Source organism: Hyphomicrobium sp. 2TAF46, from assembly GCF_052114865.1.
Taxonomy (GTDB): Bacteria; Pseudomonadota; Alphaproteobacteria; order Rhizobiales; family Hyphomicrobiaceae; genus Hyphomicrobium_B.
This window is the reverse complement of the sequence record NZ_JBFRFO010000002.1, coordinates 332,706-446,482: the sequence shown is the minus strand read 5'-3', so window position 1 is coordinate 446,482 and position 113,777 is coordinate 332,706. Positions and strand designations below refer to the sequence as shown.

Genomic DNA, 113,777 nt, shown 5'->3' with positions numbered 1-113,777 from the left:
GTGCGGCGGAGGACGGAAACGGGAGGATCGATCGTATCTTCGGTCCGGCCGATGGCAGCTACGGTTCGGGCGTCATGCAGCACATCGACCGCGGCGACTGGTCGAAGCGCGAGGACCTCGGCGGGGCTTACCTCGAGAGTTCGGCGCACAGCTATCGCAATGATACTTCGGGTTCCGACGCGGGAGAAGATTTCAAAGATCGCGTGAAGGCCGCGGACGCGTTCGTTCACGTGCAGGATCACAGCGAGATCGATCTGCTGACGGGAGGCGATTTCGCGGCTCACGAAGGCGGGTTCGCTGCTGCGGCTGCTGCCGTCGGCAACAGCGGCGTTGCGCTCTATCACGGCGATACGGCCGCGCCGGAAACGCCGCGCGTACGGACGCTGCAAGAAGAATGCGCACGCGTCATTCATGGTCGCGCCGCCAATTCGCGCTGGATCGAAGGGCAGATGCGGCACGGCTATCGCGGAGCTGCGGAGATGGCGCAAAGCGTCGACGCGGCGTTCGCGTTCGCGGCGACGGCATCGGCAGTCGATAACGGCGGCTTCGAGCGTCTCTACAACGCGTATCTCGGCGATCCTGCCGTCGCGGCATTCATCGAACGCGAAAATCCGGCGGCGATGGAAGCGATGCGCCGGCGTTTCGCAGAGGCGATTTCGCGGGGGCTTTGGAAACCGCGCCGTAACGATTTGCAAGCTGGAACAGGCAAGCCGCGCGAGGCCGCCGAATGACCGCGCCCGCTCACTTGATAAAGGGATGGTGTCCCGGCGCGCTTCGGCCGATGCGTTCGGGCGACGGGCTGATCGTGCGCATCAAACCGCGTGCGGGGGCGTTCTCAATTTCCGCTCTGGCGGCAATTGCGGATGCGGCGGCGCGCTTCGGTTCGGGCGAGATCGATCTTACCAATCGCGGCAATCTGCAATTGCGCGGCGTATCGGACGATAGCTACGATGATGCGATTACTGCGCTCCGTGCGGCGGACTTGATCGATCGTTCGGCGGCCGTCGAGACCGTGCGCAATGTCGTTGTCGATCCGTTGAGCGGCATCGATCCGGAGCATCAAAATGTGCGCGATGTCGCTGCACGCTTTGAAGACGTGCTCGCTGACGATGCGCGGCTTTGGGTCCTTCCAGGAAAATTCGGCTTTAGTTTTTCGGGAAGCTCCGAGCCGGTGGTTGCGGGCCGGCCAGCCGACATCATGATCGCGGTGACGGCTGAAGGCTTTGACATTTGCCTCGATGGTGCGGCCGATCTCCGGTGCGCGGTCGCGGAAGGTGACGTGATCGATGCCGTGCGGCGGCTGGCGCTGGTGTTCTTGGATCTTGCGGCGAAAGATCCCGCACTGCGGAGAATGAAGGATGCTGTTGCACGCTCTGGCGCCGGGCGCATTTTCGAACTGGCGGGATTGCAGGCATCTTCACGATCGGAGGAGGCGGCGATCGGTTCGGAGTCTGCCGGAATGCTTTCGCGCGCGGATTGCGTGTTCGGAGTTGGCATCGGGTTGCCGTTCGGACGAATTACGGCCGATCAGCTCGGGCGGCTCTGCCAATCCGCGGAGGCGGCGAAGCTCAAGGACGTATTTACAAGTCCGCAGCGCATTCTCGTTTTTCCGGTGGCGGAGCGTCCGAGTGCCGAACTGATTCTGGAGGCGGCCGATGATATCGGTTTAATCGTCGTCCCCGAAGATGCCCGGCTGCAGATGGACGTATGCCCTGGTTCGCCGGGATGCGGCAACGCTACCACCGACACGCGTGGCGATGCGCGGCGGTTGGTTGGCGCTCTGAACGGCTCGTTGAGCGGCTATTCGGTTCACATTTCCGGCTGCGAAAAAGGGTGCGCCCGGCAGTCTGCTGCAGATTTCACGCTTATCGCGCGCGCGGGACGCTACGATCTCATTCGCAACGGCGTTCCGGGCGATCCGGCGGCGTTGGCAAACGTCGAAGCGGATGATATCGGCAACGCCGTTTCACGCTTCATTTTGGACTCCGCATCATGACGGTTCAAGACTACATCCGGGACGGCGCGGCGATTTACGCGCGTTCCTTTGCGATCATTCGCGCCGAGGCGGAGCTCGCGCGGTTTTCGCCGGAGGAAGAACGTGTGGCCGTGCGGATCATCCATGCGTGCGGCATGGTCGAGATCGCGCGCGATATTATCATGTCGCCGTCATTTGCGCAGAGCGCCGCGTCGGCCTTGGCGGCGGGTGCGCCGATCCTCTGTGACTCGATGATGGTCGCGGACGGAATCACGCGGGCGCGTCTCTCGGCAAAGAATCCGGTCATCTGCACGCTTCGCGATCCGAGGGTGCCGGAAATTGCCGCCGAGATCGGCAATACGCGGACGGCGGCTGCGATGGAACTCTGGAAGCCGCATCTGGCCGGTTCCGTCGTCGTCGTCGGCAATGCGCCGACGGCTCTCTTCCGTCTTATCGAGCTATTGGACGCGGGAGCGCCGAAGCCGGCGGCCGTTATCGGAATGCCGGTCGGCTTCGTCGGCGCAATTGAATCGAAAGAGGCGCTAGCCGCCGATGGGCGCGTTCCATTTGCGATCGTGCGCGGCCGCAAGGGTGGCAGTGCCATGGCCGCAGCAGCCGTCAACGCGCTTGCGAGCGAGGCCGAATGAACGAAGTGAAGTCCGGGACGCTGTTCGGTGTCGGTCTTGGGCCGGGAGATCCGGAGCTCATGACGCTGAAGGCGGTGCGCGTGCTTGGCGCAGCGCCGGTCGTCGCGCATTTTCGCAAGAGCGGCCGGCCGGGGCACGCGCGCACGATTGCGAACGCGTACATTTCCGGAGCCGTCATCGAGGCAGCGTTCGATTATCCGGTGACGACCGAGATCGATTTTCGTGAAGACGGTTATGTTTCGGCAATCCGCGAGTTTTACGCGGAGTGTGCGGAGGCGATCGCGGGGCATCTCGGTGAGGGTCGCGACGTGGCGCTTCTCTGCGAAGGCGATCCGTTCTTCTACGGATCATTTCTGCACATGTACGATCGCATCAAGTCGGCCTATCCGGTCACGGTCATACCGGGCATCACGGGCATGTCCGGATGCTGGACGGCGGCACGGGCGCCGATCACCTATGGCGATGACATATTGGCGGTGCTGCCAGGCACGCTCGATCGCGCGGTTCTTGCGAAACATCTCGAGGGCGCCGACGCGGCCGTCATCATGAAGGTCGGCCACAACCTGCAAAAGATCAAAGAAGCGCTGAAAGATGCGGGGCGCTTTCAAGATGCCATTTATGTCGAGCGGGGAACGATGCCTGGCGAACGGATTGTGCCGCTGGCCGACCTCGGCGATTGCGCGGTTCCCTATTTCTCGATCGTGCTGCTGCCGGGTGGACGTGGACGGCGCATCGCATGAAGGGGCAACTGGTCATCGCCGGTCTCGGACCAGGGCCGGAAGGCTGGGTTACGCCGGCTGCTACGGAGGCCGTCGCGGCTGCGGATATCATCCTCGGCTATACGCCCTATGTGAACCGGATCACAGCGCGGCCGGGGCAGGTTCTTGAAGCGTCTGACAATCGCGAAGAACTGGCGAGAGCCGAGCGCGCGCTGGCACTCGCGGCCGGCGGGAGCCGCGTTGTTGTCGTCTCGGGCGGAGATCCGGGCGTCTTCGCGATGGCGGCGGCGGTGTACGAGGCCGTCGAGAGCAATCCGGCGTCGGTGGAGGATGTCGACATTCGGGTCGAGCCGGGGGTGACGGCGATGCTTGCGGCGGCGGCACGCATCGGTGCTCCGTTGGGGCATGACTTTTGCGCCATTTCGCTTTCCGATAATTTGAAGTCTTGGACGACGATCGAGAAGCGCTTGCGGCTCGCCGCCGAGGCTGACTTCGTCATCGCGCTCTACAACCCTGCTTCGAAGGCGCGTCCGCAGCAGATCAGGAAGGCGTTCGAAATTCTGAGTGCGGTGCTGCCGCCTGAAACGATTGTCGTCTTCGCTCGAGCCGTCGGACGGCCGGACGAGGAGATCGATGTGGCGACGCTGGCACGCGCGCCGGAAATGCCGTGCGATATGCGCACGCTTGTCATCATCGGATCACAGGCGACGCGTCAGGTGAGGTCCCCTGATGGGCGTGCGTGGGTTTACACGCCGCGCGCGGAGCGACGATGACGATACGTTTCAATCCAGGCCAGCGCTTCCTCCACCGACGTCACTGTCGGTCGCAAGCCGATCGCGGGGCGGCGAACCATATGCACCTTGACGCCAAGCTGGCGCGCGGCTTCGATCTTGGAATATGTGGCGTTGCCGCCCGCGTTCTTGGCGAGCACGTGGCGGATGCCGTGGTGCGCGAAAAGCGCGATGTCGTCTTCCGCGCGAAACGGGCCACGCGCCGCGATGATCGTCGCGTGTGGAAGGTTTGCGGGCGGTTCGCTCGCATCGACGACGCGGATCGCGTAACGATGCTGTGGTGCTCCACTCAGCGCGGCGATTGCCTGCCGTCCGAGGCCGGAGAAGACGTCTTGCGGCGTCGAAGGCAGGCCAGCGATGGCAGCTTCGATGCTGTCGTACTCGGTCCAGTCGTCGCCTTTGATTGGCGTCCATGGCGGCCGCTCGACCGCAAGCAGAGGGATGCGTGCCGCCGGGGCCGCGGAAATTGCGTTCCGGCTTATATTGGCAGCGAACGGATGTGTCGCGTCTATGAGGAGATCGATATTCTCACGGGTCAGGTATCCGGAGAGACCGTCCACGCCGCCGAAGCCGCCGACACGAACGGGCAAGGGGCTCGCGGCCGGATTGGCCGTGCGGCCGGCGAGCGACAGGGTCGCCGCGACGGTTTTGTCGTTCGCCAAGCGTTGCGCGAGAGACATCGCCTCACTCGTTCCGCCGAGGAGCAGCACACGCAACGGACTGTCGGAATTCGTGATCATGCCGGGAGCCCAATGCCATGAGCGGGCGCTGGTTGTCCATCATTGGCATCGGCGAAGACGGCCGAAAAGGGCTGTCTCCGGCGGCCTCTGCCTTGATCGATGGGGCAGCGCTTGTGGTCGGCGGACGGCGTCATCTCGATCTCGTTGGCGATACGCCGGGAGAGAAGATGGAGTGGGAAAAGCCGCTCGAGGCAACCGCGACGACGATCCTGGCGCGGCGCGGGACGCCCGTGGTTGTGCTCGCGTCGGGCGATCCGTTCTGGTTCGGGGCGGGCGCGACGCTGGCGCGTTCGATACCCGTCGAGGACATGCAGGTTCTGCCCTCGTCTTCGAGCTTTTCTCTTGCCGCTTCGCGCCTTGGCTGGCCGCTGCAGGACGTGACTACGCTCGGGCTCAACATGAAGGGGCTGACACCCCTGATCCGCCGTCACCTGCATCATGGCAGGCGGATTTTGACGCTGGCGCTCAACGGTGAAACGCCGCGCGAGGTCGCGAGGCTTTTGAGCGAAGCAGGGTTCGAAGAGAGCACGATCACCGTGATGGAAGCCCTTGGCGGTCCACGCGAGCAGATCAGAAGCGTGCTCGCGAAGAATTTTGATATTTCTGCCGTCGATCCGTTGAATATCATCGCGGTCGATGTCGTTGCGGGTTCCAGCGCGAAGCCCATTCCATTCACTGCAGGGTTGCCCGACCATTACTTCGAGAACGACGGACAGCTGACCAAGCGCGAAATTCGCGCGATGACGCTGTCGTCGCTGCAGCCGGGCGCGGGACAGCTGCTCTGGGACGTCGGCGCAGGAAGCGGATCGATCGGCATCGAATGGCTGCTGGCGCATCCGGCGAATACGGCGATCGGCATCGAGCGCGACGCCGAACGCGCCGCAAGGGCAGTGCGGAATTCCGTTGCTCTTGGCGTGCCGCATCTCGATATTCGCAACGGCGCTGCGCCCGAGGCACTCACCGGCCTCGCTCAGCCGGACGCGATTTTCATCGGTTGCGGTACGGCCGACGGCAACGTCATCGAGGCTTGCTGGACGGCGTTGAAGCCCGGCGGACGTATCGTCGTCAACGCGGTAACACTTGAATCCGAACATGCCTTGCTGGCGGCCCATCAGAGCCGCGGCGGAACGCTGACGCGCATGAGCGTCGAACGTGCAGAGCCAGTGGGGAAACTTATGGCTTGGCGTCCGGCAATGCCTGTTCTGCAGTGGGTTTCCGCTAAGGCCTATGGTGACGCATGATTGCAATCGGCATGGGAGCAAACAGCTCCGCGCGACCGGAAGATTTTTCCGAGGTTCTTGCGGCAGCGTGGCGCGAGGCGGGCAGGTGCGATGAGGTTGCGACTCTCGCCACGGCTGTTTTTGCTGCTCACGTGCAAGCGGCGGCATTGAAAGCTGGCGTTTCCTTTCGTCCGTGGATGTTGATTGCGCTGCGCGAAAGAAGCGCGGATTGCGTGACGCGTTCGGAGCGATCCTTGTCGCTTTTCGGTGTCACCTCGATTGCCGAGGCTGCGGCATTGGTTAGCGCGGGGCCCGGCTCGCATCTGGTCATGCCGAGGCGTGTCATTGGCAATATCACGGTCGCGGCAGCGCAATCGGCGGCTCACGGGAAACGGTCGAAATGACGGTGCATTTCATCGGTGCGGGTCCTGGCGCCGCAGATCTCATCACGGTGCGCGGGCGCGATCTCATTGCTCGCTGCCCGGTCTGTCTTTATGCAGGGTCGCTTGTTCCGCAGGCTCTGCTGACGCATTGTCCACCGGGTGCCGAAATTGTCGATACGGCGCCGATGACGCTCGACGAGATCGTCGAACGCATTTCTCAAGCGACGCGCGACGGTAAGGATGTGGCGCGGCTTCATTCCGGCGATCTGTCGATTTGGAGCGCGGTCGGCGAGCAGCTTCGCCGGCTCGATAAGCTCGATATTCCTTATACCATCACGCCGGGCGTACCGGCATTCGCCGCCGCGTCAGCGGTGCTGGCGCGGGAGCTGACGCTTCCCGAAGTCGCCCAGTCCGTCGTGCTGACGCGTACATCGGGCCGGGCGTCGGCAATGCCCGAACGCGAACAGCTCGAAGCGTTTGCCGAAACGCGCGCGACGCTCGCCGTGCATCTCTCGATCCATGCGATCGCAGACGTCGTCAGGCGTCTTTTGCCTTTCTACGGGCCGGATTGTCCGGCTGCGGTGGTCTATCGCGCGACATGGCCGGAGGAGCAGATCATTCGCGGTACTTTGCAAACCATCGCTGCACAAACTGCCGAGGCGGGACCGGAACGCACGGCGCTGATTTTGGTGGGCGAGGCGCTGGGGCGCGACGACTTCCGCGAGAGCGCGCTTTATAGCGTCGATTATCGCCGCCGTTTTCGCGGTGGCTAGAAGAGTAGGCGACAGACCATGCCCGAAGCATTGACGTTGCCGCCTGGATTGATGATTGCGGCGCCGCGCTCCGGTTCGGGGAAGACGACCGTGACGCTCGGCCTGCTACGCGCGCTCGTCCGGCGCGGTCTTGCGGTGCAGCCGTTCAAATGCGGGCCTGATTATATCGATCCGGCGTTCCACGCCGTGGCGGCGGCTCGCCCGTCCTACAACATCGATAGCTGGGCGATGAGCTTCGATCGCGCGGCCGATATTCTGTCGCGTTCGTCGCTTGGCGCGAACGTCGTCGTTTGCGAAGCGTTGATGGGGCTCTTCGACGGGGTTTCCAAAGCCGGGGCGTGGGGCAACGGCGCCAGCGCCGACATCGCGGCGAAAACGGGCTGGCCCGTCATTCTCGTGCTCGATGTTTCCGGCCAATCGCAAACGGCCGCTGCGGCCGCTCGCGGTTTTCAGGAATTTCGGGACGGCGTGAAGATCGCCGGAGTCATTCTCAATCGGGTGGGCAGTCCGCGTCATGTCCGTTTCGCGTCGGAGGCGCTGGAGGCTGCGGGGCTTCCGGTCGTCGGCGCCTTGCCGCGGGAAAGGAACGTCGTACTGCCGGAACGGCATTTGGGGTTGGTGCAAGCCGAAGAGACGGCGGAGATCAACACCCGGCTCGAGGCGTTGGCAGATTTCATCGAGACGCATGTGGACGTCGGCCGGGTCCTCCAGCTTGCCGTGCCGGGATCAGTGGCGGGAGGAGCGCTTACGAAGATCAAGCCCCCTGCACAGCGTATCGCACTAGCGAGGGATGCCGCGTTCTCGTTCGTCTATCCGCATTTGCTGGAAGGCTGGCGTGCGGCCGGAGCCGAAATCATTCCGTTCTCACCGCTTGCGGACGAAGCGCCCGATCCCCAATCCGATCTCGTCTGGCTGCCGGGCGGCTATCCGGAGCTTCACGCGGGGGCGTTGTCGAATGCCGGCCGCTTCAGGTCGGCTGTCACCGAGTTTGCGCGGTCGCGGCCGGTTCACGGCGAGTGCGGAGGCTATATGGCGCTTGGGACTGGCCTCGTTGATGCCGAGGGCCAGCGCCACGAGATGCTGGGGCTTCTGGGGCTCGAAACATCGTTCGCAAACCGGAAAATGAACCTCGGGTATCGCCTGGCGGAGCTTGTCGCGGCCTGCCCGTTGGGCGGCGCCGGGGAGGTTTTGATGGGGCACGAGTTTCATTACGCGAGCGTTCTAGCCTCGCCTGACGAGCCCCTCTTCCAATTGCGGAATTCAGACGGCGAAGCGCTGTCCGGGGGCGGCAGCCGCCGCGGTCAGGTCACAGGGTCGTTTTTTCATTTTATCGATAAATAACCGGCGCCTCGGCAGGATTTTCAGGCTACGGTTGAGCCCGGGCGCCCGTTGCCCGCTCTACAAGTTAACCGGAAGTTCTGGAACTTTTTAGAACCGTGCGCATTTAGGTCTGGGAAGGTTCGTCCGGAACCCGGTGTGCACACACGAGTACTACGGAATCCGTCAAATAGGGTCTTTGCAAGATGGGCACAGGCAGTGATCCCAAGCGAGGGGATTCAACGACTATGCAGGCACCGTTACCGGTCGAGCTTCAGGGGCAGATTGGCCAGCGTTTGAGAGAGGCCTATATCGAACTGATTAACGAGCCAGTCCCCGATCGGTTCGTTGCACTCCTGCAAAAACTTAAACAGCGCGAGGAGGAGAGTAAGGAGGACGGTCGTGACGAAAAGTGACGACGACCTGCAAGCTCTCTTGATCGCGGCCGTTCCCAATCTGCGCGCATTCGCGAATTCGCTTTGCGGCGATCCAACGCGTGCCGACGATCTCGTGCAGGATACGCTCGTCAAGGCCTGGTCCAATCTGGATGGTTTCGAAAAAGGCTCGAACCTGAAGGCCTGGCTCTTCACGATCCTGCGCAACACCTATTTCTCCGAACTTCGGAAACGCCGCCGCGAGGTCGAAGATGCGGACGGGGCGATGGCGGAGCGCATGTCGGTTCTGCCAGAGCAACACGTTCATATGGATCTCGTCGACTTCAAGAAAGCTTTCGGCGTTTTGAGCGATGATCAGAAGGAAGTTCTGCTGCTCGTCGGCGCGGAGGGGTTCTCCTACGAAGAGGCCGCCGAGATTACCAACGCGGCAGTCGGCACTGTCAAAAGCCGGGTCAATCGCGCCCGTGTGGCCTTGAACAAGGCCCTCGGTCTCGAAGCCGGTGAGAATATCAATCCCAATGGCGAATTCGCCGGAATCACGCGAGCTGCCGGGCGAGGTTAGCCCCGGTTGCTCGATGAGCCGAGACGGATAAGTTCATGGGGTGCACGGACGTAATACCCTATCCGGGATGATCTTGTGTTTCGGTACAGGATCCTCTCGCCATAAAACGAGATTACGAGGTGTCAAATGTCGATAGCCGAATCCATTGCTCCCCATTTGCCGTATCTGCGCCGCTATGCGCGATCGCTGACGGGAAGCCAACAGTCCGGCGACAACTACGTCGCGGCGGTACTGGAGGCGCTGATCGCCGATTCCGAGTCGTTCGACAAATCGATCGCTCCGCGCGTTGCGCTCTATCGCACTTTCACCAAGGTCTGGAATTCGCTCGCCGTAAACCGCGTGCCCGACGAGGTACGGCAACTCGATAAGCCGCTTCCGGAGCGGCGGCTGGAATCGATCACGCCGCTTCCGAGACAGGCCTTTCTTCTCGTTTCGGTCGAAGGCTTCTCCACGGCGGAAGCGGCTCAGGTTCTTGATGTCACCCCGGCTCACGTGACCGAGCTTCTGCAGATGGCGGGTGCGGAAATCGCCGAGCAGCTTTCGGCGGATGTTCTCATCATCGAGGACGAACCGCTGATCGCGATGGATCTGGAAGCGCTTGTCGTCGACATCGGCCATCGCGTGCAAGGGGTCGCCCGGACGCATCAGGAAGCCGTCGCGGAGGTTGCCAAGAAAGCGCCGTCGCTCGTTCTCGCCGACATTCATCTCGCTGACGGAAGCTCGGGACTCGAGGCCGTGAACGAAATCCTCGAGACGATCAGCGTTCCGGTTATTTTCATCACAGCATTCCCGGAGCGCTTGCTGACGGGCACGAAGCCGGAGCCTGTGTTTCTCATCACGAAGCCTTTTGAGCCGGCCGTCGTAAAGGCAATGATCAGCCAGTCACTATTCTTCGGTCTCAGATCGAAAAAGTCCGGTCAACGCGCGGCCTGACGCGTTTTACTTCGTTCGTGAAAGAGGCGCGGCTCCACTGGGGCCGCGCCTTTTTCATTCAAGCAATTCTATTGCGTTTGGGATGGGGTGGAATTTGGAGCGGGCGCTTCGGAGGCCTGCTTCGCACTGTTGAGCTCCGACTTTTTCATCGCGGAGCCTTCCGTCCAAACGTAGTTGGGTGCCGAGGAAAGTTATCCTTGCTGGCGCCGAGGACCGCGACGGGGTTGCCGTCTTTTTCGGAGAATTTTATCTCGTTGAAGGGAACGCCGACGTTCTTCTCGCCAACGCCTAGAAAGCCGCCGACGCCGATGACGGCGGTGCTGACTTTTCCAGCATTGTCGAGAACGAGATAATTGATGTCGCCGAGCTTATCGCCAGCAGCGTTCTCCACGCGCAAACCGATGAGGCTGGAGGTGCTCTGCTCGCCCATCGCTTGCGTTTTGACGAACGAAAGTGCCTCCGCCGATGAGGTGAGCAATGCGGGCGCTATGGCAAGTCCGGCGATGATGGCGGCACGGCTCAAGGTCTGTTTGTTCATTGTCGGTCTTCTCCTGGTGACGTTGCGTTTGGTCAATCGCACCGCGAATTTTTTGTTCCACTTTGATTGGTTCGATTTGAAAGGGATTGATCGTGCGCACGCAAATGAAAACGGCCTGGCTGTGGCCAGGCCGTTCTTAAATGGCTTCATTGGTCTGCGTCGGGTCACGTAATCAGAGTCAGGCCCGGCGTATGAAACTCGCGACGATGGAGACGATGAAGAGTACGATTGCGACCCAGAAGATGAGCCGGGCTCCTTCCATCGCGGTTCCGGCGATGCCGCCGAATCCCAAGGCCGCGGCGACAATCGCTACGATCAAGAAGACGATTGCGTAGTAAAGCAGGTTTCCCATTGGCTCCGATCCATTTCCAAAAAAGCGCCTTGAGAAAACGTGCGCAGAAACGGCGCGGTTCCGAATTACGGCGAAGGTGGGGCGGGATCGGCTTCGAATGCCGCACAAAAAATTAGAGTTCGCGCCGCTCGGGGGGAAGCGGTCGCGAACTCTTTTAAGTGACGCCGTACCCTGGGCCACGGGGGAGTGGGGAGGGAGTATTTGGGTACGGTCACAGTTGGAAAACGTAGCGAGCGCTTGTGGGTTCCAAAGTTTCCTAGTGTATTTTTTTGCCCCGCTTTCAGGGGTGCGGATGGTTTTATTTCGATTCAAAATGCGCGGATGCGCGCAGGTGCAGACTTGCTATGTCGTTGGCCGATAGCTTGGCCAAATGCATTACGAGTTGGAAAGGTCTGAGCAGCTTAGTCGTGGTATTGATAGAGAAAAATTGCTTTTAGCAGGCGGTTGGCACGGCGGTTAAGTCGTGGCATTGCATATACTTTCCTTCGATCATTCTTAGCTGGGTTATGGGCCGCCAAAACATATCGCGGAGATTTGCAGCGTTCCTGACGTCGAATGCGACGAGAACGTTGTTGGTCTGGGTTTCAATCGCCGTTCTATCTGGGCTCGCAGCAATCGTTGCCTGGCATTGGACGGTGACGGCTGCAGATCGCGTTGCGCAGACGTTGCTCTATCAGCAAGGCCTGACGAAGTGGTTGAGTGCCGCTCAGGATCTCGAGATCGCGCAACGCGGATATCTGCTCACACGAGATCCAGCTTATCTCGCGTCCTACGAATCCGCAAAAAAGGCCGTCGACGGTATCCATACCGATTTTACCCGGATCGGACGGAACAACCATCAGCTGCTGGCTGCGATCGAGGAGGTTCACAAGGCGCAGCAGGAACACCTGTCGGCAATCGACAAGAGCATTGCTGCCGCGGCAAAGGATCCAAATCCACCTGGTCAGATCGCAGAGACCAGTCTCGACATCGCGCTGTCGAACCGGTTGCGTGACGAGATCGCCGCCGCCAGCAGGCAGCAACAACTCCTCTTCGAAGAGCGCGTCGCTCAATTTCACGACCAAAGCTTCTGGCTTCTGATCGCGATGCTCGCGATCTTACTGGCCTGCGCCGCGTTGGCGATGGTTGCACTAATCCGTGAGCGGCAGCGCGTGGAAGCGCTGGAGATTACAGCCCTGACGCTGACATCAACGAACCGGTCGCTGGAAGCGCGAGTCAAGGCGCGCACCGAAGAACTCGCGATCGAGCGCGATCGGGCGGAATCGGAACGGGAGCGTGCGGAAGCGCTGCTCCGGGATGTAACGCACCGCATAGGCAATACGCTCTCGCTCGTCGTCGGCTTTATCAATCTGCATATCCGTCATACGTCCGATCCGCGATCCTTGAAAACGCTGACGGGTGCGCGGGATCGTATTCATGCAATCGCGAGCGCGCAGCGGCGGATCAATGTCGTCAACGATCTCGAGCTCGTGCGCATCGACACGCTCATGCAAGCGGTTCTGGACGACGTGGCGGAAACGGCCGGGGAAAGCCGGATTCATATGACGATCGAGGTGCCGCCCCTGCTGGCGCCCGCGCAAGTCGCGACGTCGCTCTGCGTGCTGGCACAAGAATTCGTCGTCAATTCCTTCAAGCATGCTTTCGGCGAGGACGGCGCTGGCGAAGTCCACGTCCGATTGAAGCAAACGGGCGAAACCGGAGCGGAACTGATTATCGAGGACGACGGCTACGGGATCGATGCTAGTCTTTACGCGGGGATCGCGAGTGATGCCGATAAAATGCTGCATGCAAACGCGAGCAATACGGGCGAGGGACTGGGAACGAAAATCGCGGCTCTTCTAACGCGGCAGTTTTCGGGAACCATCGCCTATGAACCTGTGAGGCCGGGGTATGCGCGACCGGGCACACGGGTCTCGATCAAATTGCTGGAGTTGACGCTCACGGCGCCGAGCGACGAAGTATCAACCACGGAAAAAGAACTGAAGAGGACGCCCGCGTGATGGAAGGGCCGGCAGGTGAGGTACGATTAAGGCTTGCCGATCGAGCCGACTTTCCAGCGCGCAGCATAGGCGGGCGAAAGCTCTAAGGCCCGAGGTTTAGGGCGCGGGGAACTTCCTGTTTGCATGCAGTCAACGACGAATGTTATCGCCGATTTCACTGCGTGCTCGGAATAGGGTTTGACGATGATGCCACACGCAGAGGAGAAGTCTCGCGGGATCTGCTGCGGATTTGAGGTCGTGAAAATCACCGTCGCATGTGCGTCTTCGCTCAGGTGCCGCGCGACGGCCGGTCCGGTTATGCCGTCGCTGAGATGAACGTCGACAAGCGCCAGATCGCAAGTCGTCATCTGTGCGAGCGTCAAGGCCCGACGTGATGATCCGGCAATGCCGATAACTTGATGGCCCAGGTCCGTGACGATCGCTTCCAGTTCGTCAGCGACGATCGGTTCATCTTCGGTGATCAGAATCTTCACCACGCCCCCCCACGTGCCGTTGTCCCACTCGGCGACAACGTACGGGCGCAGGCGTGGTTCCGCCGGCGTTAGAAGTTCTCCGCTGAAAAGCTCAGGTTTTGATGGCGGCTTTCTGAGCGTGGCCAACGTGCGCGAGAGGGCCGGTCAGGGTCCAGGTGAACTCATCGGCGTTGCCATCAGCGCGAGCAGAAAGCTTCAGGCCTTGAGTCGAAAAGCGTTCTACGACCGACATGCCATAGCCTTTGGGACCGTCGGCCAGGAACGGGGGCCCTCCCGTTTCGCGCCACGAGATCAAAATTGTCGTGGGGTCGGGCAATGTCCATTCGAGATTCACTTCACCGGTCGCCGCCGATAGCGCGCCGTGCTCGACCGCGTTGAGTGCGAGTTCCGTCAAAACCATTCCCAGCGTTTGCGCCGCTTCCGGTGTCAGCATCACGGGTGGCCCCTTGATGGCGACACGGTCGGCATCTGTGCGCGCAACTGCGCCGATTTCTGCCGCCGCCAACGTCGCGAGATCAACGCTTTGCCAATCGGATGCGACGATCAAATCTTGCGAGGCAGACAAACCCGCTACGCGAAGCGTGAAATCCTTGAGGTGAGATTTGACGTCGATGGCGTCGCGGGCCGTGAGCCTTGCCATTGCGAGGATAAGGGCGAGCAGGTTTTTCGAGCGATGGGAAACCTCGCGGAGAAGGGCATCTGTGCGTGTAAGGCTGAGCTTTTGGTCAGTCACGTCATAGGCGACGCCTGCGAGTGCCGTGACTTTTCTTGCCACGGTCTCGGCCGGTGCGCCGCGCACTGCAATCCAACGGGTTTCTCCGTTGCGGCCCAGAATGCGAACTTCGACCGCCAAAGGTTTTTGGCTGCCGATCGCAGCGCGGATGGCCTTCAGTAAACGACGGCGGTCGTGGCGTTCGACGCGGCGGAGAAGTTCGCGTGCGGGATGGTCATGAAGATCGCTAAAACTTTCGGATATTTCGGAATCCCAGTGAATATTGCCGGTTTCAAGGTTCCATTCCCAAACGCCCACGCCGCCTGCGCGTAGAGCGTGACGAAGCCGCTGTTCCCGACTTTCGTCCAGTTCGCGCGATTGGGGTTCCGCACCCTGGCTGTCGAACTGCAATGTCATGCCTGCCGGTCGGTTCGCTGCTTGGCCCCTTCGGGCCGACGATCTCATCGAATTGCCAGCGTTCCAATCTTCCCAAATGTTTCGCTTCAACCACTTGGCGCCGGCAAACGATGCGACTGCCAATAATGAGGAAAGCGCTACAAGCGTTATCCAGTTTCGTTGATCCTCGCGCTCCACCGTTTTTTCTGAACTTTGAGCAGCAACTTGCAGGCCAAGCTGCGTGGTGTCGTCGACGGCTTTGACGAGGGCTGAGTCATTTGATTCATTTAAGCTTGTTGTCAGTCCCGGTTTGACACGGGTCTCGATAACTATCTCTCTGTCAGCGCCAACGACAAAAATCGATGAGTGGCCGTCGCCCGGCGCGCGTTCATAAGACGTGGTTTGCGGCTCCAACGTGCGGAAGGTAGCTTGGTCGTCGACAGAAGACGCGGCGGGAAGCGCGCGCGTGGAGACATCCTCTTGTCGTGCTGAAGGTTCGCGGGATTGGATCGCGCTTATCACGTACGTGATAAGTCCCAGGGACGGGATGAGAATCCCCAGGCAAAGCAGGTAGGCCGCAACCCTGGTTGAAGGTGCGGAAATATTGATACGGCCTAGGGTTTTGGCTTGCCGTGGCTGGCTTGCCTTCCCTGGTTTCTGAGTATTCACAATTAAGTCTTATCGTCCCGGACGGAATGCACAGAATCTCCCGCGAAATAAAATGCATGAGAGCCCGGAAGGTTCCAATTTTATGCGGCTCGGACCATTTGCCCGTGCCTCTTTCTCGGGGATACCTTGCGGCAACCGGGATTTGCCACGATGATGACACAAGAGCAGTGAAACCCTGATTGGTCAAAAGACGGCCGGAGGTCATGACCGCTTCGAGACTCCGCATTAGGCTCGTTTGGCTCACGCTGTTTGCTTTCAGCGTGCAATTTTGCGTTGTCGCCTTCCATCATCATCCCAGCCGCGAAGTTAACGCGCGGTCCATGGTCTCTTATGCGGGCCATTGCGTTCAAACGCATTCGAAGCCTTGCGCGCCCGGCAACGATGATCACCATAACTGCGCGCTGTGCTGGGCAACTGCAGTTGCCGCGACATCGCTCGTTCCGTCGCTTTTCGATTTTCCTGTACCGTCTGAAATCGCCTTCGTTCACCTTCAGGCGCCTCTCGGTACCCAGAGCTGCATAGTCCGCTGCTACGAACTTCGCGCGCGCGGTCCGCCGCCTGTGCAAGCCGTCTGAGTCACGAAGACCGTTTTCACGTCTTCGTTCAGCAAGAAATCCGCCTTTCGTGATCGGCTCTGTCGTGCGCGTTACTCGCGCTTTGACGCCGCCGAGCTAACGCTGCGCCATGTCGCGTGGCAGCACATTTTCCTATTGGAGAAAACGATGTCGAAAGTACTTTCGGGTCTGGCCTCATTGGCGATTTTCGTTGCGGGTCCTGCGTTCGCCGAAGAAGCGGCACACCGGCAACTCGGTCCGCACGTGCACGGGCAAGGCACACTCGATATTGCCATCGACGGCAAGAAGATCGAGATGGAGCTCGTGTCGCCGGGAATGGATATCGTCGGCTTCGAGCATGTCGCCTCGACCGACGACCAGAAAGCGGCCGTCGAAAAGGCCAAGGCGAAACTCGCCGATGTCCTGACCGTCTTCAAACTGCCCGCAGCGGCGAAATGCAAGGCGGAAGCGGCTAACGTCGAAAATCGCAAGGAAACGCACAAGCCGGGTGAAAAGGACGATGACGACGACGATAAGCCAGGCGCGCCGCAGCACTCGGAATTCCATGCGACGTACACGATCAGTTGCGAGGCGCCGGAAAATGTAACCGGACTTGAGACAGTCTATTTCACCAACTTTGCGGGCGCCCAGCTTCTCAACGTCAACATCACTTCACCCAAGGGACAGACGCAGGCACAGATGACGCGCGACAAGCCGACGGTCGATCTGACAGGCGTGATGTAGCCATGAACGAAACCATCGTGGCTTCGAGACAAACGCGTCAAGAGGGCGAAAGCCCTCTTGACGCGGTCTCATTCGATAACGTGCGCTACTCCTGGCCTGGGGTCTCGCCGTTCTCCCTCGCGATCGAAAAGTTCTCGCTCGGCCGCGAGGAGAAGCTTTTGCTTCTCGGTCCGTCGGGAAGCGGCAAGAGCACATTTCTCAGCCTGCTCGCTGGGATTGTCGCGCCGAGCGAAGGGCGGATCGATGTGACCGGCACGGAGATGGCGAAGCTCAGCGGCGCCCGGCGCGACAGGTTTCGCGTCGACCACTTCGGCATCATCTTTCAGATGTTCAACCTGCTGCCTTACGCTTCGCTCATCGACAATGTGCTGCTGCCGCTCCGGTTTTCGCGCACGCGGCGCGAGAATGCGCTTAAGGAAGGGCCGATCGAAGAGGTGGCGCGAGACATGCTCGTGTCGCTCGGTCTCAACAAGACGGTTATAGAAACAGTGAAGGCGGCGAGCCTCAGCGTTGGACAGCAGCAGCGCGTTGCCGCGGCGCGGGCGCTGATCGGCGCGCCGCAAATTCTGGTCGCGGACGAGCCGACGTCGGCGCTCGACCGCAATACGGAAGAAGTGTTCCTGAAGCTCCTGTTTGCGCAAAGCGAGAAGGCCGGTACAAGCGTCATCATGGTCAGCCACGATGAAGGATTGGCGCCGCATTTCGACCGTGTGGTGCGTCTTGACGATATTGCCGTCTCGTCGCGAGGTGCCGCGAAATGATGATCTTTAGACTCGCGTTTCAATCCTTACTCAACCGCTGGGTGACGGCGTGCCTCACGGTGTTGGCCATTGCGGTCAGCGTCATGCTGCTGCTCGGTGTCGAGAAAGTCCGCACCGGCGCGCGGCAGAGTTTTGCCGATACGATTTCGGGAACGGATCTGATCGTCGGCGCGCGCAGCGGCAGCCTCAACCTGCTGCTCTATTCCGTTTTCCGCATTGGCAATGCGACCAACAACGTGACGTGGAAGAGCTACCAGGACATTGCGAAGATGCCTGAGGTTTCCTGGATCGTTCCGTTGTCGCTCGGCGATAGCCATCACGGGTTCCGTGTGCTCGGCACGAATGCCGATTACTTCACGCACTATAAGTTCCGCCACGGTCAGAGCATGACGTTTGCCGCTGGCGGTCCGTTTACGGATCTCTTCGACGCGGTCATCGGGTCGGATGTTGCCGCTGCGCTCGGCTACAAGGTCGGCGACAAGATCGTCGTCGCGCACGGTGTTGGATCGATCTCGTTCGTCGAGCATGGGGACAAGCCGTTCCGCGTTTCCGGCATTCTCGCAAAGACGGGCACGCCGATAGACCGCACAGTGCATGTCAGTCTCGAAGCGATCGAAGCCATTCACATCGATTGGCAGAATGGCGCGCCGGTTCCGGGGGAAAGCATCTCGGCGGATCAGGTTCGCAAGATGGATCTCACGCCGCGCGCGATAACCGCGGCGATGGTCGGTCTCAACTCGAAGCTTGCGACGTTCAAGGTCCAACGCCGGATCAACGATTATCCGGAGGAGCCACTCTCGGCGATCATGCCGGGCGTCGCGCTGCAGGAGCTATGGGGTCTCATCGGCACAGCCGAGACGGCTCTATCCGTTGTTTCGGCGATGGTCGTCGCGACTGCGCTGCTCGGGATGGTAACGATGATCCTGACCACACTCAACGAGCGGCGCCGCGAGATGGCGATCTTGCGCTCTGTCGGTGCAACTCCAGCGACGGTGCTTGGCTTGCTCGCGGCTGAAGGCGGACTGTTGACGCTCGCGGGTGTCGTCGCGGGCACGCTCGGCCTCTATGTGGGGCTCGCTTTGCTGCGCCCCTATATTGATCACACGTATGGGCTCAGTCTCGCGATCGATCCGCCGCGTGCAGACGAATGGTTGAAGCTTGGTCTGATTGTCGCTGCAGGGTTCGTTGCGGGATTGTTACCAGCAATCCGTGCGTACCGGCTGTCTCTCGCGGACGGCATGATGGTCAGAGTTTGAGCGGTTTCATTTTTCGAAAGGATGCGGCTATGGCATCGAAGCGCTTTCTGGGTCTGTTCGTTTTGCTCGCTCTCGCCGTTTCTGCGAGTGCGCCTTCGAACGTTGCTGCAGGCGCACCTCAGCAACTCAAGTGGGCCGATCTCATTCCGAAGAACCTGCCCACGCAGTCTTCGATGCAGTCAAAGACGTTTTTCGGCGGCTCGGTGGCGCCGTCGACGTCGGATGCCGGTCCGCCTCCTGCGCCGCTGCCCGAGGGCAACTTCATGTCCGTGAAGCGGCGGCAGCCTGGAAGCGATCGTCCTCCCGCAATCGTGCAGGAACTCGACGGGAAAGACGTCGCTATCGGAGGCTATGTCGTGCCGCTCGATTTCGATGCGACGACGGTGAAGGAATTTCTTCTCGTCCCGTTCGTCGGTGCGTGCATCCACGTGCCGCCGCCGCCCGCCAATCAGATCATCTACGTGAAGACGGAAAAGGGCTTCGACATCGGCGGGCCCTTCGATCCGGTCACCGTGATCGGCAAGATCAACACGAGCGAGGCTTTTACGGGGCTCGCGGATGCCGGGTACACGATCACGGCCGATAGCGTGGAGCCACGGAAGGAATAGCTGCTACGAGGAGGCGCTCTTAACACTCCCCGACGGCGTCCGTCCTCGCATTTCGTCCAGCGGCGAGGGAAAAATTTCGCGCTATCGAGCTGGCTTGGATTTCCATTTTAGCAGATGGCGGGCCCGCAGATCGGGGATTTCAAGCGTTAAAACGTCTAATAAGCTCAGCATTTCTTCTTCGTTCGTGGAGGCAGGGCCGGCCGATAGGTTCGCACTCAGGTCAATTTTAACCTGAGAGGTTCCCATGTCGTTCCTTCCCCTGACGCGCAGATCGGCCATTGGGGCTGCTCTGGGCCTCGGCCTTGCCGGGCTTTCCGGCTATGCGTCGGCTGCTGAGATCACGCTGCTCAACGTTTCCTACGATCCGACACGCGAACTCTATCAGGCCTACAACGCAGCCTTCAGCAAGTACTGGAAGGCGAAGACAGGCGATGACGTAACGATCAAGCAGTCGCACGGCGGCTCGGGCAAGCAGGCGCGCTCGGTGATCGACGGTATCGATGCCGACGTCGTGACGCTGGCACTGGCAGCCGACGTCGAAGCGCTTCACAAGAACGGCGATCTCATCAAGGCGGACTGGATCAAGCGGCTTCCGGATAACTCGGCGCCTTACACGTCGACCATCGTTTTCCTCGTCCGCAAGGGCAACCCGAAGGGCATCAAGGATTGGCCGGATCTGACGAAGGACGGCGTCGAGGTTGTGACGCCGAACCCGAAGACGTCGGGTGGCGCGCGCTGGAACTATCTCGCAGCCTGGGGTTATGCGCTGAAGCAGCCCGGCGGTAGCGATGCCACGGCGAAGGATTTCGTCGCCAAGATCTACAAGAACACCAAGGTTCTCGATTCTGGCGCTCGCGGTTCGACGACGACGTTCGTCGAACGTGGCATCGGCGACGTGCTGATTGCATGGGAAAATGAAGCCTATCTCTCGCTCAAAGAGCTCGGCGCGGACAAGTTCGAGATCGTTACGCCTTCGATTTCCATTCTCGCCGAGCCGAACGTTGCCGTCGTCGATAAGGTCGTCGACAAGCGCGGAACGCGCGCAGTTGCCGAGGAATATCTGAAGCATCTGTACAGCGAAGAAGGCCAGGAGATCGCGGCGAAGAACTTCTACCGTCCACGTGACGAGAAGGTCGCTCAGAAGTATGCGAGCCAGTTCGGGCAGGTGAAGACATTCACCATCGATGACGTGTTCGGCGGCTGGGGCAAGGCCCAGGACCAGCACTTCAAAGACGGCGGTGTGTTCGACCAGATCTACACGCCTGGCAACAAGAGCTAAGCCGCTCGTTGTAAACTGAATTCGTGCATCGCCTCTCTCTCGGCCGGGAGCTCCTCCTCCAGACCAATTCCGATGAGTGGGGCGGTGCACGAAGCAGGTTGATCGATCACTTCGTCGCGGAATTCAAAACAATGCTGAAGTCAAGCCAGGGTCGCGAGAGGTGTTGCGGGTTGTCCCGCTGTTAGCCGGATACGGATCCGGAGCACCGTTATCGGGGCGGGCATTTTTCTCCCACCCCTCAGGCCTGAACAGACCATAGCCTGCTTTTCGCAAGGCTCAGCATTGAGGATAAATTCAATGTCGACAACTCTCATCGTCCCGGGTCTTCGTTCGAGTGGACCGACGCACTGGCAGACGTGGCTCGAGCGCCGTGTCAGCGGCAGCATCCGGGTTACGCAGCGCGACTGGAACGATCCGCACCTGCCGGAATGGTCGGCGCGCATTCGTCGCGAAATTGTGCACGCGACCGGACCGATTTTCATTGCGGCGCACTCCTTCGGCGCGTTGGCAGCCGTCCAGGCCGCGAGCGATCATGCCGAGCGAATCACTGGCGCGCTGCTGGTCGCGCCAGCAGATCCCGACAACTTCGGAGTCGCTGAATTCCTGCCGGTTAAGCCCTTGGGATTCCCGGTCGTGGTTGTCGCGAGCCGCAACGATCCCTGGATGGCCTTCGACAAGGCGCGCCACTGGGCAGGTCTCTGGCGGGCCGATTTCGTTGATCTCGGCGAAGCGGGGCACATCAACGCCGACGCCGGCTTTGGACCGTGGCCCGAAGGTCTTGCATTGCTTGAAAGATTGCGCCGTGCGGGCGAGTTCCGTTCAGCAGCGGAGCGGCTTGCAGCCTTGGATCTTTCCCAGGCACGGCCATTACAGCGGCATTGGCTGGCGCGAAGGCGGCAGGCGCTTCGCGGTTCGCAACCTCTCGATCATCGCGACATCGTTGGTGCGGCGGCGCTCCTCAGGGCAGCCGGCTGGACTGTCGGTGCGCCGGTCGTACCGGCCCGTGGTACAAGATAGTCACTCCGCTATTGCAGAAATGCTCAGCTGTGAGAACAGTCGGTTGACACTTCGGCCGGATTATAAAAAATGAATGAGAAATCAATGAACTAAGCGGAAATACTTCTAACTAAACAGACGGGGGTCTGAAATCACATGAAGTTGGTACAGGGAACACGGGGCTCGTGGGGGCTCTGCGTGGCCGCCCTAATGGCGAGTGCATGGGCGATGCCAGCGGCTGCGGCTGATCTTGGAGGTAATTGCTGCGCCGATCTCGAAGAGCGTGTTGCGGAGCTTGAGGCCACGACCGCTCGCAAGGGCAATCGTAAAGTCAGCCTGACGGTGTCAGGCTGGGTGAACGAGAACGTGATTTGGTGGGACGACGGCCGCGAAAAAAATGCTTACGTCGGCACGAACCCAGTCGAACAATCTCGCTTCCGCTTCGTCGGCGAAGCTAAGATCAACGCTGATTGGTCGGCTGGTTACTTGCTTGAAATCGGCGTCTGGGGTGGTAACAGCAGCAAAGCTGATCAGGACAATCCGGACGGCGCGACTGGCGCGAATTCGCTTGTCGTTCGCAAGAGCAGCTGGTTCGTAAAGAGCAAGACCTTCGGTAAGCTCTCCGTCGGTCAGGACAGCACGGCAACATACCATTTGCTCGACGACGCCGACACGAGCATGACGCGTAATTTTTACGACGCAGAAGGTCCCCCGGACTATCTTCAGAGCTTCTACCTTCGCGATAAGGCCGGGAATCGGATCCCGTCTGGCTCTTCAAACCTGAAGTGGGGTGACGCGCTTCGCGGCTTCAACAACTCGACGCCGGGCGATGACGGACGCCGCAACGTCGTGCGGTACGAGTCGCCGACGTTTGCGGGCTTCAGTGTCGCGACGGCCTGGGGCGAAGATGACATCTGGGATGCCGCTTTGATCTACAAGGGCGAAGCGGGCGACTTCAACTACAACGCGCGGGCTGGATACGGTCAGTCAACGGATGGCTTCTCCACGCCTTGCCACGGCTCGAGCACGACGCCTGATAACGCTCTGAATTGCGAATGGTGGGGCGTTTCGGCGTTCCTGCAGCACGCGCCAACGGGTTTGTTTGTCTACGGCGGGTACGGCAAGCAGCATGACGGCTCGAACGATCCCGCCATCGACGCGAAGATCCTCGACAAGGACAGCACCACTTGGTTCGTGCAGGGCGGCATCGAGAAGAAGTGGATCCCGCTGGGTAAGACCAACATCTTCGGTATGTACCGCCAGGATGAATCGGGTTCGGACGTGACCGGCACGGGCACTATCAGAACGAAGGGTGCCAATATCGATTTTTGGGCGGTTGGTGCCGCACAAAATATCGAAGCTGCCGAAGCGACGCTCTACCTCGTCTATCAGCATGCTGATGGCGACGTGACGGTTGGCACGAATACGTCGGCAACCGATCTGTCGGCGATGCAGCAAGTCATCGGCGGCATGAAGATCAACTTCTGAGTTCACACTCTTCGTTTCGGGAGTGATGCGTATCTGACGTTCCCGTCAGACTGCCTACGAGAAGGAGAGCCGAGAGGCTGTCCTTCTCGCTTTTTTTTGCGTTACGGCCGAGCAATGCTCGCCTCAGCAAATTCCGCTCATAAGCTCAGCATTTCTTCTTTGTTCTGCCGGTATCACCGCTCCGCTATCCGTATTTGCAGATGCAAACATGATGGCGGAAGTCGCAGCGATGGTGATGGCCAGAAAAGAAGATTTCGAGAATTTTCAGGGTGCGGACAGCGGCCCGACGAAGCTTTCGATTATCGTCGGGGAAAATCTCAGACAGCTCAGGCGGAAGAACGGTCTGTCGCTTGAGCAACTGGGCGCTTTGTCGGGCGTCAGCCGCGCGATGCTAGGGCAGATCGAGACGGGTAAAAGTGCGCCGACTATCAACCTCTTAGGCCGCATAGCGGAAGCTTTGAAGGTGTCGGTCCCAAGTCTCATTTCCAGTCCGGGGGTGGGCGGCACCATTATCGTTCCGCGCGATCGGGCGACGGTCGTATCGTCGAGCGAAGGCGGGTTCGTCAGCCGCGCGCTTTTCCCGTGGGGCGATCCGCAAAGCATCGAAATTTATGAAGTCACCATCAGCGCGCATCACCGCGAGGCTTTTGCCGCGCAGACCGCCGGTGCGAAGAAAAATCTCGTCGTCATCTCGGGTAGTCTCGAGATCCTCGTCGGCGAGGATTCTCCGGCACGGCTGATCGAGGGTGACGCCATCCTCTTCAACGCGGATACGCCGCATCATTTTCATAATCCTGGTGATGTGGACGCAAAAGCATTTCTGGTCGTCACCGGTCTCGACGGTTCGAATGCACGCGTAAGGCAGGGTTAATACGGCCTCCCTTCCTGGGAAATTCCGATAATCGAATATGCTTAGCATCTCTTATTTGTTAGCCGGGGGCTGGCTCTCAAATAGTGTGCTGGTTGTTTGCTTTAGCAGAGAGACGAGCGGATGACCGCCAACCAAGTGATCCTCAGCACGGCGCTCTCCTGGGCCGGCGTTTTCGCCGCCGTGGGGTTCGTGATCGTTGTTGCAGTGCTGATTTGACGGAGGGGAAATGTCTGGGGTGAATAAGAGGGTCCTGCCGGGCTTCGGGCTGTCGCTCGGATTCACGCTGGTGTACCTGTCGCTGATCGTTCTCATTCCTCTCTCTGCCGTCTTCATCAAGACAACGACGATGAGCTGGCATGAGTTCCTTGATGCGGTCGCTTCTCCGCGTGTCATTGCTTCCTACAAGCTGACGTTCGGCGCGTCGTTCCTGGCGGCTCTGATCAATGCTGTTTTCGGATTGCTGCTCGCTTGGGGGCTGACGCGATATCCATTTCCGGGCCGGAAGATCGTTGACGCGTTGATCGATCTTCCCTTTGCGTTGCCGACGGCCGTCGCGGGCATTGCGCTGACTGCGATCTACGCGAAGAACGGGTGGGTCGGTAGCCTGCTCGAACCGCTCGGCATCAAGATCGCGTTCGGTCCGCCGGGCGTGCTCGTTGCGCTCACTTTCATCGGCTTGCCGTTTGTCGTCAGAACGGTGCAACCCGTTCTTGAAGATCTCGAGACGGAATATGAGGAAGCCGCGGCGAGCCTCGGGGCGACGCGCTGGCAGGCATTTCAGCGCGTGGTGTTTCCGACGCTCTTTCCGGCATTGCTGACGGGCTTCGCTCTGGCGTTTGCGCGTGCCGTCGGAGAATACGGTTCGGTGATCTTCATCGCGGGCAATATTCCGATGGTTTCGGAAATCACGCCGCTGATCATCATCACGAAGCTCGAGCAGTTTGACTACAAGGGCGCGACGGCAGTTGCCTCGGTCATGCTGGTCATCTCGTTCCTGCTGCTGCTCGTGATCAATGGTCTGCAGGCTTGGACTGCACGGCGCACGGGGAGGGCGATCTGATGGCCGGCGTTGCTGCAACTTTCGACGCGCGGCCTGATACGGCCAGCAAGTTCCAAGCCAATCCTGCGACGCGAGATTCGGCGTGGGTCAGGTATCTGATTGTCGGCGTGGGCCTCACCTATTTCGCCCTGTTCCTTCTGCTGCCCTTGATCGCGGTATTCGTCGAGGCCTTCCGCAAAGGGGCGGGCGTCTACTTTTCAGCGCTCGTTGAGCCCGATGCGCTGTCGGCCATTCGCCTGACACTTCTGGCCGCGGCGCTGTCGGTTCCGTTCAATCTGCTTTTCGGGTTGGCGGCTGCCTGGGCGATCGCGAAGTTCCAGTTCCGCGGCAAGAATTTTCTGATCACGCTCATCGATCTGCCGTTCTCGGTATCGCCGGTGGTTGCGGGTCTGATCTACGTCCTGATATTTGGTCTGCAGGGCTGGTTCGGCCCCTGGCTGCGCGACCACGACATAAAAATCATCTTTGCCGTGCCGGGCATCATCCTGGCGACGACGTTCGTCACGTTCCCCTTCATCGCGCGCGAACTCATCCCGTTGATGCAGGCGCAAGGCCGCGACGAAGAAGAAGCGGCAATCTCGCTTGGTGCTTCCGGCTTCCAAACGTTCTGGCGCGTGACCATTCCGAATATCAAATGGGCGCTGCTTTACGGAATCATCCTCTGCAACGCGCGTGCAATGGGTGAGTTCGGTGCGGTGTCGGTCGTTTCCGGCCACATCCGCGGCGAGACCAACACGATGCCGTTGCAGGTCGAGATTCTCTACAACGAATATCAGTTCGCAGCTGCTTTTGCCGTGGCGTCGCTACTGGCGTTACTCGCGCTGGTAACGCTGGTCTTGAAAACTTACGTCGAGTGGCGCGCCCACCACCATAATGCGATAGTCGAGGAATAGGTTCATGAGCATCGAGGTCATTGATGTCAACAAGACGTTCGGCAGCTTCACAGCGCTGAATAACGTCTCGCTCAATTTTCCGGATGGTGAGCTCGTGGCGCTTCTTGGCCCGTCGGGTTGTGGGAAGACGACGCTGTTGCGCGTCATTGCCGGCCTTGAGCATCCCGACTCAGGCCGCATTGTGCTCGACGGCATAGATGCGACCGACAAGGATGTCCGTCAGCGTCGGGTTGGCTTCGTGTTTCAGCATTACGCGCTCTTCCGGCATATGACGGTGTTCGAAAACATCGCGTTCGGCCTGCGTGTGCGCCCTCGCCGCGAGCGGCCGAGCGAAAAGGAAATTCGCGCCAAGGTGACGCGTCTGCTTGATCTGGTGCAACTCGGTTGGGTGGCGAACCGCTTTCCCTCGCAACTTTCGGGCGGGCAGAGACAGCGCATCGCGCTTGCGAGGGCACTTGCCGTCGAACCGCGCGTTCTGCTTCTCGACGAGCCTTTCGGCGCACTCGATGCCAAGGTCCGCAAGGAGCTTCGGCGCTGGCTGCGGACGCTGCATGACGAACTGCATATCTCGTCGATCTTCGTGACACACGACCAGGAGGAGGCGCTTGAAGTTTCCGACCGGATCGTTCTCGTCAACAAGGGCAACGTCGAGCAGATAGGATCGCCGAAAGAGATCTATGAGCAACCCGCGACGGCTTTCGCATACGGATTCATCGGGGCGGTCAACGAGTTCCGCGGCCGTGTCGACGGCGGCTTCGTGCGTGTCGGCGACGAGCGCTTGCGCTTCGAGACCGGAAGCTTCAAAGACGGCCAGGAGGTCATCGCTTTCAGCCGTCCGCATGATACTGAAATCGTTGCGAATTCGCAGTCTGACGATGGCGTATCCGCGAGCATCAATCGAATTCTTGGCAGCGGCGCCGTCGCCCGGGTAGAACTTGTGGCCAATGGCGACGCGCGTGAGGGAAGGAAAGACTTCTTCGAGGTTGAGATTCCGGGTACGGAAGTTCAGTCGCTCGGGTTGTCGACCGGTCAGCACGTGAAGCTCAGGGGGCGGCGCTTGAGCGTCTTTCCAATTCAGAACACAACAAAGGCAGCTTCGTGAATTTCCAGCAACTTCGCATCATCCGCGAAACACTACGCCGCAATTTCAATCTGACCGAAGTTGCCAATGCGCTCTACACGTCACAGTCTGGTGTTTCCAAGCATATCAAAGACCTCGAGGACGAACTGGGTGTCGAACTGTTCGTGCGCCGGGGCAAGCGGCTCCTCGGTCTCACAGAGCCCGGCAAGGAACTGGCGCTGATCGTCGACCGCATTCTGCTCGATACCGCCAACATCAAACGGCTTGCCGATCAGTTTGCCGGACGGGATCGCGGCGAGCTCGTCATCGCAACGACGCATACGCAGGCGCGCTATGCGTTGCCGGGGCCGATCGCGGCTTTCCGCCGGGAATTCCCGAACGTGCACCTCGTCTTGCACCAGGGAACGCCGAAAGACATCGCCGCGATGCTGAACGACGGCACGGCGGACATCGGCATTGCCACCGAAGCGCTGGAGGATACGCCAGAGCATGTGACTTTCCCGTTTTACTCCTGGCATCACGGTGTCGTCGTGCCGAAGGGGCATCCGCTCGAAAGCGAGACGCCGGTGAGCCTGGAAAAAATCGCGGAATGGCCGATCATTACTTATCACGAAGGGTTCACGGGGCGACCCGCGATCGATGCGACCTTCGCTAAGGCCAATCTGGCGCTCGATATCGTGATGGTTGCGCTCGACGCAGATGTCATCAAAACCTACGTCGAAGTCGGGCTTGGAATCGGCATTGTCGGTTCCATGGCGTATAATGCGAACCGCGACGCAGGTTTAACGCTGCTCGACACTTCGCACCTCTTTCCGAAATCGACGTCACGCATCGCGCTACGCCGCGGCCGCTTCTTGCGTGGTTTCGCCTACCGGTTTCTCGCGCTCTGCACGCCGGAGTTGACGGAGAAGGTGGTCAAGGAAGGCATTGCCGAGCCGACGGAGTGAATGGCGTCGCAGTCCGGCGGCTATGCCGTCTGTGACTTCGATTTCAGGGCTCTGAACCAGGCGAGGCTGTCGTAGGTGGAGGCGAGCGGCCTGTATTCGCAGCCCACCCATCCTTTGTAGCCGACGCTGTCGAGGTGCCGGAATATGAAGGGATAGTTGATCTCGCCGGTGCCCGGCTGATGGCGGCCTGGCGTGTCCGCGATTTGGATATGGGCGATGATGTTGCGGTACTTGTCGATGGTCGGCGTCAGATCCCCTTCCATGATCTGCATGTGATAGACGTCGTACTGAAGACGCAGGTTTTCCGCTTCCACCGTTTCGATGATGTCGGCGGCCTTGGCCGTTGAATCGAGAAAGTAGCCGGGGATGTCGCGGGTGTTGATGGGTTCGATCAGCAGCGTCATGCCTTCGCCGGCCAGAATCTTCGCAGCGAAGCGCAAGTTCTCGACATAGGTTTTCCGCATGGCCCTGTGGTCGGCGCCATGGGGCGCGATGCCGGCGAGGCAATGGAGCTGCGTGCAGCCCAGAGCTTTTGCATATTTTACGGCGCGCTCCACGCTATCGCGGAATTCGCCGACGAGGTTCGGATAAATCGCGATGCCGCGGTCGCCCGCTTCCCAATTGCCGGGGGGCAAATTGAAGAGCACCTGGCGCAGTCCGTTTGCCTTCAGACGGGCAGCGATATCGTCGGCGTCGAACTCGTAAGGAAAAAGAAATTCGGCGCCTTCGAAGCCCGCGGCGGCGGCGGCTTCGAAGCGATCGAGAAACGGCATTTCGTTGAACAGCAGCGATAGATTGGCCGCGAATTTTGGCATGAACGTCCTGCTTGCCGAGGTGAGCGATTAAGACGAAGCGCGTTCGCGGTGGGCGGCTTGAAGGCGGCGGAAATCATCGCCCGCATGATATGACGACCGTGTGAAAGGCGACGCCGCGACGAGCAGAAATCCCTTAGCGCGTGCGGCTTGCGCCAGACCCTCGAACTCATCCGGCGAAACGTAGCGATCGACGGCGGCATGCTTTCGCGTCGGTTGCAGATATTGGCCGATTGTCAGGAAGTCGACGCCGGCCGAGCGGAGATCGTCCATGACTTGCAGGACTTCTTCGCGCTTCTCGCCGAGGCCCACCATGATTCCGGATTTCGTAAAGGTCTGAACGTCGAGTTCCTTGGCGCGCTGCAGGAGCCGCAGCGAATGGAAGTAGCGCGCGCCGGGGCGAATGCGCAGATAGAGAGCCGGCACCGTTTCGAGGTTGTGGTTGAAGACGTCAGGCTTCGCTGCAATCACGGTTTCGAGGGCGCCTTCCTTGCGCAGGAAGTCCGGCGTCAGGACTTCGATCGTCGTCTCGGGGGCTGCTTCTCGAATCGCGCGGATGGTTTCGGCGAAGTGGCGGGCTCCGCCGTCGGCGAGGTCGTCGCGGTCGACCGAGGTTACGACCACGTGCTCGAGCGCCAGATGCGCGACGGCTTCGGCAACGCGTCGCGGCTCGTCAGGATCGAGGACCGAAGGCAAGCCGGTTGCGACGTTGCAGAAGGCGCAGGCGCGCGTGCATACGCCGCCCATGATCATCATGGTGGCGTGCCGTTTCTGCCAGCAATCGCCGATATTAGGGCAAGCCGCTTCCTCGCAGACCGTATGCAGCTTGTGTTCGCGAACGATGGCCCGCGTGTGGTCGTAGCCTTGCGAGCCTGGGGCGCGGACCCGCAACCAAGGCGGCTTCGGCAATGACGGCGTTTCGGCGTGCGCGACTTTTTCAGGGTGGCGCGGGCGTGGCGTCGTGCCGGGTATGTCGAGCAAAGTTACCAAGGGCATCATCAGGCTTGGGACAAGTCTTCCGCCTATACTAACCGCTGCAGCGCGAATGTAACAGACGCCCATTCATGCAGGCCGCTGCGGGCGCAGATGCGGCCTTCAAAAGAAAAGGGCGGCACGCTGGCCGCCCTCGAACTCATGACAATCAGATCGGCTGTTCCGTTACTGAACCTGAACAACTGCCTTATGAACGGGAAGCGCGTCCGCATCCGTAGCTGAGGCCTTCGTTGTCGGGTCCGATTCTCTGCCGGAGCCTGAGCCTTCTGCTGGCTTGACAGGATCCGGAACTTCCATCGCCGGGCTCATGACCGGGTCGGCCAGCGGCTCGTGCGTGGAAGCAGAAGCGGTCGCTGTCTTCTTCTTCACGCTCGGCGTCTCCGCCACTTTCTTTTTCGAAGCGGACTCAGCCGAAGCCGACTGTTCCATCTCGGACTTTGCTTCCGATTTCGCTTCGGAGGACTTGTGCTTCGACACCGGCGCCCTTTCGGCGTCCTTCTGCTGAAGCGACTGCTCCGACGTTTTCTTCTTGTCGAACGGCTTTGGCGCTAGGGCCTGATCGTCGTCATCCTTCGTGGCGTCACGGGACACTTGATCCTGTGCATCCGGAGCGGCCTCCGACGCAGACGCTGTCTTCTTCGGCTTCTCATCCCAGAAGAAGAAACCGCTGTCATCCGACTGGCTGCTCGCGGTGCGCGTGCTCGGCGTTTTGCGGGCGTATGCACCATATTCATAGTTCGACGAGCTTGATGACGCGGACGCCGATGCCGACGAAGACTGAGATGTCGAGCTTGCCGAAGCAGGCGCCGCGGAGGCAGCCCGTGGATTTGAATCGGCATCGCCGTAGCGGGGATACTTGTCGCCGGAAGCAACCGTCTTCGTCGAGAACTGCTGCCAGGTGACCGTGACTCGCGTTCCGACCGGCACGCGAGGATAGAGATCGAGCACGTCCTCGTTGGTCATGCGGATGCAGCCGTGCGAAACGGCCTGACCGATGGTCCAGGGCGCGTCGGTACCGTGGATGCGGTAGGCGCTGGTGCCGAGATACATGGCGCGGATGCCGAGCGGGTTCATCGGATGGCCGCCCGGGACCCAACGCGGCAGGCGCGGGTTCTTGCTGACCATTTCCGGCGTCGGCGTCCACGGCGGGTTGACGCGCTTGTTCGTTACGGATGTCACGCCCTGCCAGCGGGCTTCGCCGGTCGGGATAGCGACGGGATAGGTCATCGCTTCGCCGGTCTTCGTGATCCAGTAGAGCCGGCGGTCCGAGAACGAGACGATGATCTGGCCCGGTTTATACTGTGGGTCGAAAGTTACGATGCTGCGGCCGCCGCCGTACTCGGGGCTGCCGCCCCAGAGGAAATCTACGAGGTCTTCGGCTTTCGCCGATGCTGCGGACATCAACCCGCCTGCCATGACGATGGTGGCGATGGTTAATCCGCTCATGAAACGCGGCAGGCTCATCGGGGGGATGCTCCGGGATTTGGTGAACAACAATATACCCTAAACGCAGGATGAGGGGGTCATCCTGTGCTTCTAATGGTGAAGGGTCGGTATAATTCAGTCTCGTTTTCGGGGGCAGAGCAGGGAAGTCACAGTTCCATACGGATTGCATTCTGCCCCACTGACTTTCCTAGGGTTTTACGAATTTTCGAAACATGTGTTGCGGTTTGATGACTGTAAAATCTGAGTTCGTTCTTTGTCTGCGCAGTCTTGACGAATTGAACAGCCTGTATTAGAACAAAAGAAGAACATTTTTGGGATTTCACTGAAGGCGTTCCCTAAACGGACTTCTTTACCATGAGGTTCCTTTTGGACCCAAGAGTTTCCACGTCTGCCCCGGTTTTGCCTACCGGTAAGGATGCAGTTATCGAGAATTTGCGTTCGCGCATTCTGCATATCGAGCGGCATGCGCCGCGCCGTGGCGCGGCTGTGTCTGCCCCGGAAAGTGCCTCATTGCCCCGGGCGGGGCGGCGCCGGGTCTCTTGGGAGCTTGGCTGTCCGGCGTGCGACGATCTCCTGCCGAGAGGGCTCGAGACGAACTCTCTCCATGAAATCAAGGGTCAGTCTTTCGCCGTTCGCGGCGCTTCGGCGGCGGATTGGATGGCGGGGATCGGTTTTGCGGCGCGTCTTGCGGTCCGCCGGATCGACACCTTCGCGGCGGTGCAGGGAGCCAATGCTTCCGCTTCGCTGGTGAGGCCCTGGGTGCTCTGGTGCTGGCCGCGGCAGCTTGCAGGCGAATTCGGGTCTCCGTCGGCGGCGGGCCTTGCCAGTCTCGGTCTTGATCCGTCGCGCCTCCTGATCGTCGAGACGGCGCGTGCGGGCGACGCGTTGAATGCGATCGAGGAGAGCCTGCGGGCTCAAAGCCTCGCCGTCGTCATCGGCGTTGTCGAAGAGGCGGAGTTGACGCCGGCGCGCCGCTTGAGCCTTGCGGCCGGGGAAACAGCAACGCCTTGCCTTCTCGTCACGCATCCCGCTTCCGAGCCTGCCGGAGCCACGGCCACGCGATGGCGCGTGAAGCGGATTGCGAGTGCTGCCCAATCTTTCGAACCGCGGGCGCCCGGAGCGCCGCGCTTTTCGATTGCGCTCGAACGCTGCCGGGCGCGTCCCGAAAGCGCTGCGCGTCCCCCCATGTTTCTGGAGTGGAACGATGAAACGCGTCGTTTCGATTTGGCTTCCGTCATGGCCGATCTTTCGGCTCAAACGCGCGGAGCCGGCGGCCGTACCGACCGAGCAGCCGTTCGCGCTTATTGAGAGCGGCGCGCACGGTCTCGTCATCGTGGCCGTCAATGACGCCGCCGCACGTCTCGGGATCGAAACGGGGACGTCGCTTACCGATGCCAGGGCGGCGCATCCGGGTCTCTTGTCGCGTCTTGCTGAGCCTGAGAAGGACCGTATTGCGCTTTTGAAGCTTGCGCGCTGGGCCGGCCGCTACGGTCCCAATCGGCACGTCGACGGCAGCGACGGCTTGTGGATCGATATTACGGGCGTCGCTCATCTCTTCGGGGGCGAAGAGAATCTGCTCGATGACATGACGCGGCAGCTTTTGTCGTTCGGCGTTGCCGTGCAGGTGGGGCTGGCCGATACGCTTGGTGCCGCGCACGCGCTCGCCCGTTTCGGCTGTCCGCCCGATGCGGCGTGGGCGATGGCACCGGCCGGTGAAACGCGCGCGGCGATCCGCTTTCTTCCCGTCGAGGCGCTGCGGCTCGATGCTCCGCGTATTCTGCTGCTGAAGCGATTGGGCCTTCGTCACGTTGGCCAGCTCTACGATATTCCGCGCGATAGCCTGGCGCGCCGGTTTCGTTCCTCCGATGTCGCCGCCGCCGTTCTCGTTCGGCTCGATCTGGCGCTCGGGATGCTGGAGGAGCCACGCCGGCCGATGCAGCCGCCGCCGGTTCTTTCGGTGGCGCGGGCTTTTGCCGAGCCGCTGATTTCCTCGGAAGCTCTGGAAGCCTTCACGAACGAGCTTGCGGGTGAACTTGCTCTGGCGCTCGCGGCCAAGGATCTTGGCGCGCGGGTTCTTCGCTTGGCGTTCTATCGCGCCGACGGCACGAGCGGGACCATAGCAGCGGCCATGAGCACGCCTTGTCATGACGCTCGCCACATGATGGCGCTGCTCAGTGAGAAATTTTCAAACATCGACGCCGGCTTCGGGATCGATATTCTCCGTCTCGATGCGGTGCGTGCGGGAAGGTGCGAAGCCAGTCAGAAAGGTTTTGCGACACCGCAGGGCGCCGCCTTTCGCGATCCGTCGGAGCTTGTCGATCGTCTCGCCAATCGGTTCGGGCGCGACGCGATCACGGTTTTGCGTCCTCAGGGAAGCCACATCCCGGAACGCGCGGAGCTGCGGCTTTCGGCGCTCGATGTTTGGGCGGCTGAAACTTCCGCCTCGCGCGTCGCGACCTATGCGCCGCCTTGGCCCTCTCCGAAGCGATTGCTTCGCCCGGCCTTCATGCTTTCGCGGCCGGAGCCGATCGAAGTCACGGCCGGCGTGCCGGATGGACCGCCGGCGAGCTTCATCTGGCGGCGCGTCGAGCGTCGTGTGGCGCGTGCGCAGGGACCGGAGCGGATTGCACCCGAATGGTGGCGAACGCTCTATCTCGATGAAGATCAGAAGCGGCCGCGCACGCGCGATTATTACCGAATAGAGGATCAGCAAGGCGCGATGTACTGGGTTTTCCGGCACGGCCTTTACGAGGGCGAAGAGGCAGCTGAGCGGCCTTCCTGGTTTTTGCATGGGCTCTTTGCGTGAGGCGGCGTCCATGACCCTTCGCTACGCCGAGCTGCAGGTGACAACGAACTTCTCGTTTCTGCGCGGGGCCTCGCATGCCGAGGATCTTGTCAAGCAAGCGAAAGCGCTAGGTCTTTCGGCGATTGCGGTGACGGACCGCAATTCGCTCGCCGGTGTCGTGCGTGCGTACGTGGCGGCGAAACCCGAAGACGGGGAAGAGGAATCTAAAATTCGTCTCGTGATCGGCGCGCGCCTCGATCTCGAAGATGCGCCGAGCTTACTCGTCTATCCGACGGATCGCGCCGCCTATGGGCGGCTCTGCCGCTTGCTTTCGCATGGGCAACTCAAGGCGGACAAAGGCAAGTGTATTCTCCATCTCGCCGATGTCGCCGCGCATGCGGAAGGCCAGATCTTCATCGCGCTGCCGCCGGACGATTGGGATTGGCGGGAGGCCGTATCCTCGACAGGCAAGCCGAGTAAGACAAAAAATCAAGGTGCGAAGATTTTTCCGTTTGTGCGCGAACGTTTGGACAGTTCTGCTCCCCTCCCCTCGACGGGGAGGGGTGTAAGCGATCGTTGCAGTCCCCCACCCCTAACCCCTCCCCGCAAGGGGGAGGGGAATCTCCATATTCCCTCTCCCCGTTCTTCACGGGGAGAGGGGCAGGGTGAGGGGCCGAAAGATTCGACGGTGAATAAGGCTGCCCCTCACCCCAACCCTCTCCCCGCTCGCGGGGAGAGGGAGACGCTGGAAATCTCCTTGCAGCGGATCAGAGCGGCGGTGGGTCATGCGCCGCTTTATCTTGCGGCGTCGCATACGTATCGCGGGGATGACCGATCGCGCATCGCGGCACTCGCCGCACTTGGCGACCAGTGCGGCACACCGATCGTCGCGACCAACGACGTGCTTTATCATCACCCTGACTGCCGTCCGCTGCAGGATGTCGTCACCTGCATTCGCGAGAAGACGACGCTTCGCGAAGCGGGCCTCCGGCTCGAAGCCAATGCCGAGCGATACATCAAAAGCCCCGAAGAAATGGCGCACCTCTTCAGAGGCCATGAAGAGGCGCTCGCGCGGACGCTCGACATCGTCGAAGCCTGCCGGTTTTCGCTCGGTGATCTCAAATACGAATATCCGGACGAGCCTGTGCCTCCGGGCAAGACCCCGCAGGAGCATCTTGTTGATCTGACGTGGAGAGGTGCTCAAAGCCACTTTCCCGAAGGCGTGCCGGAAAAGGTTCGGGACACGATCGAGAAAGAACTCGAGCTGATCGGTGAACTCACGTTCGCGCCGTATTTTCTGACCGTCTACGACATTGTTGCCTTCGCGAGATCCAGGGACATTCTCTGCCAGGGGCGCGGATCGGCGGCGAACTCGGTCGTTTGTTATTGCCTCGGTATCACGGCGGTCAACCCGATCGAGGTCGATCTGCTCTTCGAGCGCTTCATCTCGTCCGCGCGTCTGGAGCCACCCGATATCGATGTCGATTTCGAACACGAGCGGCGCGAAGAGGTCATTCAATGGATCTACGAGCGCTACGGTCGCGACCGTGCGGGGCTCACTGCAACTGTCATTTCCTATCGTTCGCGCTCGGCGGTGCGCGATGTCGGCAAGGTATTCGGCCTCTCGGAAGATACGATCTCGGCACTCGCCGGCATGGTGTGGGGAACGCATGGAGGTGGCGTTCCACCGGAGCAGCACGTTCGCGGCGCCGGGCTCGATCCCACAGACCGGACGCTTGCGGCGGTGATGAAGTATGCGCAGGAATTGATGGGATTTCCACGGCATCTGTCGCAGCACGTCGGCGGCTTTGTGCTGACGCGCGGTCCTTTGGTCGAGGTGGTGCCGGTCGGCAACGCGGCGATGGCGGACCGCACCTTCATCGAATGGGACAAGGACGATATCGCGGCGCTGGGATTGATGAAGGTCGATGTTCTCGCGCTCGGCATGTTGACCTGCATCCGCAAAGCCTTCGATCTGATCGAGAAGCATCACGACGAAAAATATACGCTTGCGACGGTGCCGCGCGAGGATAAGCCTACCTACGACATGCTGTGCAAGGCGGATTCGCTTGGCGTGTTTCAGGTCGAGAGCCGGGCGCAGATGAACATGCTTCCGCGCCTCAAGCCGCGGATATTTTATGATCTCGTCATCGAAGTTGCGATCGTGCGCCCCGGTCCGATCCAGGGCGATATGGTGCATCCCTATCTCCGGCGTCGCGCCAAGGTCGAGGAGGTGGTCTATCCATATCCGAAAGGAGGCGACGAGAATGAGCTCAGGACTATCCTCGGCAAAACCTTGGGAGTTCCGCTTTTTCAGGAGCAAGCTATGCGCCTTGCGATGGTCGCTGCGGAATTTACCGACAAAGAGGTCAGTGATTTGCGTCGCGCGATGGCGACGTTTCGCCGTGTCGGCACGATCGGATTGCTTGAAGAGAAAATGGTTTCGCAGATGGTCGGGCGCGGCTATGAGCGGGAATTTGCGGAGCGCTGCTTTTCGCAGATCAAGGGCTTCGGCGAATACGGCTTTCCCGAGAGCCACGCGGCGAGCTTCGCGCTGCTCGTCTATGTGTCCGCGTGGATCAAATGCCGTTATCCGGCGGCATTTGCGTGCGCGCTTTTGAACTCGCAGCCCATGGGTTTTTACGCACCTGCGCAGATTGTGCGGGATGCGCGTGAGCATGGCGTCGAGGTTCGGGAAGCGGACGTCAATTTCTCGGCGTGGGATTCCACATTGGAGCCATCGCTCGATGGGCAAGGTCCGGCTTTGCGGCTCGGGTTGCGTCTCATCGATGGCCTCAGCGAAGCCGATATTCACGAGGTTCCGGACGCCGCTCCGGAGACGAAGCGGGCTTCGCGCAGGAAGCTTCCGACGCTCATTCCGCCTGTACCCGAGACGCAGAAGCACGGGACAAACAGGAGATTTCAAAGCATCCAGGATGTTGCCAAGCGCAGAAGCGTCAGCACGCTCGAGAAGCTTGCGGCGGCGGATGCTTTTCGTTCGCTTGGGCTCGATCGCCGGCAGGCTCTCTGGGAAGTCAAGGCGCTCGCCAATGCGCCGCCGCTGCCGCTCTTTTCCTGGAGCGAGACGCAGGACACTGGAAAGGAAGCCGACGTCCAATTGCCCGAGATGGCTCTCTCGGAGCATGTCGTCAACGACTATCAGACGCTGCGTCTATCGCTCAAAGAGCATCCGATGGCGTTTCTGCGCGAGGATTTTCGCCGCGAGCGCGTGCTCTCCTGCGAGGCGTTGCGAGACGTGAAGAACGGCGCTTTTGTCCGAGTGGCAGGTGTCGTGCTCGTCCGGCAAAGGCCGGGAGCGGGCAACGTCGTGTTCATGACGATCGAGGATGAGACTGGCGTTACGAACGCCATCATCTGGCCGAATATGCTCGAACGTTTTCGCAAGGTCGTGATGACATCGCGGCTCATTCTGATCGAGGGCCGCATTCAAAACCAGGTCGAAGAGCACGCAAATATCATTCACGTGGTTTCGACGAAACTGATCGACAGAAGCGATTGGCTGCTGCGTCTTTCCGAATGGGCGGTGGACATGGACGTGCCGCATGCGAACGCGGATGAGGTGCTGCACCCTGAGCCCGGCTCCGCGCATCCGGCCCGAAAGGACGAGCGGCGGATCCATCCGCGGTTCTCACGCGAGCCGAAACCGCGTCATCCGCGCAATGTTCGCATCATTCCGAAATCGCGGGACTTCCACTAAACGAAAACATCACCGTGCGGAGAGATCCGCGCGGTGATGCGTTAGCCGTCGAAGTCTGCAAATGCCGTTATTTTTTGCAGGCGACCTGCGATGACTCGCACTGCGTGCCGAACGTGCCCGGCTTGCAGGACGTATGGACCGCGCCCTTCGGCGTGCGCCCCTTCGCCTCGATGATGTTGGCCAAGCCGTGCGTCGACATGATAACCGCGAGGTCGTGAGTCAGGCCGTCGCCGATCGCGCCGACCCGCAGGCAGTCGCCTGCTTGAGCCGCTGCAGAAAGTGCAAGCATCGCTGCAGCTGCAGCAACGCCGAGTTTCAATGAGCGCATTTTCCCCTCCGAAAAATCAGATCTTCCGGGGCGGAACCTAGTCGAGCGTCCAAGCGAAAAACAGCCGATGTCGCTATGGTATGCACAAGGAAGCGCGAGGCGTGCCGGAATTGCCACTGGACTGTCGGCTGGGCGCCAACCTTACGAATTCGTGATAATTCGAACGAGGATTGAGTTCATGGAAGAAAAGTCCAAGCAGCCGAGTTTCGGCCGGTTCGATATCGGCGAGGTTGCCGCGTCGTTTCCGAATTCGGCGGCGACGCTGCTGGTGGATCGCTATCTCACGAACCGCGACGCGGCGAGCGCGCGTGTCTTCAGGGTCTACAAGCCGACACCGCCGCACTATCACGCGACGTGCGATGAATATCTTTACGTGTTCTCAGGGCGTGGCACTTTCTGGATGAACGATGCTTCGACGATCAGCGAGTTCGGTCCTGGGCAATTGCTGTTCTTCGAGAAGGGAACCGTGCATGCGCTGCCGGACATCATCGAAGAGCCGGTCGTTTTTCTCTCCGTCGATACGCCCCGGCGCGATCCCAAGGATATTATTTTCGTCAATCCCGAGGACGGCACGCCGGAGAGCTTCGTTCAGCAGAGTTATTGATTTGCTGGCGGATTATTCCGGCGCTTTTTCTGGCACCGAAGTCGGCAAGCCTTCGGCACCCATATAGACGACGAAGAGCCGAACCATATCTGTCCCCGTGTTCGTGCCCTGATGCGTTTCGTTGATCGCTTCGGCGAACGCTTCGCCCGGTTTGAATGTTCGCTTTCCCTTGGCTCCGTAGTCGACGGTCAGTTCGCCGTCCATGATCATCCCGACCAGCGGAATGCCGTGCTTGTGCCAACCGGTTGTGGCGCCCGGCGAGAGATTGATGAGGCTCGCTGTGATCTTTGCGGGTGCCCCGGTCGGGTAGACGATGGGCTCGCCGACGACCGTCTTCGTCGTTTCAAGGAGAGGAACGACACTTATCGAGGGCGCAAGGGCCATGGCGGTCGCGGCGCCGAGGGCGAAGAGTGCCGGTGCACCCAACGCGAGCAGGACTTTTTTTCTTATGGAAAAAGGCATCTTGTACACCCATGTGTTTCGCCACTGATGACCCGACCTTAATCTTGCTTTTTGCGGTCCGGCGATAGTGTTATTCGTTCGGGTCACTTGCGGGGATTTGATGAGCTTTAGAATTCTGTTCGCGATCTTGTGGTCGCTTGCCGCAGGAACGGCGCTGGCGCAGGAGTTTCGTCCGGCGCCCGAGGGTGCGTCGGGAAGAAGCGAGAAAGCACCAGTCGTCGCCAAGCAGCATATGGTCGTTGCCGCAGAGCCGCCGGCGGTGGAAGCGGGCCGGCAGATATTGCGGCAAGGCGGATCGGCGGTTGATGCGGCCATTGCTACGGAACTCGTTCTCGGCCTTGTCGAGCCGCAATCTTCCGGGCTCGGCGGCGGCGCGCTGATCACATACTGGGATGCCAAAACGCGCACCACCACGACGTTCGATGGCCGCGAGACGGCACCCGCTACGGCGAAGCCCGACCGGTTCCTGCGCGATGGCAAGCCAATGCCGTTTGAGGAGGCGGTGAACTCGGGGCTGAGCGTCGGTGTGCCGGGGCTGCTGCGCGTCCTTTATCAAGCGCACGAGAAATACGGGAAGCTTCCGTGGGCGAAGCTTTTCGAGCCCGCGATCAAGCTCGCCGAGGATGGGTTTCCCGTATCGCCGCGGCTCAGCGAACTTCTGAAGTCGGAGAAGCCGGAAAAGTTCACGCCGAACGCGCGCGCCTATTTCTTTGAGGGCGGCGTTGCGCAGAGAGCGGCTGGGTCGCTTTTGAAAAATCCGGAATACGCGGCGACGCTGCGCACGCTTGCGGCGCGTGGGCCCGATGCCTTTTATAAGGGCGATATTGCCGATGCGATGGTTCAGGCGGTCAAGGAAGCGCCGACCATTCCCGGCGATTTGAGCACCGCCGATCTCGCTGCCTATACGGCGAAGGAGCGCGAGCCGGTATGTTTCGCCTATCGCGAGCGGCAAGTCTGTGGCGTGGGTCCGCCGTCGTCGGGCGCGCTCACCGTCGGCGCGACGCTGAAGCTGATCGAGCCGTTCCCTGAGATTCAGGGCGCCAAGGCAGCGATGACGGCGCCGGCTCTGCACATCATCGCGGAAGCGGAGAAGCTCGCGTTCGCCGATCGCAATCGGTACATCGCCGATCCGGACCGCGTTGCCATACCGTCGGGGTTGCTCGACGACGGGTATCTTGCGGAGCGCCGAAAGTTGATCGATCCGAAAAAAGCGATGGCGAAGGCCGAGCCGGGATTGCCGCCAGGACTCGCCAAAAAGTCTTTCGGCAAGGACGCGACCTACGAGGTGCCGGGCACGACGCAGGTTTCGATTATCGATGACGAGGGCAACGCGCTCTCGATGACCGCAACGATCGAAAGCGCATTCGGCTCGCACCTTTGGGCGAAGGGCTTCCTCCTGAACAACGAAATGACCGACTTTTCGTTCGTTCCCGTAGATGCAACCGGCATGGCCGCCGCCAACGCGATCGAGGGCGGCAAGCGGCCGCGAAGCTCGATGGCGCCGACGATTGTTCTCGGTCGGGACGGGACGCCGGAGATCGTTACGGGCTCACCGGGCGGTTCGCAGATCATTCTCTATGTGGTGAAGACGCTCGTCGCCGTGCTGGATTGGGGTCTTGATGCGCAGCAAGCGGCGTCGTTCCCGAACTTCGGCAGTCAGGGCGGGCCATTCCTGATCGAATACGCGCTGCCGATCGAGTGGCCGGGCTACGAGCTGACATCCTACGGTCAGGCGGTTTCGGGCGCGACGATGACCTCCGGCGTGAACATGATTATCAGGCGTGATGGACTTCTCACCGGCGGCGCTGATCCCAGACGCGAGGGTGTCGCTCTCGGCGATTGATGCTAGAGGATGCGAAACACAAAAGAGTTTCGACCTTGAGCAGATCATCCATTCTCGTCGTCGGCGCCGGTATATTCGGACTTTGGCAGGCCTATACGCTGGCGCGTGCCGGGCATCGCGTGCGGTTGATCGAAGAAGGCCGCGATCCGTTCGCGCGGTCATCCAGCCGATGGGCGGGGGCGATGATTGCGCCCGAATGCGAGGCTGAAGCCGCTCCGCTCATCGTCCGTGATTTGGGACGTGAAGGGCTCCGCATTTGGCGCGAGACCTATTCCGGCATCATGAGCAACGGAACGCTCGTCGTGGCGCATGCGCGGGACGCAGGAGACCTCGCGCGCTTTGCAAAAATGACCGAGGGTTACGCTGCTGTTGCAGGGCCGCGCATTTCGGATCTCGAGCCGTCGCTCGCGGGGCGTTTCGAGCGCGGCCTTTATTTCGAGAACGAAGCGCACGTCGATGCGCACAAGGCGATGGCCTGGCTGTTGGAGGAGCTTCGAAAGCTTGGCGCGGATATCGCGTTCGAAACTCGTTGGGACGGCGCATCTCCCGACGTTGCGATCGATTGCCGGGGCATCGGCGCCCGCGATGATCTGCCGGCGCTTAGGGGCGTGCGTGGTGAGCGCGTACTCATTCAAACCAAAGACGTGAGCCTGTCGCGGCCGGTTCGTCTCTTGCATCCGCGTCAGCCGATTTATGTCGTGCCGCAAGGAGATGGACGGTTCGTCGTCGGTGCGACCGTGATCGAGCGGGAAGATGATGGCCCGATGTCGCTGCGCTCGGCGCTCGATCTCTTAGGCTCGGCCTATGCTCTGCATCCGGCGTACGGCGAAGCCTCCGTACTGGAGATCGGTGCGGGGGTTCGGCCGGCGTTTCCCGACAACGTGCCGCGGATCATCGTCGATGACACGCGCGGCATCATTCGCGTCAACGGCGCGTACCGGCACGGATTTCTTCTCGCGCCGGTTCTAGCGCGGGCGGTTCTGGAATACCTGTCAGACGGCCGGCGTGAGGGGCCGTTGTTCGACGCCCCCTGACGGCGCCGTTTTTGCGGCCAATGCCTGTTTTGCGAGTTCGAGCGCCGCGACGTAGTCGGGCTTGCCGGAGCCGAGCAGCGGAATTTTGCTAACGACGAGAATGTCGGCCGGGGTTGTCAGCTCGCTCACACCTTTCCTCCGCACGAACTGTGCGAAGGCGTCACGCGTGCAGTTAGCATCGGTCGTCAGCAACGCGAGGCGCTCGCCTTTCCGCGGGTCGGGCAGCGCGACGACGACCGTAACCTGGTGCGGCCAAAGCTCGGCGGCCAGTGCCTCGACAGCGGACAGCGAGATCATCTCGCCGCCAATCTTGGCGAAGCGCTTGGCGCGGCCCTTGATCATGATGAAGCCTTGCGGGTCGATCTCGACGATGTCGCCGGTGTCGTGCCAGCCGTTCGCCGGGGGTTCGAGGACGCCCGGATTTTCGGCGCGGTAGTAGCCGAGCATCACGTTCGGTCCGCGCACGAAGAGGCGGCCTCCGTTTTCGATGCCGGGAACGGGATCGAGGCGCGCTTCCATCAGCGGCGAGAGGCGGCCGACGCTGCCCGCCTTGTTCGCTAGCGGCGTGTTGATTGCGAGAACGGGCGCCGTTTCCGTCACGCCGTAGCCTTCGAGAATGCGAACGCCGAAGCGATCCATATAGAGTTGACGCGTCCGGTCCTTTACGGCCTCGGCGCCTGCGAGCACGAGGCGAACGCGCGCAAAGTCATATGGATGGGCGGCGCGTGCATAGCCTGCGAGGAACGTATCGGTGCCGAACATGATCGTGGCGTTCGACTGATAAACGAGTTCCGGAATGATGCGGTAATGAAGCGGTGTCGGATAGAGATAGACGGGCACGCCCGCGACGAGCGGCATCAGCAGGCCAGCTGTCAAGCCAAACGAATGGAAGACGGGCAGGGCATTGAAGACCTTGTCCGTGCCGTTGCAGGCGACGCGCGTGAGGCTCTGAGCGCAGTTGGCGAGTATGTTCCGGTGTGAGAGCACGACGCCTTTCGGCGTGCCTTCGGAACCTGACGTGAAGAGAATTGCGGCCGGCGCATTGAAGTCGGCCTGGACTTGCGGTCTGCCGCCTTGCGCGATGCCCTTGAGCTTGTCGAGAAACGTAATCGTCGGGCGCACGTCTTCGAGATAGATCACGCGCGCAACGGGTTCGATGGCTTGAATGAGCGCTTCCAGATGGCCTTTCTCTACAAAGGCGCGGGAGGTCAGAACGACGGAGACGTTTGCCGCCTTGCAGGCGGAGACGACGTTGGCCGGTCCCGCGGAGAAGTTCAGCATCGCCGGTACGCGGCCGATCGTTTGCAGAGCGAAGAACGTAACGGCGACGCCTGCGGAGTTCGGCAACAGTACGCCGACGGCCGATGCGGGCGGCGGCAACATCGGTGCGAGCTTCGCGCCGAGAACCTGAGCGCCGACGATCAGCTTCTTGTAAGACAGCTTGCTGCCCAGCGGATCTTCAATTGCGGGCTTGCCGGTGTCCCGCGTTTTGCGAGCGACGACGAGCGCTTCGAACAACGTCTGATCGATCGGCGTCGTCAGCACCGCAGAGTCGGTCATGATGTCTTGCAAAGCGGCGCCTGCCGCCTGCCGCCGTGCCTTGCCACGGAGCGCCGGATCGACCCTAAGCCAAACGGGCGGGAGAATGGTCACCGTCGTTTTCGGAAACCAGGCCTTCTTGGTCTGAGAGCTGCTGAGATAGCCGAAATGCGAGCGCTCGAGGCCATCGATGCGAACGGGAATGACGGGCGCATCTGCCTTATCCGCAATCATCGCCGTGCCGTCGTAGACTTTCATCAGTCCGCCGGTCACGGTCAGGCGTCCCTCGGGAAAGATCACGAGCGAAGCTCCGTCTTTGACGGCCTGGATCAGATGGCGCATGCCGAGCGGACGCGTCGGGTCGATCGTGTAGAATTGCGCGAGCTTCAGAAACGGCTTCGCCCACCACGTCTTGGCGATATCGGTATCGACCGCATAGGCGCTGTGGGAGGGAAGCAGTCCGTTCAGCAATCCGGCATCGAGGAGGCTGACGTGGTTGGGGGCGATGATTGCGCGCTCGCCCGCTTTGGGCAGGTTTTCAAGGCCCCGGACTTCAAGCCCGAAGAACGTCTTGAACAGGAAGACGACGACGTCTTTTACGCCCTCGGCGCCCCAGGCCCGAAGGACGAGGCCAACGACGATCAGGTTTGCCACTCCGAGACCAGCATAGGGAAGCGAGACCGAAATTTTCTCGAACTGGAGGCCCGCAATCGCGATGCCGATCAGCGTCATGAATGCGGCGGAGAGAACATTGCAGCCTGCGATGACGCGCGAGCGACGCTCGACGGGTGACCAGGCCTGTACGGCTGCGAACGATGGCACGATGAAAAGGCCGCCGGCGACGGCGATGCCAGCGAGGTCGATCAGCATGTGAAGGCCCTCGATGGACGTCAGGACCTCTGCCGCGCTGAGGGGCGCAGGCGCGGGCTTCATCGCCGACGCGAGCCACGCGAGATCGAGCAGGAAGATGCCCATCAGCAATGCGCCGATGGGAACGAGAGCGAGATTGGGACGATTGGTGCTGGCTCGCGCGGCCGCAATCGATCCCACCGCGACCGCGACCGCGAAGGTGAAGAGCGCAAGTGCGTAGACCGACGGTGCGCCGTTGAGCACTTGCGGAATGAGGTTCTGCAGCAGCGCCAGCACTGCGGCTCCAACCAGCCAGAACCATGATGTGATGAGCGCGCCTTGCCATATGCGCCTGTCTCCGCGCAGGTCCTTCAACAGTGTGGCCGTCGATGTAAAGACGTTTCTATCGATGACGAGATCCGGCACCGACGATGGCGCGGGCGGAATGAAGCGCGCGAAAAGCCAGCCGAGAACCGAGATGCCGATGATCGCGCTGGCGACAATGATGATTTCCGTCTCGCCGCCGGACGCGAGATTGCCGCCGATGGTTCCGATCAGGATGGCGAGGAAGGTCGCGCCTTCGATCAGCGCATTGCCTGAGGGGAGTTCCTTGGTTTCGAGATGCGTTGGCAGCAGGCCGTATTTCACCGGGCCGAAGAACGCGCTCAGCGTGCCGAAGAGAACGAGCGCTGCGAACAGCAGGGCGACCGACGGTAACAGGAAACCGGCGGCAGCGATTGCGGCGATCGGGATTTCAAACAGGCGGACGCGCGCTGCGACCTTTGCCTTATCGAACTTGTCCGCGAGCTGACCGGCGAGTGCAGAGAAAACGAAGAATGGAAGCACGAGCGCCGCGCCCGCAAGCGTTCCGAGTGCCGGACCGTTTTCCATTGCGAGCTTGTAGACCACTAGCATCTGGAGCGCGTTCTTCAGCAAGTTGTCGTTCAGTGCCGCTAAGAGCTGGCTCCAAAAGAGCGGGGCAAAGCGGCGGGACGACATCAAGCGGGAAAACATCGGCTGATCCTCAAGTTCGATGCCGGAGATTCAGATGCTAATTGCGGCGGATTGGCGGGTCCCTTTGACCCGTCTCGATTATATGCGTTAAAAATCCGGCGAACGCTCTGGTAAACGACGATAAAAATGCCTATTTCCGGCCCGCAGGTCATTTGAGCGATGCTACAACACGAAACAACTAACGAGCTGTTTGTAAACGGGCAGAAGACCGCCAGCGGCGCCGGTACGCTCGCCGAGCTCGTTCACGAGCGCGGCTTGTCCGAGGCGAAGGTCGCGACGGCGCTCAACGGGCAGTTCGTACCGGCCGCGCGGCGTGCTACGACGACGCTCCGCCATGGTGACCGCGTCGAGATCGTTTCTGCTCGGCAGGGCGGCTAAAAGGGTTAGTTGCGCTTAAAATGAACATTCGCGATCAGGCGTTGCATTCGGGGCGCGCGCTCTCCGTTTATGGAGAGACGATCTCATCGCGGCTTCTGCTTGGAACGGCAGGCTATCCGTCTCCGGCCATTCTGGCGAATGCCGTCAAGGCATCGGGAGCCGAAATCGTAACGGTGTCGTTGCGCCGCGAGGCTGCGGGCGGAAAAGCCGGCGAGCGCTTTCTCGACATCATCAAGGATCTCGGCGTCCGCGTGCTTCCGAATACGGCTGGATGCAGGACGGCGAGCGAAGCCATCACAACGGCTCAGATGGCGCGCGAGCTTTTCGGAACGGATTGGATCAAGCTCGAAGTCATCGCCAACGACGATACTCTGCAGCCCGACGTGTTCGGACTGGTCGAAGCGGCCGGCTCGCTCAGCCGCGACGGCTTCAAGGTTCTGCCCTATACAACGGAAGATCTCTCAGTCGCGGAACGGCTGCAGCGCGCGGGATGCCAAGTCATCATGCCTTGGGGCGCGCCGATCGGCAGCGGCCGGGGACTGGCCAATATTCAGGCGCTGACGAGCCTGCGCGCCTATTTTCCTGATGTGACTCTCGTCATCGATGCGGGCATCGGCGCACCGTCGCATGCGGCGCTGGCGATGGAGCTTGGCTACGACGCCGTGTTGCTCAACACGGCGGTTGCGAAAGCTGCCGACCCTGTGAAGATGGCGGCGGCGTTTGCATCGGCGATCCAGTCGGGCCGCCTCGGGTTCGAAGCGGGGCTGATCCCGGCCCGCGACATGGCGGTGCCTTCGACGCCCGTCGCAGGGACACCGTTTTTCGATCTCGATTGAGTGTGCCTTGACATCCGAACAGCAGCCCAAGCTCGCCCGTTTCTACCCAATCGTGCCCGACACCGGTTGGCTCGGACGCATCGTTCCGCTCGGAGTGAAGTTCGTGCAGCTTCGGATCAAGGACGCCTCGTCAGCCGAGGTTGCCGCGGAGACGAAGCGGGCGCTCGCGATCTGCCGCGAACATAATTGTCAGCTTGTTCTTAACGACTACTGGGAAACGGCGCTCGATACCGGTGCCGATTACATACATCTCGGACAGGACGATCTCAGAACCGCCGATCTCGAGGCGATAAAGCTCGCGGGTATCAAAATCGGGATTTCGACCCACGATCAAGCGGAGCTTGGAGCCGCTCTGGCGGCCGAGCCCGATTATGTGGCGCTTGGTCCGATCTACGAGACCAAGCTCAAAGCCATGCCATGGGCGCCGCAAGGTCTTGAGAAAATTGGGGAATGGCGGAAAAAGCTTGGCGGCTTGCCGTTGGTCGCGATCGGCGGCCTGACGCCGGAACGCGCCGCCGGCGTGTTCGAGGCCGGGGCGGACAGTTTGGCGGTTATTACTGATTTCTTTACGGCCGCCGACCCAGAGGCGCGTGTTCTCCAATGGTTGCGGCTTTCGGAGGCCCGGTAGCGGCAGCAGCTATGCGTTAACCACAACGGTGGTGCTCGGCCGTTGTTTGTGACAGTTTTATGTGGTTCGGATCTAGGATCAGGCACAATTCTCTCGTGAAGCCGTCCCCGCGTATGCCCTATCGATTCAAAATCAACGAGCCCGTCGAAAAGGGGTTTCGTCGTATTGCGTGCGAGCAGCTGGATAGCTCGCTTGCCGAATTGGCCGGTCCGGAAGCCAATCCCAAGTCCGTTCACGAGTGCCGGAAATCCATCAAGCGGCTGCGGGCGCACATCCGTCTGGCGGCGGACAGCCTGGGGGTAAAGAAGGCGCGGCGGCGCACGAAGGCGCTGGGCGAGATCGCGAAGCTTTTGTCGGCGCGGCGCGATCAGACCGTTATGCTCGAAACCATCGGGAAGCTCGCAAACGAATTCCCGGATGGCGAGGCCGCGCTGGCGCCGTTCAAGGCGATCCTTGTGGCTCGTGCCGAAAACGAGCCGGATCGCCTCGAACCCGATACGGCCGCCCGTGCGCGTGATCGCCTCATTCAGGAAGCGAAGAAAATCGCGAACCTCGGCTTCAAGAAGCACGGTTTCGCGGCGCTCGCGGGGGGCCTCGAAGCGAGCTACCGGCGGGCGCGGAAGGGAATGCGTTACGCCTACGACGAGCCGACCGACGAAAACTTCCATGAGCTGCGCAAAGCGGTGCAGTGGCACTGGCGGCAGATGGCCTTGCTCGGCCGAGCCTGGCCGGATGAATTCGCAGTTCGAGTGAATGCGGCGCGGGAACTGTCGCAGCTTCTCGGCGACGATCACGATCTCGCGGTGCTGGTTGCGGCGGTTTCAGCCGCGGACCTGACGGACGAGCAGAAGGACGCGGCGATTGCCATTTGCCGGCAGCAGCAGCAGATTTTGCGGAAGCAGGCCGAATATCGCGTGAAGCGGCTGTTTTGTGAGAAGACGCGGGACTTCATCAAGCGCGCTGGGGCCTATTGGAACTATGGCCGGGCATTGGATCCGCTGGTCGAGGCGCCATCGACGGCGCGTCCGAACGGCCAAACCGATCATACGACCGCACCGGCTGCGGTTGATGACCGCGCCGGAGAGGCAGTTCCAACTCCTGCTTTGTCGAAGCCCAGACTGGCAGCAAAAACCGTCGCCTCTGCCCCATCGCAACGGCGCGCCTGATCCGCTAGGGTTGCGCTGATTTTCTGCTATTCGGAGCGCGGATGAACGAAGTTCCAAAACCCGATCAGTTCGAGTCCGAATCTGTCGCGCTGCCGGCTGGGCATGATCCGGTCGCGCATGGCCGGATTGGCGTTCTGCTTCTCAATCTTGGGACGCCTGATGGTACCGGCTATTGGCCGATGCGCCGCTATCTCCGGGAGTTTCTGTCGGATGAGCGCGTCATCGAGGAGCCGAAGTGGAAGTGGTGGCCGATCCTCAATCTCATCATCCTGACCGTGCGTCCGAGCCGTAAAGGGCGCGATTACGCGACGATCTGGAATAACGAGCGAGACGAAGGGCCGCTGAAGACGATCACGCGGAGCCAGGCCGAGCAATTGACCAGCCGGTTTCAGGGTGATCCGCGGATCGTCGTCGATTGGGCGATGCGCTACGCCAATCCAACGACGGAGAGCCGCATACAGGCGCTCAAAGAGCAGGGGTGCGACCGCATTCTGCTCGTGCCGCTCTATCCGCAATACGCAGCCGCCACCACGGCGACGGCGTGCGATCAAGCGTTCCGTGCGCTCATGAAGATGCGTTGGCAACCGGCGGTCCGCACGGCGCCGAGCTATCACGACCATCCGGCTTACATCGAGGCGCTCGCCCAATCGATGCGCAGGAGTTTGGCCGATCTCGATTTCGAGCCCGAGAAAATCATCGCGACGTTCCACGGGATGCCGGAGAAGTATTTCAAGGCCGGCGACCCCTATCATTGCCAGTGCCAGAAGACTTCGCGGCTACTGCGGCAGAAGCTCGGGATTGCGGAAGACCGCTGGCTGACGACCTTTCAGTCGCGTTTCGGCAATGATCCCTGGCTGCAGCCCTATACGGATAAGACCGTCGAGGCGCTGGCCAAATCGGGCGTCAAGAAATTGGCCCTTGTCGCGCCGGGTTTCTCAGCCGATTGCCTCGAAACGCTCGAAGAACTCGACGTTGAGAACCGGCATATCTTCGAATCCAACGGTGGTGAGAAATTCGCCTATCTCAAAGCGCTCAACGACAGTTCCGAAGGCGTGGACGTGATCGAGGCGGTGGTGCGCCGCGAGCTGCAGGGTTGGCTTTAACGGGCGTCCGCTTGCGCTTGCCCCTTCGACTAGGCCACGCCCACGCGCAGTAGATCGTGGACGTGCACGATGCCGATGGGCTTCTGCTTCTCGACCACAAACAGCGCCGTGATGCGAGACGAGTTGATCAGTTCCAGGGCGGCTGACGCGAGCAAAGTCGGCGCGATCGTCTTGGGCTTCGCGGTCATCACCTCGTCGACCGTCACTTCAAGCAACTTAGCGCCCATGTGTCGTCGCAAGTCGCCATCGGTGATCACACCGATGAGGCGCCCTTTGGCGTCCGTCACGCCGACGCAGCCGAAGCTTTTCTCGGTCATTGCGACAAGAGCTTCGGACATCGGGGCGCCGCTTGCGATCAACGGCAGCCGTTCGGACGGATGCATGACGTCGGCAACGTATTTGAGGTTGGCGCCGAGCGATCCACCGGGATGGAAGATCTTGAAGTCGTGGGCTGTGAAGCCGCGTGCGTCCAGCAGCGCGATGGCGAGGCTATCGCCGATCGCCAGCTGAATGGTGGTCGACGTCGTCGGCGCGAGGCCATGCGGGCACGCTTCCTTCACGCGCGGCAGAAGCAGAAGGATATCGGCTTGCTCGCCGAGAGCGGAGTTCGCCTGCGAGGTGATCGCGATCAAGGGCACTGCGAACCGGCGCGAATAGGTAATGATCGGCTTGAGCTCAACGGTTTCACCGGACCACGACAGCGCGAGGATGAGATCCGATCGCGTAATCATGCCGAGGTCGCCGTGTGAGGCTTCGCCCGGGTGAACGAAGAAGGCTGGCGTTCCGGTCGAAGCGAAGGTCGCGGCAATTTTCTGGGCGACGTGGCCGCTCTTGCCGATGCCGGTTACGATGACGCGGCCGCTGACGGCCTTCAGGCGGCGAACGGCTTCATCGAACGCCGGAGCCATGGGGCCCGCAACGTCGTTCGCGAGCTGCGCCAAGCCTTCGGCGCCGAGATTGAGCGTGCGAAGCGCTGAAGAAATCGGCGTCGTCTCATCGGATTCGCCAGCAGTTCCCCGGCGCTCACTCTCGGGCAGCTGGAATGGAATGACCTTCTGCATCCGCTTGATTTCCCCCATTCGCCCGATGTTCGGCTGCCCCTGTGACTCGGCCAAACGACATTAACACTTTCGCTTTTGAGGGGCGCAGAAGCAACCCCTGGTTCGTCTTAAAGCGACATTAACCAACCGTTTCTACGGTCCTCTTCTGACTTGTGGCGTTTCGCGTGAAAAGTCGTTCATGGGGACGCTGAAATGGTCGACCGGCTGTCCGCCTGGTTGATAAGTGGAATTGTTTTAGTAACGCTTTCGGGCGTGCCGGAGAAGGCTGCCCTGGCCCAGACTGCGCCGGCCGGCGTGCAGACGCCAATCAACGAAAATTCTGGCACCGGCTCGTCGCAGCAGACGTCGCTTCAATCCGACACGCAAGACGATGATGATGGCGCGGGCGATCAAGCATCGAAGTCCGATCAGCCGGGCGATCCCGAATCTCAGCAGAGTGGACAGGCGGAAGATGGCGATGCGGGCTTGTCCGCCGATCCGTCGGGCCTCGTTGACGGCAGCGTCGATACGACGGGTGAGCCGCGGCAAGCGCTGGATGGAGATCCAACGGTTGGCGGAGCGCGGGTAGAAGGGGAGGCAGCCGCTCTCATTGAAAATCCGCCTGCGGGCTACGATCCGTTGCTCTTTCAGATCGAAGATCTCGATCCCTATACCGACAACCGGACGACGCGGCGGCTCTTCCGGCAGGAGCCCTATGATCCCGTCGGCATCAAGGTCGGCAGTTTCGTGCTCTTTCCCGAGGTCGAGTTCGGCGCGTCCTACTACTCGAACGTTTTTCACGCGTCCGGTTCGCCCTCCGACTGGGCGATGGATGTGAAGCCCGGAGCAAGGCTCGTATCGAATTGGGGAACGCATGCGCTCGAGCTCAGAGCCATCGGCGTGCTGAGCTTCTACAACGACTTTCCGACGGAAGACGATCGCGACTATACGCTCGAGGCGCGCGGCCGGCTCGACATCACCAAGCGCGCGAATCTCCAGGCGTTGGTTTCACGGCAGCAATATCTGGAAGATCGTTCGGCGCTTGACGCGAGTTCGGTCGGCACGCGGTCGGTCATCGATACGGACCGGGCGGAACTCGCCTACAACCAGCGCTTCAATCGGCTGTCGTTGCAGCTTCGCGGAAGTATTCAGGATTATACGTACGGGAGTACCGAAGACGCGGGTGTCGTCACGTCCAACAGGGATCGCGATTACACGGTGTACGAGGAGACGCTTAGAACCTCGTGGGAGTTCAAGCCGTCGTTCTCGCCGTACGTCGAGTTTGCGTACAATCATCGCGATTATGCCATCGCCGCCCAGAGCGACTCGATCAACCGCACGTCGAACGGTCAGCGCTACCGGGTCGGCGTGTCGTTCGGGAATGCCGGCGAAATTCTTCGCGGCGACATCAGTCTCGGGTACGGCATCCAGACGCCGGAGGATTCCCGTCTTCATGCTGTCGATGGGCTGACGATCGATGCCAACGCGGCGTGGCGGGTGACCCCACTGACGACCGTGCTGTTCAACGCCAGTTCGGACGTTTCAGAAACGACGACAGCGGATGTCGGGGGCGCCTTCTATCGTTCGGCCGGGTTTGAGGTTCGGCATCAGCTCAGAAGCTATCTCGTCGCTTCCGCGGGCATTATCTATTCAAACCAGAACTCGCAAGACGGCGTCATCAACGATAGGCAATGGAGTGAAACGGTGGGCATCGAATACTATGCCAATCGCAACACGGTGCTTTTCGGGAAATACCAGCACGTGAATTTCAACGGCATCGGCGTCCCGAACGACTATGTGGGCGACGAGGTCCACTTCGGCGTCCGGTTACGCCAATAAGCCGATGGCAGACCCTATGCGTGCGCCGCGAGCAGCCTGTTCAGCTCGCGCTTGAAGTCGCTCGCAAGATCGGGGCGCTCGAGCGCCAGCGCGACGTTGGCCGTCAAAAATCCGAGCTTCGATCCGCAGTCGTAGATGTCGCCATCGAAACGAACGGCGTGGAATGGCTGTCCGGCGACTTGCATCAGGCCGATCATGGAATCGGTGATCTGGATTTCGCCGCCAGCACCGCGCTCCTGTTTTGCGAGAAGGCCGAAAATCTCCGGCTGCAGAATATAGCGTCCACTGATGTGAAGGTTGGACGGCGCCGTGCCTGGCTTCGGTTTCTCGACCATGCCGGTGATTGGCGAGACCTTGGCGTTGACATCCTTCACGCCGACGATGCCGTATTGATGCGTTTGGTCGTCGGGAACGGGTGCGACGGCGATCAGGTTGCCACCCGTATTCGCATAGGCTTCGATCATATCGCCCAAGCATGGCGTGCGGCTGTGATGGAGCATGTCCGGCAACAGCAGCGCAAACGGCTCGTCACCGACCAGTTCCCGCGCACACCACACCGCGTGACCGAGACCGAGCGGCGATTGCTGGCGCGTGAAGCTCGTTTGCCCCGCCTGCGGAAGATCGCGCGCGAGGGCTTCGAGTTCCTTGTTCTTGCCGCGGGAGGAGAGTGTCGATTCAAGCTCGAACTGCTTGTCGAAGTGATCCTCGATGACGCCCTTATTCCGTCCGGTGACGAAAATGAAATGCTCAATGCCGGCGGCTCGCGCCTCGTCGACGACATGCTGAAGGACGGGCCGGTCGACGACCGTCAACATTTCTTTCGGCACTGCCTTGGTGGCGGGGAGAAACCGGGTTCCGAGGCCTGCTACCGGGAAGACAGCTTTACGGATAGGTCTTTTTGCAACGGTCATCATATGCTCCAAGGACGCCAGAGATGCGGTCCAAGCTCATTTGGTAACGATTTATGGCTATTCCCCGATTTTGAGAAGGAATCTCGTGGGGCGAGGCGGGTCATTTGCGCCGAGGCGCTGTCTCCTTTAGGTCTGTGGGTTATCGAACTCGGGAGTCGATTGCAACTATGAGCGTACTGGTCACCGGCGGGGCCGGTTACATCGGCAGCCACATGGTGCTCGAACTGGTGGACAGGGGCGAGGACGTCGTCGTCATCGATAATCTGTCTACGGGGTTTCGCTGGGCCGTCGATCACCGTGCGACGCTGGTGGTGGGCGATATTGCAGATAGCGATCTCGTCAAAAAAACGATGCTCAGTCACGGCGTAGATGCGATCATTCATTTCGCCGGGTCGATCGTGGTTCCGGATTCGGTCGCCGACCCGCTCGGCTATTATTTAAACAATACGGTCAAATCACGGGGCCTCATCGCCGCCGCCGTCGAGACCGGGGTGAAGAATTTCATTTTTTCGTCGACTGCTGCGGTCTACGGCAATCCTGAAGAAAATCCGGTGCCGGAAAGTGCGCCGCCAGCTCCGATGTCGCCCTACGGCTCGTCGAAGCAGATGACCGAGATCATGCTGTCGGACGCGGCGCGCGCGCATGATTTCCGTTTTGTCGCACTTCGCTATTTCAACGTCGCAGGCGCCGATCCAAAGGGCCGGTCCGGGCAATCGACACCCCGCGCGACACATTTGATCAAGGTCGCGTGCGAGACGGCTCTCGGCAAGCGCCCGCAAATGGAGGTCTTCGGAACCGACTATCCGACGCCTGACGGCACCTGTGTGCGGGACTACATCCACGTCAGCGATCTCGCGAAGGCGCACTCGGTGGCGCTCGATCATTTGCGGCGGGGCGGGGCGTCCGACATCTTCAATTGCGGCTACTCGAAGGGCTATTCCGTCATCGAGGTCATCGCCGCGGTGAAGCGGGTGTCCGGCGTCGATTTCAGGGTTCTCCTGTCGCCCCCGCGCGCGGGCGATCCGGCGGCGATCGTCGCCGCATCGGCAAAAATCCGGGAAAAGCTCGGGTGGCGGCCACAGCATGACGATTTGGAACAGATCGTCGCGCAGGCGCTTAACTGGGAACGGCGCGTCGATGCCTTGAAAGCGGGCACCGTCGAGGTCTGAGCCCCAAAAATGCCCTGAAAATCGGGCAATCGCACGCATCCGCGCTCGTTCGCAATTGGGGCCAGTTACACAAGGAAGGCAGCGATCGATGCTGTTAGGACGACGCATTTTCGAGATCTTGTCAGCCGTCGTCCTGGCGGCCGGAATGGTGTTTGCCGCGTCCGTCGTCCAAGCGAAGCCTACCGAAGAATTCCGCACCTTTATCGAGAGCCTGTGGCCCGATGCAAAGGCGGCGGGCGTCAGCCGCAAAACATTCGATGCGGCCTTCGCAGGCGTCGAACCCGATTACAGCATTCCCGATCTCGACATTCCCGGACGGCCCAAGGTCGACAACAGCGGCCAGGCGGAATTCACGAAGACCGCCGCCGATTATCTCTCGAAGCCCTATCTCGAATCGCTTGCGGTCCAGGGCCGGAAGTTTCTCGCCGAGCATAAAACCGATCTCGAGCGCATCGAGAAGATGACGGGCGTCGACCGGTATACGCTCGTCGCCATTTGGGGCCGCGAAACGGCCTACGGGTCTTATCATCCGCCGAACGATGCGATCCGGATGCTTTCGACGCTCGCCTATGCCGGAAAGCGCAAAGATAAATTCCGCGAGGAGCTGATCGCGGCGCTCCAGATGCTGCAACAGGGCGTGCCGCGTTCCGACATGAAATCGTCGTGGGCTGGAGCGCTCGGACTGACGCAGGCCATGCCGACGGAATATCTTAAGTACGCGGTCGACGGCGATGGCGACGGCAAGATCGACATCTGGCGCTCGGTCGCGGATGCGCTTGCGTTCACGGCGCGGCAGCTCGAGGGCAAGGGTTGGGTTCGCGGCGCGCGCTGGGGTTACGAGGTCGTTGCGCCCGCCAAGGCCGATTGCTCGCTCGAAGGACCGCCCGACGCCCGGCCGATCGGTGACTGGCTGAAGCTCGGCTTTCGAAAGGCCAGCGGTGCGCCGTTCACGCAAGCGCAGCTTGGCGATGACGCCTACCTGATGATGCCGGCGGGTGCCTACGGTCCGGCATTCCTCGCGGCGCAGAATTTCCGGGTCATCCGGCTCTACAACACGTCCGACCTCTACGCGCTCTTCGTCGGCAATCTCGGGGATCGCATTCGCGGCGAGGGGGATTTCGTGACGCCGTGGAAATCCTTTGCGCAGCCGAGGACGCAAACCGTTCACGATCTGCAAGCCAAGCTCAAGGATTTGGGCTATCCCATGGACAAGACGGATGGGAAAATCGGCTCCAATACGCGGAAGCAGATCGGGCTCTATCAAAAGGCGAATGGCCTGAAAATCGACTGCTGGCCCTCCGATGGCGTGCTCGCTCACGCCAACTCGCAGGCGAAGCGGTAACCCAATGGGGGTTGTGGCGATGCGGCCTGGCGTTGGAGCCCGGGCAGCGAGGCTGTATGGTGGGGCCTTGGAATCATACACCCTCCGCAATCTTGCGGTTCGTGAAAGGCACATGACCGGATGAGCGCCTTCTCCAGGCATCTCTGCCTCTGGCTCGCGGTAATTCTCGCCGCGCTCGTGGCCGTGCCTGGGTCGTCCGTGCGCGCGGGAGACGACGACCAGGGCGGGACGTTCCTCACGTCGTTTCCCGATAACGACGTCTATCAGGTGACCGTCTACGGTGACGGGTTTGCTGAAGGCCTGCTGGCGGGTCTAGTCGTCGCGTTCGGCACCGACGCCCGGATGAATATCCAGAAGCAGGTGACGCCGTTCTCGGGCATCGGTCTCGCGGACTTCGACGCGAAGGTTACAAACCTCGAAAAGACGATCGCAACGCAGCCGCTCAACATCGCCATCGTCATGGTCGGCGAAGACGACCGCATGTCCTTTCGTGGCGCTGACGGCAAGCGTCTGCCTCCCGGAGGCGAAGCTTGGCTTGCCGAATATACCCGTCGCGTCGACCGCCTGATGCGGGTGTTCAAGAGCAAGAACGCCGGCGTCTACTGGGTGGGCATGCCGAACCTCGCCCGTTCGGACGCCAACGAACTCGCTCAGAAGATGAATGACGTCATCCGCGAGCGCGCCTATCTCAACGGCTATAAATACATCGACGCCTACCAGGGCTTCACCGACGAAAACGGCGCGTACTCGTCGTACGGGCCCGATCTCGAGGGTGCGATCCGGCTGTTGCGGCTTCGGGACGGCGTCAACTTCACGGATGCCGGCAACCGGAAGCTCGCACATTTCGTCGAGAAGGAATTGCGGCCGGATCTCATTCAAGCCAAGACCAACCGCAACATTCCGTTGCTCGGAGCGGAGCCCGAGCAGGCAAAGATCAATCCGGACAATGCGGTGAAGACTCCGGCGCCGTCGTCGCCTGTTGCGCAGCCCGTGGAGGCGCTCAACCGGACACCGGTCGTCAAGGGCTCATCGCGCGACGGCTCGCCGCCTTCGGCCACGGGCGACGGCACGGGCGATCAGAAGGCTGACAATGGCAGGATCACGCTCAAGATCGTCGGCAACAACGGCCGCGAAGAATCGCAGACGATCGAAATCGTCCGGCCCGCGATTCCGGCATCGGTGGTGACGCTGATGGCGCGGCGTGAGGGTTCGGGCCAGCGGGGCGATCTGCTGGTCGATCAGATTGCCGGCGGTTTGACGCTTATGAGCTCGATTTCGCCGTCGGGTAATAAAGACCGAGGGCGTCTCTCGCCGACGCAGGCGCCGTATTTTCGGCTGCTGGTCAAGGGCGAGCGGCTGCAGCCGAAGCCTGGCCGCGCCGACGACGTGACGTGGCCGCCGAAGCCGGATACGACGAGCCAGTCGAAGCCTGCAGAAAATCCGGGACGGGGTTGACGGTGGCAACGCATTCCTTGGCCCACCCCCACATGATCCCGCAGTAGCGCAGTATGGCGAAGCTCGTCTTTGGCATGAACCAGTCCTTGGACGGCTACGTCGACCATATGGCGATGGCGCCAAGCCCAACGCTTTTCCATCATTACATCGAGCAGGCGCGCGAGCAGGTGGGTAGCGTGTACGGTCGCCGCTTGTACGAAGTCATGCGTTATTGGGACGAGGATCATCCCGAGTGGGATGCGGCGCGGAGCGACTTCGCGGCTGCGTGGCGGCGCCAACAGAAGTGGGTCGTGTCGCGCTCGTTGGATTCGGTCGGCCCTAACGCCACGCTTGTCGACAATGACATCGAGGCGGCTATACGCGCGCTCAAGGCTCAGATTGTTGGGGAGGTTCAAGTTGGGGGACCAGACTTGGCACGAAGCCTAACTGACTTTGGTCTTATTGATGAGTACCGCCTGTACCTTCACCCCGTCGTGCTCGGTCGCGGCAAGCCGTTCTTCGCAGGCCCACGGCCGCCGCTCCGCCTAGTGGCCAGCGATAGAATTGGCGAGGACGTGGTCAGATTGACGTACGTTCCTGCTTGATCAAGCGACGGACGGACTGCGCCGATGCGTCAGGTCCGTTTCGCTAGAATGTAAGCGGCTGGGGCCGGCACGAATTGCCGGCGCCTGCCTTATCGGTCTCGGCGCAACTGCGCCGCGTCTCGCGTAACGCCGCCGTTTAGCGCGGCAGGACGGTCGATCCCATCAGGAACTTGTCGATGGCGTGCGCGGCTTGCCGGCCTTCGCGGATCGCCCAGACGACGAGCGACTGACCGCGCCGGATGTCGCCTGCGCAGAAGAGTTTTGGCGAGGTCGAAAGCTTGTAGTCCTTGTCCGTCGCGTCAAGGCCCTTGAAGCGGCCGCGCGGAACGACGGGCAGCGCAAATTCCTTGACGATGTCGGTTTCCACGGGGCCCGAAAAGCCCATCGCGAAAAGAACGAGATCGGCGTCGAGCGCGCCTTCGGTGCCCTTGATCGGCTGAAGGTTGGCGTTCACGCGCGTGTAGTGAAGCTTTTTCACCTTGCCGCCTTCGCCGGAGAAGCCGGTGGTCGAAATCGAATACTCGGTCTTCGCGCCCTCGGCCTGCGAGGAGGAGACGCGCAGCTTCAGCGGCCAATGCGGCCAGGAAAGCGCCTTGTTCTCCTTCTCAGGCGGCATCGGCATGATTTCGAGCTGCGTCACGCTCAACGCGCCTTGGCGGAAGGAGGTGCCGATGCAGTCGGAGCCCGTGTCGCCGCCGCCGATGACGATGACGTGCTTGTCCTTGGCGGAGATTTCCTTGGTCTTTGGCTTCTGCGGCTCACCGGAATTACGCCGGTTCTGCTGGGGCAAGAAATCCATGGCGTAATGGAGACCGTCGAGATCGCGGCCCGTAGATTTGGCGAAGAAGTCGAACGGCTGCTCGGAGCCGATGGCGATCAGCACCGCGTCGTGCTTCGATTCAAGATACTTCGCCGAGAGATCCTGGCCGACGTGGATGCCGCAATGGAAGGTCACGCCTTCCGCTTCCATCTGCTTGACGCGACGGGCGATGACGCCCTTTTCCATCTTGAAATCGGGAATGCCGTAAACGAGCAAGCCGCCTGGGCGGGCATTCTTCTCGTAGACGTGGACGTCGTGACCGGCGCGTGCGAGCTGCTGCGCGGCTGCGAGGCCGGCAGGGCCCGAGCCGATGATGGCGACCTTCTTGCCGGTCTTCTTGTCCGGCGGAAGCGGCAGGACCCAGCCTTCTTCCCAGGCGCGATCGGCGATGGTGTTTTCAATCGTTTTGATCGTCACCGGCTTGTCGTCGATGTTCAGCGTGCACGACGCTTCGCAAGGCGCGGGGCAGATGCGGCCCGTCACCTCTGGGAAGTTGTTCGTCGTATGAAGGTTGTCGGACGCTTCCTTCCAGTCGCCGCGATAGACGAGATCGTTCCAATCGGGGATCTGGTTGTTGACGGGGCAGCCCGAGTGACAATACGGGATGCCGCAATCCATGCAGCGCGACGCCTGCTTCTTGACTTCAGGCTCGGCCAGCGGAACGACGAATTCCTTATAGTGCTTCAGACGCTCTTCGACCGGCTTGTACTTGCGGTCGGCGCGGTCGATTTCCAGAAAACCTGTCGGCTTGCCCATTTCTTTTTTCGTCTTTCTAATTCGTGATTGGCTGAGCGATAGCTATTGCTTGGTTGCGGCCTCAAGCTCAGCCTCGCGATTGGTTTCGCGGGCCTTCGCCAGCTCAGTCAGTGCGCGACGGTATTCGACCGGCATCACCTTTTTGAACTTCGGCAGGTAGTCGGTGAAGTTCTTCAGGATTTCCTGAGCACGGCGCGAGTTGGTGTAGTGCGCATGGCGCGAGATGAGCGTGTGCAGACGTTCGACATCCTGCTCGCGCATATCGACCATCACGTTCCGGACCGCGATCGCCACGTCGCCGCCCTGCTGGGCAAGCTTCTGCAGCGAGCCTGCATCGGCCGTCAGCGCTTCGAGCTGCACCATCTCCTTGTTGAGACGGCCTTCGAAGTCGCCCTTGTCGTCGAGCACGTAGGCGATGCCGCCCGACATGCCGGCAGCGAAGTTGCGGCCGGTCTGTCCGAGAACGACGACGACGCCGCCCGTCATGTACTCACAGCCGTGATCGCCGGTGCCTTCGACGACGGCGTAGGCGCCCGAGTTGCGGACAGCGAAGCGCTCGCCGGCGACACCGCGGAAATAGCATTCGCCGGTGATCGCGCCGTAAAGCACGGTGTTGCCGACGATGATGCTTTCCTCGGGCGTGATCGAGGATTTCGGATCAGGGCGGACGATCAGCTTGCCACCCGACAATCCCTTGCCGACGTAGTCGTTGCCTTCGCCGATAAGGTCGAGTGTGACGCCGTGTGCGACCCAGGCGCCGAATGCCTGTCCAGCCGTGCCTTTGAGCGAGAACCAGATGGTGTCTTCCGGCAAGCCGGCATGGCCGAAGCGCTTGGCGACTTCGCCTGAAAGCATCGCGCCGGTCGAGCGGTTCACGTTCCTGATTTCGAGGTCGGCTTTCACCGGCCGTTTCAATTCAAGAGCGGGCTTCGCAATCTCGATGAGCTGGACGTCCAGGACCTTGTCGAGGCCATGGTCCTGACGCTCGCTGTTGAAGATGGCGACGCCCTTCGGCGCATGGGTCTTATGGAAGAGCTTCGTGAAGTCGAGCCCGCGTGCCTTCCAGTGCTCGATCGCGCGATCCTTATCGAGCTGATCGCTTTGGCCGATCATCTCGCTGAAGGAGCGGAAGCCGAGCTGTGCCATGATCTCGCGGACTTCTTCGGCGACGAAGAAGAAGTAGTTGATCACATGTTCGGGCTTGCCGGAGAACTTCGCGCGCAGGACGGGGTCTTGCGTTGCGACGCCGACGGGGCAGGTGTTCAGGTGACACTTGCGCATCATGATGCAGCCCGCTGCGATCAGCGGCGCGGTCGCGAAGCCGAATTCGTCGGCGCCGAGCAACGCTCCGATCACGACGTCGCGGCCAGTCCTGATGCCGCCGTCGACCTGAACGGCGATACGGCCGCGCAGGCGGTTGGCGACAAGGGTCTGATGGGTTTCGGCGAGGCCGATTTCCCAAGGGCTACCCGCGTGCTTGATCGACGTCAGCGGAGACGCGCCGGTGCCGCCCTCGAAGCCCGAAATCGTCACGTGGTCAGCGCGTGCCTTCGCGACGCCTGCCGCAACGGTGCCGACGCCGACTTCCGAGACGAGCTTCACCGAGACATCAGCCTTCGGGTTGACGTTCTTCAGGTCGTAGATGAGCTGCGCCAGATCTTCGATCGAATAGATGTCGTGATGCGGCGGCGGCGAGACGAGGGTTACGCCCGGTGTCGAGTGGCGAACCTTGGCGATCGTCGCATCGACCTTGTGACCGGGCAGCTGGCCGCCTTCGCCGGGCTTGGCGCCCTGGGCCATCTTGATCTGCATCATGTCGGAGTTGACGAGGTATTCCGTCGTCACTCCGAAACGGCCGGAGGCAACCTGCTTGATCGCCGAGCGCATCGAGTCGCCGTTGGCCATCGGCTTGAAGCGATCGGATTCTTCGCCGCCTTCGCCGGTGTTCGAACGGCCGCCGATGCGGTTCATCGCGATGGCGAGCGTGGTGTGCGCTTCGCGGCTGATCGAGCCGTAGCTCATGGCGCCGGTCGAGAACCGCTTCACGATACTGGCAGCGGATTCCACTTCCTCGATCGGCACAGGCTTGCGGCCGAAGGATTCGGCCGAGCGAATGCGGAACATGCCGCGCAGCGTCATCAGCTGCTCGGACTGATCGTTGATCGACTTCGAAAAGTCGCGGAACTTCTGCGGGACGCGTCCGCTCATCGCTTCCTTGTTGTCGGTCGCGCGGACGGCATGCTGAAGATCGGCCACCGTTCCGGGGCGCCACATGTGCGCCTCGCCGCGGATGCGATATGCGTATTCGCCGCCGACCTCGAGCGCGTTGGCCAGCACCGGCACGTCGCCGAAGGCCGCCTTGTGACGCTCGACCGTTTCGCGCGCGATCTCGCGCAGGCCGACGCCTTCGACCTGAGTGTGCGTGCCTGTGAAATAGCGATCGACGAAGCTCGACCGCAGGCCGACGGCGTCGAAGATCTGGGCGCCGCAATAGGACTGGTAGGTCGAGATGCCCATCTTCGCCATGACCTTCAGCATGGCTTTGCCGATGGCCTTGATGAAGCGCTTCTTCACCATTTCCGGAGTCGTTCCCTCGGGAAGCTCGGGGAGCATCGTGTAGAGCGTTTCGAATGCGAGATAGGGGTTGATGGCTTCGGCGCCGTAGCCCGCAAGCGTGCAGAACTGATTGATCTCGTGCGCTTCGCCCGTCTCGACGACGAGACCAACCGAGGTTCGGAGCCCCTGTTTGATCAGATGATGATGCACCGCCGACGTTGCGAGCAACGAGGGCAGCGCGATGCGGTCCGGTCCGGCGCGGCGGTCGGACAGAATGATGATGTTGAACTCTTTGGCGCGAACGTACTCTTCCGCCTCGGCGCAAATGCCGTCGAGTGCGGGACCCATGCCGCCCTCGCCCTTCTCGGCCGGATAGGTGATGTCGATCGTGATGGATTCGAAGTCGTTGTCCTTGACGGCGCCGATGCCGCGGACGCGCTCAAGATCTTCGTTCGTCAGGATCGGTTGAGCGACTTCGAGGCGCTTCTGCTTCGAGGTGCCTTGGAGATCGAGGATGTTCGGACGCGGACCGATGAACGAGACGAGGCTCATCACCAGCTCTTCGCGGATCGAGTCGATCGGCGGGTTCGTGACCTGCGCGAAGTTCTGCTTGAAGTAGGTGTGCAGCAGCTTCGACTTCGACGACAGCGCCGAGATCGGTGTGTCGGTTCCCATCGAGCCGGTGGCTTCCTCGCCCTTCTCGGCCATCGGCGTCAGCAGGAACTTGATGCTTTCCTGCGTGTAGCCGAACGACTGCTGGAGATCGAGCAGCGCGACGTTCGATTTCGCCGCTGAGGCGCCCTTCGCCGGAAGAGGCAGGTCAGAAACCTTGATTTGCGTTCGCTTCAGCCACGTCTCGTAAGGGTGGCTGGCGGCGATTTCCGCTTTCAGTTCCTCGTCGGAGATGATGCAACCCTTTTCGAGGTCGATCAGCAGCATCTTGCCGGGCTGCAGTCGCCACTTCTTGACGATGTTTTCCTCGGCAACGGGCAGCACACCCGACTCCGAGGACATGATGACGGTGTCGTCCTTGGTGACGAGATAGCGGGCGGGGCGGAGGCCGTTGCGATCGAGCGTGGCGCCGATCTGGCGGCCGTCGGTGAAGGCCATCGCCGCCGGGCCGTCCCACGGTTCCATCAAGCAGGCATGATATTCGTAGAAGGCGCGGCGCTTTGTATCCATCGTCGGATTGCCGGCCCAGGCTTCTGGGATCAGCATCATCGCAGCGTGCGAGAGGCTGTAGCCGCCCATCACGAGGAACTCGAGCGCGTTGTCGAAGCAGGCGGTGTCGGACTGGCCTTCATAGGAGATCGGCCACAGCTTCGAGATGCGGTCGCCGAAAAGCGGCGAGGATACGGACGCCTGGCGGGCGGCCATCCAATTGACGTTGCCACGCAGCGTGTTGATTTCGCCGTTATGCGCGACCATCCGGTAGGGATGGGCAAGCTTCCAGGACGGGAAGGTGTTGGTCGAGAAGCGCTGGTGAACGAGAGCCAGCGCCGACACCAGGCGCGGATCGGAAAGATCCTTGTAGTAGGCCTTCACCTGGTATGACAGGAACATGCCCTTGTAGACGACCGTGCGCGTCGAGAGCGAAACGGTGTAATGCCCGATGTCGCGACCCTTGTAGGCGTCGTGAATGGCATTCGAGACGACCTTGCGAACGGTATAGAGGTGACGCTCGAACTGTTCCTGGTCGTCCATCGACGCGGGACGGCGGACAAACACCTGCCGCTGCACCGGCTCGACATCGCGCACCATTTCCGAGAGACAGCTGTTGTCGACTGGCACGGTGCGCCAGCCGATCAACTCCAGACCTTCTTCCTTGAGGCAGCGCGCCCAGACGCGTTCGCAGTGGGTACGAAGGCGCTCGTCGCGGGGCATGAAGACCTGACCGACAGCATAGTGGCCGGGTGCCGGCAATTCGAAGCCCGCGGATTTGGTCTCTGCCGCCAGGAAGTCGTGCGGAATCTGAATCAGGATGCCGGCGCCGTCGCCCGACAGAGGATCGGCGCCTACGGCGCCGCGGTGCTCGAGGTTCTCGAGAATCTTCAGCGCACCCTCGACGATGGCGTGCGACTTGCGACCCTTGAGGTTCGCGATAAAGCCGACGCCGCATGCGTCGCGTTCAAGGGCCGGATCAAAAAGACCTTCCGCCGCCGGACGGCTTCCGTCGCCGATTTCGTCTTCCAGCGGAGACAGGTAACCTTCGCTCATCTGTTGCCTCGTATGGCCAGTGGCCTGAATTTCTGAACTTCGGTGTGGTAGGACGCCTGTTGGAGGCGCGGCTCATTCAATGTTTTGTGCAGCGCTACGCCGCCGGAGAGCACCGGTCACGCGTAGCGCGGGCGCTTTCGGTCACTTCGGGCCAGCGCACTGCGGCGTACCGCATGACGCCCGCGGCCGAACGCGCGGCTCTGCAAACCGCTTATCCTGCTTTCGAACACCAAAATGTCTCCCACGCCACAACCGGCCGCAAAGCAATGCCTCGGCCGATCGCGTAACGTCCGAACCGTCCTCCGTGCTCGCCCTATCGGCGCACAAAGGACAGTAGTATTGACCTAATCTAGCGAATACTACAGATTTGACACTGCGGCACAAGCGGTAAGACGAGGCGCGCTACGCAATCGTTTCCGGCAAGGTTCGGGACGCCACTTGGCAACAATATTTCTTCAGAAGACGACTCACGGCAAACGGCAGCCACGCCGGGGCGCAGCTGCCGTTTTAAAGGCCTTATTAATCGTTGGCAAAAGGCCTTTAGGCGGCCTTGGCCTCGATCTGCTGGACGGCGCTGGACGTGCCGATCGCGATCGTGCGGGGCTTCTTGCTCTCCGGGACGTTGCGGACGAGCTCGACGTGGAGAAGTCCGTTTTCGAACGCCGCGCCGGTCACATCGACATGGTCTGCAAGCTGGAAGCGGCGCTCGAACGCGCGGGCTGCGATGCCACGATGCAGGTAAGTCTTTTCACCCGTCTCGGCGGCTTTTTCACCGGCGACCGAAAGCGTCTGTTCCTTGACCTCGATCTTCAGCTCGCCCTCAGAGAAGCCGGCAACCGCCAACGTGATCCGGTACGCGTTCTCGCCGGTACGTTCGATATTATATGGCGGGTAGGTGGATTCGCTGTCGAAACCTGTGGACTGATCCAAGAGCTGGAACAGACGATCGAAGCCGATTGCGGAACGATAAAAGGGAGCGAATTCTGCGTGTCGCATGACATATCCTCCTAAGAAGCGACATGTGAACCAGTCCGTCGGACTGGCCCTTTCCGTGATGCGGTCCCGCTTTGCGGCAACCGCATGAAACAGGTAGGAAGCGGAAAAACGGCTTCAAGAGGGTTCGCCGCCAATATCGTGTGCTAGGCGTTTATCGTGTCACCGGCCTCAGACGCCGGCTCAGCTGCTCAGGCTCAAAGAGAGGTAGATGAAACTCGTTTCGCTCTCGATCAATCCCGTCCCCAGCGGCGCGCAAGTAACGGCTTTCGACGGCTACGACGGACTGAAGCTTCGATGTGCCCTTTGGGAAGCGACGCGCGGGCCGCCGCGAGGCACGGTGTGCATCGTGCAGGGCCGCGGCGAGTTCATCGAAAAGTATTTCGAGGTCATCGCCGACTTGCGCCGTCGCGGCTTCGGCGTCGCGATTTTCGATCTCCGCGGGCAAGGGGGATCGGAGCGGGTGCTCGGCAACCGCCGGAAGGGCCACGTCGTCGCCTTCACCGAATACGACCGCGATCTTGCGATCTTTATCGATGAGATCGTCAGGCCGGCGCTGCCCGAGCCGCTCATCGGGCTTGGCCATTCGCTCGGCGGCAACATTCTTTTGCGCGGAGCCCAGGATGAAGCGAGCCCGTTCGCGCGCATGATCCTACTGTCGCCGATGATTGAAATTCACGAGCGGATGCTGGGCGCCAGCAGGCCTCTGGCGAAGGCCTATTCCAACATCGCGTCAATGTCTGGATTTGCGACCACCTATGTTCGGGGAGGCGGCAACGAGCCCAACGACCTCACGGATTTCGATGGCAACCGGCTGACAGCGGACTTCGTTCGATGGTCGCGGATCAAATCGATCATCGAAGCTGCTCCCGATCTGTCGCTCGGGGCGCCGACGGTCGGGTGGCTCAGGGCGGCGCTACGAAGCTGCTCCATGCTTTCGCGTCCCGATTATCCGAAATACGTCTCGGTGCCGATGATGTTGTTTGCGGCCGGCGCAGATCAGGTCGTTTCTCCGCAGGCGATCGAGGATTTCGCCGTCGATCTCAAGTCCGGCGGGCACATTCTCATTCCCGGATCGCGGCACGAAATTCTTCAGGAAACGGATGCCATTCGCCAACGGTTCTGGGCGGCTTTCGACGCCTATATGGGCATCGAGACGTCGCCTCACGAACGGGTTTAGAGCTTATTGATCATCGCCAGCGCTTCTTCGTGCAGGCGCGCGTCGCCCGACGCGAGGATGTTTCCGCCGTCCGACGGGCTGCCGCCGGTCCATGTCGTGACGACGCCACCGGCCCGCTCGATGATCGGGATGAGAGCGACGATATCGTATGGCTTCAGCCCCGGCTCGATAATGATATCGACGAGACCCGAGGCGAGGAGGCAGTAGCCGTAGCAATCGCCGCCGTAGCGGGTCAGCCGAGCCTTTTTTCTAAGGGTGTCGAGAGCCGCGAGTTGTTCGGGCTCGGCGAACATTTCGGGATGCGTCGTGGTCAAGACGGCATCTTCGATGCGGGGGCACTGGCGTGTTTTGAGCCGCACTGGCCGTCCGCCCCGAATGCTGTGGTAGGCGGCCTTGTCGGTGGACCAGAAACGTTCGCCGGTGAAGGGCTGATCCATGAGGCCGAAGACAGGCTTCTCGTCTTTCAGAACTCCGATTAGCGTGCCCCACATCGGCGACCCGATGATGAAGGATCGCGTCCCGTCGATGGGATCGACGATCCATTGATAGGGGCTCGTTCCGGCCTTCGTCCCGAACTCTTCGCCGACGAGGCCGTGATCGGGGAATTTTGTTGCAAGGGCCTCGGATATCGCTTTTTCCGCGCCTCGGTCGGCCTTGGTGACCGGATCGAATGCACCCCCGCTGGCCTTGTTTTCCACAGGCATTGCCTTGCGAAAATGCTTGAGGATAACGGGGCCTGAAATATCGGCCAGCTCGTGGGCCACGCGGACAATGGCCTGAAATTCCGCTGCGGGTGACGGTCCCGGCACGCGCTCACCCTGTGATTTCAAGTGTTTGCTGTCTGGGCATTTACTATCAGAGGCTACTTCGAACTACTGCAATGTTGAACTAGATACACATTGGTAACGTAAGTTGTGGCGGGGTGGATACATGCCCGATCCGATGTGCTAAGATTATACTCGTAGAGATTGCGGCGATGACCGAAGCAGCTCATCGTTCGGAGGTGGTTGCGTTGACACGCTTCACCGCAATCGCTGCCCAATTTGGGCGTTTCCTCCCTAGACTTGGGCCGTTCGGCTTTCGGACGGCCTTCTTTATTGGGAACCGCCCCTCCCGCATCAGTTGAAAGCCGGGAAGAGGCAAAACGGCCTTTCGGCCGAGGCCCGCGTTTCAAGCCATGCAGCTCTGCATAAATCGCAATTGCCGATAATGCGCTGCACCTATATTTTTTGCAGTGCGATATGTGAGCTCGGCTCGCGCTTCGCAGCCCTCCTTGGGCGTTTCCTCCCTAGACTTGGGCCGTTCGTGAAAAATTCGGACGGCCCTTTTTCTTAAGTCATTTCCTTAACCTAACGATGCCAGCTCACTCGGCGGCGGCACGATAGTCGAGCAGACCAGGGACGTCGCGGAACAGGGACGTAACGATCTCGGTCAGCGCTTCGGCAAGGCGCGCGTAGCCAGTGGTTTCTTGAAACGTCAGCTCGTTTATGTAGAGCCCGCGGTTGATCTCGATTTGGATCGCGTGCGTGGCGCGGTCTGGCCGGCCGTGATGCTCGGTGATGTAGCCGCCTGCGTATGGCCGGTTCAATTGCACCTTGAAGCCACGGCGCTGAAACTCATCTCGCACCAGAAGCGTCAGGCGCGGATCGGCGGCGGCGCCGAAGCGATCTCCGATGACGATGTCGGGCCGCAGCGCGCTGCCCGGAGCCATCGCCGTCGACGGCATGGAGTGGCAGTCGATGAGAACGGCGTAACCGAAGGTCTCGCGCGTCGCCGCGACCAGTCTCGACAACTCGGCATGGAACGGGAAGTAGAGCTGCTCGATGCGTGCGAGCACGCTGTCGAGACTTAAACGGTCCGGATAAATTTCTTCGCCGTCAGCGACGATGCGGGCAACCGTGCCCAGGCCGCCGGCGACGCGAATCGATTGTGTGTTCGCGTGGGCCGGTAAAGGCTCATCGACGAGTTCGGGATCGAGCTCGTAAGGCTCGCGGTTCAGATCGAGATACGCGCGAGGAAAACGGGCGCTGATGATCGGTGCTCCGAGGCTCGCCACGGGGCGGAAAAGGCGGTCGACGAAGCAATCTTCCGAGCGGCGCAGCGTTTTCGGATCGAGCCGCGAGATCGCCAGGAATTCAGGCGGATAAAGCCTTCCTGAATGCGGCGACGAGAAGACGAACGGCGCGGTTTGAACACGTGGCGCCAGGACGTCGAAAGACGGGAAAAATGCTCTCGGTACGTCGTGGGATCTATCGTCGTGCATGATTAGCAGTGTCTCGTTCAGATCCCGGCCGCAATTTCGTGGCTCATCGCGGAATACATTGCCAATGCAGCCGGCGTAAGTCCATGGAAGACTAAGGCGTGCGTCGTTTGCGTGTACCTTGTTAAGCGGTGACTTCGGAACTTCGACGCGCATCAACTCGAGTGATGCGCAACTGCCGCGGTGCTATCGGCATTTCCACAGTTTCATGCTCCGTTTACCAAAGTCGGGCCAAATTTGCATTAGACGAGATATCGGGTACTTCTCGTCTGGGACATTCCGCACATCAGAGTAGTCATGACAGCCAAGCCCTCCAGCCTGCCGATCCGCCGCATCCTGCTCGCCGAGGATGACGAGTCCATGCGCGGTTTCCTCGTCAAGGCGCTCGAAAAAGCGAACTACGACGTCGTCGCCTTCGAGAACGGCGAGGATGCCTACGACCGTCTCAAGACCGAGCCGTTCACGCTCCTCCTCACAGACATCGTCATGCCGAAGATGGACGGCATCGAACTCGCCCGCCGCGCGAGCGAGATCGACCCCGATCTCAAGATCATGTTCATCACCGGATTCGCGGCCGTCGTTCTCAACAGTGAAAACCAGCCGCCGAAGGATGCTCGCGTCCTCTCCAAGCCGTTCCACCTCAAGGATTTGGTGCGCGAGGTCGACCGTCTTCTGGCGGTCTGAGAATTTAAATTTCACATCCGGCCGATTTGCCGCGCTCCAGGGCTTGACCGGAGTAGCGCTAACCCTCTAGAAGCTCGCTTCTTCCGGGCACTTAGCTCAGCGGTAGAGCACTACCTTGACATGGTAGGGGTCAGAGGTTCGATCCCTCTAGTGCCCACCATCGGAACCATTGGTTTCGTTGGTTTTTTCCGGAATGGACTTGCCTTTCCTCGATTTGCCCCGTGCACCGGTGTCATGCCACCATTGGGCCAACGAGACGTGACGCAAGATCTGCGGATTTGCTGAGATCCACTCGACAGACGGCAGCTCCACCTCGTGTGGCCATACGTCTTGACGAGGATCTGGCTTTGCACCCGGCCACCGGCTTACTCGCGTTGATCAAGCGATCTCCGCCATGCCAGATTCGGGAATAATTCCCTCACTCATCGTCCTAAATTTCCCAGGCGAATGCCCTGAAAGTATCAATTGTACAACACTTCAATTCCGAACGAGTTCAAGGGTCTCCGGGAATATTGACCTGATATACTCAAGAACTTTTCCTGCTCTTGGGAAAAAGGAGTCGCGATTGCTCGATCACTGCTGAGGCATTGGTCCGAGTAATCCGTGTCCGGGAGCACAGGGGTTGTTGATGTCAACGCGCATGGTCACCATGGCGCCAGCAATGGCGCTTGTATGCGTCATGTTAGGAGCGTCCGCAGTACTTGCTCAAGACGCCGGAGGGACAACGGCAGCCCAACCAACCGTCCCTCCAAATCAGCCTGCCGCTAATCCTTCAAGCGGCCAGCCCCCCTCCGCACAAGCACCGTCGAGCGGCGCGCCGTTGCCCGAGGTGCAGGTGATTCAGGAACAGCCGAAACCCAAGCCGGTCAGGCAGGCCGCCAAACCGAAGAAAGCGCCTGTCGCACAGGTGCAGGCGCCAACAACGCCGCCGGTGGAAGAGGGCTCCTCTGTCCTCGAGCCCAGCCAGGTGAAGATGTCACCCGTTGGCGGCAGTGAAATTCCGATCGCGAAGGTTCCCGGTTCGGTTGGCACAGTTTCGTCTTCGGACGTCACGCGCAGTGGCACCATGGCGGTGCAAGATGCTCTTCAGTCTCGCATTCCCGGTGTGATCGTCAACAATCTGCAGGGCAACGATTTTCAAACGAACGTGCAATTCCACGGCTTTGAAGCATCGCCTCTTGATGGCGTTCCCCAAGGTCTGGCGGTCTACGAGAACGGCGTCCGGATCAACGAAGCGTTCGGTGACGTCGTCAACTGGGATTTCCTGCCGTCCGTCGCGATCTCCGATATCGCGGTTATGACCAACAACCCCGCGTTCGGGCTCAACGCCTTAGGTGGCGCCATCAGCATATCGATGAAGGATGGCTTTAATTTCCAAGGTGTCGAAACCGATTTCCGTATGGGCTCGTTCGGGCGCGTGCAGGGCTCCGTACAGGCTGGCCAACAGTTCGGTAACTATGCCGCCTACGTTGCCGTTGAGGACATTCATGATGACGGATGGCGTGAGTTCTCTCCGTCGAATATCCGTCGCATGTTCGCCGACATCGGCTTCAAGAACCACGATGCCGAGTTCCATGCGAACTTTACAGGCGCCGATAACTTTGTCGGAGCCGTTGCGGCCTCCCCGGTCGAACTGCTGGATCAGAGTTATAGCGATGTCTTCACCAGCCCTCAGACGACTCAGAACGACATGGCCATGGGGTCGCTCAATGGGTCTGTGAATGTCACCGATACGCTGAAGGTCTCGGGTGTTGGCTACTACCGCAGGTTCAATCAACATCACGTCGACGGCAACGGCTCGAATTCGGCGCCCTGTGCAAGCGACCCAAGCGTTCTCTGCTTCGACAATCTTGATGGTACGACGACCGACCCGCTTATTGATCAGCACGGCAATCCGGTTCTGACGCCGGCGGGCGGAGACAATTTCGTTGGCGAAATTGACCGCACATCGCAGCAGGCCGAAAGTTTCGGCACCTCGCTACAGGGTGTTGAGAAGAGCAAAATCTTCGGCCACGGGAATCAATTCCTTTTGGGCGGCAGCATCGATCACGGCCGCGTCGGCTATCAAACCAATGCAGAAATTGGCAGCATCGGTCCCGAATTCGTCATCACCGGCGACGGCCAAATTGTTCAAAACTCAGACATTCGGCCCGTCAACATCACCTCGACCAATACCTACTATGGTGTCTTTTTCTCAGACACCTTTGATGTCACTGATCGGCTGTCGCTGACCGCGGGCGGTCGTTTCAATTACGCCGACATTCGACTTCAGGACAATACAGGTGCCGCACCGCTGCTGAATGGCGACAATAAATTCCAGCGCTTCAACCCGATGGCAGGAGGTACCTATCAACTCGCCCCAGGCCTCACGCTCTACAGTGGGTATTCCGAAGCCAACCGTGCACCGGTCGCTGCCGAGCTTGCTTGCGCCGATCCCAACAATCCGTGCCTTGTTTCGAGCTTCCTGACAGCAGACCCGCCACTCAAGCAGGTCGTGTCGCGTACGGCCGAGGTGGGGCTTCGCGGTGAGATCAAGTCTCTCGACAACCAGCGGATTAGTTGGAGCCTCGGCTACTTCCACGCCGTGAACAGCGACGACATTATCAATGTTGCGTCCTCTATCAACGGGAGAAGCTACTTCCAGAATGCAGGCAGTACGCTTCGCGAGGGCCTTGACGCCAGCATCGATTATCGCAACGGCCGCCTCTATCTCTTCGCCAATTATAATTTCACCGATGCGCGATTTGAGAGCACGTTCGACGTCAACTCGCCCAACAACCCGCAGAACCCCTCTAATGGCAACGATTTCATTACGACCGTCCATCCGGGCGATCGCATGCCTGGAATTCCCCAGCACAAATTTAAGGCTGGCTTCGATTATTGGCTCACACACCAATGGAAATTCGGCGGCGACGTCACAGCGGCTTCCGACCAAATCTTTTTCGGCGACGAAGCCAACTTAAACACGCCGCTCCCGGGCTACGCCGTCGTGGATCTGCATACCTCCTACGACGTAACCCAGAACATTCAAGTCTATGCGATCGTCAATAACCTCTTCGACCACCACTACGCGACTTTCGGCAACTATTTTCAGCTCGATGACGGCTCAGCAGCTTCGCTCGGTACGATCGATTTCACTGACCCACGAACCGTCGTGCCAGCTACGCCGCTTGCCGCTTATGGCGGTGTGAAAGTCAGATTCTAGGATCACGGTCCCAAAACTTCGGCTTCCGCGAATAGAAATAAGAAAGGCCCGTGCGTTCCCACATAAGCGCATGGGCCTTTCAGCACTGTAGCGTCTCAGGCTGTCGTTAGCGCATCGAACTGAGAGTGAACTTTATCGATTGTCGGCTTTATGATTGGGCTCACCCCAGGAATTGCGAGCGCCTTGTCGAAGAGCTGATCAAGGGCCGGTCTCGTGGCAATGATTGTATTCACGACCGTTTTGCGGGACTGAGCGGGAAGTTGATCGAGGAGCTTGCTCAGCCGGACAAAATCGTTTGCGGAATTTGTCAGCGGCGCCATGGCGGCTTGCGCTGAGTTCACGTCCTGAACGCTGGCAACCGCCGAGCGCATGCTGGTCTCGGCGTTGGCGAGTTGTGCGCCAACGTCGACGTCACCGACCTTTATGCCATGCAGATTTTCGAGCGCCTCGAAGGACGCGGGCAACGGGCCGAGACCCGAGGCGCCAGTGCTGGTTCCAGTGCTCGCCGGCGCCGTGGCCGGTGTTTCAATCTTCGCCGGAGGAGGATTGGCGGCAGTTTCTGTCGGGCGTGGGCGCGTGAACCAGTTCCAGGCGAGGCCACCGATTAGTAACGCCGCGAGTGCCGGAATTACCCAGCCCCATGATCGCATATTTGGATTTCTCGACCAATCTGAAGGTGTCGGTGGCGGCGTTGTGCTGTAACTTGGCCTTGACGACCCGGAATAGCCCGTCGTTGCGCTGCGCACTCCGGTTGAACTACCGAGGCCATCTAGAATACCCGTGTCGCTGAGATAATTTGAGAAGCCAGCGGGAAGCGCGCTCGCGATATTATCTTTTTGTGAATTGAGAAGGCTTGCCAGGCCCGTTGCATCGAGCCCACTCGCGCGCTGCTGCTGTCCCAACACGCCCATCACGACAGGCCCGAGCAGGCCCATAAGGCTTTTCGAGCCGGCGTTTCCAATCCCCGCGTACTGACCAACCGCGTTGGTGAGTGCGGATGTGGTCCCGCTGCCGAGGAGAGATGTCAGCGTGTTGGTGCCTGTTTCAATGATGTTCGACTGCGCAGAGCCGCCAAGCATGCTGCCCAAGCTCGAGAGCAATGTCGGCTGTTGTCGCGCGATTGCGCCATTGAGCGCCTGAGCGCCATTGGGTCTGGATACGAGTGACGTGAATGCTGCTAATAGACCGGGGACACCTGCCTGTAGCGCTTTTTCTGTGAGTGCCTTATCGAGGCCAAGGCTCGAAGCAATTCGTGATACCAGACTCGAGCTGAGTATCTGAGTAATGTTGGAGACCAAATCTAGAGACATGGGGCAACTCCCTTATCGGTTGTCCCCCCGATACGGAATCCCCCTCGTTACATAAGCGCCGTTGCGGTTTGGCGCTGATCGGGATCATGTTGATCAGCGTGCATATGGTATAGGCATATGCGCGCAAATCTGACGATAGTCTAGGCGGCTTCTGGTGAGAAATTTAGTGCCAGCCAACGAAGGATCATCGCGGTTTCGTTTAAGAAAAACTAACCAGGGGCTTTTGGATCCGATTCTGGCGAGGTTCCCGCATTTGAGCTTCGTAATTTCAACTTTACATGCATTTTTTCTAAGCGAGGGCCCGCCAGCTACTCAGGCCGACCGTCTCACTCAAGCAAAGATTCGTCACGCTTGCCCGAAGCGCTCGTCAGCCCGATCGCAGGTTGTCAGAGGTTGCCGCAGAGCCTGCAGCATCTCATCCAGGAGATCGCTCAGCGGCGCCTGCCCATCGAGCACGATCTCGGCGCACTCGGGCGGCTCGTAGGCCGACGATATTCCGGTGAAGTTCGGAATGAGGCCTTGTCGTGCCTTCCTGTAGAGGCCCTTCGCGTCTCGCTTCTCGCAGGTCGCCAGCGGAGTGTTGAGATATACCTCAATGAACTCGCCGGGCTCGAACAGCTTACGAGCTTGTTGTCTCTGCGCGATGAGCGGCGAGATCAGTGAGACGATGACGATCAGGCCCGCGTCGACCATCAGTTTTGCGACTTCGGAAACTCGTCGCACATTCTCCATGCGACCGGCGTGAGAAAAATCAAGGTCATTGCAAATGCCGTCCCGGCAGCGATCGCCGTCAAGGACGAAGGTGTGGCGTCCCGATTTATAGAGAGTTTCGTCAAGGAGATTGGCGAGGGTGGTCTTTCCGGCCCCGGAGAGGCCGGTGAACCAAATGCAGCGGGCGTTCTGCGCTTTCAACTCTGACCGCTCAATTTTCGTAATGGCCGAATCTTTCCACCGCAGTTCGAGAGGTGAGCGAGCCGTGAACTTCGGCATTCCGAATGAATGGACTTCCGGTAACGGCTTCATGCCTTCCTCCCGGCGCGCTCGCGCCAAAGCCAATGGCAAACCGAAACTTGCACTCGTGTCTCGTCGTATCCCAACGGTTCCGAACCTTGGTTACACGCTGACTTCCAGCGCCGAAACGCGCAGCAGTTTGCGCAACGCTTCGACGCTGCCGCCGAACGAAACGAAGTACGGATTTTGCAGAGCTTTCTTCTCCGGGCGCTTTGCTCCGTATGCAAGCTCCCGGCCATCGCAGGTCAACGTGCAACCTCCGGCGCCGCGCAAAACTGCGTCGCCCGCTGCCGTATCCCATTGCATGGTCGTTCCGAAGCGGGGATAGATATCTGCTTCTCCCGTCGCCACGAGGCAGAACTTCAGCGACGATCCAACCGACAATTTTTTGCCGATCGGAAGCTTGTCCAGGAAGTCCTTGGTTGCGGCGTTCTCGTGCGATGCGCTCGCCACGGCGGATAGGGCGCTCGCCGGTGTGGCCGTGGCGATGCGAGACCGCCCGCGGATGCTCAAATCATTAGAGAGAGTGCATTTGTAGGAAATGCTGCCATCGCCGCTGAAGAGTTCTCTGCGTGCTGGCGCGACGACGACGCCCAGTTGCGGGCGACCATTTTCTACGAGGCAAATATTCACGGTGAAATCCGCACTGCCCCGGACGAACTCCTTCGTGCCGTCGAGCGGATCGACAAGGAAAAATGTTCTCGCGGAGGCGCCGCTGAAATCGCCGGCGGAGGCCGCTTCCTCGCCGACGATCGGAAGCGATGGATCGATCCGCTGCAGTTCTCGCGTGATCAGTTCTTCTGCCAAGAGATCGGCGTCGGTGACCGGACTGCCGTCACCCTTGTTCTGAACGGCCGCGCCGCCTCGCTGAATCTCCAAGATGAGCCGGCCCGCGGCGAGCGCGATGCTCTCGATCTGCTTTAAGAGCGCAGGCGCGGGTCCCTCAGTCATTCGATAACATTCCCCCGCCGACGTTCATTTTGCTGGGCTGTCCATTACGAATTGAATTCACCTCGTGCCCTCAGGCGTTAACTCCGAACCGGCGCGCGATCCGTCGCTCGATCTGGTACTTTGGCCGCACGAACTCGCTTAGCGCAAAGCTGCTCTGGGCGCGGCGATCGAAAGGTTTCATTTCTTTCCGCACCCATCGGCTCCATAGGTATTGGTCCAGTGCGGTGCGAGATTTCAGTAATGCGCGATCCGTTGCAGAGAGATCGCCCGGTCGGACGATTTTCCAACCCGTCATTGCCTGGTGCTCGTCGGCGGAATTCCGCCGCGGCGCTTCCGGTGAAATGCCGATTTCGGCCGATATGCTTTTTATGAGCGAATCCGCCTCGCGGATGTCGGCGACATAATCGATGGAGGCGAGAACTTCGTCGAGAATCTCAGCCTTTCGTTCGTCGGATAATCGGACCAATTGAAACCATGGCATTTCCAGCCATCGCTCAAGCAGGAAATGAGCGACTGGATTGACGCGCGTGGCGCGCAAAAACAATGAAAAGGAATAGGTGTGCTGACCTTGGATCAGGTACCGCATCATCCGGTAATTATAATAGGAAAGCATCATGCTTTCGGGTTCGCGGAGGATTATCGAGCGGACGATGCGACGGCCCGGAAACAAGTCCTCTACCGATTTGCCGATGAAATGGCCGGAGATAGCTTTGATCTCGTCATGCCGGTCGAGCCGCTTCCGGCGGTATTTGTGAGTGAAAAGGTCCAACGGAAATTTTCGGGTTCGTTTGGGAGCAATCCAAACCCGTTCGCGCCCCAGTTGATTGATCAAGTGTTTTTCAACGGTCGTGCCGGCGCACTTCGGAACGTGGATATGAACTAGGAGCGGTCTCGCCATCGTGGTCTTTGCAAAATGATGATTATAACAGAATGCAACTAAGCCAGATTGCCTATGTGAAGACTACCGTCGGAATAGGCTATTCAGCCATTATAACGGACATTTTGGGGCGAGTTTTCTGGGAATGCGTGTCGCGAGGGGCACGCCAGGAGGAAAACTTCCTTGGTGTTGCTCGGAGCATAACAGCGGGATTGCTGTGGATAAGCGGGCGCAGGGCCCGCGAATAGCCAAATAGCCAGTTGTGTGCATCCATCACCAACGTGTTTTTGTAGGGGCGGGAATCCTGGCGATTTGCCGGTGCTCCGAGTTTTGATGAAACGCCGATTTTAAATACGCGACGACTACGCATTTTCTGAACGCACTGAGAGCGTGAATTTTCGGGGCGCAATTTTCGCCTCTCACGATGAAGTTCGAATTTTTTCAAAAAGCACGTCCTCGATATTGGGGGTACTCATGTCTTCATTTGAATCCTCGCGCAAAGTCTTTTCCTCACTCGACACCTTTGACGCGACAGCGTGGAATAGCTCATTCACATCCGAAGACCGCGAGCGGGCCGTGGACGGCCTCGAAAGCGGGCACGTGCTCTATTTCAAGACCCTGGGGTTCCCGCTCGAGGCCGAAGAGAAGGTTTTCCTCTCTTCAACGTGGTCCGATCAGGAGGCAAAAAACATCAGCTTCGATCCTACCGAAGGCCGGTTGCGCGGTACGAAGATCGAGGGCGCCAATGGTGAGAGGCTGGCTCGCATGATGCGCCGCTATGCGTCGGACGCGCGCCAACTCCTGCAAGGCCTGCTGCCGTCCTACTCTCCAACGCTCAAGTTGGCGCGCACCAGCTTCAGGCCACACGAAGTCGAGGGACGGAAAGCCTCGTCCTATCGCAAGGATGACACTCGGCTTCACGTCGATGCCTTTCCGTCCCGGCCGAACCGAGGTGCGCGCATTCTGCGTGTCTTCACTAACATCAACCCTGCTGACAAACCACGGGTGTGGCAGATCGGAGAGCCGTTCGAGGGCTACGCCAGCCGCTTTTTACCGACCGTGTCGCGCCCGCTGCCGGGGCTGGCGCAGATCGAATCCATCCTTGGCATCACCAAGGGGGTGAGGACGCCATACGATCATATCATGCTGCACTTGCATGATCGGACGAAGGGCGACGTGAGCTATCAGCGCGAAGCGCCGCGGCAAGAGGTTGCCTTCGCAGCCGGGAGCACCTGGGTGGTCTTTACGGACCAGGTCCTGCACGCGGCGATCAGCGGCCAATTCGTCTTGGAGCAAACGTTCGAGCTTCCCGTTGCCGCGCAACGTCAGACGGAAAGGTCGCCGTTGCGCATTCTCGAACGTCTGACCGGCCGAGCGCTCGCTGCGTAGCAATTCGAACCGCGTTGGACGATGTGGCGGGGACGCGCTGAACGGCTCCTGCGGGGAGGTGTCATCAGCGCGTCCCCCTGCATGTCTCGGCTGACGAGAAGAGCCTCTTCCGATTTCCATTCTGGTGCTTCTGTTCTGTGGCGTTTGTCAGATTTGAAGATTGGATCGTGTTTTGAACATTCTCAGTCTTTCAACGGCCGATACGCCGTGCGGCGTTGGCGACGCCAATAGGTCGCTCAGAGCTGCGATGCTGGAAGCGGGTAACCGGTACGACATATTCGCCATCGACGATGACATGCGCGACGCGCGGTCCGAGTGCTTCGATGAATTCGTCCGCCGCCTGAAATCGTACGATGCAGTGGTCATTCAACACGAGCATAGCTTCTACGGTCCCGGCATCAAGCAATCCGGTCGGAACTTTACGCGCTTGCTCGAGCGCATTCGCGTATTGGCGAAGCCGTGCGTGGTGATCTTTCACACGAATTTTCCGGCGCCGACGAAGGCGTCGAGGACGTTTGCGCGCTATTTTTCGACGGGTGAAGTGGTACGCCGCGGAATGTTGCGGGCGATCAATTCCAATTCGATGATCCGCGTCATCGTGCATGGCGAGGCCAGTTGGAAGTCTTTCCGCGATTACGGGATTGACGGAGACAAGCTGCTCAAGGTGCATCTTCCGATCCCGAGAGTGGCGCATGCGCCGTCTCGAAAATTGAAAGACGACGAAATCACGCTCGGCATTTTCGGATTCATCGCTCACTACAAGGGGTATCGGACGGCGCTGGAGGCCATGCTGCATCTGCCTCCGCGTTTCAAGCTCGTCATTATGGGCGACAAGCATCCATTTTCCCCAAATGATCTCACCCTCAATAACATTCAGCGAATGCTGCGGACCGGCGTCTGGGATGGAAAGCGGGCACAACGCGTGACGGCAAGCGACGAACCTCCGGATTTGAGTTCGCGGGTGAAGATCCTGGGTTTTGTCGAAGATCTGAATCGGGCCTTTTCGGAGGTCGACATTGTCCTGGCGCCTTATCTCGATAAATTTCCTGCCGGGTCCGCATCGCTCGCAGACTCGCTGGCGCGCGGGAAGCCGATCATTGCCTCGGCGACGCCGCCGTTCGTGGAAGTTCAAAATGACGGCAATTGCTTGAAGCTCGTTGCGATGAATGCGCCATTCGAGCTCGCGCATGCAATCGAGGAGCTGGCGGCTGACGACGTTGAGCGAGCGAGGCTCTCGGCGGCCGCCATCGAGTTCTCCCGCCAGAATACCTGGGACCACTTCGCAAGACTTCTGTCGCGGATGTTGATGGAGCGTGCGGACGTGTCAGCGGGCGCCACGCGTATGAGGGATGAGGCCCTCCAGGCCGTTAACGAACGTCTAGATCATGGAGTAGGGGCGCGCTCGGCTTGGCGTTCGTAAATGGGGGCGACCCCGCGTCAAAATGGCGTGTTTCCGGGCTTCAGGCGTTCCCGGCAAGTTGTCCAGACGCTTCAACGCGACTTTTCGCGGGTGCGCCCTTGTTTTCCTGGGATTTGGCAGGTACAAGCCCGGCTTCCATCTCTATTTGACATGGCAGGGGGCGGAGGTTCCGTTCGGTCTCTCCCAGTACCCGCCATATTTAACCGGTGTCGTTATGAAAGTTAGAAACTCCTTGAAGTCCCTGCGCTCACGGCACCGCGATAATCGCGTCGTCCGCCGTAAGGGCCGGGTCTACGTCATCAACAAGACTCACCGCCGCTTCAAAGCTCGCCAGGGTTGAGGCCGTCGCGCCGCCCGTGCGCGATGTTACGGGGAATTCACGAGAGTCTTTTTGACCAGGACGCATGCCTCGACTAACGTCGGGGCATGACTTTTTGCGCGCGGCTTCTTCTCATCCTTTTGGCACTCTCGGCAGGCGCGGCTCGGGTCGCAGCCGACGATGAGCTTTTGAAAACCCAGCCCTTCCCCGACACCCCGTCGCCGGCGCGGCCGAGGCAAGAGCTGCCACCGGCTGTAAAAAAGAAATCGCCTCCGGTCGCGCCTTCGCCCGATGCGGCTGCAAGCCAAAAGGGTGAGCCCGGTATGATGGGCTTGCCGTGGCCGAAGACACCGGAAGAAACGGCAAAGACGCTCGACAATCTTTACGCCTTCCTCGCGGCCGAGGGCGACCATCGCCAGGGCGGCGAAATCGGCGCGGCCATCGAACGGCTGTGGCGGCTCGAAGGAGGCGATACCGTCAATCTCCTGATCGATCGCGGCGAGATTTTCTCGTCCAGGAATGAGAATGAGAAGGCGCTGCCGTTTCTAGATGCCGCCGTTGAGCTGGCTCCGGAGTATGCCGAGGCATGGAGCCATCGCGCTTACGTCGAATATCGGTTGAACAATTATCCGGCGGCGCTCGGCGATCTCAGGCGGGCGCTGGCGATCGAGCCCAATCACTTCCGGGCGCTGGACGGCATGGCGAAGATTCTCGTGCTGATGGGCGAGAAGAAAGCCGCGCTCGAAGTCTACAATCAGCTGCTCAAGGTGCACCCGAACATCGAAGGCGCCGAGACCGAGCGTGACAAGCTGAAGAAGGAAGTCGAGGGGCAGGGGATCTGAGATCCCGCACCCGGCTCGTTCAATAACTCCTGCAATTTAAAGCGTCAGAACCGGGAGGCGAACGTCAGTCGGCGGCGCGCCAGTTCAATGTGCTGGCGCAATTGATAGAGCCGGTCGGCAAAGCCGAGTGGAATTGGCAGGTTGTCGACAGCTGCTTCGATCGTCTCGAGTTCCCGCAATTTTGCCGTCCGTTCCTCGGACGTTGACGCGCTCTTGGCGGCGGCCTCCAAACGCTTGAGCTCTCCATACCAATGGATGATGCGGCGGCGAATGCGCCAATCATAGATCTGTGGCGCAAAGCGCAGCAGCGGAATGAGAATTGGCACCAAGACCACAAGAGAAATCGTCAGGCGATCAACCGTCGTTGCTACCCAAAACGGCACGTAGCGCTGCAGAAGAGGCGCTCCCGAGCGGTAAACGCGGCGTGCCTCATCGGAAAATGCGAATTCCGGATCGTTGGCCGTCGGGAATTCGCCAGCGCTCTGAAACAATTGCGCCTCGCCGGCCGTGTTGACCGTCGACTGTCCGTGCACTTCCTGCAGGGCCTGTGCCAGGAGGTTGACTAGTGCCGGGTGCAGGCTGTCCCGGACCACCACTGCTGCGGTCGTTGAAATGAGGGTGCTGTCTCCCGGCGGGATGTTGGCCGCGAAGTCGACGACGCCTTCTCGCAATACGAGGCGCGAGAGGAACGGGAAGCGCTGGGCGTAAGCATCGGCATTGTTAAAACTCATTAAGTGAACATTGGGAGTTCTCAGCAGCCGCTGGATCGTCTTCGCCTCGGGCGCGAGCACGAGAAGCCCCGCGTCCGCCTCCCCCTTTCCGAGCAGATCGACATAATCCGGTAGTTCGTGATTGATCAGCGTCGCCGTTTCAGCGGTAACGCCGTTAGCCGCGAGAAGCCGCAAGGCAAGGCTGCTGGTGCCGCTGCCAGCCGGACCGACCAGTACGCGCTTGCCTTTCAGCTCGGTAAGCCGCCCGAGGGGCGTGCTGCCGCTATAGAAAACCCAAAGCGGCTCATAGGCGACGCGTCCGAGGGACTGCAACCCATGCGTGTCATTGCTCGAGGCCAGGCCGCCTTGAACGAAGGCCGCGTCCACGCCAGAGGCGGGGTCCGATAGAGCTTTGAGGTTGGCCAGGGACCCACCAGACTCGCGGATTTCGAGCTTGACCCCGTTGCGTTCAAAGACCGCCCGGTACCGCTCGGCATAGCGATAATAGGGGCTGCCGGCGGCAGACGCGGAGAGCACAATGGTTTCGGGCGGCGCCGGGTGGGCGAAACGAAAGGTAAACCAGGTGGCGGCGGCGATGGCCACCAGCACCGGCACCGTGATCAGGAGCAAATCGCGGAGCTGGAATTGTACAAATCTAGATCGCATTGGATGTCCCCCCGACTTCAATCGCTACGAGCCAGTACGGGACATAACACGATGGAATGTCGTGAACACGTCCACGACTATTGCGACTGGGGCGCCCGGGGGGCGACGTCACACCTCTTCGGCGATCGGGGCGCCAGATTCGTCGACGAAGGCGATGCGGATCATGTTCGTCGCGCCGGGGCTGCCGAGCGGAATGCCGGCGGTGATGAGGATGCCTTCGCGGGCTTTGACCATGCCTTCCTCGAAGGCGATGCGGCAGGCTTTGCGGACCATATGCGAGAGATTTTCCGGGTCGCCGGTCAGGATCGTGTGCACGCCCCAGACCATGGCGAGGCGGCGGGCCGTCGATTCAATCGGGGTGAGGCCGATGACGGGGATGCCCGGACGTTCGCGGGTGACGCGGAGCACCGTCGAGCCGGTTGCCGTATAGCAGACGATAGCGCCGAGCCGCACCGTATCGGCGATGGCGGACGCCGCCGCGGCGATGGCGTCGGCGCCGGTGGGCTGGGGTTCCGTCTGCGTCGCATAGAGCATCGGCTCGTAGACAGGATCGTGCTCAACCTGGATTGCGATCTTGTCCATCATCTGGATGGCTTCGACGGGGTATTGCCCGACCGCACTCTCCGCCGACAGCATGATGGCGTCGGCACCGTCGAACACGGCGGTTGCAACGTCGGAGACTTCGGCGCGCGTTGGCATGGGCGAAGAAATCATGCTTTCGAGCATCTGCGTCGCGATGACGACGGGCTTGCCCGCTGCGCGCGACAAACGCGTGATGCGCTTCTGGATACCGGGAACTTTCTCGACCGGCATTTCGACGCCGAGATCGCCGCGCGCGACCATGATGCCGTCGGACGCTGCAATGACGTCCTCGAGCTGGGCAACGGCCGACGGCTTTTCGATCTTCGACATGATGGCGGCGCGCGTGCCGATCAGCTTTCTGACCTCGTGAACGTCCTCGGCGCGCTGGACGAACGACAGCGCCACCCAATCGACGCCGAGTTTCAGCGCGTGCGCGAGATCGAGCTTATCCTTTTCGGTGAGCGGACTGATGGGCAGAAGCGTGTCGGGCATGGAGATGCCCTTGCGGCTCGCCAGCATGCCGCCGGTCAACACTTCGGCTTTGATCTGCACGGGCGATTTATCGACGACGCGCATCCGCAACTTGCCGTCGTCGAGGACCAGGATGTGGCCCGGTTCGATGGCGTCGAAAATCTGGCTGTGGGGCAGGTGAACGCGTTCTTCGGTGCCGAGCGTCTCGTCGCGATCGAACTTGAAGATCGATTTCGCCGCCACGTTGACGCGGCCGGTGGCGAAATTGCCGATGCGGAATTTCGGGCCCTGAAGATCGGCGAGAATGCCGATCGAATGGCGGTGGCGCGCCGCGCAGGCGCGGACGGCATTGTAAAGCGTCTTCGAGCCATCGTGCGTCGAATGGCTCATGTTGATGCGGAAAACGTCGACGCCTGCAATGAACAACCGCTCGATTGCTTCCGGTGCAGCGGACGCGGGACCGAGCGTCGCTACAATTTTGACCCGCCTGTTACGTCTCATTTGTCTGCTTTTCCTTGCCCGGGATCAGTGAGGCGGATGGTCCACTCTTTAGCCTCGCCGGTATCAACTTCAAAAAAACCCGTGCGCTTATATCCGCGTTTCGTGCAATCCTGAACCCCCCTGATGGCGAAGGATTTTTCAGTCGTGCACATATCGTTTTTGCCGCCCCACTCGCCGCCACGGTCATAGTCAACCGCGTGGACGTAAACAAAGCGGCTCGGCAGTCCACCTTTGAGAAGGGTTTCGCAGGTCTGCGAGGCTACGTTCCACCAACCTTCGGTCGCCCAGCCGGACGTGTCCTGATATCCGATTGCGACGCCGACCCGGCTCGAGGTGGCGTTGCACAGCTTCAAGTCGGCGTGTGCAGCGGTTGCGTAAAGGAAAAAGCCCAGCGTGAGAGCAAAGTTCCGCCCGAGCGCGGGCATGCTGAAGCGGAGTTGCAAGTCAGAGCCTCCGGTCTCGAAGAGGAGCATTCCGGTCGTCACCCCAATCCTTCACCAATGTCGCTGGCGCTTTACGGATCAATGAGAATGACCCGGAAATCGTTGACGTTGGTTTGGGTGGGGCCACAAAGAATGAGGTCGCCAAGCGAACGGAAGAATGCGGTGGAGTCGTTGTTCTCCAGGAACTTGGCGGCATTGAGATTGGATGCTTCAGCGCGCTTCAACGTGTCGGGGAATACCATTGCGCCGGCCGGATCGCCCGCATTTCCGCCGCCGCCGTCGATGCCATCGGTATCGCCGGCGAGGCCAGCAATTCCTGGCGTTCCGTTAAGGGCCAGCGCGAGACCGAGGGCGTATTCCTGGTTCGGGCCGCCCGAGCCGTCGCCGCGAACCGTGACCGTCAATTCGCCGCCCGACATGATGGCGACTTTCTCGCCCTTGCGCTTGGCTTCGAGCGCCATCTCGGCGTGAACGCGTGCGACGTCGCGGGCTTCGCCTTCGAGGTCGTCGCCGAGCGAGACGACGCGATATCCGTGATCGCGGGCGATGGCCGCCGCTGCTTCGATCGATGCTCTCGGTGCCGCGACGATCTTGTAAGACGAATTCGCGAGCTTCGGATCGCCAGCCTTCAGCGTTTCATTGTGATGATCGGCAAGAGCTTTCGCAATTTCAGGGGCCGGCGTGATTTTCCATTTCTCGAGGACGGCACGGGCGTCGGCGAGCGTCGAACGATCGGCGACCGTCGGGCCGGAGCCGATCTCGTCCGGGTTGTCGCCCGGCACGTCGGAAATCGCGAGCGTCAGGAGACGGGCCGGATAGACGGCGGCTGCGAGCTTGCCGCCTTTGACTTCCGAGAGGTGCTTGCGGACGCAATTCATCTCGGAGATCGGCGCGCCGGATTTCAGAAGCTGCTTCGTCAGGGCCTGCTTGGCTTCGAAGCTGACGCCTTCGACGGGGGCGGCCCAGATGGCGGAGGCACCGCCCGACAACAGGCAAAGCACGAGGTCATCGGGACCTGCACTCTTGGCGAGCGCGATCGCGCGCTCGGCGCCGACGATCGAGTTGGCATCGGGAACGGGGTGCCCCGCTTCGAGGATCTTGATGATCCCCGTCGGCAGGCCGAAGCCATGCCGCGTTGAGATGAGCCCCGAAATCTTGCCCTCTTGGCCCATGGCGATGTAGTGCGCCTCGGCGGCGACGGCCATCGCGGCGGAGCCCTTACCGGCGCCGATTACGATGATCCGGCCGCCCTTGGGTACGGGCGGAAGGTGGGGCGGCAGGCAGACCGATGGATGGGCTGTCCGATGCGCGGCTTCGAACAGCGTGCTCAAAGTCTCGCGAACGCCGCCGTACGACCCGTCTGTCATCGTATCTCCCTGGCCATTCCTGGCTGATTTGTGATTGTTGGTGTTGGTTTGCGCAAACGCCTGACGCCCGTCAAGGCATCAGAGGCCGCAGCCCGTCGCCGGGTTTCGCCTGGGGCGTTTCGGCGGGGCTTTCGGATGGCTGGCGGGGTGCTTATGTCGTATGGGCCTGTGGAAACGCCCCGAAGACACGAGGAGCCGAAAATGAAGACATTCGATCCGCAGACAACGATCGAGCTCGAGGCCGCCGTTTTCCGGCGCCTGGTCGAGCATTTGCGCTCGCGGACGGACGTCCAGAACATCGATATGATGAATCTGGCCGGGTTCTGCCGGAATTGCCTTTCGACCTGGATGTCGGATGCGGCGGAGGCGAAGGGGCTCGCGCTTTCCAAGGACGATGCCCGGGAGATCGTCTACGGCATGCCGTTCAAGGAGTGGAAGGCGAAATATCAGACCGATGCGTCCGCCGAAAAGCAAGCGGCCTTCGAGCAGAACCGGCCGCAAGATCATTAGCGTTGTCGCCTGGGTCCCGGCTCTTCGCTGCGCTCCGGCCGCGATGACAATTGGTGCGCGCAGCAGGGAACCACACCCACCGTCATGCCGACGAAGGTCGGCACCCAGACAAGCTTCAACGGTTGACGCTTTAGTTTCGGAGCTACCGCGTGCTCCGAATGCGCTGACGGCTGACTAGATCCCGGCCTGCGCCGGGATGACGAGAGGGTGGGTGACGGAAAATCGGACCGACTCAAAATCGCGCGCCGCGACATATACAACGTCAAGATCTGAGCTCGATTTATCCCTTTGGATTGCCACGCTCCTCGCCTTGCTGCGGCGATGATGGGCCGGTAGCGTCGACCGGCACTTGAGATCAGTAGGAGCCTTCATGAGCACGCTTCAAGCCTCGGCGCAGAACCAGCTGCGCCAGTTCGTCGAGCAAATCGAACGCTTGGAAGAGGAAAAGAAGCAGCTCGCGAGCGACATTCGCGACAAGTACACGGAGGCGAAGGCTGTCGGCTTCGACGTCAAGGCGTTGCGCCAGATCGTGCGGCTTCGCAAGAAGTCGAACGAGGAGCGGCAGGAAGAAGAGAGCATTCTCGAAGTCTACATGCACGCGCTCGGCATGCTGGACACGCCGCCGGACACGTCGGTCGTCGATAAGATGCTCGCCGCCGAGTAGGCTCGCAGCACCATCCTTTGTGTGCACGCCGCCAAGTCGGCGCCATCTACAACGTAAGACAACACCGCCCGTCCCCATTCGGCGCTGGGAGCGGACGGTGCTGGCGATGGCATCCTTTCGGTTGCCGTCTATCTGCGCGCGGAAAAGTGATTACGTCTCCGTGCGTCGGATTATTCACGGTACTGCTCGACTGTGATAAGGACAAATCGTGATTTCTTGTCCGATGCATTAGTCTAGCTGATGGCCCACGTTACTCTGAAGCAGCTCCGGTATTTCGATGCGCTCGCCCGCGAGCAGCATTTCGGGCGTGCGGCCGATGCCTGCGCGGTGACCCAGCCGGCGCTGTCGATGCAGATACAAGATCTCGAGGCGTCGCTCGGCATTGCTCTCGTCGAGCGCACGCGGAACGGCATCAAGCTGACGCCGAAGGGCGAGGAAATCGCGAGCCGCGCCCAGCGATTGCTCAACGATGTGCGCAATCTCGTCGATTATGCGCAGCACGCGGGCGGCGTGCTTTCCGGCACGCTTCGCTTGGGCGTCATTCCCTCGGTCGCACCCTATCTGCTGCCGCCGCTCTTGCCGCTGCTCAAGGCGAACTATCCGGACCTCGAGCTGCATGTGCGCGAAACGCAGACGCAGCCTCTGACGGACGAACTCATCGAGGGAAAGCTCGATGTTCTGCTCCTCGCGCTGCCGATCAAGAATCCCGACATCGAGACGTTGCCCATTTTCGAAGACCGTTTCTTGCTCGCCCTGCCGAAGTCGAGAAAGCTTTCGGGGCGGGTTCGCGCCACAAAAGAGATGGTCGAGCACGATCGCCTTTTGCTGCTCGAAGAGGGGCACTGCCTGCGCGATCAGGCGCTGACGTACTGCAGCCTGCAACAGGTCGACGACGTGAATACTTTCGGAGCGTCGAGCCTATCGACCATTGTCGAGATGGTCTCAGCTGGATTTGGGATCACGCTGCTTCCGGAAATTTGTCTTGGCGTCGAAGGCCGGAGCCGCGAGATCAAGATCATTCGCTTCGTCGATCCGGAACCGTCGCGGTCCATTGGGCTCGCATGGCGCCGGTCGAGCCCGCGCCGCGACGATTTTCTGGCGCTCGCCAAACTTGTCGATGAAGCGGGGCAGGCCTCGTTGAAGCGCGGTGCCACGGCAGTGTCAGTCTAGAGCGTTTCCGCTTTTCCTTGAATCGCGAAAACGGCCTAGCCTTTTGTTTTGACGCAATTCCGGACGCAAAACCGTTGCACACTTTTGCTGGAATTGCTCTAGGGGTCAGCGCGCGCTGGTTTGCACGGCCCGGTTCTCGATCCCCGCCGGCATCCGGCTCCGCTCTATTTCCATCAGCGCTTCGGCGTGGACGGCCTTGCCACTGAACTGGTCGGACGAGACCGACTCGGCCAATTGGCGTCCGGTTCTGAACTTCATCGGCACGATACCGCCGACATCGTCGAGAACTTCGAGAGTCGCCGCGACGTCGGGTGCCTGCATTTCGGCGAGTGGCTGGTCGCGTGAGGCCGGTTTGTCGCTCAGGAGTGGTGCCAGCGGAAACGGGCGATAGTCGAGTTCGTCGGGATGATCTTCGTCGAACTGGGGCGACTGGGCCCAACCGTTGCCGAGGCTTGCCGGGTGCATATCGGTGCCGACGGCGGGATCGAGGCTGGCGACGCGTGCTGTGGGAGCGGCATCGGACTGCTGCTTGGTCTCAGCCAGCGCAACGGCCGCCAGGGCTTTCTGCGGGCGAACGGCGGGACGCGGTCCCTGGACCAGTTCGGGTACGGGCATTGTGGCCGCCGCCGTCACCAATGCGTCAAGCTTGCCGCGATCCGCTTTCGAGGGAAGGGTGAAGCGCGAGGAGCGGTCGACGAGCTTCGGCGCGGAGACGAGTTTCGGCTTTGGAGCTGCATCGGGTTCAAGCGACGCGACGGCTGCCGGTGCAAAAGGGCGCGGTGCCGTCAGAGCCGGATCGGGCTCGGTCGTGAGGTTGACGTTTCGGCGCAACGAGCCGTCGGCAGACGGGGCTGCCGGTAGGGCGGCATTCCCAAGAGACGCGACGACGTTGAGGCTCTTCTTCGGCGGGCTGACTTCCAATGAGGCGACCATCGTTCGCGAGGTTCCGGGCGTCCGGCGATCGTGGAAGAATTCGGCGACCTGCGTCGCGAGTTCGCGGAACTTGCTTTGGGCGGTCGTCACATCGGCCGGGGTAATCGGACGGCCGTCGTCGGGTACGTATTTCGAGCGGCCATTCGGAAACAGCAGCGCGAGTTCCTGGCGCGGCATGCGCGGCCACATGCGGACGTTTCCGGTATCGACGTGCACGAACGGGACGCCGGACGTCGGATAGTAGCCGACGCCGCCGCGCTCGCGGATTAACGCGGAATAGCGCATTTTCTTTAGCGGAATGTCCGGGAAGGTGATGTCGATCGCCTTGCCGGTGATGTGCTGGCTCTGCTTCGCCTGACCGCCGCGGGTCTCGCGCAGCATTTCGTTGGTGGCAGCGGAGCGATAGCCGCAGATGATGTTGATGGGCTCTTTGGACCCGAGTTCCTCATGCATTTCCCACGCGATATCGATGGTCGCGGGGGCGATTTCCTTGACTTCGTTCTTGCGCCAATCGCGCATAATCCAGTTGATCTGCTTCAGCGCTTCAGGAATGTACTGGCCGTTCCGCTTATACGTGACGGTCAACCGCTCTTGGGTGTGAATGTGATAGAGCGAAATCGTGCGTTCTTCGGGTTGGCCGGCCGCCGTCATATTATCGGCGTGCAGGAACACGGATACAGCAAGCGTCAGCGCGCCTAAAACTAGGCCTGATCGGCTAAAGGCCACGAATTCCCCCGTCCCTACAAAATCCCCGAGCCCGACTGGGGCCAAAATGCTCGGCCATTAACGGTTAATCCCGAACCGTTAAGAGGCGGTAACTTTCCTGTCAGGACATTAAGCGGCGGGAAAGGGCGATAAAAAGGCCGGTGTGCTCGCACGGGCAATAAAGAAAAAGCCGGCCGAAGACGTTCGGCCGGCTGCAGAAGATCAGATTGCGGAGCTTAGAAGCCGCCCAAGACCTGTTTGAAGAAATTGCCGAGGCCCGGGTCGTACTTCTTCTTGCCGCGGCTATCGCGCTCGTCGTAGCTGCCGAACAGAGAGCCGAAGCCGTCACCGCCCCAGCCGTCACCAGCCGGAATATCTTCCGGCGAGACTTTCTTTTCGTCGGCTTTTGCGATCTGGTTCCAACGGCCTTGAAGCGCGAGATTGATCCGCTTCTCGTGGCCGTAGACATCTCCGAACGTCTGGACTTCGCCGTCGTCGGCTACCCATGCGGTGAAGTACGTGACGTGGACAGGGATCGGCTGATCGAGGCTGATTTCGTTTTCCTCGGGGCCTTTGGCGATGAGATCCTGAACGACCGACTGATCCCAGCCCTTGTCCTTGTTGAGGAGCAGCTCGGCAAGTTTCACGGGATTGCGCACGCGCATGCAGCCGTGGCTGAACGCACGCGTGCTTTCATTGAAGAGGCTCTTGCTCGGCGTGTCGTGCAGATAGACGGCGTGCTTGTTCGGGAACAGGAATTTCACGACGCCGAGGGCGTTACTGCCGCCGGGCGGCTGATAGACGCTGAAGTTGCGAATGTCAGTGCGGTTCCAATCGACGTTGTAGGGATCCATCTTGCGGCCGTTGTACTCCATGACGAGGCCCTGGCGGCGCAGCGGATCGCCCCCGGCCCGGAGACTTGGCAACAGCTCCTTGATCTTGATGGAATCCGGAACGTTCCAGCGCGGCTGGATCACGACCGTTCGCATCATCTCGGAGAAGATCGGCGATTGCGTATCGGGGCGGCCCGAGACGATGCGCTCCTCGTGGACGACCTGGCCGTCCGAGATCACGCGGACTTTGAATTCCGGGATGTTGACCATGATGTAGTATTTGCCGAGGTCGTCCGGCATCCATCGCCACTCTTCCATGTTGGCGAGGATCTTTGCTTCGCTCACATCGTTTGACGAATTCAGGGAGTTGCGGAGGTTCGCCGTGATCGCGGCATTGGCCGGGCTAATCCCCTTGCTGTTCTTGTAGGCGATGACAGCGTCGGCGAGCGCCTTGTCGTAGTAGGTGTCATCAGCCGGCGTGCCATCCTCTTTGGTGGCCGCGGCGGCGACCTTCAGCCGTTTGTGGAGGATCGCGATCTGCGGGTGGCTGGTGCCCGGCATCAGCTTTGGCCCCTCGGAGAGCTTCAGGGCTTCCGCTTCCTTGGCGTTGGCGCGGAATGCCAGCAGCTTTTCACGCAGGCGCACGAATTGCGGATGCTTGGGGTGAAGCTCGGTCAGATAGGCGCCCTTGTCGGCAACGGTTGCCAACGAGTCGATGACGGTTCTGCGCTCGAGGAGAACCGGCTTCCGGTCGAGATAGGTGCCGAGCTGGGACGACGGGTCGGGAATGCGATCGCCGCGAGCGTCGCGGGCGTATTCCATGGCGGCCAGCGACAGGCGCGTCTCGGCGACGGTCAGGTCGTTGACGCTCACTTCGCCATCGGGCGCGGTTTTCAGCTCGGGAATTTTGAAGTCCGACGCGCGGAGGCCCCAGCTATCGGCATCCTTGAGCGTGGCGATAAGATTCTTCGCCGCGTCGTTGTAGCCGTGCTTGTCCACCCAGAGCGTCGTGCCCATGCGGGCGGTGTAGAACTGGATCAGGACCTCCCGGTCCGCTTGGTCCGTACCGGCCAGCGCCTTCTTGGCGTTGTCCTGGAGATACTTAGCGACCGGCAGATACAGAAGATCGGCGTTCGGAACGACCTGCTGCGTGGCCGTTTCAACGGGCGGCGTTGCGGGGGCCGGAGCTGGTGCCGCCGCCGGAGTATCCGCCGTGTGCGATGGGTCGCCTGCGGGCGCGGTTGCAGCCGGGCGTGGCTCGGCGGCTGGATCTTCGGAAGGTGCTGCGGCCTTGGGTGCATCCGGCGCACTTGTCTGCGGCGGCGTTTGCGCCTGCATCGCAGTTTGCGGATCGGAGATGCCTACGTCAGGGGCCGGGCCAGTCGTCGAAGCGCGATCGGCTCCGTCAGTTTGGTCATTGCCGGGTTCGACAGCCAAAGCTGCGGATACCGAGCCGGTGGCCAGCAATACGCTAACCGCCAGAAGTCTCGCGACACGCATAGAAATTTTCACCTCTCGTTACCGGCCTTAGATACGCGCCAGCACCGCGCCTTGCCAGTGAGATCGCGCGACATAGCTGTATTGCACAGCGCTGTGGCGAAACTGTTGCTGCTTCGTGCTCGAATGGTTGGCTGGCGTGGAATCGTCGCCCGTCTGGCAATTGCGAATAGCTAACAAAATACTACACGGAAAGTTGCAATTTGATTGATGCCGATTGGCCGCGGGGCCCGATCTTAAGGCTCGCCCCAAAAATGCAAAAGCCCCGGATGCAGCCGGGGCTCTTGCGTTCGAGGGCGAAGGGGCTCCGTCCTCTCACTTAAAAGAATTCTATTCGCGGCAGGACGAAGGCAGGGGGAGCCTGAAAAATGGCCACGACTTACCCCCGCACGCGAAACTCCGCGTGCGCGTCTCCGGATCCCACTACTTGGGCTAGTTGGTGCGGGGCTCTAACCCGTATTCCTGCATCTTCCGGTAGAGTGTCGACCGGCCGATGTTGAGCCGCTTGGCGACTTCCGTCATGTGTCCGCGATAACGGCCAAGGGCCAGGCGGATCATGTCGGCCTCGATCGCCTCGAGGGAACGGATTTCGCCATCCTCTGCGACAGCCTGGATGCCGAGTGAGCTGCCGCCCGAAGCCGGCGCCTTCATTTCGACCGTATGGGGGACGGTGTTCTCGGCGCCGAGAAGGGCTGGTCCCGTGTAGGCCGGGGCCTTTTGTACCGTCGAGGGCGCGGCCGGAATCTCCGTCTCGAAGCCTTCGACGTGGGCTGCGATCTGCGGGAATTCGGCGACCGAAAGCTCGGGTCCATCGGCGAGGACGACGGCGCGGAAAACCGCGTTCTCGAGCTGGCGGACGTTGCCGGGCCACGAGTAAGCCTGAAGCAGCCTCATCGCACGGTCGGAGATCGTCGCGACGCGCTTGCCTTCTTCGGCCGCGAAGCGGGCGATGAAGTGTCGGGCCAGTTCGGGAATGTCTTCGATGCGTTCGCGGAGCGGCGGCACGAAGATCGGGAAGACGTTGAGGCGGTAGTAGAGGTCCTCGCGGAACTTGCCGTCCTTCACCTGCTGGATCATGTCGCGGTTGGTCGCGGAAATGAGGCGGAAGTTGACTTTCACCGGACGCTTGGCGCCGACCGGATCAATCTCGCCTTCCTGCAAGGCGCGGAGCAGTTTGACCTGCGCGTCGAGCGGAAGCTCGCCGACCTCGTCGAGGAAGAGCGTGCCGCCGTCGGCTTCCTGGAATTTGCCGATGCGCTTGTCCGTTGCGCCGGTGAAGGAACCCTTTTCGTGGCCGAAAAGGATGCTTTCGATCAGGTTTTCGGGGATGGCGCCGCAGTTCACTGTGATGAATGGTTTGCCGGCGCGATCGCTTTCACCCTGGATAGCGCGGGCAATCAGCTCTTTGCCGACGCCGCTTTCGCCTTCGATCAGGACGGGAATATTTGACGCAGCCGCGCGCTTGCCGAGCGTGATGACACGCTTCATGGCTTCGCCCCGAAGCACGAGGTCGCCGAACGTCAGCGTACCATCGACTGTCTTCTTGATGCGGTTGATCTCGTCGGCGAGCGCTTCGATCTTGAGCGCGCTCTTGATCGATACGTCGAGCCGCTCGGGCGATGCCGGCTTGACGACGAAATCGACGGCGCCGCGGCGCATGGCGTTGATTGCCGTCTCGATCGAGCCGTGGGCCGTCTGGACGATGATCGGAGGCATTCCGGCGACGCGGCCGACGCGGTCGAGGACCGCCATACCGTCCATGCCGGGCATGACAAGATCGAGCAACACAAGCCCGATTTGAGAGTGCTCCTGGCCTTCCAGGATTTGGATCGCTTGCTCGCCGGACCCGCAGGTTCTGGTCTCGAAGCCGAACCGCTTGATCGTTTCTTCAAGAATGCGACGCTGGGCAGGATCGTCGTCGACGATGAGAATACGCTTGTACATTGGCACGCAACTTTACTCTTACGAACACACCGGTCAGCTTGCTGCGGGCGACGCTGGATTTGCTCCAGCTTCAAACACGCGGTGACCTAGAACTTACGCAACGGAGGGGAGATTGCCCGAGAAGGGTAAATGTAAGGTTTCGGATTGGCACAATATTCTTCGCTCACCGGTAAGCGGCTGAAGTGACGTGAAAGTTTTTTTCGCCACGCGTGGTCCGCCGTTGCATAGCCCTCACGGCGCCACTCTCATTTCGCACCCAGTCTCATCGTGGGGCGCGAATTTCAATCTTCGGCCCGCCTGTGGTAAGCCACCGCGAAATCTTCGTTTGTAAAGGACACCCATGCGCGCCAAGTCTTTTTCGGACATCAATTTTGCCTCCGAAGCTGCACTCTCGCAGTCATCCGCCGATCAATCGCTCGGGACGATGCCCCAATGGGATCTGAGCGACCTTTATTCCGGTCCGGAAGCTCCGGAAATTCAGCGGGATCTCAAACAGGCTGCCACCGAGGCGACGCGCATCAAGGCTACGTATCAGGGCCGTCTCGCGGAACTCGCGAAGGATGGCGGTAAACTCATCGAGCCTATCAAAGACTACGAAAAGCTTGCCGATCTCGCAGGCAAGCTCGGGTCCTACTCGGGGCTCTACTATGTCTTGAACCAAACGGACCCGGTGCGGGCGAAATTCAACGCCGACATCTCGGAAGCGCTGACGAAGATCTATACCGATCTCATCTTCTTCGAACTCGAACTCAACCAGATCGACGACGCCGTCATCGACGAGGCGCTGAAGCACGACGGCATCAAGCGCTATAAGCCGTGGTTCGAGGATCTCCGGAAGGAGAAACCGCACCAGCTCGACGAGAAGATCGAGACGCTCTTCACCGAGAAGTCGCAGACGGGCCGCGCGGCCTGGAACCGGCTGTTCGACGAGACGATGTCGGCGCTGAGGTTCGACGTGAAGGGCCACAAGGAATCGCTGTCGCTGGAGCCGACGCTGAACTTCCTGTCCGATCCCGACGAGAAGAAACGGAAGGTCGCGTCGGAGGCGCTCGCCAAGGTCTTCCAGGCCAATCTTCCCCTGTTCACGCGGATCACGAATACGCTTGCGAAGGACAAGGAAATCTCCGACCGCTGGCACAACTTCAAGGACGTCGCCGACAGCCGCAACCTTGCAAACCGGGTGGAAGGTCCGGTGGTCGATGCGCTGGTCTCGAGCGTCCGGGCGGCCTATCCGCTGCTTTCGCATCGCTACTACAAGATGAAGGCGAAGTGGCTCGGCAAGAAGAAGCTCGCGTCGTGGGACCGTAACGCGCCGCTGCCAGACAAGCCCGAGCGGATTATTTCGTGGGGTGAAGCCGAGCAGATCGTGCTGCGCGCCTATCGCGGGTTTGCGCCCGAGATGGCGACGATCGCCAAGCAGTTCTTCGACAAGAACTGGATCGATGCCGCCGTGCGGCCCGGCAAGGCGCCCGGCGCGTTTTCCGCGTCGACGGTGCCGTCGGTGCATCCCTATGTGATGATGAATTATCTGGGCAAGCCACGGGACGTGATGACGCTCGCGCACGAGTTGGGACACGGCGTCCATCAGTGGCTGGCACGTGACCAGGGTCCGCTGCTTGCCCCAACCCCGCTGACGCTCGCCGAAACGGCCTCGGTGTTCGGCGAGATGCTGACGTTCAATTCGATCATTTCCGAGACGAAAGATCCCCGTGAGAAAAAGGCCATGCTCGCCGGCAAGGTCGAAGATATGCTCAACACGGTCGTTCGCCAGATTGCCTTCTATACGTTCGAACGGAAGGTTCACGAGGCGCGCCGCGAGGGCGAACTCACGTCAGAACAGCTCAACAAGATGTGGCTGGACGTTCAATCGGAAAGTCTGGGTCCGTCGATAGATTTGAAGCCCGGCTACGAGGTCTTCTGGACCTACATTCCGCACTTCATCCATTCGCCGTTCTATGTCTATGCCTATGCTTTCGGCGATTGCCTGGTGAACTCGCTTTATGGGCTCTATTCCGAAGCACATCCTGAGTTCGTTCAGAAATACTTCAGTCTCCTGAAGGCCGGAGGTTCCAAACACCATTCCGAGCTTCTCGCCCCGTTTGGTCTCGACGCCCGAGATCCGGAGTTCTGGAACAAGGGGCTCAAGGTCATCGAAGGCATGATCGACGAGTTGGAAAAAATCGACTGAGATCCCATCTGAGAATTGGCGTTAGATATACCAGGATCGACGGTGCAACGAATCCGCGCGCAATGCATTGTCAAGCCTGTGTCGGGCGTTTAACGGCGCCCGGCGGCTAATTTGCCGCTTTCCAACGGCATGACGTGGGAGTAGAAGCCCGCCACTTTGCTGCTTTGCAGCCCTTTAAATGAGGTCGAGGTGCCTGCATGGCACAAGCGCCCGCTTCGCTCCCGGCCGCCGAATACGGCGTGGGAGAGGGGCATCATAGCAAGAACTTCTGGGCATTGGCTGTCGGCTCGGTAGGTGTCGTCTTTGGCGACATCGGAACGAGCCCGCTTTATGCCTTCAAGGAAGCCATCACCGCCGCCGCTCACCGTGGTCTGACGACGGCGGAAGCGGCGCTCGGCGTACTGTCGCTCATTTTCTGGGCCATGACGCTCGTCGTCACCATCAAGTACGTGCTGCTGCTGTTGCGCGCCGACAACAAAGGCGAAGGCGGCATGTTCGCGCTCATGGCGCTGGGCCAGACCGTTGCCCGGCGCAGTGCGCCGCTGCTCGGCGCGCTCGGAGTTGCAGGCGCTTGCTTCTTTTACGGCGATGCCGTCATCACGCCGGCTATCTCGGTGCTCTCGGCGGTCGAGGGCCTCAAACTCATCGCGCCGCAATTCGAGATGGCCGTCATTCCGGCCTCGATCATCGTTCTCGGCTTTCTGTTCTGGATGCAATCGCGCGGCACCGACAGGGTCGCGCGTTTTTTTGGGCCGGTGATGTCGGTCTGGTTCATCGTGCTCGGGCTCGGCGGCATCGCGCACATCGCGGACAACCTAAATGTTCTGCTCGCGTTGAATCCCGGTTACGGAATCGCGTTCGTCTATCACCACGGCTTTTTGGGCCTGACGGTCATGGGCCTCGTCTTCCTAGCGTGTACGGGCGCGGAGGCGCTCTACGCCGATCTCGGGCATTTCGGCCGCCGTCCGATATCTGCGGCGTGGGTCTACTTCGTCATGCCGGCGCTAGTGCTGAACTACTTCGGGCAAGGCGCGCTCGTCATGAACGACGCGAACGCGATCGAAAATCCGTTCTACAGGCTCTATCCCGATTTCATGCTGATCCCGATGCTGATCCTCTCGACGTTCGCAACGGTGATCGCCAGCCAGGCTGTCATTACGGGCGCATTTTCACTCACCCGGCAGGCCATCCAGCTCGGTCTCGTTCCGCGGTTCGAGATCCGGCATACGTCGGAAAGCATGGCCGGGCAGATCTACATGCCGAGGGTCAACTGGATCCTCTTCATCGCCGTCCTCGTCGCGATTTTCGCCTTCCGTACCTCGTCCAATCTGGCGGCGGCCTACGGCGTGTCGGTTACAGCCGCGATGGTCATCGATACGCTGATGGCGTTCTTCGTCATCTGGAAGTGCTGGAACTGGCCGCTCTGGCGCGTGGCGCTCATCGTCATTCCGCTGCTGCTGATCGAGCAGGCATTCTTCTCGGCGAACATCCTGAAGCTATTCGAAGGCGGCTGGGTGCCGCTCGCCATTGCCTGCATGCTGGCGATCATCATGTTCACCTGGGTGCGCGGAACGCGCGTGCTCGCAAAGGTCACGAAGCGCAACGAGGCCGATCTCGACTGGCTTGTGCGCAAGCTCGAGGCGAAACCCCCGCATCGCGTTTCGGGCACGGCCGTGTTCCTGACCGGCGATCCCTATGCCGCGCCGACGTCTATGATGCACAACCTGAAACACAACCGGATCATGCATGAGAGGAACATTCTGCTCTCGATCCGGACGGAGGAGACGCCACGCGTCGCGCGGCACGAGCGGCTGACGATCGAACGGATCTCAGATCACTTCATTCGCATAATCGCGCGGTATGGCTTCATGGAGACGCCGAGCGTTCCGAAGATCCTCGAGCACGCGCGCCGGAAGGATTGCAACATCGATCTCGGTTCGACGTCGTTCTTCCTGTCGCGGCGATCATTACGGATGACGTCAAAATCCGAAATGCCGCGCTGGCAAGAACGCCTGTTCATCGCGCTTGCCGGCAGCGCCGAGGATGCGACGACCTACTTCCAGATTCCGACCGATCGAGTCGTAGAGGTCGGGACGCAAGTGGCGGTCTAGCCGAGCGGCAGGGTTCGTTCGGATTTTTTATGCGTGCGCCCGCGAAAGGCTGCTCAATCCACCGATCCGGGCTGGGGTGCTGCGACACCTTGAAGCTCGTCACAATGTGAGATAACAAGCAAGAAAGAAACAATTTCAAACCGGCCCTAGGGAGTGAACCTTGAGCATCGATACATCTAAAGGCAGCCCGTCGATGGACTATCCGCAGCACGTCGAGACGTATGAGACGTTTCTGCGTCTGTCGAAGTACGGCATCGTTTTCGTCGTCGTCTTACTCGCCGGCATGAAATTCTTCCTCGTCTGATGTCTGGATCGCCGGACACAGAGAAACTCAAAGCAGGGCAGGCCGATTGAGGACTGCCCTTTTTCATATTCAGCCGCGCAACCCCCTCCGCTCAATTGGACCGAGACATGGTTACGATAGCTGTTACCAGTGAACTGGCCGACGAGCCGCGCGTTGCGGTTTCGCCCGACACGGTCAAGAAGTTCTCAGCCCTCGGGGCGCGCGTGCGCATAGAGCAGGGAGCGGGTCTCAGATCGCGCTTTTCCGACGACGCCTATCGGGCCGCGGGCGCCGAGATCGCCAGCCGGGCAGAGGTGCTTGCGGGCGCCGACATTCTTCTTTCCGTTCGCCGGCCTTCCGCGGAGGACATCCGGGCGCTGAAGCCCGGCGCTATCGTCGCCGCGATGATCGATCCGTTCGGCGAGCGCGCGGGGCTTGAAACACTCGCGGGCAGCGGCGGCACGGTCTTCTCGATGGAGCTGATGCCGCGGACGACGCGCGCGCAATCCATGGACGTGCTGTCGAGCCAGGCCAACCTCTCGGGTTATAAGGCGGTCGTCGATGGCGCCTCGATGTTCGGGCAGGCACTTCCCTTGATGATGACGCCGGCCGGTACCGTTCCGGCCGCCAAGGCTTTCATCATGGGCGTCGGCGTCGCCGGTTTGCAGGCCATCGCGACGGCGCGGCGGCTTGGCGCACAGGTGACGGCGACGGACGTGCGTCCGGCCACGAAGGAGCAGGTCCAGTCACTTGGCGCGAAGTTCATCGCGGTGGAAGACGACGAATTCAAGCAGGCGCAGACTGCCGCCGGTTACGCGAAGCCGATGAGCGCGGAATATCAAGCGAAGCAGGCCGAACTGGTCGCGAACCATATCAAGAACCAGGACCTCGTCATCACGACGGCGCTCATTCCGGGCCGTCCGGCGCCGAAGCTCATCTCACGCGCGATGATTGAGAGCATGAAGCCGGGTTCCGTCATCGTCGATCTCGCGGCTGAACGCGGCGGCAACACCGAGTTGACGGAAGCGGGCAAGACCGTCGAAACGGCGAACGGCGTCAAGATTTTCGGACCGCTCAATCTCGCAGGCACGATTGCGGTCAATGCTTCGAGCTTGTACGCGCGCAACCTTCTGGCCTTCGTCGAGACGATGATCGACAAGAAGGAAAAGGCGCTTGCAGTCAATTGGGACGACGAGCTGATCAAGGGGACTTTGGTCGCCAAGGACGGTCAGCTCGTGCATCCGAACTTCGCGACGAAGACGGTATGAGGAGCCTTGCCATGCGCGTGATGAAACCGCTTTTTGCAGCGCTTTCGGTGTTCTTTTTTACCGCGTCGTCGGCCTTCGCGGCAGAAGGCGCGCTGATCAGTCCGTCGGTCTACGAGTTCATGGTTTTCGTGATCGCGGTGTTCGTCGGCTACTACGTGGTCTGGTCTGTGACGCCGGCTTTGCACACGCCCTTGATGAGCGTCACCAACGCCATCTCGTCCGTCATCGTGGTCGGCGCGCTGCTGGCAGTCGGCGTTTCCCTGACCTCTTCCGATAGCGGTCTCGCCAAAGTGTTCGGCTTCCTCGCCTTGACGATGGCGTCGGTCAATATTTTCGGCGGCTTCCTCGTCACCAACCGCATGCTCGCGATGTACAAGAAAAAAGACGCGCCGGCGAAGAAGGACGGCTGACGCTCACGCTCACGTTCTACTGGCCAATGAGAACCGCCGAAGACATCAGATAACGGGACCGGGGAAACGATCCAATGTCCGCAAATGTCGCCGCACTGCTCTACCTCGCCGCCGGGGTTCTGTTCATTCTGGCGCTCAGGGGATTGTCGAGCCCGGCAACGTCGCGGAAGGGCAATCTCTACGGCATGATCGGCATGACGATCGCGATCCTGACGACGCTCGGTCTTGCCGAGCCGACCGCGACGTCGTGGATACTCATCGTTCTTGGGATCGGCATCGGCGGCTTCATCGGCGCCAAGACCGCGCGCGAAATTCCGATGACGATGATGCCCGAACTCGTGGCCGCGTTTCACTCGCTCGTCGGCCTGGCGGCGGTGTTCGTGGCGGCGAGCGCGCTTTATGCGCCGTCGGCGTTCAACATTCTGGTCGATCCCCTGGAACCGGCTGCCGGCATCAAGGGTGGCAGCCTGCTCGAGATGTCGCTCGGCGTCGCCATCGGCGCCATCACGTTCACGGGCTCGGTGATTGCCTTTTCGAAGCTCTCTGGGCGGATGTCCGGCAAGCCGATCCTGCTGCCGATGCGGCACGTCATCAACGGCGCGCTCGCGCTCTTTCTGATCTTCCTCATCTACAGCTTCATCCTGTCGGCCGGTTCGGCGTGGCTGTTCTGGCTAATCGTTTTCGCGGCTCTCCTGCTTGGCGTGCTGATCATCATTCCGATCGGCGGCGCGGACATGCCGGTTGTCGTATCGATGCTGAACTCGTATTCGGGTTGGGCGGCCGCGGGCATCGGCTTCACGCTCGGCAATGTCGCGCTGATCATCACCGGCGCGCTCGTCGGATCGTCGGGCGCCATCCTTTCCTACATCATGTGCAAGGCGATGAACCGGCAGTTCTTGTCCGTGATCGCGGGCGGGTTCGGCGGTGAAACGGCTGTCGCCGGCGCGGGTGGCGGCGAGCAGAAGCCCGTGAAGCTCGGGTCGGCCGAGGACGCCGCCTACGTCATGAAGAACGCTGCGAAGGTCATCATCGTGCCGGGATACGGCATGGCCGTCGCGCAGGCTCAGCATGCCCTTCGCGAAATGGGCGACTCGCTCAAGAAGGCCGGGGTCGAGGTGAAATACGCCATTCATCCGGTGGCGGGGCGTATGCCGGGGCACATGAACGTGCTGCTCGCGGAAGCCAACGTGCCCTACGACGAAGTTTTCGAGCTCGAGGATATCAATAGCGAGTTCGCGCAGGCCGATGCCGTGTACGTCATCGGCGCCAACGATGTCGTCAACCCGGCAGCCGAAGACGACAAGTCGTCGCCGATTTACGGGATGCCCGTGCTTCAAGTCTGGAAGGCGGGAACGGTGTTTTTCAACAAGCGGTCGCTGGCCTCTGGCTATGCCGGTATCGACAACCCGGTGTTCTACCGTGACAACACCGTGATGGTTCTGGGCGACGCCAAGAAAATGACGGAAGAGATCGTTAAAGCTCTCGCAGAGTAGATCCCGCCCTGGGCATAGCGGCCGATCGGCAACAATCGCTTGCCGATCGACCCAGTTTCCGGCCAGCGCCGGGATTGGTCTGCTATAGGTTCGGCGAGTTCTGGTTTTGAGGGGTTTCGCGTGTTGGCTCCCGTTGCGTCGGCGTCGTTCGAAAAAGACATCGAGCACATCGAGATTTTGGCTGCCACTCCGGTGACCAGCTCGGTCCTCCTGGCGCGCAACCTCCAGTATATCTACGAGCGCGCCGCAAAAGCGCGTTTCGACGACTACGATGTTGCGGCGATTGCTAAGAACGCTCAGGGGCTGATCTACCGGCTCTTCGACCTCAGGGTCGGGCTGCGCAACCATCTCGCGCATTACGAGATGCTCGGCCTGATGACGCCCGAGGTGACGCAAGGGTTTCGCGACGTCTTCCGCGTGCTTCGCTATGTGTCCGACATGCTCGGCGAGATCACTACGGGCCATCCGCGCGTGGGCGAGGGCGGCTATCTACTGCGCGGTTTCACGGGCTCCGACAATAATACGCTCGTGAATTATCCGTTCTATCAAAGCGGCGCGGCGCAGAATTTCCGGTCGGGCGACGTGATCCTCGTTCGTGGCACCGCTCACAACAGTGCCGCCATCGCGCGTATCGGCGATGTCGACAGCCAGTTCAGCCATATCGGCATTGTCTATGTCGATCCCGCCGGCGACCACTGGATGGTCGAAAGCCTGATCGAAGACGGCGCGATTATCTCGCCGCTCGCCAAGGCGCTCGATCACAACATCGTCCGGGCAGTGCTCTATCGCAATCGCGATCCGGACCTCGCTGCGCGGGCGGCGAAATGCATTTTCGATTACGTCGCGGCGTCGCATGCGAAAGGCGGCAAGCGCATCCTCTACGATTTCTCGATGCGTACCGACGATACGCGCAACCTGTTCTGCTCGAAACTCGTCAGGCTCGCGTATGAGCAGGGTAGCTTCGGCATGTTCAAGCTGCCGACTTACCCGACCAAGATCGCGCGCAAGAACAGAGATTTTCTGGACCGCGTCGGCGTCGCGACGGATCTGACCTTCGCCCCGGCCGATATCGACATGGAATCCGGTTTCGACCTGGTTGCGGAATGGCAGGACTACCGCGAGACAGCGGGCATCCGGCTCCAGGATTTCACGATGGACAAGCTGTTCGAGTGGATGGACCGCTTCAACTACCGGTTCGAAGAGACCACTGCCATCAAGCTCGTTTCGATGCTTGGGCGCTTTGCGTCGCACTTTTCGGACAACGCCAAGGAGGTTCTGTCTTCGGTTTTCCCGCGCGTTCCCGTGAACATGCCGAGAAAGACGGTGGCGGTGGTCGCGATGCTGCACAAAACCGCAGAGCCCATCTACCAGGAGCTGTTGAAACTCAACCAGGAAGCGGTTGCCGACACCGGGGTGCCGCTGCATGGTCTGGACGTGATGGCGGCTCTCGAAAATATTCGGGAGCGGGAAGGCGACAGGATCGGGTACCTTGTGCGGCGGCGCCGCTAGAACAAATCCGGTATGTTTCTGATAGTCAAAGTCGTCGTCGCGATTGCTGCGGCTGTTTACGCCGCAGCGGCGGGGGTCATGTATATCGCACAGCGCCAATTCATCTATTTTCCCGATCCGGCGCGGACGTCGCCGGCGGCTGCGAATCTTCCAGATGTCTCCGAGCGGATCTTATCGACGCCAGACGGCGAACGGATCGTCGCCTGGTATGGCAAGGCGAAGCCCGGGCAGCCGACCATTCTCTATTTCCACGGGAATGGCGGAGCGCTGGAACTCAGGCGGGAAACGATCCGCCGTTATCTCGACCGCGGCCGCGGCATGTTCATGATGGCCTATCGCGGCTATAGCGGCTCGACGGGTTCGCCGTCGGAAGCCGCCAACATCGCGGATGCGAAGCTCGCCTATGACACGCTGGTCAGGGAGGGCATCAGTCCGGACGACATCATCCTCTATGGCGAATCGCTCGGCAGCGGCGTTGCTATTCAGGTCGCGCGCGAAAAGAAGGTGGCGGGTGTCATCCTGGACAGCCCCTACACATCAATTCTCGAACTCGCGTCGATGTATTACCCGTGGCTGCCCGTCGGCTGGCTGCTGAAGGATCGCTACAATTCGATCGGCGTCATCGGCGAGGTTCACGCGCCCCTGTTCATTCTGCACGGCGAAGCCGACGATGTCGTGCCGGTGCAGATGGGGAAGCGGCTGTTCGCGGCGGCCAATGAGCCGAAAGAGATGAGAACCATAGCCGACGGTGGCCACGTCATTCACGACGGGCCGTCATTCGACATCATCGACAATTGGATCGGCAGGCTGCGGGCGGCACGGCCGTAGCGCGCGAACTGAAGGCATCGGCAAAACGAAAAGGCCCGCGAAAATCGCGAGCCTTGAATATTCGCATAGCCGTAATCGGCTGGCGCTTAGAAGCTGTTGCCGCCGCCAGCGCCGCCCTGGCCGCCGCCGCTGCGGAAACCACCGCCGCCGCCGAAGCCGCTGCCACCGCCTGCGCCGCCACGACCGGCGCCCGGACCGCCCTTACCACCGGGACCGCCACGCGCTACTGCGGGCTTGCTCGGCAGGAGACCTTCGCGCTGCAATTTCTTACGTGCGAGCTTGCGGGCCCGGCGGATCGCCTCGGCCTTTTCGCGTGCTCTCTTTTCTGAAGGCTTTTCAAAATGGCCGCGAAGTTTCATCTCGCGGAAAACGCCCTCGCGCTGCAATTTTTTCTTAAGCGCCTTGAGAGCCTGGTCAACGTTGTTGTCGCGAACGAGAACCTGCAAGCAGTTGTATCCTCTAATGAATCCGGATTGTCGGGATGCACAAAAACACCGACGCCGGTGGTTTTGCCGCCGGGGCCCGCGCTTCTTTTCTGGCGGTCTTGTAGCAAACACAACGAGGATTGGCAATCGGGTCTGCGCGGGCGTTCGTCGCGGCGCCTTTTGGCCGGGAATCGTGAAAACGAGTAAGGGGGAGAACAGTTACGCATGAATGAACCGGGATTCTTCGGCCGCACGCTCAAATCGTTTGCTTTCGGATCGATCGCGGCCTTTGCGGCGGCGACGGGCTCAGTCGTTGCGGGTCCGGCGCGGGCGGACGCGACGTGCATCAAGCTGTCGGACGTCGAGATCGTGCAGCTCCTAAACAGGTGGAGGACGGAATTCGCGAGCGGCGATCCGGATCGGGTTTCGGCCCTTTACGCGGACGAGGCATCGCTAATCGCGACCAAGGACGGCCCACCCCACAATGGGAAAGAGGCGATCCACTCCTATTTCAAAGATCTGCTGGCCAAGCGGCCGACGGTTTCGATCAGACCATCATCGCTGACGGCCGATTGCGGGACGGCCGTGGTGAGCGGTCCGGTCGCTTATCGTATCACAGGCGAGCGTAAGGGGACGCGCGCGGTTCTCGGGGGAACCTATATGGCGGAATATGCGCTCAGAGACGGGAAGTGGTGGATCGTTCGACATTCGCTCGCTGCCGACCGCCGCAGTCTTGCAAGCCCAGTTGGCGATCCGGCGAGCACGCCGCCGCTATAGGCTTCCGAGGCGCGGCATCGCGGCGGGCGGTTCAGGTCAGGGGGAGACGGGTGGCGGCGTCCGCTCTGCCTGGAGCGGGGCCGAAGGCGGCAGCTCACGGTCGTCGACGAAGACGTATCGCTTCAGTCTTTCGCTGGACTCGTTCTCGCGGGCGAGCGCCATCTCGCCTTTGGTATCCGCCTCGATCAACGCCGACATCAGAACGTCGTAGTGCGCATCGAGTGCGCAGAGCAGGATCAGGTCTATTCCGGCATTCAGCGCTTTCACGGCGGCGCCGCCCAGCCCGTCCTTCGAGCCGGTCACCGCGCCCATGCTGAAATCATCGGTGATCAAAAGTCCGTCGTTTTCGAAGCGAGGTCTGATGACCCCGTTGATGACGGCATCGGAGAACGACGCTGGCGTTGCCTTATCGATCGCATCGACGCGGACGTGGCCGACCATGGTCGCAATTCCGGGCTCCGTCATGACGCGGCGAAACGGCAGCCAGTCGCTGAGTTCGAGCTGACTTTGTTTTGCGGTGAGTTCGCCCGAAGCGACGTGGGTGTCGCGCGCGACCCGGCCGAGACCCGGAAAGTGCTTCAGCGTGCAAATGATGTTGAATTTCGTCAGCGTGTCGCAATACCAGCCGGCGACCTTGGCGACGAGATAGGGATCGCTGTCGATGGCGCGCCAATAGATGCGCGTTTCGCCGTCATTGCGAGACGGTTCGCTGAGGCGCAGATCGACAACAGGGCCAAAGTTCATGGTGATGCCGAGGCGATCGAGTTCGCGCGCTTGCGTCTCCGCGTAATCGCGGACGGCTTTCTCGCGCTCGCTGTCGGTCTTCAGCTTGGCGATGATCATGCCAAGCGCCGGTTGCCATTTAAGGGGCGGCGAAAGGCGCGATACGTATCCGCCTTCCTGATCCGCCGCCACGATGAGACGGGGCAAGCCCTGCGCTCTTCGGATGTCTTGCAAGTCTTGAATGTCTTTGGCGACGTCGGCGGCTTTCCGGCCGCGCACGTTGTGATCGGTGATGAAGATGCCGGCGATCGCCTTTTTCTCGACGAGCGGCTTCACCTCGGAAAAGCTCGAGAAGCCGACGACGAGCCGGTTACCGAGGCGCTCGAGGCGCGCAGGGTCCGACGCCAGGATCTGATCCCTGGTCAGGAGCTTCACCGGGCGTTGGGGCGTTCCTTGTGAAGCCGCCTGCGCTTTGGCAGCAGCGGCCGCTGCTGCGCGCATCGCCAGCATGCGATTCCGGCGATAGATGCGGGCTGCCTTATAGCGGGCGCGGACTGAATGTTTGCGCGAATAGGCGGCATTCGCGTCGCTGCTTCCTTCCCACGCCGGCAACAGCGTCACCGAAAGGAAGGCAAGAAGAACTGTCCGGGCAATGGCGTTGATCATTCGCTCGACAAGGCTGCCTTGAGACTGTCCGCTAGACGCGCGCAACAAGCGTTAGGTCTGCTTTTGCGCGCCGCCTAGCTTCGAGGCCTATTAATCTCAATAAATTCTGACGGGAAAGTAGCGTTGAACGAGTTCTTCAAACCGCCCCGATGCCCTGACCCGGTCCAGAGCTTTGTTCAGCAAGAGCCTAATTCCGGGGTCGGATTTCGGTACGGCGATTGCGATGCCATCGCCGAAGAACTTCGGTTCCAAATAGGGGCCGCCGCGCATTTCGCAGCACTGCCGCGATAAGGTTCCATTCAGCCAGAAGGCGAGGGATATGCCGTCGTCGAATAGAAAATCGGCTTTGCCGGCTGCGAGGGCCTCACGCGCCAAATCAGCGTTCTCGTAGATGGCCAGCGGGCTGTCGCGGAAGAAGGCTTTGAGGAAAGCCTCATGTGCGGTGCCGCGGGCGACAGCTATGCGCTTTCCATCGAGGCCGCTCGGAGACATTTCGACCTGCGGCTCGTCCTTGCGCCCGGCGAACCGGCCGGGCGTGTGGAAATAGCGGTCGGTGAAGTCGACGTCCTTCAACGCCGATACGGTGACCTTGTGTGCGGCGATGACAGCATCGGCCTCGCCCTTCTTCAGGTCGGTGAAAAGTTCTTCCCAGGGGCGGGCTTTGATATCGCAGGACGTGCCGAGTTCTAAGCAAATGGCGCGCGCGAGATCGATGTTGAAGCCGACGAGCACGCCGTCCTCATCGTAGAAATTGAAAGGCGGGAAGTCGCTGTCGGTCAGGAAGCGGATGACGACCCGGCGGGTCGGCGCGGCATCGGCCGGCGGTGGGGCGGACGTCGCTGCAACTCGCACGGGTGCCGCGTCGCCGGACATCGCGTCGACGGAATAGCCGATGGCCAAAGCGGCGAAGGCCGTGGCGGCGAGGAAAATGTCTCGAATGCGCTTTCGAGCCTTCATGCCTTCCTCATGCTCCCTTGCCGACAGTTTTATCCGGCGGCCTTCTCTTTGAACATCTTTCAAATCTGCACATCTTGAGCATATAGTTCGTCACTGGCTGGGCGACGGCGGTCGCCGCGGGGGCAACCAGGGGCTTGAATGTTCGGGGCTCGGTCAAAGACGCCGGCGGTGCGCGCTGTCCGCACATCGCGCGGTCACGTCCGCCGGGGACCTGCTTCCCCCCGTTCGCAGTTCCATCGCGATATTGGGCAACTCGATCGCGCGGTCAACGATTTGAGGCGCCGCGCACCGGACTTTTCCGCGGCTTCTCCGCTTCTCGCGTGGCAGCGCGCGGTTCTCTTCTCGGCGCTTTCGGCATTGACCGCAGGGCTGATCCTGCTCGAGGACTTCGGCCTCGTTCTCTGGTCGCTGACGATCACGATCCCGTTTTTCATGATTTCGGCGCTTCGTCTGGCAGCGTTTTGGCGTGCTTTCAGGAGCCGCAGGGGACGATCGAAATCTCCCGCCTTCGACCGCCGCTACGACAAATGGCTGCCGACGTTTTCGGTGCTCCTTCCACTTTATCGGGAAGCTGCGGTCGTGCCCGGCCTGGTCGACGCGCTGGGGCGTCTCGACTATCCACATGAGCTGCTGGAGATCCTGTTCATCACCGAGGCGGACGATCATGCGACGCGGCGCGCGATCGCGCAGGCGCGGCTTTTTCCGAACATGCGAACGGTGACGGTTCCGCCCGGGCAACCAAAGACCAAGCCGCGGGCGCTGAACTATGCGCTGCAGGATGCGCGCGGCGCGCTCGTCGCGGTCTTCGATGCGGAGGATCGGCCGGAACCGGGTCAGCTTCGCCGGGCTGCCCACGCATTCATCGAGGGAGGTCCGCGGCTCGCGTGCGTGCAGGCGCGGCTTGCCGTCACGAATGCGGATGAAAGCTTTTTCAGCCGCCAGTTCACGCTCGAGTACGCGGCGCTCTTCCGCGGCTTGCTTCCGGCGCTCGATTACCTGCGCTGGCCAATTCCGCTCGGTGGCACGTCAAATCATTTCAGCGGTGTTATGGAGCAGTCTCACCTTAGAACCCGGTGACGACGATCTTCCCATCTGAAACTCTGTCGGAATGACAGGGAAAATCAGACTGACCCGATCCGACACTTTTGAGCACACGATTGCAGGCCTCTTGACCAAGCGCCAAGAGCTGGCCGATCGCAGCCTTCATCTCCGTGAACAACTGGCGGCAACCGCCAATGACATGGACGCTCTCGACCGAACCCTCAAGGTTCTCGGCTACGAGGGCGATCTGAAAGGGATGTCGCCCCGAGGACTGCGGAACGTCTATTTCAGCCGCAACGAACTCAGACGTTTCGTGCTGGACGAACTCCGGAGCGCCAGCGGCCCCCTAAGCAGCCGCCAGTTGGCTCAAAAAGCCATTCAGACGGAAGGCAAGGACGGCAATGACAGACCGTTGATGGGCGATATGGTCAAGCGTATCGGACGTGTGCTGTATGCTTTGGGGCGACAGAACGTGGCCACACGGTTTGGACGAAAATCAGAGGCCGTATGGGAATTGAAAAAATGACCGAAACCGCAACTGAAGACGAAGCGCACTTGGGCTCCATCGGGTGGGTATCTACGGAGGAAGTTCTCACCAACTGCCTGAAGGCCAATCTGYAGGATGTCGTAGTTGTGGGCACAGACCCCAATGGCGAGTCGTTCGTTTCATCATCCTACGGAAAAATTGGAGACGTCTTATATCTTCTGGAGCGCGCCAAGAACCATTTGATGCTGCTTGCAGATCGCCATCCCACCATGCGGCCGGTACCCGGGGACTCGACTCCCTAAACAAACCGTTGCATATGAAAAAGAGCGGTGTGCAACCACCGCCCTTCCTTCGTGAAGGCCTTTTGGGGAAGCGCCCCGAAAGACTAGAGACTCAAGAATGTTTGCGTCTGTTCGCGTCCCAGTACAAGTACCGGGCGCTTCCTCTGACTCAATTTTGAACAGAGGAAAGAAAATGATTTCAGAAATATCAGCCGTGATGGGCACGCTCAATGGAGCGAAGGACCTCCTGCAATCGATAATAGGATTGCGCGACAGTGCGGCCGTTCAAGCCAAGGTCGTCGAATTTAATAACCTCATCATGGATGCCCAGCAGCGCGTTTTTGCGGCTCAAGAGGAGCGCACGGCGCTGATTCAAAAAGTAGGCGAACTGGAAAAGAAGATTGCTAGCCTTGAACACTGGGAAACAGAGAAGCAGCGCTACGAATTGAAGAAGGTCGGATTTGGCGACAGAATTGTTGTTTACTCGCTGAAGCCCGGAATGGAAGGCGGCGAGCCTCCGCATTCCATATGCGCAAACTGCTACCAAAAGGGCGAGAAATCGCCGCTCCAAGAAGAGGAGCGTGGCGGCGGCGTTTATCTTTATTGCCCCCACTGCAAGACAAACTTGCTTAGCCAGGGCTTCGGCCCCGTGGCGGGCCGGTAAATTTTTAAATCGAGGCATGAGCGTCTCGTTGATATCTTTGCCAATACCCAGCCCAGACGCGGCTGACAGAATGTTTGAGCGCTGCGTCAGTGACGGCCAGATACTGCTGGCCGTTGGTGACGCGGCGATTGTCTTCCCGCCACGCCATTTCGCGGGCGTAGAACGCGAGATACTTGCCTGCGATCCGGTGATGAATGCCGATCTCCGCACGACGCATCCGGGAGAAGAAGCTTTCCGCCCAGTTCGTGCACGCCCCGTCCTTTGAATAGGCTTCCGAGTGATTGATGCGTTTGGTCAGGAAGCGGATGTGCAGCGCGTCCCAGCTCGCGGCATCGTCGGCATAGATCGTGCTGCCTGACGTCACCCGCTCGTTGATGGTCGGAATGGACGCGTCTTCCGACCGGAACACGAAGGGCAGTGTTTTGCCATTGCGCTCGCGCATGACGACGACAACGCGACGCTTGCCGGACTGGTTCTGACTGAGGCGACGGTCGCGGCGGTTCTCTTTGTTGTTGGCCGGTTTGACGTAGCCGCCAAAATAGCCACCATCGACTTCAACCTCCCCGGAGACGGTCGCGCCGTTATCGAGATCGCCAAGGCTCTCGCGCAGCTTATGGCACAAAACGAAAGCTGTCTTGTAAGAGCGGTTAAGATCACGGCTCATTTGCAGGGCGTTGTGGCCTTTGACGCCATCAACGAACAGCGCAATCGCCAAGAGATAATCGCGGATCGGCATTTTCCGATTGGCGAAGATCGTCCCGGACGTGACGCTGAATTGATGATTGCAGGCCTTGCACTTCCAAAGCTTCCGCGTCGCGTAGGTGTAAGTTGCGGTGCACGCGCACTTCGGGCAGCACGGCTCGCCCTGCGTGTCGGACCAGCGGATCATCTTGAAGGCCGTATGCGCTTCCTCATCCGACATGCGCGCCACCTTCGCTACGGAGAGCGATCTAGCGGCTGCGGACAGGAGGAAGTGTTGAGACATATCAGATGTGAGACCTTTCTCTTACATCTGATATGATTAGATTATCTCGTTGTCAATAGAAAAATATCATTTATGATATCTTTTCTTCAACGAGGAAGGATGCATGACGCTCGACAAGGAAAAGGAATGGGCCGACCGCGCCAAGCGGTACCTCAAGGCCGAATTGAAACGCGCTGATGTCAGCTATCAGGAACTCGCAAAGCGCCTTGAGGGCCACGGCTTCAAGGAAACAGAGGCCTCTGTTGCCAATAAGCTCAGTAGAGGGACTTTTGCGGCCACGTTCTTCCTTGCGTCTCTCGCCGCGATAGGATGCGAGAATGTGAGGCTGGAAGACGTGTAACAGCAGGGGCTAATGTCGGACGAGCGCAAGAGCGAACTCTCGCTAGGCATCATCGCATTCTTTCTCGTCATTTTGCTTTTCGAGATCTCGACCCTGACTTCACCACAGGCGGCCCAACAGACTCCAGGGATCCAAACCGATCAACAGTCCGACAGTGCCAGACGCACTCAAGGCGACGGAGGCACCACCCCACAGAACGGCACGCGACCAACGGCCGGCGAGCCAATGATGGGCGGCTCTACAGCTTCCGCCAAATGCGATGACGACTGCCAACGCCGCACCGAGGAGGCTTCCGAATTCTGGACCATCATGGGCCACAAGACGAAAATTACGGATTTCTGGCTGTCCGTCTTCACTGGGCTTCTCGTGCTGATTGGCGGCATTCAACTGTATCTTCTCAAGGTCACGGTCAGCGACACTGGCAAGGCAGCCGACGCCGCCAAGGACAGCGCGCTCGCCGCCATCGAGAGCAACAAACTCACACGCGCAGCTTTGATCGCGGAACACAGACCGCGGTTCAAGGTCACTATGACCCCACTGAGGGAGACTATCGAATACGACAAGGCGGGCGATTTGAAGCTTCGAATAAGAGTAGTGGCAAAAAACATCGGAAAAGGCGTTGCTTTTGGCGCCTCCATCCCGTGGATCGATAACTTTCAGGCCAGCACCAATGACGTCCAATCTAAAATTGATGTTCTGAGAAAATCTGCGTCTCAGTGGGTCAATATCATGAGGCACCCGACCTATCCCGAGGAAGAGATCGAACGCGAATTTCCCATAAAAATCTTCAAAGATGAGCTTGAGCGAACCTGGATAACGGAGCGAAGCGCTGGCATCCAGAATTACTATGTCATCGCTAGTTTGTTTTACCGAGACGGCTTCGATCCCCCGAACATCTACGAAAGCACGCCGGGCGGCTACCTGACTTTCTTCGGCCCGATGGCCCCATTCCCGCGATCCGCTGAAGAGTACGACAGACTGTCGACGAGCGGAAAAGAAGACTTTGGCATCATCGAAATGCTCAGCAAGTACACCTGAGTTTGTTGATGCGCCGACGAGGTACATCAAGACCGCCACGGCAATTTCAACCACTGCTTCGGTCCTTTCCCTAGGACCGGCGGCATGGGCTCATCTCACGTAAGGTGAGACTGCTCCATAACACCGCATTTCAGGCGCGATGTCCTTCTGAAATGCGGCGGCTGGGATCCATTCAACGTCACGGAAGACGCCGATCTCGGAATCCGCTTAGCCCGCCTCGGATACGAAGTGTCCATGATCGATTCCGAGACGATGGAAGAAGCGCCGACGTCATGGCGCGCGTGGCTCGGACAGCGCACACGGTGGATCAAGGGTTGGATGCAGACATATCTGGTGCACATGCGCCGGCCGACGCGCCTGTGGCGCGATCTCGGTCCGTGGCGGTTTGCCGGCTTTCAGGTGACGATCTGCGCAATGCTCGTCTCGATGCTTTGTCATCCCTGGTTCTATGTCTTTGCTGCGATACATGGTGCGCTCGGGATGCGCGTGCTACCGGACAGCGATTTTTTGCTGTGGCTTTTCGGAGTGAATTTCGCGACGGGGTATATTGCGGCGGCGTCACTCATCGCTGTCACTGCGGCCGGGATGGGAGCGCGGCTGCGGCTCATCTCAATTCTGTTTCTGCCGGTCTATTGGCTCGCGATTTCATTCGCGGCGTATCGCGCGATCATCGATCTCGTGCTTCGACCTTTTTATTGGGAGAAGACCGCGCACGGGGTGAGCTTAAGTCAGGGCCTCGAAAAGCGGCCTCCGTAGTTATTTCGTCTTGCCGAAAGCCTTTCGCAGCTCGTCTTTGGCGCGATCGAGGGATTGCCGGCGTTTCGCGGTCAGGTTCTTGCCCGCGCGATTAATGTAGAAATTGAGCATGGACATCGCCGATTGGAATGGCGTTGTCTTCCGTCTGTGGCTTCGTTCGGCTGAGCGCTTCAGCGATTGTGCGATCTCGGCCGGTTTCCTTGCAAATACGTGGCTTTCGAGATCGAGCGCGTCGCTATGTTCGGTGACCTCGGCAGACCACAGGTGCTTCGACCGGTTCTGCGATTTCTTGTGAACGCCGTGCGGGCGATGCCTGGGCTCATGTTTCGATTGCTTTTGGCTCTGGCGCAAATGACAATCCTTTAGACTGACTTTACTGCGTTGCCCCAATACGCGTGAAAAACCGGAGATGGTCTTTTAGGTTCCTGTTGGCGGATCGCGGTTGGTTTGGAACCAAAAGGCTTTCTGGTTTGTTTTGCTTGGTTGTTCGGCTTGAGCTGTGCATCACCGATGAAGCGCGCATTACAATCCCTTCTCAATCGATGCGTTCAAACGGGCTCTTTAACGCTTGAGCTTCCGGGAGGCGAGCGGCTCGCGGCCGGTGACGGAAGCGGGTTGCCGCTGATCGTCAAGTTGATGGATTCCAGGGCCGGACTAGAGCTTTTCTTCAATCCGCAAATGGCGCTTGGCGAACTCTTTACAGACGGGCGGTTGAAGATCTCCGGCGGGTCAATTTACGATCTGCTCGAA

The 113,777-nt window shown here is 60.5% G+C and carries 101 protein-coding genes, 1 tRNA gene and 2 pseudogenes (2 of these 104 cut by a window edge); 69 read left to right on the top strand and 35 right to left on the bottom strand.

Annotated elements, in window-relative coordinates:
• The 5 genes in view from cobN to cobJ are tightly spaced (each overlapping or abutting the next) and all read left to right on the top strand, a layout consistent with a single transcriptional unit that may run on beyond the window.
• Positions 1-731 carry the 3' portion of a cobaltochelatase subunit CobN gene (gene cobN / locus AB4Z24_RS05995; protein WP_441706537.1) on the top strand. 2,539 nt of this gene lie to the left of the window's left edge, so only the last 731 of its 3,270 coding nucleotides appear in the window; its start codon lies off the left edge, out of view; its stop codon occupies positions 729-731.
• Positions 728-1,996 carry a precorrin-3B synthase gene (gene cobG / locus AB4Z24_RS05990; RefSeq protein WP_441706535.1) on the top strand — a complete coding sequence of 423 codons (1,269 nt, stop codon included), beginning with the start codon at positions 728-730 and terminating at the stop codon, positions 1,994-1,996. The genes cobN and cobG overlap by 4 nt, the downstream gene beginning before the upstream one ends.
• A complete protein-coding gene (locus tag AB4Z24_RS05985) occupies positions 1,993-2,622 on the top strand; it encodes a precorrin-8X methylmutase (RefSeq protein ID WP_441706534.1) in 630 nt (209 codons plus the stop codon). Before cobG ends, AB4Z24_RS05985 begins: the two co-directional genes overlap by 4 nt.
• Positions 2,619-3,362: a precorrin-2 C(20)-methyltransferase gene (locus AB4Z24_RS05980; protein ID WP_441706532.1), complete on the top strand. Its 744-nt coding sequence runs from the start codon at positions 2,619-2,621 to the stop codon at positions 3,360-3,362. Before AB4Z24_RS05985 ends, AB4Z24_RS05980 begins: the two co-directional genes overlap by 4 nt.
• A complete protein-coding gene (cobJ, locus tag AB4Z24_RS05975; protein ID WP_441706531.1) occupies positions 3,359-4,114 on the top strand; it encodes a precorrin-3B C(17)-methyltransferase in 756 nt (251 codons plus the stop codon). The genes AB4Z24_RS05980 and cobJ overlap by 4 nt, the downstream gene beginning before the upstream one ends.
• On the opposite strand, the gene AB4Z24_RS05970 is transcribed toward cobJ, so the two are convergent.
• The gene (locus AB4Z24_RS05970; protein WP_441706529.1) at positions 4,087-4,872 is read right to left on the bottom strand and encodes a cobalt-precorrin-6A reductase; all 786 of its coding nucleotides are present in this window, start codon (positions 4,870-4,872) and stop codon (positions 4,087-4,089) included. The genes cobJ and AB4Z24_RS05970 overlap by 28 nt on opposite strands.
• Positions 4,873-4,889: 17 nt before the next feature.
• On the opposite strand from AB4Z24_RS05970, the gene cbiE reads away from it, so the two are divergent.
• The 7 genes from cbiE (at position 4,890) to AB4Z24_RS05935 (ending at position 10,455) form a co-directional block, all read left to right on the top strand.
• Positions 4,890-6,113, top strand: coding sequence for a precorrin-6y C5,15-methyltransferase (decarboxylating) subunit CbiE (gene cbiE, locus AB4Z24_RS05965; protein ID WP_441706527.1), 1,224 nt, complete (start codon positions 4,890-4,892; stop codon positions 6,111-6,113).
• Positions 6,110-6,496 carry a cobalamin biosynthesis protein gene (locus AB4Z24_RS05960; protein WP_441706525.1) on the top strand — a complete coding sequence of 129 codons (387 nt, stop codon included), beginning with the start codon at positions 6,110-6,112 and terminating at the stop codon, positions 6,494-6,496. The genes cbiE and AB4Z24_RS05960 overlap by 4 nt, the downstream gene beginning before the upstream one ends.
• Positions 6,493-7,248: a precorrin-4 C(11)-methyltransferase gene (cobM, locus tag AB4Z24_RS05955; protein ID WP_441706523.1), complete on the top strand. Its 756-nt coding sequence runs from the start codon at positions 6,493-6,495 to the stop codon at positions 7,246-7,248. The genes AB4Z24_RS05960 and cobM overlap by 4 nt, the downstream gene beginning before the upstream one ends.
• 18 nt (positions 7,249-7,266) lie before the next feature.
• The gene (locus AB4Z24_RS05950) at positions 7,267-8,589 is read left to right on the top strand and encodes a cobyrinate a,c-diamide synthase (protein ID WP_441706521.1); all 1,323 of its coding nucleotides are present in this window, start codon (positions 7,267-7,269) and stop codon (positions 8,587-8,589) included.
• A 224-nt stretch (positions 8,590-8,813) separates the two neighbouring features.
• Positions 8,814-8,981: a NepR family anti-sigma factor gene (locus AB4Z24_RS05945; RefSeq protein WP_441706519.1), complete on the top strand. Its 168-nt coding sequence runs from the start codon at positions 8,814-8,816 to the stop codon at positions 8,979-8,981.
• Positions 8,968-9,522, top strand: a complete 555-nt coding sequence (locus AB4Z24_RS05940; RefSeq protein WP_441706518.1) for a sigma-70 family RNA polymerase sigma factor — start codon at positions 8,968-8,970, stop codon at positions 9,520-9,522. Before AB4Z24_RS05945 ends, AB4Z24_RS05940 begins: the two co-directional genes overlap by 14 nt.
• Before the next feature lie 126 nt (positions 9,523-9,648).
• On the top strand, positions 9,649-10,455 hold the full coding sequence (locus AB4Z24_RS05935; RefSeq protein ID WP_441706516.1) for a response regulator: 807 nt from the start codon (positions 9,649-9,651) through the stop codon (positions 10,453-10,455).
• A 145-nt stretch (positions 10,456-10,600) separates the two neighbouring features.
• Here the strand turns inward: AB4Z24_RS05935 and AB4Z24_RS05930 are convergent, their stop codons facing one another.
• Together AB4Z24_RS05930 and AB4Z24_RS05925 are read right to left on the bottom strand one after the other, a co-directional pair.
• A complete protein-coding gene (locus AB4Z24_RS05930; RefSeq protein ID WP_441706514.1) occupies positions 10,601-10,993 on the bottom strand; it encodes a PRC-barrel domain-containing protein in 393 nt (130 codons plus the stop codon).
• A gap of 178 nt (positions 10,994-11,171) precedes the next feature.
• The gene (locus AB4Z24_RS05925; RefSeq protein WP_441706512.1) at positions 11,172-11,345 is read right to left on the bottom strand and encodes a DUF1328 domain-containing protein; all 174 of its coding nucleotides are present in this window, start codon (positions 11,343-11,345) and stop codon (positions 11,172-11,174) included.
• 572 nt (positions 11,346-11,917) lie between these two features.
• Between AB4Z24_RS05925 and AB4Z24_RS05920 the strand changes: the two genes are divergently transcribed.
• A complete protein-coding gene (locus tag AB4Z24_RS05920) occupies positions 11,918-13,345 on the top strand; it encodes a sensor histidine kinase (protein WP_441706510.1) in 1,428 nt (475 codons plus the stop codon).
• A gap of 26 nt (positions 13,346-13,371) precedes the next feature.
• Here AB4Z24_RS05920 and AB4Z24_RS05915 read toward each other — a convergent pair whose 3' ends face one another.
• Together AB4Z24_RS05915 and AB4Z24_RS05910 are read right to left on the bottom strand one after the other, a co-directional pair.
• Complete coding sequence (locus AB4Z24_RS05915; RefSeq protein ID WP_441706508.1) at positions 13,372-13,818, bottom strand: response regulator; 447 nt, start codon at positions 13,816-13,818, stop codon at positions 13,372-13,374.
• A gap of 91 nt (positions 13,819-13,909) precedes the next feature.
• Complete coding sequence (locus AB4Z24_RS05910; protein ID WP_441706506.1) at positions 13,910-14,947, bottom strand: sensor histidine kinase; 1,038 nt, start codon at positions 14,945-14,947, stop codon at positions 13,910-13,912.
• A gap of 1,370 nt (positions 14,948-16,317) precedes the next feature.
• On the opposite strand from AB4Z24_RS05910, the gene AB4Z24_RS05905 reads away from it, so the two are divergent.
• The 12 genes from AB4Z24_RS05905 (at position 16,318) to AB4Z24_RS05850 (ending at position 28,133) form a co-directional block, all read left to right on the top strand.
• Positions 16,318-16,893: a ZrgA family zinc uptake protein gene (locus tag AB4Z24_RS05905; protein WP_441706504.1), complete on the top strand. Its 576-nt coding sequence runs from the start codon at positions 16,318-16,320 to the stop codon at positions 16,891-16,893.
• 2 nt (positions 16,894-16,895) lie between these two features.
• Positions 16,896-17,654, top strand: a complete 759-nt coding sequence (locus tag AB4Z24_RS05900) for an ABC transporter ATP-binding protein (protein WP_441706502.1) — start codon at positions 16,896-16,898, stop codon at positions 17,652-17,654.
• Positions 17,651-18,910, top strand: coding sequence for an ABC transporter permease (locus AB4Z24_RS05895; RefSeq protein WP_441706500.1), 1,260 nt, complete (start codon positions 17,651-17,653; stop codon positions 18,908-18,910). The genes AB4Z24_RS05900 and AB4Z24_RS05895 overlap by 4 nt, the downstream gene beginning before the upstream one ends.
• A gap of 29 nt (positions 18,911-18,939) precedes the next feature.
• On the top strand, positions 18,940-19,518 hold the full coding sequence (locus AB4Z24_RS05890; RefSeq protein WP_441706498.1) for a DUF3299 domain-containing protein: 579 nt from the start codon (positions 18,940-18,942) through the stop codon (positions 19,516-19,518).
• Between the two features lie 244 nt (positions 19,519-19,762).
• Complete coding sequence (locus AB4Z24_RS05885) at positions 19,763-20,797, top strand: sulfate ABC transporter substrate-binding protein (protein ID WP_441706496.1); 1,035 nt, start codon at positions 19,763-19,765, stop codon at positions 20,795-20,797.
• A 297-nt stretch (positions 20,798-21,094) separates the two neighbouring features.
• A complete protein-coding gene (locus AB4Z24_RS05880) occupies positions 21,095-21,814 on the top strand; it encodes an RBBP9/YdeN family alpha/beta hydrolase (RefSeq protein ID WP_441706494.1) in 720 nt (239 codons plus the stop codon).
• Between the two features lie 135 nt (positions 21,815-21,949).
• Complete coding sequence (locus tag AB4Z24_RS05875; RefSeq protein WP_441706493.1) at positions 21,950-23,281, top strand: porin; 1,332 nt, start codon at positions 21,950-21,952, stop codon at positions 23,279-23,281.
• A gap of 208 nt (positions 23,282-23,489) precedes the next feature.
• Entirely contained in the window at positions 23,490-24,152 is a 663-nt protein-coding gene (locus tag AB4Z24_RS05870) for a helix-turn-helix domain-containing protein (RefSeq protein WP_441706491.1), read from the top strand.
• 226 nt (positions 24,153-24,378) lie between these two features.
• The gene (cysT, locus tag AB4Z24_RS05865) at positions 24,379-25,212 is read left to right on the top strand and encodes a sulfate ABC transporter permease subunit CysT (protein WP_290991623.1); all 834 of its coding nucleotides are present in this window, start codon (positions 24,379-24,381) and stop codon (positions 25,210-25,212) included.
• Positions 25,212-26,105, top strand: coding sequence for a sulfate ABC transporter permease subunit CysW (gene cysW, locus AB4Z24_RS05860; protein WP_441706488.1), 894 nt, complete (start codon positions 25,212-25,214; stop codon positions 26,103-26,105). The genes cysT and cysW overlap by 1 nt, the downstream gene beginning before the upstream one ends.
• Before the next feature lie 4 nt (positions 26,106-26,109).
• Positions 26,110-27,207 carry a sulfate/molybdate ABC transporter ATP-binding protein gene (locus AB4Z24_RS05855; protein ID WP_441706487.1) on the top strand — a complete coding sequence of 366 codons (1,098 nt, stop codon included), beginning with the start codon at positions 26,110-26,112 and terminating at the stop codon, positions 27,205-27,207.
• On the top strand, positions 27,204-28,133 hold the full coding sequence (locus AB4Z24_RS05850) for a CysB family HTH-type transcriptional regulator (RefSeq protein WP_441706485.1): 930 nt from the start codon (positions 27,204-27,206) through the stop codon (positions 28,131-28,133). The genes AB4Z24_RS05855 and AB4Z24_RS05850 overlap by 4 nt, the downstream gene beginning before the upstream one ends.
• Before the next feature lie 20 nt (positions 28,134-28,153).
• Here AB4Z24_RS05850 and otnI read toward each other — a convergent pair whose 3' ends face one another.
• The 3 genes from otnI to AB4Z24_RS05835 form a co-directional block, all read right to left on the bottom strand.
• The gene (otnI, locus tag AB4Z24_RS05845; protein WP_441706483.1) at positions 28,154-28,948 is read right to left on the bottom strand and encodes a 2-oxo-tetronate isomerase; all 795 of its coding nucleotides are present in this window, start codon (positions 28,946-28,948) and stop codon (positions 28,154-28,156) included.
• A gap of 27 nt (positions 28,949-28,975) precedes the next feature.
• Complete coding sequence (gene lipA, locus AB4Z24_RS05840; protein ID WP_441706481.1) at positions 28,976-29,941, bottom strand: lipoyl synthase; 966 nt, start codon at positions 29,939-29,941, stop codon at positions 28,976-28,978.
• A gap of 162 nt (positions 29,942-30,103) precedes the next feature.
• Positions 30,104-31,402, bottom strand: coding sequence for a L,D-transpeptidase family protein (locus AB4Z24_RS05835; RefSeq protein ID WP_441706479.1), 1,299 nt, complete (start codon positions 31,400-31,402; stop codon positions 30,104-30,106).
• 336 nt (positions 31,403-31,738) lie between these two features.
• Here AB4Z24_RS05835 and AB4Z24_RS05830 point away from each other — a divergent pair, with 336 nt between their 5' ends.
• Positions 31,739-32,692 carry an ImuA family protein gene (locus AB4Z24_RS05830; protein ID WP_441706477.1) on the top strand — a complete coding sequence of 318 codons (954 nt, stop codon included), beginning with the start codon at positions 31,739-31,741 and terminating at the stop codon, positions 32,690-32,692.
• A pseudogene (locus tag AB4Z24_RS05825) lies at positions 32,589-32,981 on the top strand (Y-family DNA polymerase); the annotation flags it as partial. The gene AB4Z24_RS05830 and the pseudogene AB4Z24_RS05825, both read left to right, overlap by 104 nt.
• Positions 32,982-33,152: 171 nt before the next feature.
• On the opposite strand, the pseudogene AB4Z24_RS05820 reads toward AB4Z24_RS05825, so the two are convergent.
• Positions 33,153-33,443: pseudogene (locus AB4Z24_RS05820) on the bottom strand (hypothetical protein); the annotation flags it as partial.
• On the opposite strand from AB4Z24_RS05820, the gene AB4Z24_RS05815 reads away from it, so the two are divergent.
• On the top strand, positions 33,342-34,190 hold the full coding sequence (locus tag AB4Z24_RS05815) for a DinB/UmuC family translesion DNA polymerase (protein ID WP_441706824.1): 849 nt from the start codon (positions 33,342-33,344) through the stop codon (positions 34,188-34,190). The pseudogene AB4Z24_RS05820 and the gene AB4Z24_RS05815 sit on opposite strands and share 102 nt — an antisense overlap.
• A gap of 10 nt (positions 34,191-34,200) precedes the next feature.
• Complete coding sequence (locus tag AB4Z24_RS05810; protein ID WP_441706475.1) at positions 34,201-37,887, top strand: error-prone DNA polymerase; 3,687 nt, start codon at positions 34,201-34,203, stop codon at positions 37,885-37,887.
• A 67-nt stretch (positions 37,888-37,954) separates the two neighbouring features.
• Here AB4Z24_RS05810 and AB4Z24_RS05805 read toward each other — a convergent pair whose 3' ends face one another.
• Complete coding sequence (locus tag AB4Z24_RS05805; RefSeq protein ID WP_441706473.1) at positions 37,955-38,215, bottom strand: hypothetical protein; 261 nt, start codon at positions 38,213-38,215, stop codon at positions 37,955-37,957.
• A 178-nt stretch (positions 38,216-38,393) separates the two neighbouring features.
• On the opposite strand from AB4Z24_RS05805, the gene AB4Z24_RS05800 reads away from it, so the two are divergent.
• Positions 38,394-38,819 (top strand): cupin domain-containing protein, encoded by a 426-nt coding sequence (locus tag AB4Z24_RS05800; protein ID WP_441706472.1) that lies wholly within the window; start codon positions 38,394-38,396, stop codon positions 38,817-38,819.
• Positions 38,820-38,831: 12 nt separating this feature from the next.
• Here the strand turns inward: AB4Z24_RS05800 and AB4Z24_RS05795 are convergent, their stop codons facing one another.
• Entirely contained in the window at positions 38,832-39,281 is a 450-nt protein-coding gene (locus AB4Z24_RS05795; RefSeq protein WP_441706470.1) for a cupin domain-containing protein, read from the bottom strand.
• 100 nt (positions 39,282-39,381) lie between these two features.
• Between AB4Z24_RS05795 and ggt the strand changes: the two genes are divergently transcribed.
• Positions 39,382-41,124, top strand: a complete 1,743-nt coding sequence (gene ggt, locus AB4Z24_RS05790; protein ID WP_441706468.1) for a gamma-glutamyltransferase — start codon at positions 39,382-39,384, stop codon at positions 41,122-41,124.
• A gap of 35 nt (positions 41,125-41,159) precedes the next feature.
• Complete coding sequence (locus AB4Z24_RS05785) at positions 41,160-42,158, top strand: FAD-dependent oxidoreductase (RefSeq protein WP_441706466.1); 999 nt, start codon at positions 41,160-41,162, stop codon at positions 42,156-42,158.
• Here AB4Z24_RS05785 and AB4Z24_RS05780 read toward each other — a convergent pair.
• On the bottom strand, positions 42,117-45,560 hold the full coding sequence (locus AB4Z24_RS05780) for an acyl-[ACP]--phospholipid O-acyltransferase (protein WP_441706464.1): 3,444 nt from the start codon (positions 45,558-45,560) through the stop codon (positions 42,117-42,119). The two genes, AB4Z24_RS05785 and AB4Z24_RS05780, sit on opposite strands and share 42 nt — an antisense overlap.
• A 159-nt stretch (positions 45,561-45,719) precedes the next feature.
• Between AB4Z24_RS05780 and thiS the strand changes: the two genes are divergently transcribed.
• From thiS to hemH, 5 genes are all read left to right on the top strand, one after another.
• Positions 45,720-45,938 (top strand): sulfur carrier protein ThiS, encoded by a 219-nt coding sequence (thiS, locus tag AB4Z24_RS05775; RefSeq protein ID WP_441706463.1) that lies wholly within the window; start codon positions 45,720-45,722, stop codon positions 45,936-45,938.
• A gap of 20 nt (positions 45,939-45,958) precedes the next feature.
• Positions 45,959-46,774 (top strand): thiazole synthase, encoded by an 816-nt coding sequence (locus AB4Z24_RS05770; RefSeq protein WP_441706461.1) that lies wholly within the window; start codon positions 45,959-45,961, stop codon positions 46,772-46,774.
• A 7-nt stretch (positions 46,775-46,781) separates the two neighbouring features.
• Entirely contained in the window at positions 46,782-47,402 is a 621-nt protein-coding gene (locus tag AB4Z24_RS05765) for a thiamine phosphate synthase (RefSeq protein ID WP_441706459.1), read from the top strand.
• 113 nt (positions 47,403-47,515) lie between these two features.
• Positions 47,516-48,568: a CHAD domain-containing protein gene (locus tag AB4Z24_RS05760; RefSeq protein WP_441706458.1), complete on the top strand. Its 1,053-nt coding sequence runs from the start codon at positions 47,516-47,518 to the stop codon at positions 48,566-48,568.
• 41 nt (positions 48,569-48,609) lie between these two features.
• Positions 48,610-49,671: a ferrochelatase gene (gene hemH / locus AB4Z24_RS05755; protein WP_441706456.1), complete on the top strand. Its 1,062-nt coding sequence runs from the start codon at positions 48,610-48,612 to the stop codon at positions 49,669-49,671.
• 29 nt (positions 49,672-49,700) lie between these two features.
• Here hemH and AB4Z24_RS05750 read toward each other — a convergent pair whose 3' ends face one another.
• Positions 49,701-50,732 (bottom strand): KpsF/GutQ family sugar-phosphate isomerase, encoded by a 1,032-nt coding sequence (locus tag AB4Z24_RS05750; protein ID WP_441706455.1) that lies wholly within the window; start codon positions 50,730-50,732, stop codon positions 49,701-49,703.
• 192 nt (positions 50,733-50,924) lie between these two features.
• Between AB4Z24_RS05750 and AB4Z24_RS05745 the strand changes: the two genes are divergently transcribed.
• Positions 50,925-52,550, top strand: coding sequence for an outer membrane beta-barrel protein (locus tag AB4Z24_RS05745; RefSeq protein WP_441706453.1), 1,626 nt, complete (start codon positions 50,925-50,927; stop codon positions 52,548-52,550).
• 14 nt (positions 52,551-52,564) lie between these two features.
• Here AB4Z24_RS05745 and AB4Z24_RS05740 read toward each other — a convergent pair whose 3' ends face one another.
• Positions 52,565-53,461, bottom strand: coding sequence for a UTP--glucose-1-phosphate uridylyltransferase (locus AB4Z24_RS05740; protein WP_441706451.1), 897 nt, complete (start codon positions 53,459-53,461; stop codon positions 52,565-52,567).
• 167 nt (positions 53,462-53,628) lie between these two features.
• On the opposite strand from AB4Z24_RS05740, the gene galE reads away from it, so the two are divergent.
• The 4 genes from galE to AB4Z24_RS05720 all read left to right on the top strand — a co-directional run bounded on the left by galE (position 53,629) and on the right by AB4Z24_RS05720 (position 58,011).
• Complete coding sequence (gene galE / locus AB4Z24_RS05735) at positions 53,629-54,630, top strand: UDP-glucose 4-epimerase GalE (RefSeq protein ID WP_441706449.1); 1,002 nt, start codon at positions 53,629-53,631, stop codon at positions 54,628-54,630.
• An 88-nt stretch (positions 54,631-54,718) separates the two neighbouring features.
• Positions 54,719-55,972 carry a lytic murein transglycosylase gene (locus AB4Z24_RS05730; protein ID WP_441706447.1) on the top strand — a complete coding sequence of 418 codons (1,254 nt, stop codon included), beginning with the start codon at positions 54,719-54,721 and terminating at the stop codon, positions 55,970-55,972.
• Positions 55,973-56,092: 120 nt separating this feature from the next.
• On the top strand, positions 56,093-57,427 hold the full coding sequence (locus tag AB4Z24_RS05725) for an SGNH/GDSL hydrolase family protein (protein WP_441706445.1): 1,335 nt from the start codon (positions 56,093-56,095) through the stop codon (positions 57,425-57,427).
• 53 nt (positions 57,428-57,480) lie between these two features.
• Entirely contained in the window at positions 57,481-58,011 is a 531-nt protein-coding gene (locus AB4Z24_RS05720; protein ID WP_441706443.1) for a dihydrofolate reductase family protein, read from the top strand.
• A gap of 136 nt (positions 58,012-58,147) precedes the next feature.
• Here AB4Z24_RS05720 and AB4Z24_RS05715 read toward each other — a convergent pair whose 3' ends face one another.
• The 3 genes from AB4Z24_RS05715 to AB4Z24_RS05705 all read right to left on the bottom strand — a co-directional run bounded on the left by AB4Z24_RS05715 (position 58,148) and on the right by AB4Z24_RS05705 (position 65,356).
• Complete coding sequence (locus AB4Z24_RS05715; protein ID WP_441706440.1) at positions 58,148-59,587, bottom strand: glutamate synthase subunit beta; 1,440 nt, start codon at positions 59,585-59,587, stop codon at positions 58,148-58,150.
• A 42-nt stretch (positions 59,588-59,629) separates the two neighbouring features.
• A complete protein-coding gene (gene gltB / locus AB4Z24_RS05710; RefSeq protein WP_441706439.1) occupies positions 59,630-64,360 on the bottom strand; it encodes a glutamate synthase large subunit in 4,731 nt (1,576 codons plus the stop codon).
• A 540-nt stretch (positions 64,361-64,900) separates the two neighbouring features.
• Entirely contained in the window at positions 64,901-65,356 is a 456-nt protein-coding gene (locus AB4Z24_RS05705; protein ID WP_441706437.1) for an Hsp20 family protein, read from the bottom strand.
• A 208-nt stretch (positions 65,357-65,564) separates the two neighbouring features.
• Between AB4Z24_RS05705 and AB4Z24_RS05700 the strand changes: the two genes are divergently transcribed.
• Positions 65,565-66,533: an alpha/beta fold hydrolase gene (locus tag AB4Z24_RS05700; RefSeq protein WP_441706435.1), complete on the top strand. Its 969-nt coding sequence runs from the start codon at positions 65,565-65,567 to the stop codon at positions 66,531-66,533.
• Here AB4Z24_RS05700 and hisN read toward each other — a convergent pair.
• Positions 66,530-67,363, bottom strand: coding sequence for a histidinol-phosphatase (gene hisN / locus AB4Z24_RS05695; RefSeq protein WP_441706433.1), 834 nt, complete (start codon positions 67,361-67,363; stop codon positions 66,530-66,532). The genes AB4Z24_RS05700 and hisN overlap by 4 nt on opposite strands.
• A 533-nt stretch (positions 67,364-67,896) precedes the next feature.
• On the bottom strand, positions 67,897-68,796 hold the full coding sequence (locus AB4Z24_RS05690; RefSeq protein ID WP_441706431.1) for an N-formylglutamate amidohydrolase: 900 nt from the start codon (positions 68,794-68,796) through the stop codon (positions 67,897-67,899).
• A 294-nt stretch (positions 68,797-69,090) separates the two neighbouring features.
• Here AB4Z24_RS05690 and cpdR point away from each other — a divergent pair, with 294 nt between their 5' ends.
• The 3 genes from cpdR (at position 69,091) to AB4Z24_RS05675 (ending at position 72,682) form a co-directional block, all read left to right on the top strand.
• Positions 69,091-69,477 (top strand): cell cycle two-component system response regulator CpdR, encoded by a 387-nt coding sequence (gene cpdR / locus AB4Z24_RS05685; protein ID WP_290991693.1) that lies wholly within the window; start codon positions 69,091-69,093, stop codon positions 69,475-69,477.
• Between the two features lie 85 nt (positions 69,478-69,562).
• Positions 69,563-69,637 (top strand) — tRNA-Val (locus AB4Z24_RS05680).
• Between the two features lie 675 nt (positions 69,638-70,312).
• Entirely contained in the window at positions 70,313-72,682 is a 2,370-nt protein-coding gene (locus tag AB4Z24_RS05675; protein WP_441706429.1) for a TonB-dependent receptor, read from the top strand.
• 95 nt (positions 72,683-72,777) lie between these two features.
• Here AB4Z24_RS05675 and AB4Z24_RS05670 read toward each other — a convergent pair whose 3' ends face one another.
• The 4 genes from AB4Z24_RS05670 to AB4Z24_RS05655 all read right to left on the bottom strand — a co-directional run bounded on the left by AB4Z24_RS05670 (position 72,778) and on the right by AB4Z24_RS05655 (position 76,723).
• Positions 72,778-73,992 carry a DUF937 domain-containing protein gene (locus tag AB4Z24_RS05670; RefSeq protein WP_441706427.1) on the bottom strand — a complete coding sequence of 405 codons (1,215 nt, stop codon included), beginning with the start codon at positions 73,990-73,992 and terminating at the stop codon, positions 72,778-72,780.
• Between the two features lie 345 nt (positions 73,993-74,337).
• Entirely contained in the window at positions 74,338-75,015 is a 678-nt protein-coding gene (cysC, locus tag AB4Z24_RS05665; protein ID WP_441706425.1) for an adenylyl-sulfate kinase, read from the bottom strand.
• A 90-nt stretch (positions 75,016-75,105) separates the two neighbouring features.
• Entirely contained in the window at positions 75,106-75,954 is an 849-nt protein-coding gene (cysQ, locus tag AB4Z24_RS05660; RefSeq protein ID WP_441706424.1) for a 3'(2'),5'-bisphosphate nucleotidase CysQ, read from the bottom strand.
• Positions 75,955-76,024: 70 nt separating this feature from the next.
• Positions 76,025-76,723 carry a hypothetical protein gene (locus AB4Z24_RS05655; RefSeq protein WP_441706422.1) on the bottom strand — a complete coding sequence of 233 codons (699 nt, stop codon included), beginning with the start codon at positions 76,721-76,723 and terminating at the stop codon, positions 76,025-76,027.
• A 582-nt stretch (positions 76,724-77,305) separates the two neighbouring features.
• Between AB4Z24_RS05655 and AB4Z24_RS05650 the strand changes: the two genes are divergently transcribed.
• The 4 genes from AB4Z24_RS05650 to AB4Z24_RS05635 all read left to right on the top strand — a co-directional run bounded on the left by AB4Z24_RS05650 (position 77,306) and on the right by AB4Z24_RS05635 (position 80,801).
• The gene (locus AB4Z24_RS05650; protein WP_441706420.1) at positions 77,306-78,220 is read left to right on the top strand and encodes a Kdo hydroxylase family protein; all 915 of its coding nucleotides are present in this window, start codon (positions 77,306-77,308) and stop codon (positions 78,218-78,220) included.
• A gap of 172 nt (positions 78,221-78,392) precedes the next feature.
• The gene (locus AB4Z24_RS05645; RefSeq protein WP_441706418.1) at positions 78,393-79,640 is read left to right on the top strand and encodes a glycosyltransferase; all 1,248 of its coding nucleotides are present in this window, start codon (positions 78,393-78,395) and stop codon (positions 79,638-79,640) included.
• 214 nt (positions 79,641-79,854) lie between these two features.
• Complete coding sequence (ykgO, locus tag AB4Z24_RS05640) at positions 79,855-79,980, top strand: type B 50S ribosomal protein L36 (RefSeq protein WP_013216601.1); 126 nt, start codon at positions 79,855-79,857, stop codon at positions 79,978-79,980.
• A gap of 86 nt (positions 79,981-80,066) precedes the next feature.
• The gene (locus AB4Z24_RS05635; protein WP_441706416.1) at positions 80,067-80,801 is read left to right on the top strand and encodes a tetratricopeptide repeat protein; all 735 of its coding nucleotides are present in this window, start codon (positions 80,067-80,069) and stop codon (positions 80,799-80,801) included.
• A gap of 44 nt (positions 80,802-80,845) precedes the next feature.
• Here the strand turns inward: AB4Z24_RS05635 and AB4Z24_RS05630 are convergent, their stop codons facing one another.
• The 4 genes from AB4Z24_RS05630 to AB4Z24_RS05615 all read right to left on the bottom strand — a co-directional run bounded on the left by AB4Z24_RS05630 (position 80,846) and on the right by AB4Z24_RS05615 (position 85,541).
• Positions 80,846-82,177: a TAXI family TRAP transporter solute-binding subunit gene (locus AB4Z24_RS05630; protein WP_441706414.1), complete on the bottom strand. Its 1,332-nt coding sequence runs from the start codon at positions 82,175-82,177 to the stop codon at positions 80,846-80,848.
• 108 nt (positions 82,178-82,285) lie between these two features.
• Positions 82,286-83,731, bottom strand: coding sequence for a pyruvate kinase (pyk, locus tag AB4Z24_RS05625; protein ID WP_441706412.1), 1,446 nt, complete (start codon positions 83,729-83,731; stop codon positions 82,286-82,288).
• Complete coding sequence (locus tag AB4Z24_RS05620; protein WP_441706822.1) at positions 83,728-84,156, bottom strand: DUF1036 domain-containing protein; 429 nt, start codon at positions 84,154-84,156, stop codon at positions 83,728-83,730. The genes pyk and AB4Z24_RS05620 overlap by 4 nt, the downstream gene beginning before the upstream one ends.
• An 89-nt stretch (positions 84,157-84,245) precedes the next feature.
• The gene (locus AB4Z24_RS05615) at positions 84,246-85,541 is read right to left on the bottom strand and encodes a glycerate kinase type-2 family protein (RefSeq protein ID WP_441706411.1); all 1,296 of its coding nucleotides are present in this window, start codon (positions 85,539-85,541) and stop codon (positions 84,246-84,248) included.
• 201 nt (positions 85,542-85,742) lie between these two features.
• On the opposite strand from AB4Z24_RS05615, the gene AB4Z24_RS05610 reads away from it, so the two are divergent.
• From AB4Z24_RS05610 to AB4Z24_RS05600, 3 genes are all read left to right on the top strand, one after another.
• Positions 85,743-86,051 carry a DUF1244 domain-containing protein gene (locus AB4Z24_RS05610; RefSeq protein WP_441706409.1) on the top strand — a complete coding sequence of 103 codons (309 nt, stop codon included), beginning with the start codon at positions 85,743-85,745 and terminating at the stop codon, positions 86,049-86,051.
• 370 nt (positions 86,052-86,421) lie between these two features.
• Positions 86,422-86,715, top strand: coding sequence for a DUF2312 domain-containing protein (locus tag AB4Z24_RS05605; RefSeq protein WP_441706407.1), 294 nt, complete (start codon positions 86,422-86,424; stop codon positions 86,713-86,715).
• A 240-nt stretch (positions 86,716-86,955) separates the two neighbouring features.
• Positions 86,956-87,885, top strand: coding sequence for a LysR substrate-binding domain-containing protein (locus tag AB4Z24_RS05600; RefSeq protein ID WP_441706405.1), 930 nt, complete (start codon positions 86,956-86,958; stop codon positions 87,883-87,885).
• Positions 87,886-87,990: 105 nt separating this feature from the next.
• Here the strand turns inward: AB4Z24_RS05600 and AB4Z24_RS05595 are convergent, their stop codons facing one another.
• From AB4Z24_RS05595 to AB4Z24_RS05585, 3 genes are all read right to left on the bottom strand, one after another.
• Positions 87,991-89,544, bottom strand: coding sequence for a DUF882 domain-containing protein (locus AB4Z24_RS05595; RefSeq protein WP_441706404.1), 1,554 nt, complete (start codon positions 89,542-89,544; stop codon positions 87,991-87,993).
• Between the two features lie 215 nt (positions 89,545-89,759).
• The gene (locus AB4Z24_RS05590) at positions 89,760-91,856 is read right to left on the bottom strand and encodes a L,D-transpeptidase family protein (protein ID WP_441706403.1); all 2,097 of its coding nucleotides are present in this window, start codon (positions 91,854-91,856) and stop codon (positions 89,760-89,762) included.
• A 429-nt stretch (positions 91,857-92,285) separates the two neighbouring features.
• Positions 92,286-93,797, bottom strand: a complete 1,512-nt coding sequence (locus AB4Z24_RS05585) for a sigma-54-dependent transcriptional regulator (RefSeq protein WP_441706402.1) — start codon at positions 93,795-93,797, stop codon at positions 92,286-92,288.
• Positions 93,798-94,137: 340 nt separating this feature from the next.
• Between AB4Z24_RS05585 and AB4Z24_RS05580 the strand changes: the two genes are divergently transcribed.
• From AB4Z24_RS05580 to AB4Z24_RS05545, 8 genes are all read left to right on the top strand, one after another.
• Entirely contained in the window at positions 94,138-95,985 is a 1,848-nt protein-coding gene (locus AB4Z24_RS05580; protein ID WP_441706401.1) for a M3 family oligoendopeptidase, read from the top strand.
• A gap of 197 nt (positions 95,986-96,182) precedes the next feature.
• The gene (locus AB4Z24_RS05575; protein WP_441706400.1) at positions 96,183-98,096 is read left to right on the top strand and encodes a potassium transporter Kup; all 1,914 of its coding nucleotides are present in this window, start codon (positions 96,183-96,185) and stop codon (positions 98,094-98,096) included.
• 160 nt (positions 98,097-98,256) lie between these two features.
• Positions 98,257-98,400 carry an aa3-type cytochrome c oxidase subunit IV gene (locus AB4Z24_RS05570; RefSeq protein WP_290991772.1) on the top strand — a complete coding sequence of 48 codons (144 nt, stop codon included), beginning with the start codon at positions 98,257-98,259 and terminating at the stop codon, positions 98,398-98,400.
• A 107-nt stretch (positions 98,401-98,507) separates the two neighbouring features.
• On the top strand, positions 98,508-99,647 hold the full coding sequence (locus AB4Z24_RS05565) for a Re/Si-specific NAD(P)(+) transhydrogenase subunit alpha (RefSeq protein WP_441706399.1): 1,140 nt from the start codon (positions 98,508-98,510) through the stop codon (positions 99,645-99,647).
• An 11-nt stretch (positions 99,648-99,658) separates the two neighbouring features.
• Complete coding sequence (locus AB4Z24_RS05560; RefSeq protein ID WP_441706398.1) at positions 99,659-100,057, top strand: proton-translocating transhydrogenase family protein; 399 nt, start codon at positions 99,659-99,661, stop codon at positions 100,055-100,057.
• Positions 100,058-100,131: 74 nt separating this feature from the next.
• A complete protein-coding gene (locus tag AB4Z24_RS05555; protein WP_441706397.1) occupies positions 100,132-101,550 on the top strand; it encodes an NAD(P)(+) transhydrogenase (Re/Si-specific) subunit beta in 1,419 nt (472 codons plus the stop codon).
• Positions 101,551-101,670: 120 nt separating this feature from the next.
• Positions 101,671-103,059: a YiiX/YebB-like N1pC/P60 family cysteine hydrolase gene (locus tag AB4Z24_RS05550; protein ID WP_441706396.1), complete on the top strand. Its 1,389-nt coding sequence runs from the start codon at positions 101,671-101,673 to the stop codon at positions 103,057-103,059.
• 12 nt (positions 103,060-103,071) lie between these two features.
• Positions 103,072-103,887, top strand: a complete 816-nt coding sequence (locus AB4Z24_RS05545; RefSeq protein ID WP_441706395.1) for an alpha/beta hydrolase — start codon at positions 103,072-103,074, stop codon at positions 103,885-103,887.
• Positions 103,888-103,973: 86 nt separating this feature from the next.
• Here AB4Z24_RS05545 and rpsU read toward each other — a convergent pair whose 3' ends face one another.
• On the bottom strand, positions 103,974-104,333 hold the full coding sequence (gene rpsU / locus AB4Z24_RS05540) for a 30S ribosomal protein S21 (RefSeq protein ID WP_441706394.1): 360 nt from the start codon (positions 104,331-104,333) through the stop codon (positions 103,974-103,976).
• Positions 104,334-104,537: 204 nt separating this feature from the next.
• On the opposite strand from rpsU, the gene AB4Z24_RS05535 reads away from it, so the two are divergent.
• A complete protein-coding gene (locus AB4Z24_RS05535; protein WP_441706393.1) occupies positions 104,538-105,089 on the top strand; it encodes a nuclear transport factor 2 family protein in 552 nt (183 codons plus the stop codon).
• A 36-nt stretch (positions 105,090-105,125) separates the two neighbouring features.
• On the opposite strand, the gene AB4Z24_RS05530 is transcribed toward AB4Z24_RS05535, so the two are convergent.
• Together AB4Z24_RS05530 and AB4Z24_RS05525 are read right to left on the bottom strand one after the other, a co-directional pair.
• Complete coding sequence (locus AB4Z24_RS05530) at positions 105,126-106,478, bottom strand: glycoside hydrolase family 3 N-terminal domain-containing protein (protein ID WP_441706392.1); 1,353 nt, start codon at positions 106,476-106,478, stop codon at positions 105,126-105,128.
• Between the two features lie 96 nt (positions 106,479-106,574).
• Positions 106,575-107,435 carry a transporter substrate-binding domain-containing protein gene (locus AB4Z24_RS05525; protein WP_441706391.1) on the bottom strand — a complete coding sequence of 287 codons (861 nt, stop codon included), beginning with the start codon at positions 107,433-107,435 and terminating at the stop codon, positions 106,575-106,577.
• Between the two features lie 138 nt (positions 107,436-107,573).
• Between AB4Z24_RS05525 and AB4Z24_RS05520 the strand changes: the two genes are divergently transcribed.
• The 3 genes from AB4Z24_RS05520 to AB4Z24_RS05510 all read left to right on the top strand — a co-directional run bounded on the left by AB4Z24_RS05520 (position 107,574) and on the right by AB4Z24_RS05510 (position 109,908).
• The gene (locus tag AB4Z24_RS05520; RefSeq protein WP_441706390.1) at positions 107,574-108,512 is read left to right on the top strand and encodes a glycosyltransferase; all 939 of its coding nucleotides are present in this window, start codon (positions 107,574-107,576) and stop codon (positions 108,510-108,512) included.
• A gap of 31 nt (positions 108,513-108,543) precedes the next feature.
• Positions 108,544-109,002, top strand: coding sequence for a hypothetical protein (locus AB4Z24_RS05515; protein WP_441706389.1), 459 nt, complete (start codon positions 108,544-108,546; stop codon positions 109,000-109,002).
• A gap of 360 nt (positions 109,003-109,362) precedes the next feature.
• Positions 109,363-109,908: a hypothetical protein gene (locus AB4Z24_RS05510; protein ID WP_441706388.1), complete on the top strand. Its 546-nt coding sequence runs from the start codon at positions 109,363-109,365 to the stop codon at positions 109,906-109,908.
• 4 nt (positions 109,909-109,912) lie between these two features.
• Here AB4Z24_RS05510 and AB4Z24_RS05505 read toward each other — a convergent pair whose 3' ends face one another.
• Positions 109,913-110,893, bottom strand: coding sequence for an IS1595 family transposase (locus tag AB4Z24_RS05505; RefSeq protein ID WP_441706387.1), 981 nt, complete (start codon positions 110,891-110,893; stop codon positions 109,913-109,915).
• A gap of 103 nt (positions 110,894-110,996) precedes the next feature.
• Between AB4Z24_RS05505 and AB4Z24_RS05500 the strand changes: the two genes are divergently transcribed.
• The 3 genes from AB4Z24_RS05500 (at position 110,997) to AB4Z24_RS05490 (ending at position 113,027) form a co-directional block, all read left to right on the top strand.
• Complete coding sequence (locus tag AB4Z24_RS05500) at positions 110,997-111,233, top strand: DUF6471 domain-containing protein (RefSeq protein WP_441706386.1); 237 nt, start codon at positions 110,997-110,999, stop codon at positions 111,231-111,233.
• A 12-nt stretch (positions 111,234-111,245) separates the two neighbouring features.
• On the top strand, positions 111,246-112,271 hold the full coding sequence (locus AB4Z24_RS05495) for a hypothetical protein (protein WP_441706385.1): 1,026 nt from the start codon (positions 111,246-111,248) through the stop codon (positions 112,269-112,271).
• Positions 112,272-112,388: 117 nt separating this feature from the next.
• Positions 112,389-113,027 (top strand): glycosyltransferase family 2 protein, encoded by a 639-nt coding sequence (locus tag AB4Z24_RS05490; RefSeq protein ID WP_441706820.1) that lies wholly within the window; start codon positions 112,389-112,391, stop codon positions 113,025-113,027.
• Here the strand turns inward: AB4Z24_RS05490 and AB4Z24_RS05485 are convergent, their stop codons facing one another.
• On the bottom strand, positions 113,028-113,291 hold the full coding sequence (locus AB4Z24_RS05485; RefSeq protein ID WP_441706818.1) for a DUF3175 domain-containing protein: 264 nt from the start codon (positions 113,289-113,291) through the stop codon (positions 113,028-113,030).
• Between the two features lie 246 nt (positions 113,292-113,537).
• Between AB4Z24_RS05485 and AB4Z24_RS05480 the strand changes: the two genes are divergently transcribed.
• On the top strand, positions 113,538-113,777 hold the 5' portion of the coding sequence (locus AB4Z24_RS05480; protein ID WP_441706384.1) for a class I SAM-dependent methyltransferase. The gene runs 1,011 nt beyond the window's last position; only the first 240 of its 1,251 coding nucleotides appear in the window; its start codon is at positions 113,538-113,540; its stop codon lies beyond the right edge, outside the window.

Coding starts and splice junctions, on each gene's coding strand:
- cobG (WP_441706535.1), top strand. CDS start 728: ATGACCGCGCCCGCTCACTTGATAAAGGGATGGTGTCCCGGCGCGCTT.
- AB4Z24_RS05985 (WP_441706534.1), top strand. CDS start 1,993: ATGACGGTTCAAGACTACATCCGGGACGGCGCGGCGATTTACGCGCGT.
- AB4Z24_RS05980 (WP_441706532.1), top strand. CDS start 2,619: ATGAACGAAGTGAAGTCCGGGACGCTGTTCGGTGTCGGTCTTGGGCCG.
- cobJ (WP_441706531.1), top strand. CDS start 3,359: ATGAAGGGGCAACTGGTCATCGCCGGTCTCGGACCAGGGCCGGAAGGC.
- AB4Z24_RS05970 (WP_441706529.1), bottom strand. CDS start 4,872: ATGATCACGAATTCCGACAGTCCGTTGCGTGTGCTGCTCCTCGGCGGA.
- cbiE (WP_441706527.1), top strand. CDS start 4,890: ATGAGCGGGCGCTGGTTGTCCATCATTGGCATCGGCGAAGACGGCCGA.
- AB4Z24_RS05960 (WP_441706525.1), top strand. CDS start 6,110: ATGATTGCAATCGGCATGGGAGCAAACAGCTCCGCGCGACCGGAAGAT.
- cobM (WP_441706523.1), top strand. CDS start 6,493: ATGACGGTGCATTTCATCGGTGCGGGTCCTGGCGCCGCAGATCTCATC.
- AB4Z24_RS05950 (WP_441706521.1), top strand. CDS start 7,267: ATGCCCGAAGCATTGACGTTGCCGCCTGGATTGATGATTGCGGCGCCG.
- AB4Z24_RS05945 (WP_441706519.1), top strand. CDS start 8,814: ATGCAGGCACCGTTACCGGTCGAGCTTCAGGGGCAGATTGGCCAGCGT.
- AB4Z24_RS05935 (WP_441706516.1), top strand. CDS start 9,649: ATGTCGATAGCCGAATCCATTGCTCCCCATTTGCCGTATCTGCGCCGC.
- AB4Z24_RS05930 (WP_441706514.1), bottom strand. CDS start 10,993: ATGAACAAACAGACCTTGAGCCGTGCCGCCATCATCGCCGGACTTGCC.
- AB4Z24_RS05925 (WP_441706512.1), bottom strand. CDS start 11,345: ATGGGAAACCTGCTTTACTACGCAATCGTCTTCTTGATCGTAGCGATT.
- AB4Z24_RS05910 (WP_441706506.1), bottom strand. CDS start 14,947: ATGACATTGCAGTTCGACAGCCAGGGTGCGGAACCCCAATCGCGCGAA.
- AB4Z24_RS05905 (WP_441706504.1), top strand. CDS start 16,318: ATGTCGAAAGTACTTTCGGGTCTGGCCTCATTGGCGATTTTCGTTGCG.
- AB4Z24_RS05900 (WP_441706502.1), top strand. CDS start 16,896: ATGAACGAAACCATCGTGGCTTCGAGACAAACGCGTCAAGAGGGCGAA.
- AB4Z24_RS05895 (WP_441706500.1), top strand. CDS start 17,651: ATGATGATCTTTAGACTCGCGTTTCAATCCTTACTCAACCGCTGGGTG.
- AB4Z24_RS05890 (WP_441706498.1), top strand. CDS start 18,940: ATGGCATCGAAGCGCTTTCTGGGTCTGTTCGTTTTGCTCGCTCTCGCC.
- AB4Z24_RS05885 (WP_441706496.1), top strand. CDS start 19,763: ATGTCGTTCCTTCCCCTGACGCGCAGATCGGCCATTGGGGCTGCTCTG.
- AB4Z24_RS05880 (WP_441706494.1), top strand. CDS start 21,095: ATGTCGACAACTCTCATCGTCCCGGGTCTTCGTTCGAGTGGACCGACG.
- AB4Z24_RS05875 (WP_441706493.1), top strand. CDS start 21,950: ATGAAGTTGGTACAGGGAACACGGGGCTCGTGGGGGCTCTGCGTGGCC.
- AB4Z24_RS05870 (WP_441706491.1), top strand. CDS start 23,490: ATGATGGCGGAAGTCGCAGCGATGGTGATGGCCAGAAAAGAAGATTTC.
- cysT (WP_290991623.1), top strand. CDS start 24,379: ATGTCTGGGGTGAATAAGAGGGTCCTGCCGGGCTTCGGGCTGTCGCTC.
- cysW (WP_441706488.1), top strand. CDS start 25,212: ATGGCCGGCGTTGCTGCAACTTTCGACGCGCGGCCTGATACGGCCAGC.
- AB4Z24_RS05855 (WP_441706487.1), top strand. CDS start 26,110: ATGAGCATCGAGGTCATTGATGTCAACAAGACGTTCGGCAGCTTCACA.
- otnI (WP_441706483.1), bottom strand. CDS start 28,948: ATGCCAAAATTCGCGGCCAATCTATCGCTGCTGTTCAACGAAATGCCG.
- lipA (WP_441706481.1), bottom strand. CDS start 29,941: ATGCCCTTGGTAACTTTGCTCGACATACCCGGCACGACGCCACGCCCG.
- AB4Z24_RS05835 (WP_441706479.1), bottom strand. CDS start 31,402: ATGAGCCTGCCGCGTTTCATGAGCGGATTAACCATCGCCACCATCGTC.
- AB4Z24_RS05830 (WP_441706477.1), top strand. CDS start 31,739: ATGAGGTTCCTTTTGGACCCAAGAGTTTCCACGTCTGCCCCGGTTTTG.
- AB4Z24_RS05810 (WP_441706475.1), top strand. CDS start 34,201: ATGACCCTTCGCTACGCCGAGCTGCAGGTGACAACGAACTTCTCGTTT.
- AB4Z24_RS05805 (WP_441706473.1), bottom strand. CDS start 38,215: ATGCGCTCATTGAAACTCGGCGTTGCTGCAGCTGCAGCGATGCTTGCA.
- AB4Z24_RS05800 (WP_441706472.1), top strand. CDS start 38,394: ATGGAAGAAAAGTCCAAGCAGCCGAGTTTCGGCCGGTTCGATATCGGC.
- AB4Z24_RS05795 (WP_441706470.1), bottom strand. CDS start 39,281: ATGCCTTTTTCCATAAGAAAAAAAGTCCTGCTCGCGTTGGGTGCACCG.
- ggt (WP_441706468.1), top strand. CDS start 39,382: ATGAGCTTTAGAATTCTGTTCGCGATCTTGTGGTCGCTTGCCGCAGGA.
- AB4Z24_RS05780 (WP_441706464.1), bottom strand. CDS start 45,560: ATGTTTTCCCGCTTGATGTCGTCCCGCCGCTTTGCCCCGCTCTTTTGG.
- thiS (WP_441706463.1), top strand. CDS start 45,720: ATGCTACAACACGAAACAACTAACGAGCTGTTTGTAAACGGGCAGAAG.
- AB4Z24_RS05770 (WP_441706461.1), top strand. CDS start 45,959: ATGAACATTCGCGATCAGGCGTTGCATTCGGGGCGCGCGCTCTCCGTT.
- AB4Z24_RS05760 (WP_441706458.1), top strand. CDS start 47,516: ATGCCCTATCGATTCAAAATCAACGAGCCCGTCGAAAAGGGGTTTCGT.
- hemH (WP_441706456.1), top strand. CDS start 48,610: ATGAACGAAGTTCCAAAACCCGATCAGTTCGAGTCCGAATCTGTCGCG.
- AB4Z24_RS05750 (WP_441706455.1), bottom strand. CDS start 50,732: ATGCAGAAGGTCATTCCATTCCAGCTGCCCGAGAGTGAGCGCCGGGGA.
- AB4Z24_RS05745 (WP_441706453.1), top strand. CDS start 50,925: ATGGTCGACCGGCTGTCCGCCTGGTTGATAAGTGGAATTGTTTTAGTA.
- AB4Z24_RS05740 (WP_441706451.1), bottom strand. CDS start 53,461: ATGACCGTTGCAAAAAGACCTATCCGTAAAGCTGTCTTCCCGGTAGCA.
- galE (WP_441706449.1), top strand. CDS start 53,629: ATGAGCGTACTGGTCACCGGCGGGGCCGGTTACATCGGCAGCCACATG.
- AB4Z24_RS05730 (WP_441706447.1), top strand. CDS start 54,719: ATGCTGTTAGGACGACGCATTTTCGAGATCTTGTCAGCCGTCGTCCTG.
- AB4Z24_RS05725 (WP_441706445.1), top strand. CDS start 56,093: ATGAGCGCCTTCTCCAGGCATCTCTGCCTCTGGCTCGCGGTAATTCTC.
- AB4Z24_RS05720 (WP_441706443.1), top strand. CDS start 57,481: ATGGCGAAGCTCGTCTTTGGCATGAACCAGTCCTTGGACGGCTACGTC.
- AB4Z24_RS05715 (WP_441706440.1), bottom strand. CDS start 59,587: ATGGGCAAGCCGACAGGTTTTCTGGAAATCGACCGCGCCGACCGCAAG.
- gltB (WP_441706439.1), bottom strand. CDS start 64,360: ATGAGCGAAGGTTACCTGTCTCCGCTGGAAGACGAAATCGGCGACGGA.
- AB4Z24_RS05705 (WP_441706437.1), bottom strand. CDS start 65,356: ATGCGACACGCAGAATTCGCTCCCTTTTATCGTTCCGCAATCGGCTTC.
- AB4Z24_RS05700 (WP_441706435.1), top strand. CDS start 65,565: ATGAAACTCGTTTCGCTCTCGATCAATCCCGTCCCCAGCGGCGCGCAA.
- AB4Z24_RS05690 (WP_441706431.1), bottom strand. CDS start 68,796: ATGCACGACGATAGATCCCACGACGTACCGAGAGCATTTTTCCCGTCT.
- cpdR (WP_290991693.1), top strand. CDS start 69,091: ATGACAGCCAAGCCCTCCAGCCTGCCGATCCGCCGCATCCTGCTCGCC.
- AB4Z24_RS05670 (WP_441706427.1), bottom strand. CDS start 73,992: ATGTCTCTAGATTTGGTCTCCAACATTACTCAGATACTCAGCTCGAGT.
- cysC (WP_441706425.1), bottom strand. CDS start 75,015: ATGAAGCCGTTACCGGAAGTCCATTCATTCGGAATGCCGAAGTTCACG.
- cysQ (WP_441706424.1), bottom strand. CDS start 75,954: ATGACTGAGGGACCCGCGCCTGCGCTCTTAAAGCAGATCGAGAGCATC.
- AB4Z24_RS05650 (WP_441706420.1), top strand. CDS start 77,306: ATGTCTTCATTTGAATCCTCGCGCAAAGTCTTTTCCTCACTCGACACC.
- ykgO (WP_013216601.1), top strand. CDS start 79,855: ATGAAAGTTAGAAACTCCTTGAAGTCCCTGCGCTCACGGCACCGCGAT.
- AB4Z24_RS05635 (WP_441706416.1), top strand. CDS start 80,067: ATGACTTTTTGCGCGCGGCTTCTTCTCATCCTTTTGGCACTCTCGGCA.
- AB4Z24_RS05630 (WP_441706414.1), bottom strand. CDS start 82,177: ATGCGATCTAGATTTGTACAATTCCAGCTCCGCGATTTGCTCCTGATC.
- pyk (WP_441706412.1), bottom strand. CDS start 83,731: ATGAGACGTAACAGGCGGGTCAAAATTGTAGCGACGCTCGGTCCCGCG.
- AB4Z24_RS05620 (WP_441706822.1), bottom strand. CDS start 84,156: ATGCCCGCGCTCGGGCGGAACTTTGCTCTCACGCTGGGCTTTTTCCTT.
- AB4Z24_RS05615 (WP_441706411.1), bottom strand. CDS start 85,541: ATGACAGACGGGTCGTACGGCGGCGTTCGCGAGACTTTGAGCACGCTG.
- AB4Z24_RS05610 (WP_441706409.1), top strand. CDS start 85,743: ATGAAGACATTCGATCCGCAGACAACGATCGAGCTCGAGGCCGCCGTT.
- AB4Z24_RS05605 (WP_441706407.1), top strand. CDS start 86,422: ATGAGCACGCTTCAAGCCTCGGCGCAGAACCAGCTGCGCCAGTTCGTC.
- AB4Z24_RS05600 (WP_441706405.1), top strand. CDS start 86,956: ATGGCCCACGTTACTCTGAAGCAGCTCCGGTATTTCGATGCGCTCGCC.
- AB4Z24_RS05590 (WP_441706403.1), bottom strand. CDS start 91,856: ATGCGTGTCGCGAGACTTCTGGCGGTTAGCGTATTGCTGGCCACCGGC.
- AB4Z24_RS05585 (WP_441706402.1), bottom strand. CDS start 93,797: ATGTACAAGCGTATTCTCATCGTCGACGACGATCCTGCCCAGCGTCGC.
- AB4Z24_RS05580 (WP_441706401.1), top strand. CDS start 94,138: ATGCGCGCCAAGTCTTTTTCGGACATCAATTTTGCCTCCGAAGCTGCA.
- AB4Z24_RS05575 (WP_441706400.1), top strand. CDS start 96,183: ATGGCACAAGCGCCCGCTTCGCTCCCGGCCGCCGAATACGGCGTGGGA.
- AB4Z24_RS05565 (WP_441706399.1), top strand. CDS start 98,508: ATGGTTACGATAGCTGTTACCAGTGAACTGGCCGACGAGCCGCGCGTT.
- AB4Z24_RS05560 (WP_441706398.1), top strand. CDS start 99,659: ATGCGCGTGATGAAACCGCTTTTTGCAGCGCTTTCGGTGTTCTTTTTT.
- AB4Z24_RS05555 (WP_441706397.1), top strand. CDS start 100,132: ATGTCCGCAAATGTCGCCGCACTGCTCTACCTCGCCGCCGGGGTTCTG.
- AB4Z24_RS05545 (WP_441706395.1), top strand. CDS start 103,072: ATGTTTCTGATAGTCAAAGTCGTCGTCGCGATTGCTGCGGCTGTTTAC.
- AB4Z24_RS05535 (WP_441706393.1), top strand. CDS start 104,538: ATGAATGAACCGGGATTCTTCGGCCGCACGCTCAAATCGTTTGCTTTC.
- AB4Z24_RS05530 (WP_441706392.1), bottom strand. CDS start 106,478: ATGATCAACGCCATTGCCCGGACAGTTCTTCTTGCCTTCCTTTCGGTG.
- AB4Z24_RS05525 (WP_441706391.1), bottom strand. CDS start 107,435: ATGAAGGCTCGAAAGCGCATTCGAGACATTTTCCTCGCCGCCACGGCC.
- AB4Z24_RS05520 (WP_441706390.1), top strand. CDS start 107,574: ATGTTCGGGGCTCGGTCAAAGACGCCGGCGGTGCGCGCTGTCCGCACA.
- AB4Z24_RS05515 (WP_441706389.1), top strand. CDS start 108,544: ATGACAGGGAAAATCAGACTGACCCGATCCGACACTTTTGAGCACACG.
- AB4Z24_RS05510 (WP_441706388.1), top strand. CDS start 109,363: ATGTTTGCGTCTGTTCGCGTCCCAGTACAAGTACCGGGCGCTTCCTCT.
- AB4Z24_RS05505 (WP_441706387.1), bottom strand. CDS start 110,893: ATGTCTCAACACTTCCTCCTGTCCGCAGCCGCTAGATCGCTCTCCGTA.
- AB4Z24_RS05500 (WP_441706386.1), top strand. CDS start 110,997: ATGACGCTCGACAAGGAAAAGGAATGGGCCGACCGCGCCAAGCGGTAC.
- AB4Z24_RS05495 (WP_441706385.1), top strand. CDS start 111,246: ATGTCGGACGAGCGCAAGAGCGAACTCTCGCTAGGCATCATCGCATTC.